134 protein-coding genes and 1 riboswitch (1 of these 135 cut by a window edge) are annotated in these 114,118 nt (G+C 44.8%); of the genes, 20 read left to right on the top strand and 114 right to left on the bottom strand.

Features of this window, described 5'->3' with window-relative positions; genetic code table 11:
* The 23 genes from AC1DOV_RS24895 to AC1DOV_RS24785 form a co-directional block, all read right to left on the bottom strand.
* Positions 1-203: the start of a hypothetical protein gene (locus AC1DOV_RS24895; protein ID WP_477551307.1), read on the bottom strand. Its footprint begins 550 nt before the window's first position; 203 of the gene's 753 nt are visible here — the first part of the coding sequence; it begins with the start codon at positions 201-203; the stop codon falls past the left edge of the window.
* Between the two features lie 90 nt (positions 204-293).
* Positions 294-641, bottom strand: a complete 348-nt coding sequence (locus AC1DOV_RS24890) for a 2Fe-2S iron-sulfur cluster-binding protein (RefSeq protein WP_441883384.1) — start codon at positions 639-641, stop codon at positions 294-296.
* Complete coding sequence (locus AC1DOV_RS24885) at positions 629-1,243, bottom strand: nucleotidyltransferase family protein (protein ID WP_477551306.1); 615 nt, start codon at positions 1,241-1,243, stop codon at positions 629-631. The genes AC1DOV_RS24890 and AC1DOV_RS24885 overlap by 13 nt, the downstream gene beginning before the upstream one ends.
* Before the next feature lie 32 nt (positions 1,244-1,275).
* Positions 1,276-1,572, bottom strand: a complete 297-nt coding sequence (locus tag AC1DOV_RS24880) for a 2Fe-2S iron-sulfur cluster-binding protein (protein WP_076271352.1) — start codon at positions 1,570-1,572, stop codon at positions 1,276-1,278.
* A gap of 55 nt (positions 1,573-1,627) precedes the next feature.
* Positions 1,628-1,807 carry a DUF2768 family protein gene (locus AC1DOV_RS24875; RefSeq protein WP_076271353.1) on the bottom strand — a complete coding sequence of 60 codons (180 nt, stop codon included), beginning with the start codon at positions 1,805-1,807 and terminating at the stop codon, positions 1,628-1,630.
* Between the two features lie 136 nt (positions 1,808-1,943).
* Positions 1,944-2,219, bottom strand: a complete 276-nt coding sequence (locus tag AC1DOV_RS24870) for a stage VI sporulation protein F (RefSeq protein WP_477510543.1) — start codon at positions 2,217-2,219, stop codon at positions 1,944-1,946.
* Positions 2,220-2,300: 81 nt separating this feature from the next.
* Complete coding sequence (locus tag AC1DOV_RS24865) at positions 2,301-3,311, bottom strand: NAD(P)H-dependent glycerol-3-phosphate dehydrogenase (RefSeq protein WP_430057889.1); 1,011 nt, start codon at positions 3,309-3,311, stop codon at positions 2,301-2,303.
* Positions 3,312-3,345: 34 nt separating this feature from the next.
* Positions 3,346-3,942 carry a glycerol-3-phosphate 1-O-acyltransferase PlsY gene (plsY, locus tag AC1DOV_RS24860; protein ID WP_477551305.1) on the bottom strand — a complete coding sequence of 199 codons (597 nt, stop codon included), beginning with the start codon at positions 3,940-3,942 and terminating at the stop codon, positions 3,346-3,348.
* A gap of 12 nt (positions 3,943-3,954) precedes the next feature.
* A complete protein-coding gene (der, locus tag AC1DOV_RS24855) occupies positions 3,955-5,277 on the bottom strand; it encodes a ribosome biogenesis GTPase Der (RefSeq protein ID WP_076271356.1) in 1,323 nt (440 codons plus the stop codon).
* Between the two features lie 77 nt (positions 5,278-5,354).
* Positions 5,355-5,534: a capping complex subunit for YIEGIA gene (locus AC1DOV_RS24850; protein WP_076271357.1), complete on the bottom strand. Its 180-nt coding sequence runs from the start codon at positions 5,532-5,534 to the stop codon at positions 5,355-5,357.
* A complete protein-coding gene (locus AC1DOV_RS24845) occupies positions 5,527-6,444 on the bottom strand; it encodes a YIEGIA family protein (RefSeq protein ID WP_477510542.1) in 918 nt (305 codons plus the stop codon). Before AC1DOV_RS24845 ends, AC1DOV_RS24850 begins: the two co-directional genes overlap by 8 nt.
* Positions 6,444-7,088 carry a YphA family membrane protein gene (locus AC1DOV_RS24840; protein ID WP_477551304.1) on the bottom strand — a complete coding sequence of 215 codons (645 nt, stop codon included), beginning with the start codon at positions 7,086-7,088 and terminating at the stop codon, positions 6,444-6,446. The genes AC1DOV_RS24845 and AC1DOV_RS24840 overlap by 1 nt, the downstream gene beginning before the upstream one ends.
* 195 nt (positions 7,089-7,283) lie before the next feature.
* Positions 7,284-8,519, bottom strand: coding sequence for a 30S ribosomal protein S1 (gene rpsA / locus AC1DOV_RS24835; protein ID WP_076271360.1), 1,236 nt, complete (start codon positions 8,517-8,519; stop codon positions 7,284-7,286).
* Between the two features lie 81 nt (positions 8,520-8,600).
* Positions 8,601-9,179 carry a lysophospholipid acyltransferase family protein gene (locus AC1DOV_RS24830; protein ID WP_339203291.1) on the bottom strand — a complete coding sequence of 193 codons (579 nt, stop codon included), beginning with the start codon at positions 9,177-9,179 and terminating at the stop codon, positions 8,601-8,603.
* A 3-nt stretch (positions 9,180-9,182) separates the two neighbouring features.
* The gene (cmk, locus tag AC1DOV_RS24825) at positions 9,183-9,851 is read right to left on the bottom strand and encodes a (d)CMP kinase (RefSeq protein WP_339209675.1); all 669 of its coding nucleotides are present in this window, start codon (positions 9,849-9,851) and stop codon (positions 9,183-9,185) included.
* Between the two features lie 171 nt (positions 9,852-10,022).
* Positions 10,023-10,220: a hypothetical protein gene (locus tag AC1DOV_RS24820; protein WP_477551303.1), complete on the bottom strand. Its 198-nt coding sequence runs from the start codon at positions 10,218-10,220 to the stop codon at positions 10,023-10,025.
* Between the two features lie 53 nt (positions 10,221-10,273).
* Positions 10,274-10,930 (bottom strand): flagellar brake protein, encoded by a 657-nt coding sequence (locus tag AC1DOV_RS24815; RefSeq protein WP_441912612.1) that lies wholly within the window; start codon positions 10,928-10,930, stop codon positions 10,274-10,276.
* Positions 10,931-10,988: 58 nt separating this feature from the next.
* Positions 10,989-12,341 carry a germination protein YpeB gene (gene ypeB / locus AC1DOV_RS24810; RefSeq protein ID WP_477551302.1) on the bottom strand — a complete coding sequence of 451 codons (1,353 nt, stop codon included), beginning with the start codon at positions 12,339-12,341 and terminating at the stop codon, positions 10,989-10,991.
* 103 nt (positions 12,342-12,444) lie between these two features.
* Complete coding sequence (locus tag AC1DOV_RS24805) at positions 12,445-12,606, bottom strand: hypothetical protein (protein WP_179089937.1); 162 nt, start codon at positions 12,604-12,606, stop codon at positions 12,445-12,447.
* Between the two features lie 74 nt (positions 12,607-12,680).
* Positions 12,681-13,376 (bottom strand): glutamic-type intramembrane protease PrsW, encoded by a 696-nt coding sequence (gene prsW, locus AC1DOV_RS24800; RefSeq protein WP_076271365.1) that lies wholly within the window; start codon positions 13,374-13,376, stop codon positions 12,681-12,683.
* 15 nt (positions 13,377-13,391) lie between these two features.
* On the bottom strand, positions 13,392-14,642 hold the full coding sequence (locus AC1DOV_RS24795) for a Glu/Leu/Phe/Val family dehydrogenase (RefSeq protein ID WP_076271366.1): 1,251 nt from the start codon (positions 14,640-14,642) through the stop codon (positions 13,392-13,394).
* A 136-nt stretch (positions 14,643-14,778) separates the two neighbouring features.
* Complete coding sequence (locus AC1DOV_RS24790; RefSeq protein ID WP_339203296.1) at positions 14,779-15,393, bottom strand: genetic competence negative regulator; 615 nt, start codon at positions 15,391-15,393, stop codon at positions 14,779-14,781.
* Between the two features lie 203 nt (positions 15,394-15,596).
* Positions 15,597-15,920, bottom strand: coding sequence for a hypothetical protein (locus AC1DOV_RS24785; RefSeq protein WP_339203298.1), 324 nt, complete (start codon positions 15,918-15,920; stop codon positions 15,597-15,599).
* Between the two features lie 177 nt (positions 15,921-16,097).
* On the opposite strand from AC1DOV_RS24785, the gene AC1DOV_RS24780 reads away from it, so the two are divergent.
* Positions 16,098-16,955: a polysaccharide deacetylase family protein gene (locus tag AC1DOV_RS24780; RefSeq protein WP_477551301.1), complete on the top strand. Its 858-nt coding sequence runs from the start codon at positions 16,098-16,100 to the stop codon at positions 16,953-16,955.
* Here AC1DOV_RS24780 and AC1DOV_RS24775 read toward each other — a convergent pair.
* Together AC1DOV_RS24775 and AC1DOV_RS24770 are read right to left on the bottom strand one after the other, a co-directional pair.
* Positions 16,945-17,178 carry a hypothetical protein gene (locus AC1DOV_RS24775; protein WP_076271370.1) on the bottom strand — a complete coding sequence of 78 codons (234 nt, stop codon included), beginning with the start codon at positions 17,176-17,178 and terminating at the stop codon, positions 16,945-16,947. The two genes, AC1DOV_RS24780 and AC1DOV_RS24775, sit on opposite strands and share 11 nt — an antisense overlap.
* Positions 17,175-17,768, bottom strand: a complete 594-nt coding sequence (locus AC1DOV_RS24770; RefSeq protein WP_477551300.1) for a lysostaphin resistance A-like protein — start codon at positions 17,766-17,768, stop codon at positions 17,175-17,177. Before AC1DOV_RS24770 ends, AC1DOV_RS24775 begins: the two co-directional genes overlap by 4 nt.
* A 111-nt stretch (positions 17,769-17,879) precedes the next feature.
* Here AC1DOV_RS24770 and AC1DOV_RS24765 point away from each other — a divergent pair, with 111 nt between their 5' ends.
* Positions 17,880-18,800, top strand: a complete 921-nt coding sequence (locus AC1DOV_RS24765; protein WP_441883365.1) for a hypothetical protein — start codon at positions 17,880-17,882, stop codon at positions 18,798-18,800.
* Between the two features lie 15 nt (positions 18,801-18,815).
* Here the strand turns inward: AC1DOV_RS24765 and AC1DOV_RS24760 are convergent, their stop codons facing one another.
* On the bottom strand, positions 18,816-19,142 hold the full coding sequence (locus AC1DOV_RS24760) for a rhodanese-like domain-containing protein (protein ID WP_339203303.1): 327 nt from the start codon (positions 19,140-19,142) through the stop codon (positions 18,816-18,818).
* Positions 19,143-19,382: 240 nt separating this feature from the next.
* Here AC1DOV_RS24760 and serA point away from each other — a divergent pair, with 240 nt between their 5' ends.
* Entirely contained in the window at positions 19,383-20,975 is a 1,593-nt protein-coding gene (gene serA, locus AC1DOV_RS24755; RefSeq protein ID WP_477528133.1) for a phosphoglycerate dehydrogenase, read from the top strand.
* Positions 20,976-21,105: 130 nt separating this feature from the next.
* Here serA and AC1DOV_RS24750 read toward each other — a convergent pair whose 3' ends face one another.
* The 33 genes from AC1DOV_RS24750 to ald all read right to left on the bottom strand — a co-directional run bounded on the left by AC1DOV_RS24750 (position 21,106) and on the right by ald (position 51,869).
* Positions 21,106-22,572 carry a HAMP domain-containing sensor histidine kinase gene (locus AC1DOV_RS24750; protein ID WP_339203305.1) on the bottom strand — a complete coding sequence of 489 codons (1,467 nt, stop codon included), beginning with the start codon at positions 22,570-22,572 and terminating at the stop codon, positions 21,106-21,108.
* Complete coding sequence (locus tag AC1DOV_RS24745; protein WP_053376699.1) at positions 22,573-23,289, bottom strand: response regulator transcription factor; 717 nt, start codon at positions 23,287-23,289, stop codon at positions 22,573-22,575.
* 38 nt (positions 23,290-23,327) lie between these two features.
* A complete protein-coding gene (gene ccsA / locus AC1DOV_RS24740; protein WP_076271376.1) occupies positions 23,328-24,587 on the bottom strand; it encodes a cytochrome c biogenesis protein CcsA in 1,260 nt (419 codons plus the stop codon).
* Positions 24,584-26,242, bottom strand: coding sequence for a cytochrome c biogenesis protein ResB (gene resB, locus AC1DOV_RS24735; RefSeq protein ID WP_477551322.1), 1,659 nt, complete (start codon positions 26,240-26,242; stop codon positions 24,584-24,586). The genes ccsA and resB overlap by 4 nt, the downstream gene beginning before the upstream one ends.
* Before the next feature lie 17 nt (positions 26,243-26,259).
* Entirely contained in the window at positions 26,260-26,790 is a 531-nt protein-coding gene (locus AC1DOV_RS24730) for a redoxin domain-containing protein (RefSeq protein WP_441883358.1), read from the bottom strand.
* Between the two features lie 88 nt (positions 26,791-26,878).
* Positions 26,879-27,625: a pseudouridine synthase gene (locus tag AC1DOV_RS24725; RefSeq protein ID WP_054026970.1), complete on the bottom strand. Its 747-nt coding sequence runs from the start codon at positions 27,623-27,625 to the stop codon at positions 26,879-26,881.
* Between the two features lie 54 nt (positions 27,626-27,679).
* Positions 27,680-28,183, bottom strand: coding sequence for a spore maturation protein (locus tag AC1DOV_RS24720; protein WP_179089938.1), 504 nt, complete (start codon positions 28,181-28,183; stop codon positions 27,680-27,682).
* 25 nt (positions 28,184-28,208) lie between these two features.
* A complete protein-coding gene (locus tag AC1DOV_RS24715) occupies positions 28,209-28,868 on the bottom strand; it encodes a nucleoside recognition domain-containing protein (RefSeq protein ID WP_477551299.1) in 660 nt (219 codons plus the stop codon).
* 71 nt (positions 28,869-28,939) lie between these two features.
* Positions 28,940-30,136: a D-alanyl-D-alanine carboxypeptidase family protein gene (locus tag AC1DOV_RS24710; protein WP_477551298.1), complete on the bottom strand. Its 1,197-nt coding sequence runs from the start codon at positions 30,134-30,136 to the stop codon at positions 28,940-28,942.
* A 129-nt stretch (positions 30,137-30,265) separates the two neighbouring features.
* Positions 30,266-30,748 carry a GerW family sporulation protein gene (gene ytfJ / locus AC1DOV_RS24705; RefSeq protein WP_441883351.1) on the bottom strand — a complete coding sequence of 161 codons (483 nt, stop codon included), beginning with the start codon at positions 30,746-30,748 and terminating at the stop codon, positions 30,266-30,268.
* Entirely contained in the window at positions 30,721-31,413 is a 693-nt protein-coding gene (locus tag AC1DOV_RS24700) for a DUF2953 domain-containing protein (protein ID WP_339203312.1), read from the bottom strand. The genes ytfJ and AC1DOV_RS24700 overlap by 28 nt, the downstream gene beginning before the upstream one ends.
* A 58-nt stretch (positions 31,414-31,471) precedes the next feature.
* Positions 31,472-32,074 (bottom strand): SMC-Scp complex subunit ScpB, encoded by a 603-nt coding sequence (gene scpB, locus AC1DOV_RS24695; RefSeq protein WP_076271382.1) that lies wholly within the window; start codon positions 32,072-32,074, stop codon positions 31,472-31,474.
* A complete protein-coding gene (locus AC1DOV_RS24690; RefSeq protein ID WP_339203315.1) occupies positions 32,043-32,822 on the bottom strand; it encodes a segregation and condensation protein A in 780 nt (259 codons plus the stop codon). Before AC1DOV_RS24690 ends, scpB begins: the two co-directional genes overlap by 32 nt.
* 35 nt (positions 32,823-32,857) lie before the next feature.
* Positions 32,858-33,328, bottom strand: a complete 471-nt coding sequence (ribH, locus tag AC1DOV_RS24685; RefSeq protein ID WP_053376708.1) for a 6,7-dimethyl-8-ribityllumazine synthase — start codon at positions 33,326-33,328, stop codon at positions 32,858-32,860.
* 22 nt (positions 33,329-33,350) lie between these two features.
* Positions 33,351-34,586 (bottom strand): bifunctional 3,4-dihydroxy-2-butanone-4-phosphate synthase/GTP cyclohydrolase II, encoded by a 1,236-nt coding sequence (locus AC1DOV_RS24680; protein ID WP_076271384.1) that lies wholly within the window; start codon positions 34,584-34,586, stop codon positions 33,351-33,353.
* A 412-nt stretch (positions 34,587-34,998) separates the two neighbouring features.
* Complete coding sequence (ribE, locus tag AC1DOV_RS24675) at positions 34,999-35,658, bottom strand: riboflavin synthase (RefSeq protein WP_477551297.1); 660 nt, start codon at positions 35,656-35,658, stop codon at positions 34,999-35,001.
* 95 nt (positions 35,659-35,753) lie between these two features.
* Positions 35,754-36,851, bottom strand: coding sequence for a bifunctional diaminohydroxyphosphoribosylaminopyrimidine deaminase/5-amino-6-(5-phosphoribosylamino)uracil reductase RibD (ribD, locus tag AC1DOV_RS24670; RefSeq protein WP_477551296.1), 1,098 nt, complete (start codon positions 36,849-36,851; stop codon positions 35,754-35,756).
* Positions 36,852-37,070: 219 nt separating this feature from the next.
* Positions 37,071-37,279, bottom strand: a riboswitch (FMN riboswitch).
* A 33-nt stretch (positions 37,280-37,312) separates the two neighbouring features.
* The gene (locus AC1DOV_RS24665; RefSeq protein ID WP_339203319.1) at positions 37,313-37,744 is read right to left on the bottom strand and encodes a peptidylprolyl isomerase; all 432 of its coding nucleotides are present in this window, start codon (positions 37,742-37,744) and stop codon (positions 37,313-37,315) included.
* A 53-nt stretch (positions 37,745-37,797) separates the two neighbouring features.
* Positions 37,798-39,129: a diaminopimelate decarboxylase gene (lysA, locus tag AC1DOV_RS24660; protein ID WP_076271388.1), complete on the bottom strand. Its 1,332-nt coding sequence runs from the start codon at positions 39,127-39,129 to the stop codon at positions 37,798-37,800.
* A gap of 131 nt (positions 39,130-39,260) precedes the next feature.
* The gene (locus tag AC1DOV_RS24655; protein WP_441883340.1) at positions 39,261-40,907 is read right to left on the bottom strand and encodes a spore germination protein; all 1,647 of its coding nucleotides are present in this window, start codon (positions 40,905-40,907) and stop codon (positions 39,261-39,263) included.
* A gap of 25 nt (positions 40,908-40,932) precedes the next feature.
* A complete protein-coding gene (locus AC1DOV_RS24650; protein ID WP_076271390.1) occupies positions 40,933-41,361 on the bottom strand; it encodes a stage V sporulation protein AB in 429 nt (142 codons plus the stop codon).
* Positions 41,354-42,004 carry a stage V sporulation protein AA gene (locus AC1DOV_RS24645; protein ID WP_441883338.1) on the bottom strand — a complete coding sequence of 217 codons (651 nt, stop codon included), beginning with the start codon at positions 42,002-42,004 and terminating at the stop codon, positions 41,354-41,356. The genes AC1DOV_RS24650 and AC1DOV_RS24645 overlap by 8 nt, the downstream gene beginning before the upstream one ends.
* Before the next feature lie 115 nt (positions 42,005-42,119).
* Complete coding sequence (gene sigF, locus AC1DOV_RS24640; RefSeq protein WP_054024324.1) at positions 42,120-42,875, bottom strand: RNA polymerase sporulation sigma factor SigF; 756 nt, start codon at positions 42,873-42,875, stop codon at positions 42,120-42,122.
* A 19-nt stretch (positions 42,876-42,894) separates the two neighbouring features.
* On the bottom strand, positions 42,895-43,341 hold the full coding sequence (spoIIAB, locus tag AC1DOV_RS24635; RefSeq protein WP_076271392.1) for an anti-sigma F factor: 447 nt from the start codon (positions 43,339-43,341) through the stop codon (positions 42,895-42,897).
* Positions 43,338-43,691 carry an anti-sigma F factor antagonist gene (spoIIAA, locus tag AC1DOV_RS24630; protein WP_076271393.1) on the bottom strand — a complete coding sequence of 118 codons (354 nt, stop codon included), beginning with the start codon at positions 43,689-43,691 and terminating at the stop codon, positions 43,338-43,340. The genes spoIIAB and spoIIAA overlap by 4 nt, the downstream gene beginning before the upstream one ends.
* A 345-nt stretch (positions 43,692-44,036) precedes the next feature.
* Complete coding sequence (locus AC1DOV_RS24625; protein ID WP_441883519.1) at positions 44,037-45,230, bottom strand: D-alanyl-D-alanine carboxypeptidase family protein; 1,194 nt, start codon at positions 45,228-45,230, stop codon at positions 44,037-44,039.
* Between the two features lie 398 nt (positions 45,231-45,628).
* Positions 45,629-46,960 carry a pyrimidine-nucleoside phosphorylase gene (locus tag AC1DOV_RS24620; protein WP_441883335.1) on the bottom strand — a complete coding sequence of 444 codons (1,332 nt, stop codon included), beginning with the start codon at positions 46,958-46,960 and terminating at the stop codon, positions 45,629-45,631.
* 36 nt (positions 46,961-46,996) lie between these two features.
* Positions 46,997-47,155: an aspartyl-phosphate phosphatase Spo0E family protein gene (locus AC1DOV_RS24615; protein WP_083682665.1), complete on the bottom strand. Its 159-nt coding sequence runs from the start codon at positions 47,153-47,155 to the stop codon at positions 46,997-46,999.
* 109 nt (positions 47,156-47,264) lie between these two features.
* Positions 47,265-48,104 carry a purine-nucleoside phosphorylase gene (locus AC1DOV_RS24610; RefSeq protein ID WP_076271395.1) on the bottom strand — a complete coding sequence of 280 codons (840 nt, stop codon included), beginning with the start codon at positions 48,102-48,104 and terminating at the stop codon, positions 47,265-47,267.
* Positions 48,105-48,161: 57 nt separating this feature from the next.
* Positions 48,162-49,355: a phosphopentomutase gene (deoB, locus tag AC1DOV_RS24605; RefSeq protein ID WP_477551295.1), complete on the bottom strand. Its 1,194-nt coding sequence runs from the start codon at positions 49,353-49,355 to the stop codon at positions 48,162-48,164.
* A gap of 49 nt (positions 49,356-49,404) precedes the next feature.
* Entirely contained in the window at positions 49,405-50,295 is an 891-nt protein-coding gene (gene xerD, locus AC1DOV_RS24600; RefSeq protein WP_477551321.1) for a site-specific tyrosine recombinase XerD, read from the bottom strand.
* Positions 50,296-50,409: 114 nt separating this feature from the next.
* Positions 50,410-50,643 carry a DUF4227 family protein gene (locus AC1DOV_RS24595; protein ID WP_054024318.1) on the bottom strand — a complete coding sequence of 78 codons (234 nt, stop codon included), beginning with the start codon at positions 50,641-50,643 and terminating at the stop codon, positions 50,410-50,412.
* A gap of 80 nt (positions 50,644-50,723) precedes the next feature.
* Entirely contained in the window at positions 50,724-51,869 is a 1,146-nt protein-coding gene (gene ald, locus AC1DOV_RS24590) for an alanine dehydrogenase (RefSeq protein ID WP_477551294.1), read from the bottom strand.
* A 556-nt stretch (positions 51,870-52,425) separates the two neighbouring features.
* On the opposite strand from ald, the gene AC1DOV_RS24585 reads away from it, so the two are divergent.
* Complete coding sequence (locus tag AC1DOV_RS24585; protein WP_477551293.1) at positions 52,426-53,277, top strand: S8 family peptidase; 852 nt, start codon at positions 52,426-52,428, stop codon at positions 53,275-53,277.
* 50 nt (positions 53,278-53,327) lie between these two features.
* Here AC1DOV_RS24585 and fur read toward each other — a convergent pair whose 3' ends face one another.
* The 3 genes from fur to AC1DOV_RS24570 form a co-directional block, all read right to left on the bottom strand.
* Positions 53,328-53,801: a ferric iron uptake transcriptional regulator gene (gene fur, locus AC1DOV_RS24580; RefSeq protein ID WP_339203330.1), complete on the bottom strand. Its 474-nt coding sequence runs from the start codon at positions 53,799-53,801 to the stop codon at positions 53,328-53,330.
* A gap of 92 nt (positions 53,802-53,893) precedes the next feature.
* Positions 53,894-54,514 (bottom strand): stage II sporulation protein M, encoded by a 621-nt coding sequence (gene spoIIM / locus AC1DOV_RS24575; RefSeq protein WP_477551292.1) that lies wholly within the window; start codon positions 54,512-54,514, stop codon positions 53,894-53,896.
* 1,730 nt (positions 54,515-56,244) lie between these two features.
* A complete protein-coding gene (locus tag AC1DOV_RS24570; RefSeq protein WP_430058061.1) occupies positions 56,245-56,814 on the bottom strand; it encodes an NUDIX hydrolase in 570 nt (189 codons plus the stop codon).
* A 90-nt stretch (positions 56,815-56,904) separates the two neighbouring features.
* Here AC1DOV_RS24570 and mciZ point away from each other — a divergent pair, with 90 nt between their 5' ends.
* Positions 56,905-57,069, top strand: a complete 165-nt coding sequence (gene mciZ / locus AC1DOV_RS24565) for a Z-ring formation inhibitor MciZ (RefSeq protein WP_339203333.1) — start codon at positions 56,905-56,907, stop codon at positions 57,067-57,069.
* Between the two features lie 137 nt (positions 57,070-57,206).
* On the opposite strand, the gene AC1DOV_RS24560 is transcribed toward mciZ, so the two are convergent.
* Positions 57,207-58,340, bottom strand: a complete 1,134-nt coding sequence (locus AC1DOV_RS24560; RefSeq protein WP_477551291.1) for a M20/M25/M40 family metallo-hydrolase — start codon at positions 58,338-58,340, stop codon at positions 57,207-57,209.
* Between the two features lie 96 nt (positions 58,341-58,436).
* On the opposite strand from AC1DOV_RS24560, the gene prli42 reads away from it, so the two are divergent.
* The gene (gene prli42 / locus AC1DOV_RS24555; RefSeq protein WP_161807522.1) at positions 58,437-58,538 is read left to right on the top strand and encodes a stressosome-associated protein Prli42; all 102 of its coding nucleotides are present in this window, start codon (positions 58,437-58,439) and stop codon (positions 58,536-58,538) included.
* On the opposite strand, the gene lipB is transcribed toward prli42, so the two are convergent.
* The 5 genes from lipB to lpdA form a co-directional block, all read right to left on the bottom strand.
* A complete protein-coding gene (gene lipB, locus AC1DOV_RS24550; protein ID WP_339203337.1) occupies positions 58,524-59,231 on the bottom strand; it encodes a lipoyl(octanoyl) transferase LipB in 708 nt (235 codons plus the stop codon). The genes prli42 and lipB overlap by 15 nt on opposite strands.
* Before the next feature lie 17 nt (positions 59,232-59,248).
* Positions 59,249-60,571 (bottom strand): dihydrolipoamide acetyltransferase family protein, encoded by a 1,323-nt coding sequence (locus tag AC1DOV_RS24545; protein WP_477510523.1) that lies wholly within the window; start codon positions 60,569-60,571, stop codon positions 59,249-59,251.
* 110 nt (positions 60,572-60,681) lie between these two features.
* Positions 60,682-61,665, bottom strand: a complete 984-nt coding sequence (locus tag AC1DOV_RS24540) for an alpha-ketoacid dehydrogenase subunit beta (protein WP_076267031.1) — start codon at positions 61,663-61,665, stop codon at positions 60,682-60,684.
* On the bottom strand, positions 61,665-62,699 hold the full coding sequence (locus AC1DOV_RS24535; protein ID WP_430057921.1) for a thiamine pyrophosphate-dependent dehydrogenase E1 component subunit alpha: 1,035 nt from the start codon (positions 62,697-62,699) through the stop codon (positions 61,665-61,667). Before AC1DOV_RS24535 ends, AC1DOV_RS24540 begins: the two co-directional genes overlap by 1 nt.
* Before the next feature lie 96 nt (positions 62,700-62,795).
* Positions 62,796-64,223 carry a dihydrolipoyl dehydrogenase gene (gene lpdA, locus AC1DOV_RS24530; protein ID WP_430057922.1) on the bottom strand — a complete coding sequence of 476 codons (1,428 nt, stop codon included), beginning with the start codon at positions 64,221-64,223 and terminating at the stop codon, positions 62,796-62,798.
* Positions 64,224-64,439: 216 nt separating this feature from the next.
* Here lpdA and AC1DOV_RS24525 point away from each other — a divergent pair, with 216 nt between their 5' ends.
* Positions 64,440-64,733, top strand: a complete 294-nt coding sequence (locus AC1DOV_RS24525) for a DUF2627 domain-containing protein (protein ID WP_054024305.1) — start codon at positions 64,440-64,442, stop codon at positions 64,731-64,733.
* Positions 64,734-64,824: 91 nt separating this feature from the next.
* Here AC1DOV_RS24525 and coaD read toward each other — a convergent pair whose 3' ends face one another.
* Positions 64,825-65,307, bottom strand: a complete 483-nt coding sequence (gene coaD, locus AC1DOV_RS24520; RefSeq protein ID WP_076267027.1) for a pantetheine-phosphate adenylyltransferase — start codon at positions 65,305-65,307, stop codon at positions 64,825-64,827.
* Positions 65,308-65,443: 136 nt separating this feature from the next.
* Here coaD and AC1DOV_RS24515 point away from each other — a divergent pair, with 136 nt between their 5' ends.
* On the top strand, positions 65,444-65,611 hold the full coding sequence (locus tag AC1DOV_RS24515; protein ID WP_144376707.1) for a mechanosensitive ion channel protein MscL: 168 nt from the start codon (positions 65,444-65,446) through the stop codon (positions 65,609-65,611).
* A gap of 289 nt (positions 65,612-65,900) precedes the next feature.
* On the top strand, positions 65,901-67,121 hold the full coding sequence (locus AC1DOV_RS24510) for a GNAT family N-acetyltransferase (RefSeq protein ID WP_076267026.1): 1,221 nt from the start codon (positions 65,901-65,903) through the stop codon (positions 67,119-67,121).
* Positions 67,122-67,865: 744 nt separating this feature from the next.
* Here the strand turns inward: AC1DOV_RS24510 and spo0A are convergent.
* The 26 genes from spo0A to AC1DOV_RS24380 form a co-directional block, all read right to left on the bottom strand.
* Positions 67,866-68,678 carry a sporulation transcription factor Spo0A gene (gene spo0A / locus AC1DOV_RS24505; RefSeq protein WP_076266965.1) on the bottom strand — a complete coding sequence of 271 codons (813 nt, stop codon included), beginning with the start codon at positions 68,676-68,678 and terminating at the stop codon, positions 67,866-67,868.
* 297 nt (positions 68,679-68,975) lie between these two features.
* Positions 68,976-70,304, bottom strand: coding sequence for a SpoIVB peptidase (gene spoIVB, locus AC1DOV_RS24500; RefSeq protein ID WP_477510521.1), 1,329 nt, complete (start codon positions 70,302-70,304; stop codon positions 68,976-68,978).
* A 123-nt stretch (positions 70,305-70,427) separates the two neighbouring features.
* Positions 70,428-72,140 (bottom strand): DNA repair protein RecN, encoded by a 1,713-nt coding sequence (recN, locus tag AC1DOV_RS24495; protein WP_441883314.1) that lies wholly within the window; start codon positions 72,138-72,140, stop codon positions 70,428-70,430.
* A gap of 16 nt (positions 72,141-72,156) precedes the next feature.
* Positions 72,157-72,609, bottom strand: coding sequence for a transcriptional regulator AhrC/ArgR (ahrC, locus tag AC1DOV_RS24490; protein WP_076266962.1), 453 nt, complete (start codon positions 72,607-72,609; stop codon positions 72,157-72,159).
* Positions 72,610-72,625: 16 nt separating this feature from the next.
* Positions 72,626-73,093: a hypothetical protein gene (locus AC1DOV_RS24485; protein ID WP_477551290.1), complete on the bottom strand. Its 468-nt coding sequence runs from the start codon at positions 73,091-73,093 to the stop codon at positions 72,626-72,628.
* Positions 73,094-73,272: 179 nt separating this feature from the next.
* Positions 73,273-74,106 carry a TlyA family RNA methyltransferase gene (locus AC1DOV_RS24480; protein ID WP_477551289.1) on the bottom strand — a complete coding sequence of 278 codons (834 nt, stop codon included), beginning with the start codon at positions 74,104-74,106 and terminating at the stop codon, positions 73,273-73,275.
* A 16-nt stretch (positions 74,107-74,122) separates the two neighbouring features.
* Entirely contained in the window at positions 74,123-76,021 is a 1,899-nt protein-coding gene (dxs, locus tag AC1DOV_RS24475; protein WP_477551288.1) for a 1-deoxy-D-xylulose-5-phosphate synthase, read from the bottom strand.
* Between the two features lie 117 nt (positions 76,022-76,138).
* Complete coding sequence (locus AC1DOV_RS24470) at positions 76,139-77,053, bottom strand: polyprenyl synthetase family protein (protein ID WP_076266959.1); 915 nt, start codon at positions 77,051-77,053, stop codon at positions 76,139-76,141.
* A gap of 2 nt (positions 77,054-77,055) precedes the next feature.
* Entirely contained in the window at positions 77,056-77,310 is a 255-nt protein-coding gene (gene xseB / locus AC1DOV_RS24465) for an exodeoxyribonuclease VII small subunit (RefSeq protein WP_076266958.1), read from the bottom strand.
* A complete protein-coding gene (gene xseA / locus AC1DOV_RS24460; RefSeq protein ID WP_477551287.1) occupies positions 77,288-78,664 on the bottom strand; it encodes an exodeoxyribonuclease VII large subunit in 1,377 nt (458 codons plus the stop codon). The genes xseB and xseA overlap by 23 nt, the downstream gene beginning before the upstream one ends.
* 8 nt (positions 78,665-78,672) lie before the next feature.
* Entirely contained in the window at positions 78,673-79,533 is an 861-nt protein-coding gene (folD, locus tag AC1DOV_RS24455) for a bifunctional methylenetetrahydrofolate dehydrogenase/methenyltetrahydrofolate cyclohydrolase FolD (RefSeq protein WP_076266956.1), read from the bottom strand.
* 50 nt (positions 79,534-79,583) lie between these two features.
* Positions 79,584-80,027 (bottom strand): transcription antitermination factor NusB, encoded by a 444-nt coding sequence (gene nusB / locus AC1DOV_RS24450; RefSeq protein ID WP_054024290.1) that lies wholly within the window; start codon positions 80,025-80,027, stop codon positions 79,584-79,586.
* Between the two features lie 150 nt (positions 80,028-80,177).
* Positions 80,178-80,408: a DUF2273 domain-containing protein gene (locus AC1DOV_RS24445; protein ID WP_441886173.1), complete on the bottom strand. Its 231-nt coding sequence runs from the start codon at positions 80,406-80,408 to the stop codon at positions 80,178-80,180.
* Positions 80,409-80,422: 14 nt separating this feature from the next.
* Entirely contained in the window at positions 80,423-80,980 is a 558-nt protein-coding gene (amaP, locus tag AC1DOV_RS24440) for an alkaline shock response membrane anchor protein AmaP (RefSeq protein WP_076266954.1), read from the bottom strand.
* A gap of 102 nt (positions 80,981-81,082) precedes the next feature.
* On the bottom strand, positions 81,083-81,490 hold the full coding sequence (locus tag AC1DOV_RS24435) for an Asp23/Gls24 family envelope stress response protein (protein WP_076266953.1): 408 nt from the start codon (positions 81,488-81,490) through the stop codon (positions 81,083-81,085).
* 136 nt (positions 81,491-81,626) lie between these two features.
* Positions 81,627-82,982, bottom strand: coding sequence for an acetyl-CoA carboxylase biotin carboxylase subunit (gene accC, locus AC1DOV_RS24430; protein ID WP_076266952.1), 1,356 nt, complete (start codon positions 82,980-82,982; stop codon positions 81,627-81,629).
* A 53-nt stretch (positions 82,983-83,035) separates the two neighbouring features.
* A complete protein-coding gene (gene accB, locus AC1DOV_RS24425; RefSeq protein WP_441886165.1) occupies positions 83,036-83,527 on the bottom strand; it encodes an acetyl-CoA carboxylase biotin carboxyl carrier protein in 492 nt (163 codons plus the stop codon).
* Between the two features lie 231 nt (positions 83,528-83,758).
* Complete coding sequence (locus AC1DOV_RS24420) at positions 83,759-84,391, bottom strand: SpoIIIAH-like family protein (RefSeq protein ID WP_441886162.1); 633 nt, start codon at positions 84,389-84,391, stop codon at positions 83,759-83,761.
* Positions 84,392-84,423: 32 nt separating this feature from the next.
* A complete protein-coding gene (gene spoIIIAG, locus AC1DOV_RS24415; RefSeq protein ID WP_076266949.1) occupies positions 84,424-85,056 on the bottom strand; it encodes a stage III sporulation protein AG in 633 nt (210 codons plus the stop codon).
* A gap of 32 nt (positions 85,057-85,088) precedes the next feature.
* The gene (gene spoIIIAF / locus AC1DOV_RS24410) at positions 85,089-85,844 is read right to left on the bottom strand and encodes a stage III sporulation protein AF (protein ID WP_441886158.1); all 756 of its coding nucleotides are present in this window, start codon (positions 85,842-85,844) and stop codon (positions 85,089-85,091) included.
* Between the two features lie 17 nt (positions 85,845-85,861).
* Positions 85,862-87,106, bottom strand: a complete 1,245-nt coding sequence (spoIIIAE, locus tag AC1DOV_RS24405; protein ID WP_441886191.1) for a stage III sporulation protein AE — start codon at positions 87,104-87,106, stop codon at positions 85,862-85,864.
* Between the two features lie 8 nt (positions 87,107-87,114).
* Complete coding sequence (gene spoIIIAD, locus AC1DOV_RS24400) at positions 87,115-87,510, bottom strand: stage III sporulation protein AD (protein WP_054024281.1); 396 nt, start codon at positions 87,508-87,510, stop codon at positions 87,115-87,117.
* A 39-nt stretch (positions 87,511-87,549) separates the two neighbouring features.
* The gene (gene spoIIIAC, locus AC1DOV_RS24395) at positions 87,550-87,753 is read right to left on the bottom strand and encodes a stage III sporulation protein AC (RefSeq protein WP_054024280.1); all 204 of its coding nucleotides are present in this window, start codon (positions 87,751-87,753) and stop codon (positions 87,550-87,552) included.
* Positions 87,754-87,768: 15 nt separating this feature from the next.
* Positions 87,769-88,287: a stage III sporulation protein SpoIIIAB gene (spoIIIAB, locus tag AC1DOV_RS24390; RefSeq protein WP_477551286.1), complete on the bottom strand. Its 519-nt coding sequence runs from the start codon at positions 88,285-88,287 to the stop codon at positions 87,769-87,771.
* Complete coding sequence (gene spoIIIAA, locus AC1DOV_RS24385) at positions 88,284-89,333, bottom strand: stage III sporulation protein AA (protein WP_441886153.1); 1,050 nt, start codon at positions 89,331-89,333, stop codon at positions 88,284-88,286. The genes spoIIIAB and spoIIIAA overlap by 4 nt, the downstream gene beginning before the upstream one ends.
* A gap of 103 nt (positions 89,334-89,436) precedes the next feature.
* Entirely contained in the window at positions 89,437-89,703 is a 267-nt protein-coding gene (locus AC1DOV_RS24380; RefSeq protein WP_076266945.1) for a YqhV family protein, read from the bottom strand.
* Between the two features lie 136 nt (positions 89,704-89,839).
* On the opposite strand from AC1DOV_RS24380, the gene AC1DOV_RS24375 reads away from it, so the two are divergent.
* Entirely contained in the window at positions 89,840-90,553 is a 714-nt protein-coding gene (locus AC1DOV_RS24375) for a 2-phosphosulfolactate phosphatase (protein WP_339203367.1), read from the top strand.
* A gap of 73 nt (positions 90,554-90,626) precedes the next feature.
* On the opposite strand, the gene AC1DOV_RS24370 is transcribed toward AC1DOV_RS24375, so the two are convergent.
* From AC1DOV_RS24370 to AC1DOV_RS24350, 5 genes are all read right to left on the bottom strand, one after another.
* Positions 90,627-91,880, bottom strand: coding sequence for an aspartate kinase (locus AC1DOV_RS24370; protein WP_339203369.1), 1,254 nt, complete (start codon positions 91,878-91,880; stop codon positions 90,627-90,629).
* A gap of 128 nt (positions 91,881-92,008) precedes the next feature.
* The gene (gene efp / locus AC1DOV_RS24365) at positions 92,009-92,566 is read right to left on the bottom strand and encodes an elongation factor P (protein WP_076266942.1); all 558 of its coding nucleotides are present in this window, start codon (positions 92,564-92,566) and stop codon (positions 92,009-92,011) included.
* A 28-nt stretch (positions 92,567-92,594) separates the two neighbouring features.
* Entirely contained in the window at positions 92,595-93,668 is a 1,074-nt protein-coding gene (locus AC1DOV_RS24360; protein WP_076266941.1) for a M24 family metallopeptidase, read from the bottom strand.
* 25 nt (positions 93,669-93,693) lie between these two features.
* Positions 93,694-94,134: a type II 3-dehydroquinate dehydratase gene (aroQ, locus tag AC1DOV_RS24355; protein WP_430057940.1), complete on the bottom strand. Its 441-nt coding sequence runs from the start codon at positions 94,132-94,134 to the stop codon at positions 93,694-93,696.
* 92 nt (positions 94,135-94,226) lie between these two features.
* Positions 94,227-94,733, bottom strand: a complete 507-nt coding sequence (locus AC1DOV_RS24350) for a YqhR family membrane protein (protein WP_441886137.1) — start codon at positions 94,731-94,733, stop codon at positions 94,227-94,229.
* A 219-nt stretch (positions 94,734-94,952) separates the two neighbouring features.
* Here AC1DOV_RS24350 and AC1DOV_RS24345 point away from each other — a divergent pair, with 219 nt between their 5' ends.
* Together AC1DOV_RS24345 and AC1DOV_RS24340 are read left to right on the top strand one after the other, a co-directional pair.
* On the top strand, positions 94,953-95,915 hold the full coding sequence (locus AC1DOV_RS24345; RefSeq protein ID WP_339203375.1) for a DUF1385 domain-containing protein: 963 nt from the start codon (positions 94,953-94,955) through the stop codon (positions 95,913-95,915).
* A gap of 31 nt (positions 95,916-95,946) precedes the next feature.
* Positions 95,947-96,264, top strand: a complete 318-nt coding sequence (locus AC1DOV_RS24340; protein ID WP_477510508.1) for a hypothetical protein — start codon at positions 95,947-95,949, stop codon at positions 96,262-96,264.
* A 67-nt stretch (positions 96,265-96,331) separates the two neighbouring features.
* Here the strand turns inward: AC1DOV_RS24340 and mntR are convergent, their stop codons facing one another.
* Complete coding sequence (gene mntR / locus AC1DOV_RS24335) at positions 96,332-96,754, bottom strand: transcriptional regulator MntR (RefSeq protein ID WP_053376766.1); 423 nt, start codon at positions 96,752-96,754, stop codon at positions 96,332-96,334.
* Between the two features lie 210 nt (positions 96,755-96,964).
* Between mntR and splB the strand changes: the two genes are divergently transcribed.
* Positions 96,965-98,032, top strand: coding sequence for a spore photoproduct lyase (gene splB / locus AC1DOV_RS24330; RefSeq protein WP_477551285.1), 1,068 nt, complete (start codon positions 96,965-96,967; stop codon positions 98,030-98,032).
* A 15-nt stretch (positions 98,033-98,047) separates the two neighbouring features.
* Here the strand turns inward: splB and AC1DOV_RS24325 are convergent, their stop codons facing one another.
* From AC1DOV_RS24325 to AC1DOV_RS24280, 10 genes are all read right to left on the bottom strand, one after another.
* Entirely contained in the window at positions 98,048-98,761 is a 714-nt protein-coding gene (locus AC1DOV_RS24325) for a cytochrome c biogenesis CcdA family protein (RefSeq protein ID WP_441886131.1), read from the bottom strand.
* 21 nt (positions 98,762-98,782) lie between these two features.
* Entirely contained in the window at positions 98,783-99,592 is an 810-nt protein-coding gene (locus AC1DOV_RS24320; protein ID WP_339203381.1) for a metal ABC transporter permease, read from the bottom strand.
* Positions 99,576-100,382 carry a metal ABC transporter ATP-binding protein gene (locus tag AC1DOV_RS24315; RefSeq protein WP_076267071.1) on the bottom strand — a complete coding sequence of 269 codons (807 nt, stop codon included), beginning with the start codon at positions 100,380-100,382 and terminating at the stop codon, positions 99,576-99,578. Before AC1DOV_RS24315 ends, AC1DOV_RS24320 begins: the two co-directional genes overlap by 17 nt.
* 77 nt (positions 100,383-100,459) lie before the next feature.
* Entirely contained in the window at positions 100,460-101,482 is a 1,023-nt protein-coding gene (locus tag AC1DOV_RS24310; protein ID WP_477551284.1) for a metal ABC transporter solute-binding protein, Zn/Mn family, read from the bottom strand.
* A gap of 285 nt (positions 101,483-101,767) precedes the next feature.
* Positions 101,768-103,759 carry a methionine--tRNA ligase gene (gene metG / locus AC1DOV_RS24305; RefSeq protein ID WP_477551283.1) on the bottom strand — a complete coding sequence of 664 codons (1,992 nt, stop codon included), beginning with the start codon at positions 103,757-103,759 and terminating at the stop codon, positions 101,768-101,770.
* Between the two features lie 113 nt (positions 103,760-103,872).
* A complete protein-coding gene (locus tag AC1DOV_RS24300) occupies positions 103,873-104,007 on the bottom strand; it encodes a hypothetical protein (RefSeq protein ID WP_430057948.1) in 135 nt (44 codons plus the stop codon).
* Between the two features lie 147 nt (positions 104,008-104,154).
* Positions 104,155-104,394: a membrane protein insertion efficiency factor YidD gene (gene yidD, locus AC1DOV_RS24295; RefSeq protein WP_076267070.1), complete on the bottom strand. Its 240-nt coding sequence runs from the start codon at positions 104,392-104,394 to the stop codon at positions 104,155-104,157.
* A 17-nt stretch (positions 104,395-104,411) separates the two neighbouring features.
* Entirely contained in the window at positions 104,412-104,849 is a 438-nt protein-coding gene (locus tag AC1DOV_RS24290) for a Fur family transcriptional regulator (protein WP_076266931.1), read from the bottom strand.
* A 180-nt stretch (positions 104,850-105,029) separates the two neighbouring features.
* Positions 105,030-105,254, bottom strand: coding sequence for a hypothetical protein (locus tag AC1DOV_RS24285; RefSeq protein ID WP_076266930.1), 225 nt, complete (start codon positions 105,252-105,254; stop codon positions 105,030-105,032).
* Positions 105,255-105,641: 387 nt separating this feature from the next.
* Positions 105,642-106,067, bottom strand: coding sequence for an Hsp20/alpha crystallin family protein (locus tag AC1DOV_RS24280; protein ID WP_076266928.1), 426 nt, complete (start codon positions 106,065-106,067; stop codon positions 105,642-105,644).
* A gap of 152 nt (positions 106,068-106,219) precedes the next feature.
* Here AC1DOV_RS24280 and AC1DOV_RS24275 point away from each other — a divergent pair, with 152 nt between their 5' ends.
* The 5 genes from AC1DOV_RS24275 to AC1DOV_RS24255 are packed head-to-tail and all read left to right on the top strand — an operon-like array spanning position 106,220 to position 108,015.
* Positions 106,220-106,447 carry a spore germination protein gene (locus AC1DOV_RS24275; protein ID WP_054024261.1) on the top strand — a complete coding sequence of 76 codons (228 nt, stop codon included), beginning with the start codon at positions 106,220-106,222 and terminating at the stop codon, positions 106,445-106,447.
* Complete coding sequence (locus tag AC1DOV_RS24270) at positions 106,444-106,647, top strand: spore germination protein GerPB (protein WP_441886115.1); 204 nt, start codon at positions 106,444-106,446, stop codon at positions 106,645-106,647. The genes AC1DOV_RS24275 and AC1DOV_RS24270 overlap by 4 nt, the downstream gene beginning before the upstream one ends.
* Before the next feature lie 41 nt (positions 106,648-106,688).
* Positions 106,689-107,357: a spore germination protein GerPC gene (gene gerPC / locus AC1DOV_RS24265; RefSeq protein ID WP_477510504.1), complete on the top strand. Its 669-nt coding sequence runs from the start codon at positions 106,689-106,691 to the stop codon at positions 107,355-107,357.
* Positions 107,357-107,569, top strand: a complete 213-nt coding sequence (locus AC1DOV_RS24260; protein WP_477551282.1) for a spore gernimation protein GerPD — start codon at positions 107,357-107,359, stop codon at positions 107,567-107,569. The genes gerPC and AC1DOV_RS24260 overlap by 1 nt, the downstream gene beginning before the upstream one ends.
* A gap of 8 nt (positions 107,570-107,577) precedes the next feature.
* Positions 107,578-108,015, top strand: coding sequence for a spore germination protein GerPE (locus AC1DOV_RS24255; RefSeq protein WP_477551281.1), 438 nt, complete (start codon positions 107,578-107,580; stop codon positions 108,013-108,015).
* Positions 108,016-108,068: 53 nt separating this feature from the next.
* On the opposite strand, the gene AC1DOV_RS24250 is transcribed toward AC1DOV_RS24255, so the two are convergent.
* On the bottom strand, positions 108,069-109,091 hold the full coding sequence (locus tag AC1DOV_RS24250; RefSeq protein WP_477551320.1) for a YeiH family protein: 1,023 nt from the start codon (positions 109,089-109,091) through the stop codon (positions 108,069-108,071).
* Positions 109,092-109,291: 200 nt separating this feature from the next.
* Between AC1DOV_RS24250 and AC1DOV_RS24245 the strand changes: the two genes are divergently transcribed.
* Together AC1DOV_RS24245 and AC1DOV_RS24240 are read left to right on the top strand one after the other, a co-directional pair.
* Positions 109,292-110,176, top strand: coding sequence for a LysR substrate-binding domain-containing protein (locus tag AC1DOV_RS24245; RefSeq protein WP_477510560.1), 885 nt, complete (start codon positions 109,292-109,294; stop codon positions 110,174-110,176).
* A gap of 105 nt (positions 110,177-110,281) precedes the next feature.
* Positions 110,282-112,150, top strand: coding sequence for a squalene cyclase (locus AC1DOV_RS24240; protein WP_477551280.1), 1,869 nt, complete (start codon positions 110,282-110,284; stop codon positions 112,148-112,150).
* 63 nt (positions 112,151-112,213) lie between these two features.
* Here AC1DOV_RS24240 and gntK read toward each other — a convergent pair whose 3' ends face one another.
* Entirely contained in the window at positions 112,214-113,752 is a 1,539-nt protein-coding gene (gene gntK, locus AC1DOV_RS24235; RefSeq protein ID WP_477551279.1) for a gluconokinase, read from the bottom strand.
* A 255-nt stretch (positions 113,753-114,007) separates the two neighbouring features.
* On the bottom strand, positions 114,008-114,103 hold the full coding sequence (locus tag AC1DOV_RS24230; protein WP_441878496.1) for an IS3 family transposase: 96 nt from the start codon (positions 114,101-114,103) through the stop codon (positions 114,008-114,010).
* Positions 114,104-114,118: the final 15 nt, after the last annotated feature.

Raw genomic sequence — 114,118 nt, 5'->3', positions numbered from 1 at the left:
GGCAGCATGCCCGTTTCGGACTGATATTGATCAATCGCCGCCTGAACATTACGAACAGCTTCTTTCGGAGCAACTTGGTTTTGCTTCATTTGACTTTTCGGATACATGCAGCCCGATAAAGCAAATAGCAAAACAATTAAAGCAGAAAATGCTGCGAACTGGCGTATGTAACGGGGCAGCCTTCCCATAAATAATCCGTTCATTTTTTTGTAACCTCCTAAAGGTTTGTGAAGCAAACCTGCTTCGTAAGGATATGCTTAGGTTTGCGAAGCAAACCTACTTCGTCATTCAGCCTACCATAAATCATCGTTTTCCTCTGCTTGCCTTGCGAGCTGCCTTGCAACTGCCGCTCGCAGCGGATCTAATGGAATTTCCACATCCACTTTCCCAGCTACTCTAGCTTGGCATGATAAGCGTTCATGATTTCCGTCTAATCCAGACAGCTTGTTTCTCTCCACATCACCAATCGGCTGCAGCTGGCTTCCCGGCCTCACAGTGACCTTGCACATGAAGCAAGCAGCTTTGCCCCCGCAACGTGTGCGAATCGGTATATTCGCACGTCTGGCAGCGTCTAACAGCGTTGTGCCCGGCTTCACCTTAATGCTCTTGCCCGATGGCCAAAAAGTTACTACTCCATCCATGACAAGCCACCAGCCTTTCGATATGACAACAGCTGATGAAGAGTACGCCTTGCCTCAGCGGTGAATGTATTGTTAGTTTCAATCGCAAGGAATGCACCCTCATGATGAGCAGGTGCTTTTGCAATCGCTTGAACGATTAAATCAACGCGATCCATCCGATCTCGCAAGAAATTAAACCACAGCTCATGCGCAAGCGGAACGATCGCTACTGAATAATTAGCATCGTTTAACAGCACTTGATCTGAGAAAGGCATCAGTAATTTATTAACCATCGTCTCATACTTACAGCCTTGAGCACTCACCTCGAACCCGCCGACGAGCTCTACCTGTATTCCTTGTATAATAAAATGGCTAAGCGTTGATCGATACATATCTGTCACGCTCAATGTTGGTTGATCTTGGGCAAAAGGCTCAAGAGCATCATAAATTTCTTCTACATTCTCTTCATCACAATAAATGTCCAAATCACGTGGATCGTTTGAAAGTACAAGTCCTCGAAGCATTAGACTGGCGCTTCCGCCAGTAATCCACTGCGCCTGACTTGATTCTGTCGCTTTTTTAACGGCAGCCAGCGCTTTATGAATGCGTTCATTTTCTGACATCGCTGGCACTTCCTTCATCAGTAGCTTATGCATTAAAAATAAGGCTTGTTGGCTGCTGCGATTTTCGCATCTGCACTTTTGACGATGGCCTGGCAGCCGAGCCGGTAGCCTTCTTCAAACTCCTCCGGCTCAAGACGGTCCCACTCCTCGTCCGTAATGCCTTCAAGATGCTCCATGCCTTCGGTTACCAAGCAGCGGCACCGGGCACAGGTTCCTCTCGCGCAAGAGAAGCTCCAATCAATCTCATGCTTAAGTGCATGATCAAGCAGCGACAAGCCTTCTTCTGCTTTTACAACAGCTGTTTTGGTTCTACCCTTTAATTCAATCATGATATGTCAAAATCTCCCTTTTGTTAGTGAACGACCGTCCCCTATGTAATAAGCACTAAATAATGGATATAAGTCCGCATACAAAGCCAATGATTAGAACAATAAATGCAATTAACGAAAGAATAAATTTCACTGCGCCTTTCGTTTTCAAACGAGCAAACGTAATTAAAAGGGCCGCAATCGCCATCATTCCAATGCCGAATAGCGAAACCCACATTTTTGTCATAGCATCCATAGAAATTCCATTCTCCTAATCTATATCATAATGAATTCTCACCCATTATAACATCGCACAAAAAAAAGGACAAAAGCTGACAGAACACTTTGCCGAATAAAATATTCGGGGCGCTCCACGCTTTTGCCGCAATTTTTTATTTTTTTATCATCATTTTCATGATTGCTTCCATATTGCTGGCGCTCATGCCGCTGGCTTTGACAGCTTTTACGATATCATTAATCGTAGATTCCGTAACCTTGACCTTAGCCACTTCCGACACTTGCTTAATCAGCTTGCGAAGCTCAGCTTCGTCAGTCATCGTCTGTGCTGTAACTCCGCTGGCAAGCTTTTTGACTGAGCTCTCGGAAATTCCTTTGCCCGTCTTTTTATTGATCGAATTAAGAATGTCCTTGGAGAAATCCCTCGCCATACTCTACACCTCCAGCATGCGCATGTGTATTGCTCCATGCATCATATGAGAAGGCAAGAAGATTGGTGTAGGCGCTGGTCCTTAGCCTAACTCTTCGATCTCATGCGTCCGCAGCCTGCCCATCAAATGCTCAACGGCAGTCCTAGGCGCTTTGTTCGCAAACAATACCTCATATAACTGAAACGTAATTGGCATCTCAACATCGTACTCTTTGGCTAAACTGTAAGCCGCACGCGTCGTACGAACACCTTCTACGACCATTCCCATCCGAGTGAGCACATCATCTAGAGGCGTGCCATCTGCAAGCATGTAGCCAGCACGCCAATTTCGACTGTGCTTGCTTGTGCAAGTAACGACAAGATCGCCTACGCCAGCTAATCCAGCAAAAGTGAGCGGATTCGCCCCCATTGCCGTTCCAAGCCTGCTGATCTCCGCTAGGCCCCGAGTTAATAAAGCAGCCTTGGCATTGTCGCCAAACTGAAGCCCGTCCGTCAAGCCTGCACCTAATGCGATAATGTTTTTGATGGCTCCAGCCACTTCCACACCAACGACATCCGGATTTGTATACACTCGGAAATGCGTATTCATGAGCGCATCCTGGGCCTGCTCAGCTGCTTTCAAATCAGTTGAAGCAACAACTACTGTAGTAGGCTGCTTCAAAATAACCTCTTCAGCATGGCTTGGTCCTGATAAAACAACAAGCTGTTCCATAGGTCGACCTAGTTCTTCCGAAAGTACTGTCGTCATCCGCTTCAACGTATCCGTTTCAAAGCCCTTTGTTGCATGAACAACAAGTGTCTTATCCGATAGAAACGGTGCCGCTTGCTTAGCTACCTCGCGCATTGCACCAGAAGGCGCAACGAACAAAGCGAGCTCAGCATCCTGCAGTGCATCCTTTAAATCCGTAGTTGCATGGATTAGCTCAGGAAGCTGTACACCAGGCAAAAACTTGCTATTCTCATGGCTGAGGTTAATGTTCTCCGCTTGTTCGGTACTGCGCGTCCATAGCTTTACATGATAGCCATTTCTCGCGAGTACAGAAGCAAGAGCAGTGCCCCAACTTCCAGCAACCAGCACTGCCGCATTTTTCATTGTTGATGAATCCTGCTTTGTCATGCGACGCTCACTACCCTTTCTTTGCACCTAACTTGTTTTCTGTTCCTTGAAACAGCTTTACAATATTCGACCGATGGCGTACGAATGCAAAAATACATATCAGAAGACTTGCACAAAGTAAAGGAACCGAATAATAGAACAAAGTAATAAATAATGGCGTTAAAGCAGCAAACAATAATGAGCCAAGCGATACGTATCTGGTCAAAGCAATTGTCGCAATGGCAATGGCTCCTGCACAAAGTGCAGGCACGAAAGCAAGGGTCGCAATGACACCTACAGTCGTTGCAATGCCTTTGCCTCCTTTAAAGCGGAACCAAATCGGCCAGTTATGTCCTATGATTGCGGCTAATCCGCACAAAACTGGAATCCAGTCGTTTTCACTAAGAGTGCGGCCAATAAATACAGCTGCTACCCCTTTGCCGATATCGAGTAAAAACACCAGTAAGCCCGGCCCTTTGCCGAGCACCCTGAGTGTATTCGTAGCACCAGCGTTTCCGCTGCCGTGCTGACGTATATCGATACCTTTCACCCATTTGGCAATAACGATGCTAAATGAAATTGAGCCTAACAAATAGCTTAAAGCAACCGCGATTACTCCGTATAACAAGCTACTTCTCCCCTAATCTTCTTCGGACTTACGACGCGAGAATATGCGTATAGGAGTCCCTTCAAAATTAAATGCAGCACGAATTTTATTTTCCAAATAGCGCTCATACGAGAAATGCATAATTTCCGGATCATTGACAAAAACAACAATCGTCGGAGGTTTGATCGCTACTTGCGTAACATAGTTGATGCGTAGACGCTTGCCTTTGTCGGATGGCGGCGGATTAATCGCTACTGCATCCGAAACGACATCATTAAGAAGATGAGTCTGAATGCGCATTGCATGCTGTTCAGAAACATGCTTAACAACAGGCAACAGCTTATGCAAACGCGTTTTAGTTAATGCTGATAAATAAACGATCGGTGCATAAGACATGAACAAGAAATGATCACGAATATTTTGCGAGAAGTTTTGCATGGTCTTCTCGTCTTTTTCGATGACATCCCACTTGTTCACAACAAATATCGATGCTTTTCCTGCTTCATGAGCATAACCAGCAATATGCTTGTCCTGCTCGATGATGCCTTCTTCACCGTTAATCAGGACTAGAACAACATCTGCGCGTTCAATCGCTTTCATCGCACGCATTACGCTGTACTTCTCTGTGGACTCATACACTTTGCCGCGTTTACGCATGCCGGCTGTATCAATGAGCACATAACGCTGCCCATCACGCTCGAAAGGTGTATCAATGGCGTCACGAGTCGTACCCGCTACATTGCTTACAATTACACGGTCTTCGCCAAGCAGTGCATTCACTAGAGATGATTTCCCAACGTTAGGACGGCCGATTAATGCAACACGGATGACATCCTCATCGTAGCCATCATCGGTTAGATCCGGAAGCAAAGCGACAGCAGCATCAAGCAAATCACCGATACCTAGTCCATGCGAGCCGGAAATTGCGATTGGTTCACCAAAGCCAAGTCCATAAAACTCATAAACTTCGTCCATGCGGCCATGATTATCAACTTTATTAACTGCAAGCACAACGGGCTTGCCCGAACGGAATAGCATTTGAGCAACTTCGTCATCCGCATGCGTCAAGCCTGTTTTCGCATCCGCCATAAAGATAATTACATCTGCTTCTTCAATTGCGAGTTCAGCCTGCATACGCACAGATTTCATAATTTCATCTTCGCCATCGATTTCAATACCGCCAGTATCAATAATGCTGAACGGTTTTCCATTCCATTCTCCGGTGCCATAAAGCCTGTCACGAGTGACGCCCGGTTTATCCTCAACAATTGCTAGACGGTCGCCGATGACCCGATTAAAAATCGTGGATTTCCCCACATTCGGACGACCGACAATAGCGATAACGGGTCTTGCCATGTTTGTTTTCCACTCCTTCAAAAATACTCACGCTATCCATCATAGCAAAAAAGTGCGTTCTTGGCTAACTTTTCATATTATCGGTGATTGACCAGTATGATTGTACCGTTCTTTAAATCATGCGCACTCGCATCCAAAATCTTCTCGAGCAGAAACGAGGTTTCTTCCAATTTATCTACATTTTCTGCAATAAAAATCGGCGCTCCGCCACTAACCGCATCTGCATGAATGGATACCACAGCTAAGATTTCAGCCATTTTCCTCTGCCCCTTTCTTGTTCACAGATGCTTCTGTCGGCATGCGAACAGCAGATTCCAAAATCGGCACTCGCATGATAACTGCTTTCCCTTTATCTGCATCCAACTCCTGTGGCAATATAAATACGGCCAATCGTCCATCCTTCATATCCAGCTTCGCCATAGGTATTAAAGCAGGCTCTCCATCATCGCGATATACCCCTAAGATCGTAGCCAAATCGTAAAGAATAGCTTGCCGTTGACCAAGATTGCTTAAAGTAACTTTTCCATTTGAGTTGAAGGGAGTCAAAATAAACCCCATGCCACGCGCTGCAATGATTTCTTGGTTGCTCTTCAAACCTACGTTCATAATATAAACGTTATCAACAAACAAATCCGGGCCATCCACTCGAACCTTAGCGGCTTGCACCTCAGCAATATGGGAGACAGCTTTGCCTGATTTCAGCTTCTCAACGACTATGAGCGAGATAACTCCAGCTATCATCCCTACCCATATATTTACTAATATCCCAAATAGACTTGTAAGCAATGCCGTCATAATAACTAAGTAATTTCGCCCTTCAAAGACCATGGCGATTCCTTCAATATATGTCGAACCGCGTCCTACCAGCTCCATGCTGTCGATTTTAGTCAACGTTTCGCGTTCCATTTTTCGCACATCTCTAAATTGCTGAGCAGCTAATGTAAGGAAAGTAATTGCCGTGTAATCTTTGTTAAACAGCGCCGGCACAGCAACAGCTCCTAATGCCGCTGCAATTACGCCTAATGATATGTGGATGATTCGACCATGTGGATAAGTTGGATACTGGCGATAATCCGTCCTAAGCATGAGCAAGCGAGAGATAAGCCCAAAAGCAATCCCAAGGAGGACACCGACCAAATATTTATTTTCAACGAGAAAATGCTGCATTAGGATGGACGTCCTCCCTTTATATGCCAAAGTATTACGCTAAGCTTGGAAAACACTAATCGAACCGATTTTAGCAGCAAACTGCAAGTCATAGCTGTAGCCAGCGCAATCCAAAAACTGTCCCACCAAGCTAAATTGCCAATATGAGCGGTGTGAGCTCCAAATTGAAGGGCTGTGTTTAACGTTTCGCCAAGTACCGCTCCCCAGACGATCATCCCAAATTGATGTTTTACATGCGAGGTAAACGCTCCGCAAAAAATTCCACAAAGCAAAGGAGCATCCCAGCTCGGATCAATCCAATGAAAAACGGGATCAAAGCTATACATTTTGCGGATGAAACCCCATATGACAGCAATCATTATTGTACACAATATTAAGTACCCTAGATAACTCCAATCCTCGGCTTTCTTAAATGCGAGTATGCCTAACAGCAATAGAAGACAAACACTCATATGGAGCTCGACCTGAATATGGCCTTGTAACGGCTTCCACCAAAACGAAACACCCATCAGTGCGATTAACGCAATGCTAAGAAGCGACAACATACGACGGCTAATATCGGGAGCTATAAACGGCTTCCAGCCTGTCGTAATAAGGATAAACATAATAATCATAATCCAAATCGACATATATCCGGGATTCAACGTTATCTCACCTCTTGTACCCCCTATTATGCACCAAAAAAAAGGAGCTATTCCTGCGAGTTTTCGCAGAAATAGCTCCTTTTTGTAAATATAAGAAAGTATATCATTTGCTTCTACTTATCTTATATTTCTCCGTCAAAGCTGCCTCAGCATCCAAAGGACGCTGAAGGCGTTTTTGATTGATATAAAAAGATATTATTTAAGGTTTTTAAGCTTGTCGCCGAAACGCTCTGCAAGTGAGTAGCTCATGCTCTCATTGCTCAAGCTTACATTCGGGTTATCGATTTTCTCGATTTTTGGTGAACGTGGTGCACGATCAGGTCTAGCGCTAGGAGCTGGTTGCTCAGGCGCTTCTTCTGTTTCTTTGATGCTTAGGCTAACGCGTTTTTCAGCAGGGTTAAAGTCAAGAACTTTCGCTTGAACTTCTTGGCCTTCTTGAAGAACTTCGTTAGGTGTAGCAATGTGACGGTGTGCGATTTGCGAGATGTGCACAAGACCTTCAACGCCTGGAGCGATTTCGACGAAAGCGCCGAATGGAACTAGGCGGCGAACAGTACCTGTTACGATATCGCCAATTGCAAATTGACCACCAGCAGAATCCCAAGGACCTGGTTGAGCGGCTTTCAAGCTAAGGCTGATTTTTCCAGCAGCTGGATCAACTTTAAGTACTTTAACGCGTACCGCTTGACCTTCAGAAACAACATCCTTCGGATGTGCAACATGCTGCCATGACAACTCGGATACGTGAACTAGGCCGTCAATGCCACCGATATCAACAAATGCGCCGAATGGTGTAAGACGTTGAACCGTACCATCAAGTTCTTGACCTACTTCAAGCGCAGCAATAACTTGCTTTTTGCTTGATTCGAATTCAGCGTCAAGTACTTCTTTTTGAGACAAGATCACTTTGTTGTTCTCACGATCGATTTCTTTGATCTTAACGCGAAGCGTACGACCTTTGTAACCTGCGAAATCTTCAACGAAATGACGCTCAACCATCGATGCTGGAATAAATCCGCGAACGCCTACGTCAGCAACAAGGCCGCCTTTTACAACGTCAGCAACAGCAACTTCAAATACTTCGCCGCTCTCAAAACGTTTTTCAAGAACATCCCATGCTTTTTCGCCGTCAACTTGACGTTTTGAAAGAACAAGCTTTTCTTTCTCGTCGTCGATGCTTACAACTTTAAGCTCAACCTCTTGACCGATTTGAACAGCATCCGCTGCGTTTTCAATCTGCACTGCAGAAAGCTCACGAACCGGAATAACACCGTCATATTTATATCCAAGGCTTACATAAGCTTGGTTATCTTCGATTTTGACGATCGTACCTTTAACGGAATCGCCTTTTTTCAAAGACACGAAATTATCCAAAGCGTCTTGGCTTACTTCTTCCGCCACGGATTCTTGCACATTAGTTTCTTCTGACATTGAAATAACCTCCTCAGTTCTAACCCCAACTTTATTTAAATCCGCAAGCGCCTAGAGCGAAAGCAGCATTTAAAACATAAATTAACGATTGTTTGCAGCTAACTCGCGAATGCGAGCCATAATGGCGTCTGTTACTTGCTCAAGCATATCAGGCGATGATTCTTCAATAATTGCAGTAAGATCAATAGGCTTGCCGTAACAAACGATTATTTTGCTGAATGGTCTATATTTACCGACAATGGCAACAGGAACGACTGCTGCGCCGCTGCGAACAGCAATCATGGCTGCACCCTTCTTGGCTGCTCCAGATTGATTGTTGCGAGAGCCTTCCGGGAAAATACCCATGACATTGCCTTCTTTCAGCAACGTGATCGCAGACTTGATAGCGTCCTTGCTCACACCGCCGCGTTTGACTGGAAACGCGCCAAACGAACGAATAAGAGGCCCAAATACGGGAACTTTAAATAATTCCTCTTTCGCCATAAAATAAACCTTGCGTTTCACCTTGACTCCAACCGTAGGCGGATCAAAGTTACTCAAATGATTCGAAGCGAGGACAACAGGTCCGTCGGCTGGAATATTTTCCGTGCCTCTAGCTTCTAATCGAAATAACACCGTGTAAATAACACGCAGGAGAAACCTAAAAATAAGATATGACATAGTTTACTTCGCCTCCGCCAATTTGGTTCGGCTTAATTTCACAATTGCATGAATGACTTCATCAATTGTCATGGCGGTGCTGTCGAGTACAATAGCATCCTCCGCACATATGAGCGGTGAGATGTCACGTTGCTCGTCCAAACGATCACGTTCTGCGATCTCCGCTTCCAATTGGGCAAGCGAAATGGTTTGAGTGTCCACTATTTCACGGTAACGGCGAAGTGCCCGTTCCTTAACGGATGCAGTCAGAAAAATTTTCAGTTCCGCATTTGGCAGCACATGTGAACCAATATCACGGCCATCCATTACGACGCCTTTACGCTCTGCAAGCTTACGCTGCAAGTCGCCAAGAACTTCACGTACCGTTTCATTCGCAGCAATATGAGACACTTGAAGCGTCACTTCGCGCGAGCGAATCAATGCGGTTACATTTTCACCATTCACAAATACCGACTGGCCATGTTCACCAGGCTCAAGCTCAATCTCTAATGCTTTTACTAGTTCAGCAAGTTTGGCTGTCTGGTCCACCTTTACTTCTGCTCGCTGGGCGCTTAGTGTTACTGCGCGATACATAGAGCCTGTATCGATATACACATAGCCAAGCTGCTCGGCGACTTTCCGTGCAACCGTGCTCTTGCCCGCGCCTGCCGGCCCGTCAATTGCAATGTTCATACGGTCGCTGTCACCTTCGTGATGCACCACCTAAGGTCAACCCCCTTTTAGTAGAGACGGCTGGCCGAATGCATGTAAGAATGCGACGCAAACCTCTCAAGAAAAAAGCAGGCTTTGCCTGCGAACGTGAAAATTATACCACACTATATACGCAGATGCAAAAGCTGAGCGTCAGTTCATATGGGTTCCTTCCCACTGATCCACACCCGTCAGCCAATATCTAACCGTATCATTTTGCAATGCTGCTTGTGAGCATACGAGTAAAATAACGAGCGTAATGATGATTTTCTTCAATACGCTGCTTACTTCATCCGTTAGTTTAATCATTTTTTTGCGGTTTGTTTTTTTATGTAACAGATTTCGTATCATATGGATAAACCCTCCCTCTTTCTGGGTAGTTTTCCATATTAAACGAATGTTATTCAGCGATTGCGATATTCTAGCTGCTTCTCAAAGCAGTACCTGATAACCTTTTGCCGCTCTGAATCATTGATGCTCACATATTTAATCATAGCCTGCTTCCTTCCGGATTCAAGCTGGACAACTCGTACGACTTCCCCACGGAAAAAAGCATGTTCAATGGTCCCGTTCTTAAACGGAACTAGCAACCAGCACTCTAGTACTTGTTCAGGCGCGATCTGCCATTTCCCATCACAAATAAAGGAGATTCCGCCACCGCCAACATCATCGGTTTCACATACAAACCGGATGTTGCTTGACATTTTAACAGCAATCTCAAGTTCAGCAGATACGCGCAAGAAGCTGCGTCTTTGAACTTTAGTAATGCGATCCAGTTCAGGCCTGCGAATTTTTATGAGTTTAACAACGCCATCCTCTTTGAATCCAAGGACATGTGAATCGAAATAATTTTTTATGCCATCCTCTGATACAAAATAAACAGAAAGCTCATCTCCTAAAAAAAGGCGCTTGTACCTTCCTGATTTCTCGCTGATTGGAATTTCTATTAGTAAGCCGTCCTCTTGCTCATCGGCAATACGGGACTTGTATTCAATCGCTGCTTCCTCTTCGTCTGACGATGCGATCTGATAGTAAAGCATTTGGTTCACTTTTGGCAACAAATTGACTCCCCCCATTTACATGTCATTATAACACGTCGATTTGAGGGGAGCCATATCGTTATTTGTCAGAAGCTGCCTTAGAATCTGCGTGAGACATTTCCTCAATCGATTCTTCCGTGCCGGTTTCTGCATTGATATATACGCGATAAATCGAACCGTTCATTTGCCCCGTATATTCATAGCAAAGAGCCTCTTTGCCTAAATCGTTGAAGATGATCGCCATTTGCTCTGTTTGCACCTTCATCTCTGGATTTAGCGCCTTGCTTGCCTCTGCTTTTGTAATCGTTGGACTAGGAATCTTGCGAGTATGATGTTGATACACATAATCATTAGCTTGCAAGCCTACCGTCTGCCCTTTATCAAGAGCAACCTTCAAGGTCAATTTATCAGGGTAAATAAGAACCCCGTTCTGCGTACCTACATAAGTAAATGCACCTGTGTTTTGATATTTGTCGTAGCTAATAGCTTTCATATCCTTAAATCCGTGTTTCTTTAAGAAGGAATCAGCCGATGCTTTTGCCTCTTCAAAAGTCACTTTCGCTTCTCCAATATCACGAGAATTCAAAAAGTAGAGAAGCTGGCCGCCTTTTTCCGTAAAATCCATTTGAAGCGTACTGTCCTTGCCTTCTTTCACCGTTGCTGAGAACGAAGCATATTCAGTTCCCTTCGCATTTTCAACAACACGGATGTCAGCATTAGGAACATCAGTAAACTTAGCCGCTTCTTTTTTAATTTCTTCAGCGGTCACCATGTTTCCGCCAAGCATTTTAATCGTACGCTTCTGATACATGCTGCTAACGGAAGGGCCCCAATTGATTTCTGGATATTCACTTACCTTCTTGTCTACCGATCTAAAGCCGTCAATGATAATGTTGGGGTCACTTGCGTTTTTGGCAGCTGCGATTTCAGCGTCCATCCAGCGCAGACGGTTGTTCAGCACATCCTTCTGCATCTTTGACAAATCCTTCGATATTTCCTGTGAATTCGTATACAGCGTCTTAAGCGTCTTGAATTCATCAGGCGAAAGCGGCTGCTTCGTCAAGTCGCGAACAGATGTCTTGTATGCAAAGTTTGCAATGCGCGACAGGAAGTCTTCTGCTTCATTGAAAGGAAGCATCGATACAGGAAGCTGGTTGATCTCATTTTGCGCTTGGCTAGTTAAACGCCATACATTGACAAGCCCTTTGCGATGAAAGGCTTGTGAGGTGGAGTTAACAGCTAACGTGTTTCCTAATTGCTGATGGAGCTGCTCAACATGGTTAGTCAAATCGTGGAACGCTCGTTGATATTGGTTTTCAGCCTTTATCAAAACTGCGTTTTTCTCTTGTTGCTCTTGATAACCCCAGTAGGCAGCGCCGATAAACAGCACTGTCATAATGGGAAATAGAATTGAACTGAGTCGACGGTACATAATACAAAAGCTCCTTTCTTGTGCAAAACCTGGTTTTAGTTTGGTTTGCCCAAGGGAGCTTTATGCATCCATCTATTTATTTGTCATTGCTGCATGTATTTCCCTAAAATACGCTATGCTCTTCAATTTCCAGATCATTTGCATTGTTGCAAATGCATTGCTTAAAGCCAGTATCAATCGAATCTTTTTCTCTTCGTCCGCGAAGCACAAATTTTTCTCCGCATAGATTGCATCTAATCGTTACCTTTATTCTTGCAGCCTCCATAAGCCCCTCCTCAGCCATTATTCGAACGCCATCATTTCAGGCATTACAATATAATGTAAGTATGGACGGATCGACTACAGTTTAATCTCATCTTCACGGACCATAAATCGAAAGGGCGACCGTGCATTCGCATGACTCATTTTGCGCAAGCCCCATATCCAAAGCACGATCATAAACGGAATAATAAAATACATCCAATTTGTGCGCAACGTAATCATGATCCAATCGTAAGTACCATGTAGAAGCACTGGCAGCAAAAGTGAAATTCCTAAGAAATAGACGGTTTTGTTTTTTGGAGCAAACTTCGCTTTCCCTAAATAATAGCCCATCATTATACCGAACAAGGCATGGCCAGAAACGGGAAGCAGCGCCCTCACGAGAAGCGTGCCGAACGTTGCAGGCGAGTAAATGGCATACAAGACATTTTCTAAGGTTGCGAAGCCAAGCGAAATGGCTGATGCATAAACGATTCCGTCATAAGGCTCGTCAAATTCGGTATGGTTGTAAATGACATGATACAGTACGAACCATTTTACGAACTCTTCTACGCCTGCGGATTCGCCAAAGGCAAATATGAGCGAGTGATCGCCAAGCCAAAGCTGAAGTCCCCGCTGAATAACCATGATCGGTACAACGACAAGAATGCCTAGCACAAACATTCTTGCTACCATGTGGATAGGCTCCGCTTCATAACGATCTCTCAAATATAAATAAGTAAGCAGCGAAACGCCTGGCGCAACAGCCGCAGTCAAAACGGAAAACAACAGCATTCTTCCCCTACTTTCTTACACCCAGCCACGATAGCGTACAGCTTCAGCCATTTTGCGTACACCGGCCATATAAGCTGCAAGACGCATATCGACCTTACGGGTGCGGTGTATTTCATACACTTGGTTGAAGCCCCTTATCATCATAAGCTTCAGCTTATCATCCACTTCTTGTTCATCCCAATAATAGCCTTGATTATTTTGCACCCATTCAAAATAGGACACGATGACGCCACCGCTGCTCGCGAGCACATCCGGAATAAGCAAAATGCCTTTGTCCGACAGGATTCGCGTAGCTTCCAGCGTCGTTGGGCCATTCGCTGCTTCAACTACGATGGTTGCTTTAATGAGATGGGCATTTTGTTCCGTTATTTGATTCTCGATTGCCGCAGGCACAAGCACATCACAATCGAGCTCGAGCAGCTCAGCATTCGTTATTGTGTTCGTAAACAAGTTCGTTACATTGCCAAAGGAATCTCGACGATCGAGCAAATATTCGATATCGAGCCCTTCTTTATTATACAACGCCGCGTTCACATCGGAAATACCTATCACGCGTGCACCGGCCTCATGCATGAATTTGGCAAGATAACTTCCAGCATTACCAAAGCCTTGAATGACGATTCGCGCATCCTTTATGTCTATATTTTTCATGTTCAAAGCCTCATGGATCATCATAACGACCCCTCTGGCTGTAGCTGTCTCTCTTCCTTTGGACCCGCCAAGCACAAGCGGCTTCCCTGTTATAAAGCCTGGAGAATCAAATTCACGAATGCGGCTATACTCGTCCATCATCCAAGCCATAATCTGTGAATTAGTCATCACATCAGGCGCAGGAATATCTTTGCTTGGTCCTACGATTTGGCTGATGGCCCGCACATACCCTCGGCTTAAATTCTCAATTTCTCGGAAAGACATCGTTCTTGGATCGCAAATAACGCCGCCTTTACCGCCGCCATAGGGCAGATCAGCAATTCCACATTTTAGACTCATCCAAATGGACAAAGCCTTAACCTCGTTTTCAGTGACGGCTGGATGAAAACGCACACCGCCTTTTGTAGGTCCTACCGCATCATTATGCTGTGCTCGATACCCCGTAAACACTTTTGTTTTGCCATCATCCATCCGAACTGGAATACGGACGGTCAGAAGCCTCATGGGCTCCTTCAATAAATCAATCATATCCTGATCATAGCCAAGCCTGCGCAGCGCTTCTTCAATAACAATCTGAGTAGAATGCAACACATCGTTTGCTTCTTTATCACTCATTCCATTCACCGCCTTTGTCTACATCTAATATGAGCGCCTTTTCCTTCGTATATTCCATTATTATGTCATGCTACATGCAAGAAGAGCATCGTACAGACAAAATCAGCCTGCAGATGCTCTATCCGTGTACATTTGATTAAAAACTAAAATGATTACATATTTCCCTTACCGCTGTTTCGGGTATAATCACTTTTCCGTACTCTTCCAGCATGGCGTAGGTTACCGATGTTGCTTCACCATACTCAGCGAGCAATGCAATAACAGCGTTATGCCTGGAAGCCTCGATAAGAGCAGGTTCCAGCGCTAATATATATTTGCCATGATAGGAGTACAAACGTCCGTCTTCCGTAAGCGTAGAGCTTAGCAATTGCTTGCAAACCGATATGACATCCTCAAAATCGCGGAAAGAGTACATCACAATATCGCTTTGCTCAAGCGTCACTTCCATCTCGTATATTTCGTCTTCCGTGTCGTCATCTTCAGTTGGCCTATCGCCTGCATGACTGTTCATTTTGCCACGGGTGACAATCACTACCATACCTTGAGCGGGGAGGGCAAACACTTCGACCGCTAATGGGCCGCTGGCATCGAATCCAAGTTCACTATATGCTTGATCCATCATTTCACTGAATAGTTCGTGTACTTTTGGAATTTCGCGCCACATGTCGTCCTTCTGGATCCCCCGTTCCAGCAGGTCGTCGAACGTCAGGAAAATCCGAATCTTATCCTGGCTCAGTCGTTCGATTTTCATGACAGGATCCTCCTCTGCAGCATCTGTTGTAATAGCGTATGAATTTCTAAGTAAGATGTGATCAAATTGACCAAATCATGCTATGTAACTACTTTATCATGTCTTTTCACTGATTGCACTAATAATGAACGAAAAAAAGAATCGTTTGATCGCATCGCATTTCTGCTTTGCGTCCCTACGATTCTGCATGCTTACTGCTTTACTTAGTGGGAAAAGGCTGACGATTCCGCTTTGATCTTGTCCGCTTCCTTCTTCAATGAGGGATCGCTGTTTACGATAGCCTCAATTTGTCCCCAAGCGGCTTCGGATTTTACGGCGGTATCGTCTGAATGCTTTGGGGAAAGCGCAGACGCATTTTCCTTCACAGATTTACTCATCATTTTCGCAACAGAATTGCGTGCAACATTGGAACAAACGTCAGAAAACGCATGTGCTGCCCATGATACTGCTCCAGGCTTTCTGCGCGAGAGATATACCGTTGCTGCTGCGCCAATTATTCCACCGACTAAAAAGCCACTTAACCTCATGATCTCGAACACCTCTTTCCTAATTCATCTTGCGTATTCAGTTGTTAGTTTGACCGACAAGCAGAAGCGCCATTCCATATAAAATAAGGAAATCATCCTTATCCTTCTATTAGGCAAATATGATACAATGATGTCGTTTCAGCAGCATTTACATCAAAATTATGGAGGGCAAGCATCATGAAGCGTAACCTGCCTATAATCATTCTGCTTCTCGGGTCGCTTCTAACGGCCTGCAGTGCGCAGCAGCAAAACGAGAGCCTGCAGTCTTCAACTGAAGCCACTGAGACAGCAGCCGTACCCGAGACTTCACAAAGCTCAAACAATGCAATAAACGATGATACAGTCGTAACGAGTGAGGAACCTACGCCAACCGCTTCGAGTGAGCAGGAAACCAGCATAACAGCACTATATCGAATGAGCGAAGCCTATCGCTTCGTACCGATTGAGGAGAGTACATCAAGCAAGGTTGTTTTGCTTACTTTCGATGATGGGCCAAAAGACGAAACCGTCTTAACCAGCATGCTCGATACCCTTGATAAACATAAGGCGAAAGCGATTTTTTTCGTAAATGGTTATCGGGTGAAAAAAAATCCCAATTTGTTGAAGCTCATTGATGAACGCGGACAAACAATCGGCAACCACTCTTGGGATCATAACGATTTGAAAAAAGAAGCTAAAGAAGTCGTTGAACAGCAAATCGGCGATGTTCAAACATATGTCGAGGCTTTAATAGATAAAAAACCATTGTTTTTCCGCCCTCCGTACGGCTCTGGCGGTGATACGGTCAAGGAAATTGCAAAAAACCACGGCATGCTTTACATGACGTGGTCAAATGGTTCCCTTGATTGGGATAAAACGGCCAAAAACAAGCCTGAAGTTGTCATTAAAAATGTGCTGGAGCAGCTGCATCCCGGCGCCAACATACTTATGCATGAGCTGCAATGGACTGCCGATGCTCTTGATGAGTTGCTCACCTCTCTTGAAAACAAAGGCTACGGATTCATTGATCCAGCCACCATTGAGGTCACTCGCTAAATTTTAAGCCATACCAAAAAAGTCCACCAACTAAACTTACAAACAATAGGAACAATAAATTGTAATAAAACTTTGTAACCTTATTCATTTGTGTAGGATGTTTCTTTCGCCGAGGCGGCAGAGCTTCTCCCTGATTGGAATCCGTTCCGATGATGGACGGCTCTGCCGTCTCTTCATGCTGTGCTGAAGCTCTCGAATTTCCAAACTTTTCTTTCCTGCTCATGACTCCCTCCTGAATCTTATAATTAAACCCATGATGAAATCGATCAAAAAGTGTGCAATAATCGGTGCCCAAATCGTACCTGATTCCATATAAATCCAGCCTAAGCCATAGCTAATCGAAAATACGAGTCCGGTGGGAATCCAATGTTTTAAATACCTTACATGAATAGTAGCAAAAATTATGCTTGTCCAATAGGGACCTATGGCATGCTGAATCGCCCCGCGAAAGAGCAATTCCTCACAAATAGCTACAACTAAGGAAATAACTGCAATATGCCAAACCTTCCGCGTCCGAAAAATATGATCATTTACACCGCCATCATCGCTTGCTTCTTCTGGAACAAAGCGCGAAATAAGCAGATCAACTATGATAACAGCTGCTGCTAAGCCTGCACCCCAATAAACAAAAGCAAGCTCCTTTGGAGGCGTAAATAAAGCAATCACATTTTGATGCTGAAATAAAACCCATATTAAACCGATAATAAAAGTAAATGCTTGCGTAGCATATAAATTGATTAACAGCATGCGGTCATCTAGCTCATCAACGGACACCTTTCGAATGCGAATATTGCGAATATCAAATTTCTTCATAGCTTCCCGCCTGTCTGGAACGTTCATATTTTCTTTTTCGACCTTTTCACCTATACTGGTAGAACAAATCGACAGAATTATTTTTTTACATAGAAGGAGATAGAGATAGAGATGGAAAAAAAATTAACGACAACCGCAATGTTATTCAGTGTTGGATTTGTATTTCTACTTATTTGTACAGTTGGAGCCTTTTTCTATGGCATTCAAATTGGCACTGAAAAGACTAAAGCCCGCTATGTGAATGAAGCAGATGACGCAAAAACAACAACCGCTTCAGCAACCCCTTACCAGCAACAAGACTTGGTATCGTTCTATCATACTGTATTTCTGCCTTATCGTGAATTTCAAAACGAATGGTTCGCAGCTATGAACAAATTATCGCAAGGAAAGTCATTTGAAGCAACTTCTATGTTTAAAGATTTGGCAAGACTTGCTAGTACCAAAGCAGATGAAGCAAGCTCGATTGATATGCAAAAATCTCCACTGCTCGGAGAAGCTCAGGTTAGTTACATACGAAGTCTTAAACTATTTAATGAAGCTGCTGTCAACGCAGCGGCTAGTGCAAAGAAATTATCCTTTAATGAATTGATGAAAAATGTCGAACAAGATAAAACCTATCTCTCTGCCGCTCAATTTGCACTAAACGCTCAGCAGCAATATTACTCCGCTATGCTGAAATGGTCAGCAACGGTAGATCTTGATATTCCTTCAGAATACAAGGCTCCAGCTCTGCTGGAACTGTCAGCATGGAAAAACTTTAACATTACGATAAAAAACAAAGTAATGGCTGATCAGCTAATGACTCGCAAAAAACTTACTGCCTATTATCCGCACGATTTAACAAGTCGAGTAGATGAGCTTGTCCAATCTGGACAAGCAACTAAGTTAAAATTGCATTCCGTATCTGCTGTTGTTGATTTGTTGATTAATACGGAAGCCGTTCGTTCAGGTGACTTCAATGAGAGCAAATCAAGGCTTTATCAACAGGCACTTCTGCCGCAGCTGCCTTTTTTCTACCCTGAAACAAATTAAATTCCAATTCTTTTGTTAATCATATTGAAACCCTTGTAAAGAGGCTATAGCCGCCATCCCACCGGTAACGTTGTGAAGGCTGCTGTAGCCTTTTTCTTCTAAGTAATTGCAAACCGCTACACTTCGTACGCCATGTGCGCAGATGATATAAATAGGCAGCGTGTCGTCAAGCTCATTCAGACGCACAGGAATCGTGTTCATTGGAATTAATTTTGATGTCTCCAAATGATAAAACTCCCATTCAAACTCTTCTCTTACATCTATGATTTGACTTGCTTCTACTTGTCCATTCCCTAGCAGTTCAAGCAAAAATTGCGGTGTCACATCCTGCCATTTCGTCATGAATAAAGACCTCCAATGTCGTAAATTGTTGCTAATGATGCTTGAATCATAACGAAATTTTCACAATTCAGCAAGTTTGAGGATTGCTTTTGTCCACCACATTGCTTTAAAATAGAAAAGTCTAAGTTCGATGATCAAACTCTCGACCCGCTGCTGCACAACGGTGCCGGGTAGAGGGTTTTTCTGTTCATATTAAGCGAAGCCTAATAGCTTCGCCCCATTTTAGGAGGCATACTTCACATGTTTAAAGTGTTAGTTTCCGATCCAATCAGCGATTTGGGCATTCAGCAGCTTGTTGATGCGTCAGATGTCGCAGTCGACAAAAAACCTGGACTCAGCGAAGACGAATTAGTTGCAATTATTGGTGAATACGATGCGTTGCTAGTACGTAGCCAAACCCGCGTAACAGCAAAAATTATGGAAGCTGGCAAACTGCTTAAAGTAGTTGGCCGTGCAGGTGTTGGCGTCGATAATATTGACCTAGACGCAGCAACTCAGCGCGGTATCATCGTAATCAATGCACCAGATGGCAACACCATTACAACTTGTGAGCATACATTTGCTATGATGATGGCGGTAGCCCGTCATATTCCACAAGCGTACATGAAAACAGTAAATGGAACATGGGATCGCAAATCCTTCCTAGGCGTTGAGCTTCGCGGCAAAACGCTAGGCGTACTCGGTATGGGACGTATCGGCAGCGAAGTTGCCAAACGCGCAAAAGCCTTCGGCATGGATATTTTGGGTTATGACCCGTTTATGACAGAAGAAAGAGCAACAAAAATCGGCGTGAAGCTTGCTAGCGTGGATGAAATTGTTAGAGGTGCAGATTTTATGACTGTACATACACCTTTAACGCCTGAAACTCGCCATATGATCGGCAAAGCTCAATTTGAAGTAATGAAGCCCGGCATGCGTATTGTAAACTGCGCGCGCGGCGGCATCATCGATGAGATTGCTTTGGTTGATGCAGTGGATGCAGGTATTGTCGCTGGCGCCGCATTCGACGTGTTCGAAGTGGAGCCTCCTGCTAATGACCATCCTTTCTTGACACATCCAAAAATTATCGTAACTCCGCATCTTGGCGCTTCGACTGTTGAAGCACAAGAAAACGTTGCGATTGACGTTTCGGAGCAAGTGCTTCACATTCTCCGCAGCGAGCCATTTATCAATGCAGTTAACATGCCTCCGATTCCGGCAAACCTGCAAAGCATTCTTCAGCCGTACTTTACACTTGGCGAGAAGCTTGGCAACTTTATTGCACAATCAACTGAAGGTGCTGTTACCGAAATCGTTGTAGGTTATGCTGGTGAGCTTGCAGAGGTTGATACGCAGCCACTTACTCGTTATATCGTTCGCGGCGTTCTAGCGCATCATCTTGGCGCAGAGCAGGTTAATGTGGTTAACTCCCTTCACCTGGCGAAAGTGCGCGATGTAAACATCGTCGTTCAAAAATCGCATGCTTCGAAAGACTTTACGAACCTGGTAACCGTGTCCCTTCGTACGAAAAAAGAAGAACGTGTTGTTTCCGGCACATTGCTCACTGGTTACGGACCTCGTATTGTCCAAATCGACAAGTTCCCAGTTGATGTGACGCCTGAAGGAAACCTAATTCTAATCTCGCATAACGATAAGCCTGGTATTATCGGACGAGTTGGAACGCTTCTGGGCAACAATGACGTTAACATTGCAACGATGCAAGTAGGTCGTCAGCTTGTTGGCGGCTCCGCTATCATGGTTCTGCGTGTGGATAAAGCGACACCTAAGGAAGTGCTTGAGCAGCTTACAAGCATGCCTGAGCTAAACACAGCCAAAGAAATTACACTTTTTTAAATAAATTTGTTTACTATATAGGAGAAGAGCCTGCCGATTCATTCGGCAGGCTCTTCTTTTGTTTCACGAACAACAAGAATTATCTTCTGCTTTCTACAAAAAAAGCGCCCCAACAGGAGCGCTTTGACAACTATTGATGAGCTTCGACAGGAAGTAAGATTGTAAACGATGTGCCTGTGCCCGCACTGCTTTCAACTACAATTCGACCCTGATGAAGATCGATCAAATTTTTTACGATGGCAAGTCCAAGTCCCGTTCCACTTGATGAGCCGCGTTTACGCGCTTTATCCGCCTTATAGAAGCGTTCGAATATAAAAGGCACATCCTCGGTTGGAATCCCCTGCCCCTCGTCTCTGACGCGAAGCTCCACATACTGTCTTCCGTTTACGTTTGCATGCTGACCTGAAATAGTAATCGACTTGCCCGATGGCGTATGCCGCAATGCGTTGTCGAGAAGATTAGTTAATACTTGCTCCAATCTATCCTCATCAGCTTCCTTTACAAGCAGCGACTCATTGGGCAGATCCGCGACCAGCCTCACTTCGCGCTCCTTCGCATACACCTGGAATTTCCGATGTACCCGCTTCAAGACATGTGCGAGATCTATCTCTTGGAAGTTCATATCGACGTGGCCGGCTTCCATTCTAGCGATATCCAGGAAATCATTTACGAGTCTGCCCATTCGCAGAGATTCATCATAAATAACTTGAACGAGCTCCTTGCGATCTTCCTCCGAAACGACAATATCATCAAGCAATGCTTCACTATAGCCTTGCAGCATCGATAGCGGCGTTCTGATCTCATGTGAGATATTAGCCACAAAATCTCGTCTCAGCTTCTCAAGCTTATGCTCCTCCGTTACGTTACGGATAACGGCAACAGCCCCGCGAATAACATCCTTCGACTGCAGCGGAGCCATTACAACTGACCACACGCTGCTTAGAACATGAACCTTATCGGTAACATCCCTGCCCTCTTCCATCACTCTTTGAAACAACTCGCGGAGCGGCATTGGAACCTCGGAATATGAAGTCGAGCTTTCGGACTCATCCTCTTGCCAAGCAAGCTCTACTCCTGACCACTGATTGATTAGCAAATGACCAACTGGATTCGTGAGTATGACTTTGCCTTCCGCGTCGAAGGTAATAACTGAATCTCCCATGCTTCGCAAAATGCTCGCAAGATGGTTTTTCTCATGATTGATGTCATGAATCAGCTTATTCAACTGCTCCGTCATATGGTTAAACGTATCCGCAAGCTCACCGATCTCATCGCTGGAGCGTATATGAACTCGGGTTGTATAATTGCCTTGAGAAATCGATACCGCTGCATCCTTTAGTTGAAGCAGCGGCTGTTGAATTTTTTTGGATAAGAAGAAAGCAAAAAATGTTGATAACAAAAATCCGATAATCGCTGTTACAACAAAAAGAACTTTCACCTGATGCGTATTGTTTTCTTTAAACCATATGTCAACGTATTGAAGTAAAAATACGCCAACGATAAGCAATACGACAGCAACAAGCAGCATGATTGTCGCCCAGAGCTTTCCAACTACACTGCGGTACAACTTGCCAATCGAACGATGCCACAAGCTCATTTACTTAGGTACCTCTAGCTTATAGCCGACTCCCCAAACGGTAGTAATCATGGATGCCGCATCAGGAGACACTTTATTCAATTTCTCGCGCAAACGTTTTACATGGGTGTCGACTGTCCGCAAGTCACCGAAAAACTCATAGTTCCATACATCCTTCAAAAGCTCTTCACGAGAGAACACTTTATCAGGCGAAACTGCCAAGTAATGCAGCAGCTCATATTCTTTAGGCGTTAAGCTTACCTCTTGTCCACCAGCTGTTACACGGTGAGCATCATGCTCAATAACCAAATGTGGGAATACGATGTTATTGCTTGAATTAATTTCTTTTGTTAAGAACGCAGTAGCCGAGGAACGTCTCAAGATAGCCTTCACTCGGTAGATAACCTCGCGTGGACTAAAAGGCTTGACGACATAATCGTCCGCGCCAACCTCAAAGCCCTGCACACGGTTCATTTCTTCACCTTTAGCCGTTAGCATAATGACAGGAGTAGCCTTCACTTGACGCAGACGAGAGCACACTTCTACGCCGTCGATTCCTGGCAGCATCACATCAAGCAGAATGAGCGCGTAATCCGTATTTGAAGCTAATCTTAGGGCAGTTTCTCCGTCTTCTGCCTCGTCGATTGTGTAGCCTTCCTTCTCTAAATACATTTTGAGCAAGCGACGGATCCGTTCTTCATCATCTACGACCAAAATACGGCTTGAATAATCAGACATAGGGCAATTCTCCTCTCAATCTAAGTTCAATCTAAGTTCTAAACACCAGAATAGGAATGCAAACCTGCAATGACGAGGTTAACCCCAACAAGCGTAAATAGTACAACCACGAAGCCGATTACAGCGAGCCATGCAGAAGGTTTTCCCTGCCAGCCGCGCGATAAACGGAAATGCAAATACGCACTGTAGTACAACCAAGTGATTAAAGCCCAAACCTCTTTCGGGTCCCAGCCCCAGAAACGGCCCCAAGCAATATTGGCCCATATCATCGCGAATATTAATGCACCGAGTGTAAAGATCGGAAATCCAATTGCGATGGATCTGTAGCTGATTTCATCCAAATCTTCTGGATCTACGCCATCCATAACAGGATGAATGACCGCTCCGAGCGGCTTTCTGAATACTAAGCGCAGCAAGCCATAAAGCAAGGAGCCTGAAATAATCGTCCATATAACGGTATTAAACTTGCGTCCTGAATTTGCGCCTTCCATCCAAGATGGTGCTTCGAATAATGGCTTGCTCATGCCGAGGAATGATTCATATTCGACCACCTGGCTGTTATAAGGTTTAACAATTGGCGGCAGTGTATAATTTACTGTCTCCGAAGTCGTCGACTCTATTCCTTTGGCATCAATAGTAGATGTTTCTTGAATAAATTTCGCTTCATAGCCCATTCCGCGGAACGCGAATACAGCGACGATAAAACCTACAATTAGAATAATCGTATATAAAGAGAACTCGACCCAGAACTGCGATCTTTTTGCTTCTTTTGTTTTGCTTTTGAAATCAACCACTCTTAGCAAATACATGAGGCCGGCAGCAAAACCAACGGCAAAAAATGCTTCGCCGAGAGCGGCTGTCGTTACATGTACTTTTAGCCAGTAGTTGTTTAGAGCCGGTATTAGCGGCTGTACCTCTTGCGGAAACACAGAGGCATAAGCAACAATAATTACAGTTAGCGGCAATGAGAACATGCCCAGCAGCGGTTTTCTGTAAATACTGAAGACGATCGTAAATGCAATCATGATTGCCATTCCAAGGAAAGTCATGAATTCATACATATTGCTCGTTGGAATTTGGCCGCTTCCAGCCCATCTTGTAAAGAAGAAGGTCAAATGCGATGCAAGACCAAGACTCGAAGTAATGAATGCAATTCGTCCCCAACGCTTCTCATGCTGCAAAGGATCACGATTGCTCCATTTCTTACCCGCAATGGCAATGACATAAAACATAAATGCGAAGCAATACAGGAAAAATGCGACAATAAATGCGTCGCTGCTAAAATCGACTAAGCTCACGCGTTGTTCCCTCCGTTATCTAGCGACTTCGGATCTACGGTTATCCCTATTTTTTTAAGGGCTCCCGCTACATCTGAGCGCATACCGTACCAGTTTTTATTCGTATGAGCGCCCAATGAAAGCTCTCCATTGTCCACTCGCAGCCAAATTCGGCGGTGCTGCCAATAGGACCCCATCAGCAAGCCGAGCATAGAGAACACTGCACCGACCCAAACATATGGCAGCGCCTTATCCATCCTTACGTTCAAGTAAGTGGATGCTTCAGAGAAATCTACATTTTCCATGCCGTCCACTCGAATTTCTATCTTATCCGCGATACCGTGATTAATGGCATCCTGCGAAAATTTAACTTTATCCTTTTGCATCGGGAAATACATATACGGCTCGCCTTTTGGATCAAGTCCTGGACCTTTAACCGTGTATACGAACGCCGGAGCAATCGGATCACGTGACAAAGTCGTTGGCTCGCCATTGTCGCCAATTGCAAATTCCATGTAATTCGCATATAGATCAAGGGTGTATGGCCCAAGCTTATGCTGCAGCGCTGAATCCTTCATTGGAAGATCGAACGGACCGTATTTCTCTCCCGTCGCTTTATCTATGAGAATAGGATGCACAGCGTTCAAGCGAGGCGTTGTATCATAATCAAATTGATACAGCTTTAATCCTTTGTACTTAAGCGGCTCGTTGACGATAATATTATGCCGCTCTACTTCTTTAAGCTCTGGTTTCTTTATTTGGTCACTGCAGTTGCTAACGCATTCATAAAGAACCGCTTTTGTCTCAAAAAGCTTCGCACGGCTTATGCCTTTAAGCTTGTCCGGCAATTCTTCGTCTTTATAATACTCTACAGTAAACTTTTCGTTTTTAACATAATAATTCGTATTCGCTATTTGGACCGTATCCCCATCAGGGACCATTATGTAGCTATCCATTTGCCAGCTTGGAATGCTTCTTGCCAATATGGCTAGAAGAAACAAGATAAGGCCGATGTGGTTGATATAGGGTCCCCAGCGGCTAAAACGATTTTTCTCCGCAAGCAGCGCAGAGCCATCTCGATGAATGCGATAACCTTTGCGCTTCAGCTGCATGCCGAAATTTTCAACCCATTTTTCCTCATCGCCTTCAATCTGATATTTAAATACCGTCTTTTGACGATGAATAAACTGCAGATGCTTACGAATTTGCTGCTTGCTGAGCGCCCGATAAAGCGGAAGCACACGATCCAAGCTGCAAATAACGAGTGAGGTGCCAATCATCACAAGCAAGCCAATGAACCACCAGGATTCGTACGTATGCGATAATCCTAGCAAATAATACATTTTGCCAAGAAATCCATAAGTTTCTTCATAATAAACGGATGGATCTAAATTATTTATGAATGTGTTTTCCTGTGGATAAATTGTTCCAAGCATCGCAGTCAAAAAGGTAATAACGATCAAATAAATCGCAATTTTGACTGACGAGAAAAAATTCCATATTTTATCGATATAATTGGGATTGCTTTTTTGCGATCGACGAGCAACACCATCGTAACGCATTTCTAACGGCAAATCGGAAAACGTATCGTTTACAAGCGGTTTGCCGCAGCTTTCACATAGTACGGTGCCTATCGAATTTTGATGACCGCACTCACATTTTGTGTTTTCAACCACTAACACAATAATACCTCCTACAGCTGAAGAAGCCGTTCAATCCGTTCATCAATTTCCTCTTCCGTCATGCCTCCTACTTTTATTTCCATAATCGTCCCATTTGGATTAATGAAAAAAGTAGTAGGGTATGACTTTAGACCATAGCTGCGTTCTGTTTTGCGATTTACATCGCGCAGAATCGGATAGTTCAAATCAAAACGACGGACAAAATTGTTCACGGTCAATGTGTCCTCGCTTAAATTTATAGCTAAAATCACAAGGCCTTGATCCTTCCATTTCGCGTACTGTCGTTCAAACTCCGGCATTTCCTTCACGCACGGTGGACAGAATGTGCCCCAGAAATTAATGACGACAGCTTTCCCCTCATAATCAGACAGTTGTTTAAGATTGCCCTCTAAATCAACAAGCTCAAATGCAGGCGGCTTCCCGCCTTCCTTTAAAGGACCTTTGTCATCCGCGTCAAATAAGGTAGATCCAATTGCGTACCCACCTATGATCAAGACGGCAATCAAAATGACAATTTGTACCGTCTTGCGCGATTTTCCCATAATTGTTTTTCACCACCAGCTTCTTTCTATGCAGCCACGAATATTACCATTATAACGAAAAGTCGACGGCAATTACTGCCGCCGTCGATTACTTTTTATGAACTTTATGTGTCTTGCTTTGCGCTATCGCAAGCAATTCTTTAATTTCCTGAGGCGTGAGATGACGATACTTTCCTCTGCCTAGGTTTTCAAGTCCAACTTCGCCAAAACGAATTCTTTTCAGCCTAATCACCTTATGTCCAATAGCTTCAAACATCCGGCGAACCTGACGGTTCCGGCCTTCAAAAATCGTAATTGTAATCGTTGCTTCATTTCCGTCCGTATCTACGTCGTGATATTCCACTTCTGCAGGCGCGGTCATGCCATCCTCTAGCTTAATCCCTTTTTGCAATTGCTCCAATGCCGTTCCATGAGGAACGCCCTTAACGGTCGCACGGTATGTTTTGGGAACATGATGACTTGGATGTGTTAACAAATTAGCGAATTCGCCATCATTCGTTAGGATAAGAAGTCCTTCCGTATCATAATCCAATCGACCGACCGGATATACTCGCTCTTTAATACCTGGCAAGAAATCAGAAACCACTTTGCGGCCTTGTGGATCTTTGGCGCTAGTTATGACTCCCTTGGATTTGTTAAGCATGAGATAGAGCTTCTTCTCGCTCCGAATCGGCTTGCCGTTAACCGTAATTGCATCAACCGCTGGATCAGCCTTAACGCCTAGCGTCGTAACCTTCTCACCATTAACTTCAACCATTCCTGCCAAAATCATTTCTTCACATTTGCGACGGGATGCAATTCCCGCTGCTGCTAATATTTTCTGTAAACGTTCCAATGCTTTCACCTCAATCTCCATCATAACGATATGAAGGCGAAAGTACAAGCTTCACTAGCCGAATATGTATAAGCAAATGAAAATTGCTGCGAAAAAACCTACTATATCGGAAAATAAACCAACTTTTAACGCATAACGTGACTTTCTTATTCCAATCGCTCCAAAATATACAGTAAGCACATACAGGGTTGTATCCGTGCTGCCTTGAATTGTGGAAGCAATTCTGCCGATCATAGAATCCGGGCCAAAGTTCTGAATAAGGTCAGTCGTGAAGGCTAACGAGCCTGCGCCAGTCAAAGGCCGCAAAATCCCGAGCGGCAGCACCTCGCTTGGAATACCAACCCAATCAAAGAGAGGTCGAACTGTAGAAAGCAGCAATTCCAAGGCTCCAGATGAGCGAAACATACTGATAGCAACCATCATGCCAACCAAATGAGGAATGATATTAATCGCTGTTCCGAAGCCATCCTTGGCTCCTTCAACAAACGTTTCATAGACAGGTACTTTGCGTCTTAAAGCTGCATAAAGCGGAATAAATACGATAATGGCAGGAATCATCCATGCGGATAAGCTTGTAAAAATATTATACAATTGCCTCACCTCCGGAAGCTGGTGAAGCCGACTTCTTATTCTCAGGTCTAGGTGGCAATGGAGCTATTGGCGGCGGTGGTGATTTCCTTCGATACCAGCGGTCGGCAAGTATTGCAGCCGTAGTAGCAACAAATGTCGCTGCCAGCGTTGTACCGATAATTTCAGCAGGGTTAGCTGAACCATAATTCATTCGAATGGCAATAAGCGTGGTGGGAATGATCGTAATGCTGGATGTATTTAGTGCAAGCAGCGTGCACATCGCTGGAGTTGCTGTAGCAGGATCAGGATTAAGCTTCTGAAGCTCCTGCATCGCTTTTATTCCCATTGGCGTGGCTGCATTTCCTAACCCAAAGAGATTAGCGCTTAAATTACTCATTATATATCCGAGAGCTGGGTGATTGGGAGGAACGTCAGGAAAAAGCTTGCGCACCACAGGCCCGAGCATTCGAGCAAGTGTACGCAGCAGCCCTGCATCCTCCGCTATTCGCATCATGCCAAGCCAAAACACCATGATACTAATTAATCCGAAGCTCACGGTGACACCCGACTTGGCTCCCTCGAAAGCTGCTTGCGTTACCGCATCCATCTTACCCGTTATCGCAGCTACTACAACGCTCGCTACGATGAAAAACAACCAAATCCAGTTAACCATTTAGGTCGCCTCCCCCTCTACGCACCTATACTGTTTTGCAAGCAATCAGCGTCTCCCGCGCAGATTGCATGCTAATGCTCAAATAATGCATCTAATACTTTGATAATAGAGCCAAATATCGGCCCGCGCTGATCAAGCTTGTTTGCTTTTTGAAAATCAGCCAGCGATTGTAATGATTTTTGTGATGTCATTGAAAGTTGAAGTCTGCTGCTGTTTGGATCATACACAGGAACAACACCAATTTGCTGCTCGTTTAAATACCATTCCAGAAATCCGCGCTCTCCTAACAAATATCGTGTTGTTCCTGCTTCAAGCAGCACAAGACGTGATTGAACATTTCCCGTTTCCTGCTCTTCCAGCGGGTATTTAAAAGATTGTCCAACAGCATAAGGGTAACCAGAAACTTGCTGCCCTTTAACTGCTATCTCTTGAAGCGGATAATGACCAAAACCCCAATCGAGCATTTTCCGGTGATCTGCCCAATCATCGCTGTCATTTATCGTCACAGCAGCAAGCTGTTGACCATTCCTAGTGGCGGAGCTAACTAAGCAGCGCAATGATTTTTTGGTATACCCCGTTTTCACACCGTCAGCACCCTCATACATCGTTAGCATTTTATTTTTGTTCGTGTAGCTGTACTCCCATTTCTCATGCGGATTAGGCACTTTTTTTACGCGCGTGCTTACGATTTCTGCAAATATGTCATTTTTCAAAGCATATGCAGTCAGCTTGGCCAAATCATTAGCTGAGGAATAATGCTCATCATCATCCAGCCCATGCGGATTTTTAAATTGCGTATGTTTCAAACCTAGAAAGGTCGCTTTCTCATTCATTAAATGAACAAAACCTTCCTCCGATCCACCAACATGCTCTGCGATTGCCGTTGCCGCATCGTTGCCGGACCTGAGCATCAGACCATACAACATATGATGCAAACTCATTTCTTCGCCAAGCTGAAGATAAATCGAAGAACCCTCTTTACCAACTGCTCGTTTGCTTGTCTTCACCATATCAGTCAGCTTCCCATGATCTATTGCAACAATAGCTGTCATGATTTTCGTTAAGCTTGCTATCCGCATCGGGGTATCGCCATCACTGCTATACAAAACTCTGCCTGACTCGACATCAATGAGAGCCGATGCCTTAGCATTCGTATACAACTTGCTTGGATTTGCGCTAACTGGGGGCAATACGCTTGTCCCAACCAATAAAGCAGATAACAATCCAACTGCAACAAATCGTTGCAGTTTTTTGAAATTCATATTCATACTTGCCCCTCCCGCAGCGATAGTAGATAAAGCTTGTGTGTGCGTATTTCAGTATATGCCTGTACATGTGGCTCTAGACGAAAAGTAGCTAACAAAAATGAAAAACTGCCCTCTCGGGCAGTTATGTCATCAGTTGTGTTCGTTTGCTTCGACACGTTCACTGATCACAGTTGGAGACGTATCCGTGTATACACCTGTACTCGAAGGCTGCTTCATCATCGATTGCAGCTTATCAAATACATGCGGAGCTGAGTCGATTACCCGCTCAAGCAGATGTGTTTGATTATCGAGCGGAACAATTTTTACGCCATGTGTTCCTACGACCAAGAAAGCAATTGGCGTAATCGACACGCCGCCACCGCTACCGCCGCCGAATGGAAGCGAAACGGAAGCATGCTGTGCATCAGATTGAGAGCCGTTCTTATGATCGGCATCATCTAATCGAATGTCACTGCCTCCTGCTACAAACCCAAAGCCTACTTTGGAGATCGGCATAATAATACTGCCATCCGGCGTTTGGACAGGGTCGCCTACAATAGTATTGACGTCAACCATCTCTTTAATATTTTCCATTGCGGTTTGCATTAAGCCTTGAATAGGATGTTCTGCCATACCTTGACGCCTCCTTTCAATTTCCTCATCCGAACTAAAAGCTGCAGTCCGGCAAGAATAGCATAACCGAAGCGGATTTGAGCTATGCATGACCATTCCGTTGTAAAAGCAGATCGTTGATAAATAGGCTGAACCATCATTTTCGGTTCCGTTTTGAGTTTAACCATTTGGGACAATACGCCAATGATTGATGTTTTTATGGACCAAACAAATCCAGTCGCCATAGCCGTCCACATCGCGTCACCGGTTCCTACTGATGTGGACCAGTTCCATTCTAAAAGACGGACCTTCGTCAGCGATTTTCTAACCCATCCCGTTAAGTTTTTCGTCATTTGTAACAGATGTTTTGTTCTTTCCATTAGATGCGCTATTTTTTCTGCGTCAATGTCCTCGTTATATTGTTTCCAAGTGTCAACGGCCACATTCTTTTTTGAAACCTGTTCCTTAAGTTGGATGGAGGTTCCTGTGAACTGAATAATCGGCACTTTAAAGCGGTATCTGAGGATTCCAAATAAGGCCTTTATATTCAACTCAAAATCATCGTTTTGATCAATTCTCCTCAGATGGCCTCTTAATTCGACCTGCGAAGTGAGGCAGACGACCAAAATGAGCAAAAAAAAGAGACCGACCGCCGTCATCCAACCGTAGGGGTAACCGAGCATCATGATGCTTCCTCCGTTTCCCTAATATGGGTTGAATATAGTATGACCCGGCGGCCAAATCTCATTCTTTTATTTCTTCAATTGTCATCTGCGTGCCATCTAATCTCTCGAATAGCAGCTGCGTTTGTTCCTCCAAGGCATCATCAATATCAACGCTGCCTGGTTCTGGCAATTCTTTTATGGACGGCAATCCAAAATAATCTAAAAATGATTTCGTTGTTCCGTACAAAATAGGTCTGCCAATCTGCTCGGCGCGGCCAACCTCTTCGATTAAATCCTTTGATACAAGCGATTGAATCGCTCTGTCGCTCTTTACGCCGCGAATTTCTTCAATCGATATTCTTGTTATCGGCTGGCGATAAGCGACGATGGACAGCGTTTCTAATGCAGCTTGTGACAGCTGCGATCTCGTAGGAGTGTATGCCATACGCTCAAAATAAGGCGCATGCTCCAAATGAGTCGTCAGCCGATAGGAGGCTGCCACCTCTGCGATTTGAATACCGCGCCCCTCGCGCTCCAAATCGCGCTGCAAATCATAAACCAAATCGGAAGCGAGCTCGGCATCCAGCTCCAAAATATCAGCTAGCTGCCGCTTCGTAAGGCCTTCATCACCTGCCATAAACAGCAGGCCCTCAATAATTGTCTTCAACTTCGGATAATCCAATTTGCGACGACTCTCCTCTCCAATGAATGACGATGTCGTCAAATAACTGATGCTGAAAACAACGAATATGTTTCATTTTCATTAATTCTAGAATGGCTAGAAAAGTAACCACGATTTCATGCCTGTCCATGTTCTCGCGAATAAGCCGTGAAAAACGAACCGTTTCGAATTGCTTGAGCACCTCGACAATGTCCCGTATTCGATCTTTAACGGAAATCTCGTCGCGATGAATGGTAGCAACGACATTACGCCTTGATGCGCGGCGCAGCGCCTTTTGAAAGGCAGTAATCAAATCCGACAAGTGAAGACCCTCTACCGGATTAACAATCTCTTCTTTCAAAAATGGCGTCATATCCTCAGGTTCCCTTGAATAGACAAGGCTGCGCTCGAATTCCTTCTCGCGCAGCTGCTCGGCTATTTGTTTGAATTTCCGGTATTCTACGAGCTTCTGGATGAGCTCATCGCGTGGATCCAATCCGTCATCCGGCCAATCCTCATAGTCTTCCTCAAATACAGGCGGCTTTGGAAGTAGCTGCTTGCTCTTTATCGCCAAAAGGGTTGCCGCCATAACTAAAAATTCACTCGTGACCTCAAGCTCGAGCTCTTTCATCGCATGAAGATAATCCATATATTGAATTGTAATCTCACTGATAGACACCTCATGGATATCGATCTCCGCCTTGTCGATCAAGTGAAGCAGCAGATCCAGCGGCCCCTCAAAAGAATCCAGCTTATAAAGCACTGACACTTACATTTCCTCCCGCCTAGCCTTATCTTCGCTGCTTAGCCTTGCAATTGTTTGGTTAGGTTCGCCATTTCAATTGCGCTTGTAGCAGCCTCATAACCTTTGTTGCCTGCTTTTGTACCTGCACGCTCAATGGCCTGTTCAATCGAATCAACAGTCAATACACCAAAAATAGTCGGAATGCCTGTTTTCAAAGCGATTGCCGCAACACCCTTTGCTGCTTCGTTGCAAACAAAATCGAAATGCGGTGTTGAACCACGAATAACAGCGCCAAGCGTAATGACAGCATCATACTTTCCGCTTTCTGCCATTTTTTGCGCGATTAAAGGAATTTCAAACGCTCCCGGCACCCATGCTACCTCAACATCTGAATCCTGTGCGCCATGACGTTTGAAAGCATCAAGTGCGCCTCCAAGCAGCTTGCTTGAAATAAACTCGTTAAAACGTCCTACTACTACTCCATATTTTAAACCTTCTGATACTAAATGTCCCTCATAAATTCGTGTCATTTGTCATCTTCCTTCCATTATTTTAAATGATGTAGTCAATATCTTCAAAGCTAAGTAAATGACCAAGCTTAGATTTCTTTGTGCGGAGATAACTTTTATTATCTTCCTTTAACTCCATTTGTATAGGAATACGTTCTACAACCTCTAGTCCGTAGCCTTCAAGACCTTTAATTTTCCGAGGATTGTTCGTCATCAACCGCATTTGGCGAACGCCAAGATCCTTCAAAATTTGTGCGCCTATACCATAATCGCGCAAATCTGCCGGAAAGCCAAGCTTTAAATTAGCATCAACCGTATCAAAACCTTCTTCTTGCAGTGCATAGGCCTTCAATTTGTTAATCAGACCAATGCCTCTGCCCTCTTGGCGCATATAAAGCAGAACGCCGCTGCCTGCTTCTTCGATCTGTTTAAGCGCCGCTTCAAGCTGCGGTCCGCAGTCGCAACGATGCGAATGAAATACATCACCGGTTAAGCATTCAGAGTGAACCCGCACAAGCAAGGGACGTTCAGGATCGATGTCGCCTTTAACGAGTGCGATATGCTCTTTGTTATCCACTAAATTTGTATAAGCAATAGCGCGGAAGGTGCCAAAATCAGTTGGCAGCTTCACATCTACCGCTCGCTCAACAAGCTTTTCTTTCTCGTTGCGATATTGAATCAGCTCTTGAATCGTGATGAGCTTCAGATTGTGCTTTTCTTTAAAGACAAGCAAATCTGGCAAACGAGACATCGTGCCGTCTTCATTAATGATTTCACAAATCGCTGCTGCAGGCGCCGAACCGCACATGACCGCCAAATCTATAGCCGCCTCCGTATGTCCAGCACGGCGAAGTACGCCACCAGGTCTTGCAATCAAGGGGAAAATATGACCTGGCCTGCGGAAATCTGCTGCTTTCGTCGTTGGATCAATGAGCGCTTTAACCGTTTCTGAGCGTTCAAATGCGGAAATCCCAGTAGTTGTTCCAATATAATCAACGGAAACGGTAAATGCCGTTCCGTGATAATCGGTATTATGCGTAACCATTGGCGGAAGGTCAAGCTGGTCTGCTCGCTCTTGCGTAATCGGAACACACACAAGACCTCTAGCCTCTGTAATCATAAAATTAATGACCTCAGGCGTCATTGTATCAGCAAGTGCAATAAGGTCGCCCTCATTTTCCCGATCCTCGTCGTCAACGACAATAATCGGCTTGCCAAGCTTAAGATCAGCTAAAGCAGCTTCAACTGAATCAAATGGTTTTTTATCTGTTTGTTCCATATGGGTTTCCCTCCTTTGTGACAACCAAACCTTAATAAGGCTTCTACCTTGCCTTCAAAGGTTATTTTAAAGTTTAATTAAAGTTTAAAACCAGTTTAATACCAAACCTTAAAGGCTTTTCGAACCCACCCAAACCCTCCCTTCCAAGGGAGGGCCCCAAGGACTGCGTCCTCTGGACACCTACAACTGGACTAACGTAGGCATGACTCAGGTGGCTGTGTGCTAACCTTGGTTAAAGATCGCTTTCGTCCCTGCGGGACACGCTTACTGTTTGTGCAGCCTAGTTGTAAGTTCAATTAAATAAAAATACTGATTAAAGATCGCTTTCGTCCCTGCGTGACACGCTTGCTGTTTGAGCACTCGAGTTTTCAAGACAACCAGACCAGACACTACTGATACTTGACTAACTTATTTACAAAAAACCATTTTCCATTAGAAAAGATGTAGTGAGCTTGGCTTTGGCTGGCAAGGCTTCTGGCTGCTTAAAATGAAGCAGGTGATCGACGTACTTGCCAATGACATCACATTCGATATTTACGGTATCGCCTGCACGCTTATGCTGTAAGGCCGTTTCGCCTAATGTGTGTGGAATAATCGATACGGATAACGTATGTGATGATGTATTCACTACAGTAAGGCTTATACCATCAATCGTGATCGAGCCTTTTGGAATCACATAACGCAGCATGTCTGCGTCGTCGATATGGATTTTATAAACAACAGCATTAGCATCCGTTTCTCGTGAAGTTATTTTCCCGGTTCCATCAACATGCCCCTGTACGATATGACCGCCAAAACGTCCGCCAGCTTGCATCGCTCTCTCTAAATTCACTTGTTCGCCAGCACGAAGCTGATGAAGATTAGACTTGCGATAAGTCTCAGGCATCACGTCAGCTGCAAATGATGCACCGTCAAACGACGTTACCGTTAAACAAATGCCATTAACCGAGATGCTATCACCTAGCTTAACACCGTCAGTTACAAGTGATGCTCCGATGACCAGCCTCATCGCTTCGCCTTGCTTCGTGATTCCTTTCATCTTTCCCACTTCTTCCACTAATCCGGTAAACATGGGTTTCCTCCTCAAAGGTTCGCTAATGCAGCAAACCTACTTCAAAACAACATAAATCCTGCGATTATGCCAGAGATTTGTTCAACGCCTTATCCTTAATAAACTGGATATCCCGAGACGCAAATGTCCTCGCCGGCCATTTCTACGCTTACTCGATCTAGGGAAATAGCATCGGCCATTTTTTCGAACCCAGCGAAAGTAAATGTACCTGGTGCATCCAAGCCGCCGATAATCTTGGTCGCGTAATACAGCATGATTTTATCAATAAGACCTGCCTCTAACATTGCACCATTTAATTGACCGCCGCCCTCAAGCAAGACTGAGCCGATTTCAAGCTCTCCCAGCTTCTTCATCCCTTCACTGAGATCTACTTTTGCTCCCGTGCCGCAAATGATGACCTCAATCCCTGCTGCTTCAAGCGCTTGGCGATTGTCCAAGCTTGCTTGGCTGGAAGTTAAAACAATCGTTCTAATTGAGCGATCCGTTACAACTCTGGCATTAAGCGGCAGCCTTAGTGCTGAATCCACGATAATACGTATCGGATCAATTGCAGGGACAGATGCTCTCGTATTGAGCAGCGGATCGTCCGCAAGTACTGTTCCTATGCCAACCATAATGGCTTCATGCTGATGACGCAGCGTATGAACCTGCTCGCGAGCAACTGCACCAGTCACCCATCGGCTATCGCCTGAATGGGAAGCAATTTTGCCATCAAGCGTACTCGCAGTTTTTAAAGTAACGAATGGGAGACGGGTCGTAATGTACTTATTAAATTTTTCATTCATTTGCTGCGATCTTTGCTCGAATACGCCAACCGTAACGTCGATCCCTTCTTCACGAAGCCTTGCAATGCCTCGGCCTGACACTGCTGGATTGGGATCGCCGCTTGCGACTACAACCCTTGCAGCTTTCGCATCAATGATACGTTCACAGCATGGAGGTGTCTTTCCAAAATGGCTGCATGGCTCTAACGTTACATAAACGGTTGCTCCTTCAGCCGCATCTCCCGCCATCTGAAGCGCATGCACTTCAGCATGACCGGTCCCTCGCTTTAGATGCGTGCCAATGCCGACAATGGCACCATCCTTTACGACGACGCAGCCGACAACAGGATTAATGCCGGTTTGACCCGAAGCTTTTGCAGCCATATCCAACGCTAATCCCATATAATATTCATCATTTAAAATGTCCATAAACAAAAAACACCCCCATCGGCATACGATCCGACAGGGGTGATGAAAGATAAAACGAGAACTACGACAAAACCGATCGATGTTGTCGGCTTTGAGAGCCGTCGCTATCTTACGTCGCAAAATTGCGAAATCGGTTTGTAAAGTACACTAAATAAACTAACCTAATATGTATGTGAAATAAAACACATACAAATAAGCAGTAAATTGTAGCTGTCGAAGCATCCCCTTCTCCCATCCAGACTGTACTGTCGGTCCCGGAGTTTCACCAGGTCCACCGTTCTAATCGTATTCTATCCAAATGATCTTGGATAAAATGCCGTTTAAACCGGGTCACGGACTGACGAGAGGCACAGAAATTCGGTTATCCGATATTCTGTGCCTTCCCGATCACCGCCGGTTAGGAATTTCACCTGACCCCGAAGGATTGCTGCACTTACAATATTATAGTTAGTATCTTAACATTAAATCGTTTCGACTTCAACCTTTTCCATTTTGTCTCCGCCTTTGAAAGCATCAACAAACTCCATACCTTTTGAAACCTTGCCAAAAACAGTATGTCCGCCATCCAAATGCGGTTGTGGTGCATAACCGATATAGAATTGGCTGCCGCCTGTATTGCGACCAGCATGCGCCATTGCTAGAGAACCGCGCTCATGCTTATTAGGGTTGATTTCACAATCGATTTGGTATCCAGGACCGCCTGTACCTGTTCCGTTTGGACATCCGCCTTGAGCGACGAAACCTGGGATAACACGGTGGAAAGTAAGACCGTTGTAAAAACCTTCGTTAGCAAGCTTTTCAAAGTTTGCTACTGTGTTCGGCGCGTCTTGATCGAATAGATCGATAAGAACCTCTCCGCCGTTTGCTAGTGTGATTTTTGCTTGTTTAGCCATTGCTGCATCTACCTTTCTTTTATCCGAATAAGACTACGTTACCAATTTCGCTCTTATTTCGCAAGCGATGATTTTTGAAGTCTTGCCGGAATGACGTCATTGCAAACGATATTTTCAAGCGATTCACGCTTAACAGCAAGGTCTGCCTGACCATCTTTAACGAAAACGACAGCCGGACGACGAATGCGGTTATAGTTGCTCGCCATTGCATAATTATAAGCACCCGTACAGAAAACAGCAAGTAAGTCGCCATTTTTTGCTTTAGGCAATTCCAAATCCCAAATGAGCATGTCGCCACTCTCGCAGCATTTGCCCGCGATGGAAACCGTTTCTTCAGCAGCTTCATTCGCACGATTAGCGAGTACTGCTTCATATTTGGATTGGTATAGCGCTGGGCGAGGGTTGTCCGTCATACCACCGTCTACTGCAATGTATTTACGTACACCTGGAATATTTTTGCTTGTACCAACTGTATACAAAGTTGTTCCTGCATCGCCAACCATACTGCGGCCCGGCTCTACCCAAATCTCAGGCAATGGGAACTCGGCATCTGTAAACTTCGAAATGATAGCGCCAGTAATTGCCGCAACATATTCGCTGATTGGCAATGGTGTGTCGCCATCAACATAACGAATACCAAAGCCGCCGCCAAGATTGATTACTTTAAACGTTAGGTTAAGCTCATTACGAATCTCAACCGCGAAATCAGCAACCTTGTCCACAGCCATACGGAAGCCTTCAACTTCGAAAATTTGCGATCCAATATGGGAATGAACGCCCAAAACAATCAGGTTAGGCAAAGCAATTGCTTCTTGAATCGCTTGTTTCGCCGCGCCATTGCCAAGGTCGAAACCAAATTTTGAATCCGTTTGTCCAGTAGAAATATAGTCATGCGTATGTGCTTCAACGCCAGGCGTGATACGAAGTAGAATGTTTACTTTCTTGCCTTTATCGCCAGCAAGAGCATTCAGAAGCTGAAGCTCCATGAAATTGTCAACTACAAAGCAGCCGATACCAGCATCAAGCGCCATGTTGATTTCCTCAGGCGTTTTGTTGTTGCCGTGGAAATGGATACGTTCAGCAGGGAAGCCTGCTTGCATTGCTGTGTAAAGCTCACCGTCGGATACAACATCCAGCGACAGCCCTTCTTGCTCAGCAATCGCACACATTGCCATTACACTAAACGCTTTGCTTGCGTATGCGACTTGAAATCTAAGACCTGATGCTTTGAAGGCTTCTACATACTCGCTTGCGCGCTTACGAACAAGAGCCTCATCCACAATATATAGTGGCGTACCAAACTGTGCAGCCAAATCAGCTACATCACAGCCGCCAATTTCCAAATGTCCTTTTTCGTTAATATTACTAGTTCCATGCAGGTACATAATTTCCCCTCAGCTTTCTTCTATCTGCATGCAGATAGAACGGATAGAATTTGCATTAATAGGTTTAGTATAACGCAATCTACCCGGACTACGAAATGGATAAATCCACATTTCATTTGCATTTTATGAATCTACTCTGTATTTGGCATCTTATCGCTCTGCTGAGGCCGCAAAATATTTGGGCGCTGCCGGTTGTACAGGACTGGCTGACGGATGATAATGCTCCAAAGGGCGTGCATATCAAACGGTATAATCGGCCACATATACGGACGGTTGAATGAGCGCTCTTTGATCAGCATCAACAAAATTGCCGTCGTCGCAATGACGAAACCCGGCACACTGAAGGCGGCCACCGATATGATTAACACGAGCCTTACGATTCGATTCGCAAGTCCAAGCTCATAACTTGGTGTTGCGAACATCCCAATCGCTGAAATCGCCATATACAAAATAACTTCATTTACAAAGACGCCGGTCTTAACTGCAATATCACCAATGAGAATCGCAGCAACTAACGACATAGCCGTTGCGAGAGATGTTGGCGTATGAACAGAAGCCATACGCAGCAAATCCACGCCTATCTCAGCTAACAGAAATTGTACGACTAATGGCAGTTTGCCGGTCTTACTCGGACCAATAAACTCAAGAGCAACAGGCTTCATTTCCGGATGCATGACGAACAGCAGCCATAACGGCAGCATGAACAACGATGCCAAAATACCTATAAATCTCACCCATCGCAGATAGGTGCCAATAAATGGTGTTTGTCGATTTTCCTCTGCATGCTGCATTAGATCGGTATAAGTAGTCGGCAGCGTCATAACACTTGGCGAAGTATCAACGAATACAGCTACAGCACCCTCCAGCAGATGTGCTGCTACCGTATCGGGTCTCTCTGAATATCGAACAAGTGGGAAGGGATTCCAGCCCCTTTTTACAGTGGACTCCTCCAGTTGCTTGTCCGCAAGCGGCAAGCCGTCTATTTTAACCATAGCGATTTTGTCTTTGACGGACTTAAGCAGCTCCTTGTCCACAATATCGTCGATATAAGCAATACAAACGTCCGTTTGTGTCCGATCGCCCACCCGCACAATTTCATATCGAAGCTGGGGATCACGCAGCCGTCTGCGAACAAGTGAAATGTTGACCATCAACGTTTCTACGAAGCCATCTCTGCTGCCGCGTACAACCTTCTCAAGCGAAGGCTCCTCTGGTCCTCTTGCGGGGAAAGCCTTCGCATCAATCATGAGAACACTGGATTCACCATCAATAAACAATGCGGTTACACCGGATAACACGCACGTCAGCATGTTATTCCAATCGTCTTCCTTTATGACCTGCGCCGCAGGAACATATAAATCAAGGAAAGAATGAAAGGCATCCGCAGATAAATCCTCGGGTTGGAGATACGTTAATCGCTTGAGCACATCTGACAGCAGCGTATCCTTAACCAAACCGTTCAACGACAACATTGCTGTGCGCTTTTCGCCAAACGTCATCTCTCTCACAACAACGTCGAAGCTTACTTTATAACCAATCTCATTTTCCAATCTCATCAGAACTTCATCCAAATCGCTCGGAATCGGAGTTATGTCCTTATTGCCGTTCTTATTGGAAACAGCTGTGCTGACATTGTTTTTTTTATTTCCACTACCGAATGATGTTTTGTTTCGAGCAACTCCCGATTCCTCTTTCTGTTGATCCTCATTGACTTCTAGAAACGGAGGTCTTCCATTTTGTTCATTATCGTTGTCATGAAAATTTTCATTGTCATTCATGTTAGCTCACCCCATCCTTACTGTATCACCATTGAAATACTAACCAATCGAATAATGAGCCCAACGTTTTGCCTAGAACCATTGCCATGACGAGACTGACCATATAAGCAGATAAATTCATTCTTTTGGCCAAAATCGGGAGCACATTCATTACCTCAGTCAAGGCTGCTGCGAGCATCCCCACAAACATGCCATCAATCAGTCCTGTCGCACTTAAAAATAGACCCGAAGGCAGCGAAAGTTTCCAGCTCATAAAATCAGCAAAGGTCCAGTACAGCGAACCGGATATGACGGCGGTCTCAAACCACACTGACATCCGGTAAGCATTAGCAACTTGAGCGAGCCGCGGAATGAGATCAAGGACAATTAGCAATGCTACCAACCCACTGCCTACAGCAAGACCCCCTGCCAAGCCTAGCAGAGCAATAAAAATATTAGCAGCAGCACTAATCATGCTTGTCCCCCTGCGTTTGATCGTAATCCGATTTTTTACGCATTTCGTCGGCGATGACATAGGCATTTACATTTTCTTGATACATATAGAGCTCAACCTCAAGCGGGTTAGGCTCCTCATTGAATCGTTTACGGAATAAATGGTTGAAAAACAATACCATCCCAAGTCCAATGCCCAGAGAATAAGGGATTTGAAACCATAGCGGATGCTCCGTGCGCTTCCCAGTTATCAGCTCGACAATTCGGATATGAACCTCCTTCATACTGACATCCGTATGAAAATTCATAATCGCAAGGCCCGCTCCAAAGAACAGCAGCAGCCACGAAAAAATAAGCACTGCAATACGCGGTTTTACTGGCTTCTCCGCCACCATAACGAGCACTTGAGGGTCACCGTAGGCTTCTACAGTTAAATCCGGCTCAAGCTCTCTTATCGCTTTGACGATTTGAAGCAAGTCTATAACGACGCGATTGCCATCCGCCTTCTTGTGCTCGTAAAGAACAAGCCCCTTCAAGCGGTTCTCAAGCAAGTCATCCTTTGCGAGCAGCCTCGCTGCTTGGCCTAAGGAAACGCGTTGATTCGGTTTCATGTATATCCGTTTTTTCAGACGCAGATAGAGGACCGAATGGTTTGGTTTTGCCATTTGTCAACTTCCCTTCTGCTGATACGTTGGTGTATGTTTCCCTTTTAGTATGATAAAAGGACGATTCGGATACTCATGCAAATTGAGGTAAAAAATAGAAAAAAACCAAACCGCCTTAAAGGGCGATTTGGTCTCGGATGGACTGCAATATTTTTTTCTCAAGCCGTGATACCTGTACTTGTGATATACCAAGCCTGCTCGCTACTTCGGATTGCGTTTTGTCACGGTAATACCGCAAATATACAATCAATCGTTCACGCTCGCTTAGACCTTCGATGGCTTCCACAAGCGCAAGCTTGTCAAACCACCGATCCTGAGATTCATCGGCTATTTGATCCATCAGCGTGATAGGGTCCCCGTCATTTTCAAACACAGTTTCGTGTATCGAAGTTGGCGGCTTATTCGCTTCTTGAGCGAATACAACATCCTCTGGGGTAATGCCCAGCCGCTCCGCAACCTCGCTAATGGTGGGCAATCGACCTAACGTTTTGGAAAGCTCATCCTTCATTTTGCGCACCTTATTGGCGGTTTCCTTAAGGGATCTGCTAACTTTCAACGTACCATCATCGCGTAAAAATCGCTGAATTTCCCCAATGATCATGGGAACTGCATAAGTTGAAAACTTAACATCATAAGACAAATCAAATTTGTCTACTGATTTAAGCAATCCTATGCAGCCGATTTGGAACAAATCATCGGGCTCATAACCACGATTGATGAACCGCTGCACGACTGACCAAACTAGCCGAATATTACACTGTACGAGTGTATCTCTTGCAAGCGTATCGCCGGACTGACTTAACGCAATAAGCCGCTTCACTTCCGCGTCATCCAAGTATGGCTGGGCCGTCTGCTTTAGATTGACATCCATGAGGTTCAACCCCTATACGCTAATTGTAGAGCGCTTTTTTCGATTCAATTCGTTTAAGCATTGCTACGCGTGTGCCGCCGTCTACCTGACTTGAAACCTCAAAACGATCCATAAAGTTTTCCATAATCGTGAAGCCCATTCCAGAGCGCTCAAGCTCAGGCTTCGACGTATAAAGCGGTTGACGAGCAAGCTCCAAATCTTCAATTCCGCGACCGTTATCCGAAACCGTTAAGGAAACCGAATCTCCTTCAATTCTTGCCTCTATTTTGACCTGACAAGTAGGATCGTTCTCGTAGCCATGTATAATCGCATTCGTTACAGCCTCGGACACAGCCGTTTTCAAATCATTCAGCTCCTCGAGCGTCGGATCCAGCTGTGACACAAATGCCGCTACCGCGATTCGTGCAAAGGCTTCGTTTTCCGATCGGGCGCTGAAGGAAAGCGTCATTTCATTGGAACCGTTCATGACACCACCTCCAAACTAGAAATTGCGGTACGTTCGTTTTCATGAATCGTCAGAATTTTGAACAGACCCGACATTTCGAATAGGCGATGAACATTCGGATTCACATCGCAGACGACCATTTTTCCACCCTTGCTCTTCACCTGCTTGTATCGGCCCAATATGACGCCTAGACCGGAGCTGTCCATGAACTGCAGCTCCTTCAAGCTAAGAATGACATGCTCGCTGTTACCGCGAAGTAGAGCCTCTTCCATCTTAAAGCGTACGACATCGGCAGTATGATGATCCAACTCGCCCCGAAGCCTTACGATCAGCACATTGCGGTATTGCTCCAATTCTGCTTGCAGACTCATTATGCTGTTCATCTCCTCTAGGTTTTTTCAAACACAAGCAAACGTCTTTGGCGTCTTTCGGACGCTAAGACAGCTTTGACGGTGAACCATAAGGCAAGTATAAGAAAACGATATACTTGCTTATCTATTAAGAAAGAATAGGTCATACCTATACCTCTCCTAACCTTTCACCGTGAAACGTGGACTGATCTGCGGTGAGTCAGGTTCAGCCGTTTACACTTGCCGAGATAGAACTAGCAATTCTCCAAAATGCTTCACGATTCCTGCATGCCGACAAAACTAGAAGCATACCGCTAACAGCTGACAAAAAACGAGTCGCTTTCAGACATAAAGTTTATGTGTTTGTTACGAAAATAGACCAGAGAAGGAACGCTTCAACAATTTCCACCAGCCTGCCCGTTCAATAGACAAGGGAGCATCCACATCAAATTCTTTGAGCACTTGATCGCCTTGATAGACAACAAGCTTTCCAATCGGTTGACCGATTTGAACTGGCGCCTTGAGCGGACCCGCAATTTTCAGCTCATAACGGATATCTTTAGTTGGACTGCCCTTTTTAAGCAGAACGCTGTACGCATGCTTAGCGACAAGCGGAAGTTCTGCGGCAGTGCCCTTCTCGATTTTCAGCGTCCCCATCGATTCGCCTTCTTTAATAATCGAGTGATTCATATACTGCGCGAACGTGTAATCGAACATTTGCGAAACTTCAGCATTTCTGGTTTTCGTATCCGGCTCTCCCATTACAACAGCAATGACCCGCATGTCATCACGCCTAGCTGTAGCCGAGAGGCAATATTTGGCTTCACTTGTGAAGCCAGTCTTCAAACCATCAGCGCCACTATAAAAACGTACTAGCTTATTCGTATTTACGAGCCAGAAAGGCTTCGCGGACGTCTTCCTTAAGTAATCCTGATAAAGCCCTGTATATTTGGTTACTTCCGAATGCTTTAACAACTCCCGCGACATCACCGCAATATCATGCGCCGATGAGAAATGATTGGCTACAGGCAGGCCGTTTGGGTTAGAAAACTGTGTATCGTTCATGCCAAGCTGCTGGGCCCGTTCATTCATCATCGTTACGAATTGCTGCTCTGTACCCGCAAGCTTCTCAGCCATAGCGACGGATGCATCATTGCCTGATGCGAGCGCTATGCCCTTAATCATATCGTCTACGGTCATTTCTTCTCCCGGCTCAAGAAAGATTTGAGAGCCGCCCATAGAAGCTGCGTATTCGCTCGTTTGTACCTTGTCTGTAAGTTTAATCTTGCCGTCATCAAGTGCCTCCATAATAAGCAGCAGCGTCATTATTTTGGTGATACTTGCAGGCGGTAGCTTATCATGGCTATTTTTTTCGTAAATAACCGTCCCGCTATCCGCATCCATAAGGATGGCAGAACGAGCTGAAGGTGCTAAATTAGCGTTAGAGGCCTGACTTTGCGGCGCAGGGGTCGGACCGGGAGCTGGTGTTGGCTCCACAGCAGCAAAAGCGGCTGTCGGCAGCACAAGCGCGAATGCAAGAATGATTATACAGAGCTTCATAGTACGATTTACCAACTAAATCTCCTCCTGTTCAAGTTTTGTGAAGCAAAACTCGCTTCGTAAGCATTTGCTTAGTTTTGAGAAGCAAAACTCGCTTCGTAAGCATTTGCTTAGTTTTGTGAAGCAAAACTCGCTTCGTAAGCATTCGCTTAGTTTTGAGAAGCAAAACTCACTTCGTAAGCATTCGCTTAGTTTTGAGAAGCAAAACTTGCTTCGTAAGCAATTGCTTAGTTTTGAGAAGCAAAACTTACTTCGTAAGTGTTCTAAGCTGCGCAATTCGCTTATATTTCTCTTTTTAGTGTTGACTCTTAAGTTGGAAATTATTCCATCAGCTAGAGTTAATTGAAACGCAAAAAAAACCGCCCCCAAATTGCGGAGCGGATTTCATAATAAAATATTTAATTATACCTAGTAATGCCTTCTGCTGTTATTACGGATAATAGCAATGGACGAGACAGCGGCTTCTCCGAAGATATCGTATATGCTTGCTTTACTCGCTCAGCAACTGCAAGTGTGGATTCATTTGATTCACGGACATGAAGCAGGGCAAGCGTATCACCAGCATTTACAGGATCTCCAAACTTCTTGCGAAGCGTGACTCCAACGGCGTAATCAATTGAAGCGTCGTATGTCGCCCTTCCTGCACCAAGCAGCATAGCGGCTATCCCCAGCTGTTCGGCTTCAATCGCGTTGACAAAACCAGAGTCCGAAGCTTTCACTTCTACAATGAAAGGAGCTTGCGGAAGCTTCGTTGGATCATCAACAATTGAAGCGTCCCCACCCTGTGCAGTAATAAATGCTTTGAACTTATCTAAAGCTGCTCCGCTTGCGATCTGATCACGTAGCAGCTGCTTCGCAGACTCCACAGAATCGGATTTCCCGCCTAAAATAACCATATGTGCCCCAAGCGTTAAACAAAGCTCTGTAAGATCCTCAGGGCCATTTCCTTTGAGCGTTTCAATTGATTCTTGTACTTCTAAAGCATTTCCGATCGCAAAGCCAAGCGGCTGATCCATATCACTTATAACAGCTGCCGTATTCCGTCCGACTTCTGTTCCGATATCTACCATCGCTTGCGCTAATTGCTCAGAATGCTCTAGCGTTTTCATAAATGCTCCACTGCCTGTTTTGACATCAAGCACGATGGCATTAGCGCCTGCAGCAATTTTTTTGCTCATTACTGAGCTTGCGATAAGTGGAATGGACTCTACTGTAGCGGTAACATCACGAAGGGCATATAGCTTCTTATCCGCTGGCGCAAGATTTCCGCTCTGCCCTATGACGGATAAACCAATATCGTTCACCTGTGTCATAAATTTCTCGCGTGAGAGCTCCGTACGAAAGCCTTCAATGGATTCCAGCTTATCAATCGTGCCGCCAGTGTGGCCTAAGCCTCGACCGGACATTTTGGCAACAGGAATGCCTACGGATGCGACTAATGGCGCAAGGATCAAAGTTGTTTTATCCCCCACGCCTCCTGTGCTATGTTTATCGACTTTAATTCCGCTAATAGGACCAAGATCGACCTGATCGCCTGAATTAGCCATTGCAAGCGTTAAAGCTGCTGTTTCTCTAGGCGTCATCCCTTGAAAAAAAACAGCCATCGCCCATGCTGACAGCTGATAATCCGGGATATCGCCACGAGAATAACCATCAATTAAAAAAGTTAACTCCGAAGCGGTCAGCTCGCCGCCATCTCTTTTCTTCTGTATAAGATCTACCGACCGCATTTGTCCCTCTCCATTCACCATTACGTTGTTGATCCGTTATAAAGCGCGTCGCTCCCTCTGCACCTGGACAATAATCTCATCTAAAGTCTGGCTTAGTACAAGCACGTCCAAGTGCTGAAGGCTTTCATTCAATAGAGCTGCTTCTATCATTTTTTTACGCAACTGCTCCATCTGCGTGAGAACTTGCTTGTCCATGTCATTGTCCACTCCATCTTTCTTTGATCATGGACATTATACGACGAAACGTAAAAAAAACACTGTCATATTGAGTCGACGAATATATTACAATTGTGTTACGAATTTGTTACATTTTCGCAATCAATGCATTAACTAGACCCAAAAATTGGGACTTGACACGTTCAGTCGTTTCCATAACTTCTCCATGCGACAGCGGTTGATCCAAAATACCCGCTGCCATATTGCTAATACACGATATTCCGATGACCTCAATCTCTGAATGACGCGCTGCAATGACTTCGGCAACAGTCGACATTCCGACAGCATCAGCTCCAAGAACCCGCAGCATTCGAATTTCTGCTGGTGTCTCATAAGTTGGTCCAAGCAAACCTGCATACACACCTTCACGAAGTGTAAAGCCTTGCTCTTTTGCAATATCTCTTGCAACAGCACGCAGACGCTTGCTGTATGCCTCCGACATATCTGGGAACCTTACGCCAAGCTCGTTGTCATTTGGTCCGATTAACGGATTTTTGCCAGTCATATTCAAATGGTCTGAAATCAACATTAGGTTGCCTGCTTCATAATCCATATTGACTCCACCAGCTGCATTGGTAACAAGCAATGTCTTCACACCTAGCGCCTTCATGACACGTACAGGAAATGCCGTTAGTTCCGGACCATAACCTTCATACATATGAAAACGACCGCGCATCAGCAATACCGTTCTGCCCGAAAGTGTACCAATGAGCAGCTCGCCCGCATGTCCTTCAACAGTGGAAATTGGGAAATGAGGAATATCATGATATTGAATCGTAATCGCATTTTCCAAATAGTCTCCAAGCACGCCAAGTCCCGAACCCATAATCAAACCAATTTCCGGTCTTTGCTCTGTTTGAGCCTCGATATATTGTGCTGCTTCCTTAATGTTTGCTGCTGTTAGTCCTGCCGAAGTAATTGTTGTCATTCTATTTCCTCCTAAAAGTATGTTCATAAAACGATTTGTACCCAATTGTAAAAAAAATTATTTTTGTTCCCGTGTAATAAGCTCAGACAGGAAGCTGGTTCCGTTAGGTGGTGCTGCAACACCAAAATTATCGGCTATTGTTGCTCCAAGATCAGAGAACGTAGAACGTACTTGGAGAGGCCCTGGCTCGTTAAAAGCAGGACTCACGAGCAATATTGGTACGTATTCACGAGTATGGTCTGTACCTGGATGTACGGGGTCATTGCCATGGTCCGCTGTCACGATAAGCAAGTCTCGCTCGCCAAGCTGTTTCTCAAGCAAAGGAATTGCTACGTCGAACTCTTCCAAAGCGGAGGCGTAGCCAATTGGATCGCGGCGATGGCCATAAAGCGAGTCGAAATCTACAAGGTTCGTGAACAGAAGGCCTTTAAAAGGCTGCTTCAGTTGTTCGATCGTTTTGTCGATGCCGTCCGCATTGCTTTTGGTCGGAGTAGAAGCTGTAATGCCTTCTCCGTCAAAAATATCATTGATTTTCCCAATTGCAATGGAATCGAAACCAGCGTCCTTCAACGCATTCAATACTGTTGGCTGTGGAGGCTTCACCGCGTAATCATGACGATTAGGCGTTCGTTTAAAAGCGCCTGGCTCGCCAATATAAGGTCTTGCGATGACGCGCCCTACTGTGAAGCGCTCGTCCATTGTCAGCTCTCTTGCTATTTCACAAGCGCGGTAGAGCTCCTCGAGCGGAATGATGTCTTCATGCGCAGCAATTTGAAATACACTATCAGCTGATGTATATACAATCCATGCGCCAGTTTCCATTTGCTCGGCACCCAGCTCATCGAGTATGTCTGTACCGCTTGCTGGTTTGTTTCCAATGACTTTACGGCCTGTTCGCTCCTCGAAAGGAGTAAGCAGCTCAGGAGGAAAACCGTCCGGAAACGTTTGAAATGGCACTGTCATTTCTAGCCCCATAAGCTCCCAGTGACCAGTCATCGTATCCTTGCCCACGGACACCTCAGCCATTTTACCATAATATGCTGCGGGAGCTTCTGCAGATGGACTCCAATCATGGATGCTCGCTATTCGATCAAGCCCCCATCTTCTAAGATTCGGAAGCTGCGTTGACGGTGCTTTTTCTATGATATGGCCTAGCGTATGTGAGCCAAGATCACCGAATGCCTCAGCATCTGGCAGTTCACCTATTCCAACGCTATCCAATACGATTACTGTTATTCGATCAAATCTCATATGTATGACTACCTCCTCTGTAATTGGGATTTATCGATGTCGACCTTTGTTAAGCACGCGGATGAGCTCGAGAATAAACTTCTTTCATTCGCTCATTGGACACTTTAGTATACTTGAGCGTAGATGATATATCCGCATGTCCAAGCAATTCCTGAACAGAACGAATATCCGCTCCGTTATCGAGTAAATGTGCTGCTACGGAATGTCTAAGCGTATGTGGCGTAATCTCTTCTTCAATCCCAGCTTCCTTCGCGTACTTCTTTATCGTCTTCCAAAATCCTTGTCTTGTCAAACGTGTTCCTAAATGATTTAGAAACAACGCCGATTCAGACGCTCTTTCTGTCAGCAATTCATCACGGCCATATTGCAAATAGTCTACAATTGCCTCCGAAGCTAATTTCCCGAAAGGAACAAGTCGTTCCTTTTGGCCTGTACCCATACATTGAATAAATTCTAGCTGCATATTAACATGCTCAATATTAAGCGAGACAAGCTCCGACACTCTTATTCCTGTTGCATAAATGAGCTCCAGCATGGCTTTGTCACGTTTGCCGGCTGCACTTGAGCAATTCGGCGTCTCAAGCAGCTTATTCGTCACAGAAACGCTTAATATGCTTGGCGGCTTCTTCTCCTGCTTTGGGGCCTCCATATAGATAGACGGATTGCTTTGAATAACGTCCTCTGCGAGAAGAAAATGAAAAAATGCTCGTACTGACACGATGTGCCTGGATAACGTAGCGGCTTTCCTACCCTGTTCCTTCAAGTGGAGCATATACCTCGACATGTGATGCCGCTTCACAGCAGTAAGCTCTGTCAAGCCTTGCTGGTCAATATAAGCTATAAATTGATTCAAATCCCGCTCATATGAAGAAAGCGTATTTGCTGACAAACCTCGTTCTACCTGCAAATGTTGAATGTAGCGATTTAAATGAGCCTTCATTGGACTTCCTTTCACATAAGACACCATTCTAACATGCTTTTCTACAAAAATATTCAACATTCGACTCTATTAATCCTGCTTGAGATCGTTTATCTGCACAACCTTAACAATCCTTTACTCTCCATACCAATAAAACCAGCGAAGCCGATCGGCAGCATCTTTACTGTCTGGTGAATTAGGGTCCGTCACAAAAACCTTCATGGCATGCCCTTTAGGCTCACGATAAGGATGGATGGGTGAAATCGCGTCGGCAAGCCAGCGATAGCCCCCTGTGACGACAAAAAGCAAAACTACAAAAACAAAAATAAAGAAAATACGGCTCGTCCATCTCCGTATCGAGAAAACCATGTAAACCAGCCTCCTTCATTAGCCGATACGTTGTCACTTGTCCATCCGTATCACCATATGAGGAGGCAGGTTCTATTATGTCAATCATCCTTCAATTGCTCGTAAGGAACGTTATTCAACAAATTCTCTATTGGCACATAAGGCTGATTGGTCGCTGTAGCAACCGGCTTATACGTTACTTTACCTGCATGAGTATTCACGCCTTTTTGCAGCGGCAAGCTTTTTTGAACAGCGTTCATGCCATTATTCGCCAAATCAAGCGCATAGGAGCTCGTTACGTTCGTTAAAGCGATAGTCGACGTCCGCGGCACTGCGCCTGGTATATTAGCAACGGCATAATGAACGACCCCATGCTTCATATAAATTGGATCTTTATGCGTTGTCGGCCGGTCTACCGTTGCAATCGATCCGCCTTGGTCGACTGCTACATCGACGATTACTGCACCTTTTTTCATACTTTGTACCATCGGTTCTGTTACCAAATGTGGTGCGCGTGCACCTGGAATAAGAACTGCCCCTATAAGCAAATCTGCTTTTGCAACAGCTTCTGCAATATGATACGGACTCGACATCAGCGTATGAATTCTTCCGCCAAAAATATCATCCAAATATCTCATACGATCGGCACTTTTCTCCAAAATAACTACATTTGCACCCATCCCCAGCGCAATTTTCGCCGCATTCGTCCCTACGATTCCGCCACCAATAATGACGACCTCTGCTGGTGGAACGCCTGGAACCCCGCCGAGCAGCACCCCTCTTCCACCGTTAAACGCTTCTAAAAACTGCGCACCTACCTGCACTGACATTCTGCCTGCCACTTCACTCATCGGTGTAAGCAGCGGCAGGCTGCCGTTTGCAAGTTGTATCGTCTCATAAGCGATACCAGTCACTCCACTGTCCACGAGCGCTTTCGTTAAGTCAGGGGCTGCGGCCAAATGCAAGTACGTAAACAGCAACAAGCCTTCGCGAAAATAACCGAACTCCTCAAAAAGAGGCTCTTTCACCTTCATAATCATTTCCGCACGCGTCCATACCTCTGCTGCGGTCCCAACGATCTCAGCACCTTCATGCTCGTAATCGCTGTCTTCAAAACCACTGCCGCTGCCCGCTCCTGTTTCTACAAGCACTTTATGCCCAGCTCCTGACAACATCGTAACGCCAGCCGGAGTTAAGGCAACACGGTACTCGCTTTGTTTAATTTCTTTTGGTACGCCTACAATCATGCCCATTTCCTCCTCTAAAGCTTTGTGATTGTTGATGCTTAAATAACCGCTTTCTATGTTGTATGAGAGTTCGGCATGGAATGATCGTCCTTTCCGTGAACTTCACAGCAAAATATATGTAGAACATAAGCTTCATTTCTATACTTTGTTATATTTCGAAAAATATGTGTCAAAGTGACAAGTACCCATACCGAAATACGTCCTATCCCATAGACTGAAAAAGGAATTGCTTGATTAGGGGGTTCTAGGTCCATTGTCAAAATTAAAAGGTATATTTAAAACCTGTATTTCTTGTAAATCGTCACAAAACACCAATCGGAAGCTAATAACACTCCAATCAGCTAAATCCTATAAACGCTGTCTTCGGCATCTCAAACAACTCGGAATTACCCCGTTCAAAACCGTCTCAAAAAGCCGAATCATTGGTTGTCATTTTCATAAAAACTCGTCTTTACAGTCACTCTTGAATCTTCCACAAGTTAAGCTTGTCGAAAAAGATTTCAAAATCCGCGCTCACGGCCTTCGCAATAATAATACTAGGAAACACAGATATGCAATGCCCCTGCTCACGCCAGCTACAATACCCGCAATTTTGCCATGGAATGTTATTCGAGTAAAAGCACCCGAAGCATGGGCTAGAACACGGGGAAAATCCATTAATGTCGCTATCCTCGACACAGGAATCGCCAATCATCCCGAATTGAATATCGCTGGCGGGATTAACACAATCAACGGCGGTTCTTACGCTGACGATAATGGTCATGGCACCCATGTGGCAGGCATCGTCGCAGCAACGGGTAGAGCAGGCAAATCATTGGGTACCGCTCCTGAGGTGAATTTATATGCAGTTAAAGCGCTGAATGAGGACGGAGAAGGATTTGTTTCGGATATTATTGAGGGTATCCATTGGTGTGTCAAAAACCGCATGAATGTCATAAATATGAGCTTTGGCGTGCTCGGCTCAGAAAGCAGCGATACGCTGCACAACGCAATAAAACGAGCAGCGAAGCAAGGCATCGTCATCGTTGCATCAGCCGGCAATGAAGGTCGTTCAAACGGAGCAATTGATGAACCGGCATCTTTTAAAGAGACGATAGCGGTAGCGGCTACGACAAAAGCAAATAAAATAGCTACTTTCAGCAGCAGAGGCAGCGGGATCTCCGTTTCAGCCCCCGGCGAAAATATATTATCCACATGGCTTGGCGGTAAATACGAAAAGCTCTCCGGCACTAGTATGGCTTCACCTCATGTTGCAGGCGGAGCAGCCTTGCTGCTTGCAGGAAAACCTGGACTTAGTCCCTACGCGGTAAAAACAAGGCTGCAAAAAAAAGCGCTGAAGCTGAACAATTATAGTTCGCTTGCACAAGGTGCTGGATTAATGCAGCTTGATCATATTTTTAAAGCTTAATAGAATGCCAAAACGGCTTGCCGTCCAGTTATGCTGGGCAGCCAAGCCGTTTATGATTGATTCTCATTTGGGTTTGCAAGGTCGTTTTTCTCTTTGCATCGATGACAAATGCCTTGAAAATCAAGGCGATGATCGAGCACAAAAAATCCGTATTCCTGCTCTAGCCTCTCTTCTAAAGGCAAAAGCCAGTCTTCCTTGATTTCATCCATAGTTCCACATTGTACACATATGAGGTGATGGTGGTGATGTTTATTGCTGTCCGTACGAAGATCGTACCGCGCTACCCCGTCGCCAAAATTCAATTTTTCGACAACATGCATTTCACTAAGCAATTCCAATGTCCGATAAACCGTTGCAAGTCCGATTTCTGGAGCTTTATCCTTAACTAGCATAAATACATCTTCAGCGCTAAGATGGTCATCTTCATTTTCAAGTAAAACTCGTACCGTTGCTTCGCGCTGCGGGGTTAATTTGTAGCCCTGCGACTGCAACTGTTGTTTAATCTTATCAATCCGGGCTTCCATGATTTCCCCCCTACCACATGACTGCGCCTTTTTCAGGAAAGGTTTCCTCTCATTATAGGGGCTAACATGCCGTAAAGTCAAACATTTTGGTGTCAGATTGTGGCGCTAACGGACGCGAGAATGGGCGAAACCCAACTGATTAATGTTGGTGAAATATAAGCCTCTAACAAAGCTGCTCCTGCAAAAAGAAATAGCATCAGCACAGCTGTTGATGTAAACGAGCCCAACTCAGGCGCAAGTTCCCCCTTTTGCCTGAGGAGCCTATTTTTGATAACGAACATGGAGAAGGATATTGCAGCAGCACTCATGATAACCATTGCCGGTATTGCAATAATATTCTGAGGGGCGATGGAGACCAGCGAAAACAGTACTCCCTTCCATGCATATTGATTGATCAGCGTCCCTACCGAAAACCCAACTAATGCCCCTTTCAAGAAATTAAGCGCGAGCACTCCCGGTATGCCAATCACCGTAATTCCGAGCAGCCATAGTACAAGCAGCCACTTGCTATGGAAAAAAAACCGATCCCAAAACGAATCCGCAGCTCCAGAACCGATGCCCTGATTGATCAACTGAACATATTGATCTACATCTTGAGCTAGATCCTGCTGCTGCTCCAGCGTCAGTGCATTGACCATCAATGCGCCGAAAATGACACCTACGATAAAAAGAACCGACACAAAAACGTATAACGACAATTGATTTTTGGCCATGGTCACCGGACCTTTCGGAGTTGTTTGACCCCGCCCTAAAAATAGGGCCTTACTTTTAGATAGACCGCTACTTACTCAAAAGCTTTTCGAACCCACCCAAACCCTCCCTTCCAAGGGAGGGCCCCAAGGGTTGCACCCTCTGGACACCCGCAACTCGACTAACGTTGGCGATACTCTGTGTGGATATGCTTGGCTTACTGTGGAGCGCTTTCGTCCCTGCGGGACACGCTGGAAGTTTGTGATTTCATTACATGCTGCCCAATACTCGTTTTGAGCTACTTCAAAACTTTTAAAGCCTTCTAACATCAATTAAATCCTTTAAAATCATTTTAAAGAATAGCAGTAATGACTTTTTTGCATCGACTTTTTAAGTTAAAAGCTTTTCGAACCCACCCATACCCTCCCTTCCAAGGGAGGGCCCCAAGGGTTGCACCCTCTGGACACCCGCAATTTGACTAACGTTGGAGATAATCTGTGCATATATGTTTGGCTTACTGTGGAGCGCTTTCGTCCCTGCGGGACACGCTGGAAGTTTGTGATTGCATTGCATGCTGCTCAATTCTCGTTTTGAGCTGCTTCGTAACCTTTAGAACCTTTAAAAAGTTTAGTAGCAATGATTTGTCGCATACTTTTTTTTTAGATTTTAGTTAGAACCCTTACAAACACACCCTTCCAGGGAAGAGCTTCAGGTTGCACCCGCAGGTCACCAGTAACTCGACAAACGTTGGCGATACTCTGTGATGGAACACTTGGTTTAAGGTGGAGCGCTTTCGTCCTTACTAGACACACTTGGAGATTGTCAGTTTCATTAGTTAGTTATTTAGTTTAGTTACAAACATATAGCCATATAGTAGAAAATTTAAAGGAATTTCAATATTATTGAAAACCAAGTTTCAATTTTGGGTGTTTTTTTATAATTTGCGCTGATTATAACAATATAAATTTATGCTTCTAGAAATTGAGATCGATCAATGAAGCTCTAGATGCTAACGGACATTAGATACCCTATTTAGCTATTTTCCACCTTTTTTCTGATCTTACGGACATAGGATCTCTTATTTAGGTTTGAAAGCTTCGATTATGCTCCTTTTCATCCAAATAACGGAACTCATGTCCGTTAGTAGTCGGTTTTGGTCGATTTCTTCACAAATAACGGCTTTCATGTCCGTTAAGAGCGCATTTAACGACGCAAAAGCAGCCTTGATATACACAATGAACCTTGCAGGGCTAAATACGAGAAGTGCGTCCCAAAAAGTAAAAGAACCACCGCAAACCAAAAAACTAACACTCAAAAAAAAATATAAGAGCAATTAAATACAAAAAAACAATAAGCCAAAATTAGAAATATACAGTTTACGGTTCTAGAGTTCTGCAGTTCTAGAGTTCTGCAGTTCTAGAGTTTACAGAGTTACAATTGTACAAATTTAAAGATTTAAAGATTTAAAGATCTACAATCCACAAATCTAACGTCCCGGAACTCCAGAGATTCACTGCTCTATAGCTCTACAGATCTACCGTTCCAGATTTCCAGAGTTCCATAGCTCTACTGTTCTAAAGATCTGCATCTCTGCTTCTCTACAGCTCCACGAATGTACATCTCTACAGTTACACAACTCTACATTCCTATAAATTTAAAAAATCACTAAATTACCCAAGGGGTTGTCTTACTTTTCATTATATGAGGGGTTTGAGAGAGGTATGACGGGTATGTTGTGGGAAGACAGGGTCGGTTAGAACCGACCTGTCAAAGTGTATAGTTTCCAAGCGTAGACGGCTAGGATCGTTTTGGCGTCGCTAATACGGCCTTCTTGGATATAGGCTTCAGCTTGCTCGAGAGTGATGGCTTCGACCTTCAAGTCTTCATCGTCGTCAGGATTGATTACGCCCTGCTCCACTTTATCAGTGAAATAAATATATAGCTTCTCATCTGCAAACCCTGGTGATGTATAGAAAGCGCTTAGGAGAGTCAAATCATCAGAGCGGTAACCCGTCTCTTCTTCAAGCTCACGAGCTGCTGCTGTCATCGGGTCTTCGCCTGGATCAAGCTTGCCAGCAGGAATCTCGATTTGGAATTTTTCCAGCGGCTTGCGAAATTGCTCCACTACAAGCAGCTTTCCATCCAAAAGCGCCATAACTGCTGCTGCTCCCGGGTGTTTGACGATTTCTCTAGTTGCTGTTCTGCCGTCTGCAAGCGTGACGGTATCAACCTGCAGCGTAATCATTTTACCTTCAAAAATTGGCTCTGTCTTAATCGTTTCCTCACGCCACAACTCAGCTCTTTGCTGCTCTTCCACTCGTATTCGCTCCTTTAAATTGAATTTGATACTTTCGCATAACTTGTCCTGCCTCTGCATAACTATCATTATATCAAATCGACAGGGGAGATTAATATGAAACAATATGTTGCACTCAATCACTTGCGCTTAGTAGGAAAAGGCTGGGAAATAAAACATCAGCTCCGCAAGCTTTCTGCTTCATCCTTATCAAGAACACCCATGTCCGAATATACAAATGTCATCAGCGTACGCCGTGTTCCTTTGGAAAAAACGAATTAATCATGTCACGGACGCATGCACTTAGACAAAAACCCTCCTTCCGCGATCAGCCAAAACTGAGCCGCAGGATCGAAGGGCTTTCTGTCATTTTACGGAAAGGCCAAGCAAGCTATTGCTTCTTAAGACCTCCGCTAAAACTATTGTGCTTCAGACGCTTGTTTAATAATTTCAACGACAAGCTCAGTCGTTTTCACCAAATCATCAACCTTGATCTGTTCTTTCGTCGTATGAATATGCTCATAGCCAACAGCTAGATTGACTGTAGGAATGCCTAATCCATTAAAAATATTTGCATCGCTTCCCCCGCCAGAATGGAATGTACGCGGCGTACGGCCGATTGCTGTGATTGCTTTTTTGGCGAGCTGTACTACTGGATCTGCATCATCGTATTGATAAGCAGGATAAATGATTTCACTTTCAAGCTCTCCCCGTGCACCAAACTCTTCTGCAGCACTCTCAACCGCTTTTCGCATCGCAACAATCTGATTGTCCAGCTTATGCTGTACAATGCTTCTCGCCTCAGCATACAGCGTCACAAAATCACACACAATATTTGTAGCGCCGCCGCCTTCGAATCGGCCGATATTCGCCGTTGTTTCTTTATCTATACGTCCAAGCGGCATTCTTGCAATTGCTTTTGCAGCAACTTGAATGGCACTGATCCCATCCTCAGGATTAACGCCAGCATGTGCTGAACGACCATACATTTTGATCGTAACTTTCGCTTGTGTCGGCGCTGCTACTGCTATATCACCAACGGCACCATTCGAATCAAGCGCGTATCCAAACTTAGCTTCCAGCTTCGATGCATCCAGTGAGCGTGCGCCAAGTAGACCTGATTCTTCTCCTACCGTAATGACGAATTGAATACGCCCATGCGGAATGGACTGCTCCTTAACGACACGGATTGCTTCAAAAATGGCAGAAATGCCTGCTTTATCGTCAGCGCCCAGAATCGTTGTTCCATCACTTCTTATATAACCATCAGCGTCAAGCTGCGGCTTGATGCCAACACCAGGTGTTACTGTGTCCATATGGCATGTAAAAAAAATCGTTGGTGCTGATGCTGATGCTCCCTCTGCTTCCCATATTGCAAATAGATTCCCTGCGCCATGCCCGGTCTTAGCTGCTGCATCATCTTCGCTAATTTGCAAGCCAAGCGCTTCGAACTTTTGCTTTAGCACACGGCTTATTTCCTGCTCGTGTTTTGTTTCGCTATCTATCTTCACCAATTCCATAAATTCCTTCACTAAACGATCTTTTGTAATCATTAACGTTTCCTCCGTCCATAACTTTCGTATACAATAGAGTAAATGACAAGCTCATAGCAAGCTATGACGTTCCAAATCAAGAAAGGGGTTTTTCATATGCGCAGACAGCGATTGATTCGAATTGTTGCCATCGTTCTCGTATCGGCATTAGTTTTATCATCCTTGCTAGCTGGTCTTGGATCACTATTTCTTTACTAGATCCAATTCACATCTGAATTCTTTCACAAAATGAGGGAGCAATTGGTTCGCCGCTTCCTCAACCGATAAATCAAGCCCTGTTAAATCATTAAAGGATGTTACGCCGAACTGCTGGATACCGCAAGGAATAATCCCGCTAAATCCTTCTTCGGCAATGCCAGATTTAATATTGAGAGCGAATCCATGACTCGTAATAAAGCCCCGCTGATGGCGGGCTTTATTAAATTTCACGCCTATGGCCGCTATTTTCAAATCACCGACCCATACTCCTGTATATTCCGGCTTTCTGCCCGCTTCTATACCATACTCGCTCAGCCAATTAATAATGACTTGCTCAAGGCTCCGCAAATAGGCATGCAAATTAAGACCTACTGCATCTAGATAAAGAAGTGGATAGCCGACCAGCTGGCCAGGGCCATGATAAGTAATATCCCCGCCACGGTCGATTTGATAAAAAGCGATACCACGTTCCTTAAGCTCTGCCTCATCAAGCAGAAGGTGCTCAGGATGTTTGTCAGAACCCATCGTATACGTAGGCGGATGCTGAAGAAGGAGCAGCGACTGATTGCGCTCCTCCTTATCAATTTGCTTTATATATGTTTTTTGCAGCTCCCACGCTTCCGCGTAATCGAGCATGCCAATATATTGGGCATCCAGCCGTCTCAAGCTTTTTGCGTTATCCGCTTCAGCCATGATCGTGCTCCCCTTTTCTAATACAATTTGCTTTCTAGATTAAAACTCTCTAGATTATCCTTCACACGCTGTAAGAAACGACCACAAATAACGCCGTCCAAAATCCGATGATCAAGTGACAAACATAAGTTAGCCATTGAACGAACAGCGATCATATCATTTATGACAACGGGACGCTTCACAATGGATTCAAACGTTAGAATGGCAGCCTGCGGATAGTTAATAATCGGATATGACAAAATGGAACCGAAGGAACCTGTATTGTTAACAGTAAACGTTCCGCCCTGCATATCAGACAGCGTCAGTTTACCTTCTCTCGTTTTACGAGCAAGCTCTTCAATTTCTTTCGCAAGACCGGCTACGTTTTTGTGATCAGCATTCTTGATAACAGGTGTAAGGACAGAATCCTCTGTACCAACCGCCAGTGCGATGTTGATATCCCGCTTCACAATGATTTTATCAACAGCCCACATGGAATTCATGATTGGCACATCTTTGATTGCATTAACGACAGCTTTGAGCAGGAATGCCAAATACGTTAAATTAATGCCTTCGCGCTTCATGAAATCATCCTTAAGCTTATTGCGCAGAAGAACAAGATTCGTTACATCTACTTCAATCATAGTCCATGCATGCGGTATTTCACTTACGCTTTGTCTCATGTTGCGAGCAATCGTATTCCGAATTGGCGTTACATCAATGAAGCTATCACCACGACCAGCTCCCGATGCTCCTTCCACTTCGATTTTTGGGAACCTTGGCGTTTCCGTCAAATGCAGACCAGAAGAACGAACCTGCGCAGCAGCATCTACAGTTCGGGCTGCAGGCACAGCAGCATTCCCGCTAGAGGCTTGATTGCCACCAGCTGCTACATAAGCAAGAACGTCTTTACGTGTGATACGTCCGCCTAAACCGGTTCCTGGAACATCAGTAAGACGAATAGAGTGTTCAGCTGCCAGCTGCTGTACAGCCGGTGAGAAACGATTGCGCATTGGAGCGTCTTGCAAATCTATTTCACTTACTTGTGTGGCAGTTGCCTCTTTTGGTGCAGCCGTCTGGGATTCCGCAGCCCCGATTCCGGCATCCTCAGCAGAACCTTCTGTTTCAATTATGCAGATTGGAGTGCCGACTGGAACGGTCTCCCCCTTGCCAACAAGGATACGAACAAGCTTGCCGGCTACAGTGGAAGGCAGTTCAGCATTCACTTTATCTGTAATAATCTCGCAGACAGGCTCGTAAACATCAACCCAATCGCCAGGCTGCTTCAGCCATTTATCGATGGTAGCTGATACAAGTGATTCTGCTAGTTGAGGCACGACGATTTCCGTCATAGTTTTCATAATTCACATCTCCCTACTGGCCGAGGCGTAAACGGCTACCGCCGTCCTTCGGCGGCGCAGCATACGTTTCGCGGTGACATATAAGCTTAGTACTTTAGACTTCTTATATTTTAATAAAGCGCTAGCTGTCGCATTGCTTCTTTAACTTTATCTTTGTTGAGCATAAAAAATTTCTCGCCCGGCGGGTTGATAGGCATCGCTGGCACGTCTGGTCCACATAGTCTCATAATCGGAGCATCAAGCTCATAAAGCAGCTCTTCTGCGATGATCGCTGAAACTTCTGCACCTACGCCGCCAGTCTTATTGTCCTCATGGATAATAAGCACCTTGCCTGTTTTTCTCACCGCTTCAAGAATGCCTTCTTTGTCCAGAGGCTGAAGCGTCCGTAGATCGAGAATATGAGCGCTAATGCCCTCAGTCGCTAGATCTGCTGCCGCCTGCTCCACAAAATGAAGAGGCAAACTATAACCGATAACTGTAATGTCATCGCCTTCGCGAAGAACATTCGCTTTGCCAATAGGAACAATATAGTCCTCTTCTGGAACTTCATCCATAATGAGCTTGTAGCATTTTTTATTCTCAAAAAACAATACAGGGTCCGGATCACGCACAGCTGCTTTTAGAAGCCCCTTCGCATCGTATGCACGGTATGGAGCAACAATTTTCAGACCAGGTGTACCGAAAAATACCGACTCCGTACATTGTGAATGGTACAATCCTCCAAAAACACCTCCGCCAATAGGAGCACGAATTACGAGTGGGCAAGTCCAATCATTGTTCGAGCGATAACGGATTTTGGCTGCTTCGCTAATAATTTGATTGGTAGCCGGAAACATAAAATCTGAATACTGCATTTCAGCAATGGGCTTCATGCCATACATCGCTGCACCGATTGCAACACCTGCAATGGCTGACTCTGCAAGCGGAGTATCAAGTACACGATCCTCGCCAAATTGCTCCAGCAATCCTTTGGTCGTTGTAAAGACGCCGCCTTTGAGACCAACATCCTCACCCAGAACGAAGACATCTTCGTCTCGTTCCATTTCTTCCTTCATCCCTTGGCGAATTGCATCAATATATTCAATAACTGCCATTATTCCGTACCTCCTTGATCAGCATCATCCGCATAAACGTGCAGCAATGTAGATTCCGGCGTCGGGAACGGCGCTTTATCGCCATATTCAGTAGCCTCGTCAAGCATCTTGCGAATTTTGGCTTGAAGCTCTGTTTCAAGCTCCTCGGACCATATCTCGCAATCAATCAGATATTGCTTATATTTTGGGATGCCATCTTTCGCACGGTTGGAATCAACTTCTTCCTTCGTACGATAAGCGAGATCGTTATCTGAAGTAGAGTGTGGTGAAATACGGTACATCATTGCTTCAATCAATGTTGGACCCTCGCCTGCAATTGCGCGCTCACGCGCCTCCTTCACAACACGGTACATCTCAAGTGCATCGTTACCGTCAACCTGATATCCAGGGAAGCCATAACCAAGTGCACGATCGGCAACCGTACCTGCTAATTGCTTGTGAATAGGAACTGAGATTGCATATTGGTTATTTTCGCACATGAAAATAACAGGCAGCTTATGTACTCCAGCAAAGTTGCAGCCCTCATGGAAATCGCCTTGATTGCTCGAACCTTCACCAAATGTAACAAAGCTAACAAGAGGCTTGTTTTTCATTTTTGCCGCGAGCGCTATGCCTACTGCATGAGGAACCTGCGTTGTTACTGGACTTGAGCCCGTGACGATTCGCAGTTTCTTCGAGCCAAAGTGGCCAGGCATCTGACGTCCGCCGCTATTTGGATCTTCCGCTTTGGCGAAAACCGACAGCAACAAATCACGCAGTGTCATACCAACAGAGAGCACGAAGCCATAGTCCCGATAATAAGGTAAAAAATAATCTGTTTCTCGATTAAGTGCATACGCCGCAGCAACTTGTGCTACCTCTTGTCCTACACCTGATACGTGAAAATTGATTTTCCCTGCACGCTGCAGCAGCAGCATACGCTCATCAAACTTGCGAGCAGTCACCATCGTTGCGTACATATCAATTGCTTGCTCATCGCTAAGCCCTAATTCCAAATGACGAACATTTTGCCCAGTAGAAGCAGATTGGGTCATAAGGTGTTCCTCCTTTTGCGCGCTATTATAACCTGGTACTAAGACTTGATCATATATATTATAACTCCAATTGAACCAAAAAGAAAACAGTCTTCATTAGAACGATATCGCTCTATCATCTACGGCAAGCATCGCTTCTCCCAGCGCCTCCGAAAGCGTCGGATGAGGATGGATCATTTGGCCAACTTCCCAAGGTGTTGCGTTCAGAATTCCAGCGAGTGCTGCTTCGGATATTAGATCCGTTGCATGAGCTCCAATCATATGAACACCAACAATATCGTTGGTCTTCCGATCAGCGATTACCTTGACGAATCCTTCTTTCTCTCCTAAAACAATAGCCTTGCCAATCGCTTGAAACGGAATTTTACCCGTCTTGATGTCATGCCCTTTCGCGCGTGCTCCATCCTCTGTCAAGCCGTAAGAAGCAATTTCCGGACGGGAATAGATGCACCTTGGTATCAAATGAGCCTCAATCGCAACGGGTTTCTCACCGCAAATATGCTCAGCTGCAATTATACCCTCATGCGCAGCAGCATGAGCGAGCTGAACACCGCCAATAACATCGCCAATGGCATAAATATGCGGCTCGCTCGTTTGACCGAACGCATTGACCTCGATCACACCGCCCGATGTGCGAACATCGGTATTTTCGAGACCCATGTTTTCCACATTCGCTTGGCGTCCTACGGATACCAATAGCTTTTCTGCAGTCAATATGACGTCACCGTCTTGCGTAGCTGCAACGATAGACACTTCACCGTTTTCGCCTTTGTATTGATCGGTCTGCAGTTGAACGCCAGTCAGCACACGTACACCGCGTCCACGCAGCACTCTTGTCAGCTCAGCTGAAACCTCTGTATCTTCACCAGGCAAAAGGCGGGAGCCCGCTTCTACCAAAATAACTTGAACGCCAAAATCATGCAGAAGTGAAGCCCATTCAACGCCGATAACCCCACCGCCGACAATAATAACGGATTTAGGCAGTTTGTCCATAACTAGCGCTTCATCACTGGTCATTATATATTCGCCGTCTGGTGTTAAACCTGGCAATGTACGAGGACGAGATCCTGTAGCAATAATGAGATTAGTGGATACAACCGATTCCATTTCCCCATCAGGCAGCTCTACGGCCAATGAGCCACTTTTTGGAGAGAAGATTGAAGGACCAATGACTCTGCCCTTGCCTTGAATAATTTGAATGCCATTCTTTTTCATTAGGCTTTGAAGTCCACGATAGAGCTGCTCTACGGTTTGATCCTTACGTTCTTGTACTTTGCCATAGTTGAGCGATATCGCCCCATCTGCCACTTGGATGCCAAATGAGCTTGCTTCAAGCAGCGTTGAATATACCTCAGCGCTCCGGAGCAGCGATTTACTCGGAATACATCCTTTATGTAGGCATGTGCCGCCAAGCTTGTCCATTTCGATAATGGCAACCGATTTTCCTAGTTGTGCAGCACGAATGGCTGCTGTATAACCGCCAGGCCCGCCTCCGAGCACTGCTACATCTACCTGTATAGCCATAAAATCATTCCCTTCTAATAACCATAACTATATACTTTTTTTGCCTATTCATATAAATCTCTAAGATGCCCATTCGCATTGTAACATGTCATCCATCCATATTGTACCTGTTTTTAATGACGAAAACATCGTCGTTTTACGAAATAGACACTCTACACGTAAAAAGGTATGATAGAGCTAACTGTATATTTTGACCGATAAGGAGACACTGTATTTATGAAATTAGTTGCTGCTCGCTTTATTGCTATCCTCATGCTCGTTATTCCAGGCTTACTTGCTTGCTTCGGTTTTCTGAAAATGAAAGATTCGGTATTCGTGTATTTCTCTGAATTCGGAAATGAAACCATTACGCCAGATTTTGAATGGCTCAAATTTTTACTTGGCTTTATCATGTTCGCTGCAGGTGCAGGTTTTATCGCGGGCTGGACTTTTTTTCGCGACCGCAAACGGAACTACGTTGCTCCTAGGTTCAAGCAGAAACGTCCTCGTCCGCCAAAGCCACAAAGCTAGTTTTATACAACAATCATAATTAAAACCGCTCATGTTCGGATCGTTTTGATCCTAGCTTGGCGGTTTTTTTTATGATGAATTTTAAAAAAAACTAGGTATAATCCACGTAATCAAGCATTTGCGCATACGCTTTTGGAACCATATACGAAGCTGCCAGCTCCGTCTTATCAGACATAAGAAACATTCTAACGAGTGAGCTGCTCGTTTGCATGTAATGCGTGTATGGAGATAAATAAATCGTATCCGCCAACGTAGTATTACGAATATATTGCTCAAGCTGCAGTTCATATTCTAGGTCAGTTGCATTTCTAATTCCCCGTATGACTACGTTAATATCATGCTCATTTATATAGTCAGCCACAATGCCTTCATAAGGAATAATATGGATTTTATCATCCTTTGGCACAGATAAAGCGACAAGCTCCGTACGCTGCTCTATCGTAAAATGATGTTTTTTTGATCGATTATTGGCGACTATAATATGAACCTCACTAAATAATTGAAAGGCTCTCTCTATAACGGACACATGCCCAAGTGTAATCGGGTCAAAACTTCCTGCGTAGACGGCTCTCATCCTGTCACCTCTCCTTGGATATTTTACATAGCGATGATGCTTTCCAAAAAAAATTACAATTGTCCGCATTTCAATTTATGATCTCATCATACAACAACACTATTATGAAATTAACCAAAAGAAAAGAGGTGCAATCATGAAAATAGTATTCGATGTTACCGTAGATGGAAAAGTAAAAGAGACAATCCAGCCACAAACGCAGCGCCTAAAAGAAATTCATAGCTTTATAAAAGCAGAATCGCATGGTTTAATCAAGAAATATGGCAGCAACGTTTATTTAAACCGCAGAGTTGTTTACAACTGAGGCATCCTTGATGGCCTTTTTTTTTGAAAAAAAATCCATTTTATATTCAATTTCCAACTCCTCCAACCTCGATACCTACTTAACACACATCCATGTCTGTTTTTGATTAATCAGATCAATTGTAGGACATCCTCAGCATATAGAAAACTTTTCACCATTCTCTAACAAACATTTTGAATCATCAAATTCGACCATGTGCTGCATTCCCTTCCGTTAGGGCTAATTTGTTTGCACTTCTAAGGGATGGTACACTACTTGGATATGTTTAAATAAATGGAGGTTGTCACCTATGAGTCGACGGAAATTGCATGACAGACTCAAGTTAAAAAAAATCGAAACCCAGCATGGCGAGCAGTTCAACAATTTATTGCGCTATGTTTTTCAAGTGACCAATCGCGATTTACAAACCTTCGGCTGGGAGAACAGAGAGATAGCAAAAGCAAAGCTTCCCGTACTTCAGTATGCCGATGTTCAAGGGTGGTTTGATGGCGATAAACTTATATCTCAGCTTGCTGTATATCCCTTTCAGGTAAACATCTACGGACATATTTATGAAATGGGTGGACTGACAGGTGTCGGAACCTATCCCGAATATGCCAATTTGGGCTTGATGAATAAGCTCATGCTGCTTGCCTTAAGCAAAATGCGTGAGCGGAAACAATCGATCTCTTACTTATACCCCTACTCAATTCCTTATTACAGACGTAAAGGCTGGGAGATCATTTCCGATAAAATTTCTTTTGAGGTTCCGGACACTCAGCTGCCTAAGCTGAAAAACGTGCCTGGTCATGTTGAACGTGTAACCATTGAACATCCGGACATCAAAACAATATATGAGCAATTTGCCCGCTTGCACCATGGTGCTATGCTGCGAAACGAGCTTGCTTGGGAAGAGTATTTGCGCTGGGATTTAGATGATATGACCGTAGCGATCTATTACGACAATAACGACTCACCTATGGGGTATTTGCTGTATTGGATTGCCGAAGAGATCTTTCACATGAAAGAAATGATCTATATTAACGAAGAGGCACGCACTGGATTATGGAACTTTGTCAGTGCCCATTTCTCAATGATTACGCTTGTAAAAGGGGATATCTATCAGGATGAGCCTCTTGCATTCATATTGGACGATGGGGATATTAAAGAAACCATTGCTCCTTATTACATGGCACGAATTGTAGATATCGTATTGTTCATCGAGCAGTATCCATTTGAAAAGCAAGAAAAGGAAAGCCGACTCGTTATCAATCTCCATGATCCTATGCTTGAATGGAATCAAGGAACCTTCACCCTAACGGTAGACACAAACGGAAAAGGCCATATGACCCATGGCGGCATCGCACCATCGGTAGTTATCGACATTCCCGCTTTAACGACGATGTTAATGGGTTACAAGCGGCCAACCTATCTTGCACGTATTGGCCGTATGCAAGCCGATGACGCATCCATTCGAAAACTGGAGCAATTGATTAATCAGGAGCGTCCGTATTTCTCTGATTATTTCTGAGAACAGGGTTAGTGATTTTAAATAAGCACCTATTTTCCTGAGGAGATGAGGTGCTTATTTTTCTTTTCCTTTTATCCGTTATGATAACTTTTTATGTGATACGACGTACGATGCAGCATCAATTACCAACCGTAACGAACCCCATAACTTTAATTGGCTTCATTTCTTAATAAATAAAATGTAACGAACTCTAGTTACCTTATTTCTTTTATTTGGTCTCTTTTATTGATCAAAAGTGACTAATAGCGTTGCTATGATTCGTTAAAATCTTTAAACATCTATTTCCGTAAACATAAGCTCTTTACGGTTCGTTAGAATCTTCATGAGGAGAAATCTGATAGATTGAGCCTTACTCACACAATAAATCCTTATTACTTCGTCATTCTACCAACATGCTCAAAAATAGTTAACTAAAACCTTTATAAATATTTACGTATAATCTCCTTAACTGCATAACTCACATCATGTTCTATTTAGCTTTTTAAAATAACCCCTTAATATAAGATCATTCTTTAATACTCCAAATTTTTAATATAATAACAATTTAATATTTATTATAAATTTTGTCATGTAGCCCCACAAAAAAATCCACTCCTCTTATGGGCTTTAAAGCCCAATAAAGCAGTGGATTCAAATCATATCGAATTTAAGATGACCTAGTTGAAACGTATGAAGTCACACAATAACTAGATTACGGATAGTTATTAAAAACGAGTTTTCCTTTAACGATTCTCCCTTCTACGTTCAGCTAACTTTATGCTCAATCCTCAGCTTATCAGCCACCATCGCGATGAACTCGCTATTAGTAGGCTTTGATTTGCTGATGTTGATCGTATAGCCAAACAGGTGAGAAATGCTGTCGATGTTGCCACGAGTCCAAGCCACTTCAATGGCATGGCGGATAGCGCGTTCAACGCGAGATGGCGTTGTTTTAAATTTTTCAGCAATGGCAGGATAAAGAGTTTTTGTGATGGCACCAAGAATTTCGATATTGTTATAAACCATCGTAATCGCTTCACGCAAGTACTGGTAACCTTTAATATGAGCAGGTACTCCGATTTCATGAATGATGCTCGTAATGTTGGCATCGAGGTTTTTCCCTTTAGGGATAGGAACGACGTTGGATTTCATTGAAGAGGAGCTAGTTGTGAAGCTGCCCGTTGAAGAGTAAGTTGGGTTCCCAACAAGCTGACGAATACGATTAGCTAAAATATCCATGTCAAACGGCTTCAAAATATAATAGGAAGCACCAAGCTGTACCGCTTTTTGAGTAATGTTCTCTTGGCCGAAAGCAGTCAGCATAATGATCTTGGGCATAGGAGATAGGTTAATTTCTTTCAACCGTTCAAGTACACCTAGTCCATCCAAATGAGGCATAATAATATCAAGGATAAGCACATCAGGAACTTTTCTTGCTTCCTCCAGATGTCTTAAAACCTCTTCTCCATTATACGCGACTCCACTCACACTCATATCACTTTGTTCGGATATGTATTCCGATAACAAGTTAGTAAATTCCCGGTTGTCATCTGCTAATAATACTTCGATCTTATGCAAGTTGTGGTCCTCCCTTAAATGATATTCATGATTTCGCTCACTAGTTGTCTAATCTAAAGTTTTCGACATGTGGAGTTCAATTCCTTCTGTCGAAAATTATTTTTCTTTATTTTTTTACGGGGATTCGATATAATAAAAAATTTATTACATGTACCGATGATGTTCGTTCTTCTTCGACAAATTTCATTGCTCATTTACCTATTGACGCGGTTTTTAGATAAATGGATTTAATTAAAAATAACGCCCGTCTAAGCTGCTATTCAGCTCAAGAGGGCGTTATTTTCTAATAGCAAGCCATTATGCAGCTTCGCCGATATGTCCGTTTGCCGACTTCAGCAGTACTCCTGCATCCTGCAGCATCCATTCGATAAAGCAGCCATATCCTGAAGAGGGATCATTAACGAATACATGAGTGACAGCTCCAACTAATTTGCCATCTTGAATGATCGGACTACCCGACATCCCTTGAACAATACCACCGGTTTTGCTTAACAATCTTTTGTCCGTTATCTTAATAACCAAACCTTTTGTCGCTGGACCAGATTGCTTTGATACATGCACAATTTCAATATCAAAGCGCTCAACCTTCTGTCCATTCACAACAGTCAAAATTTGCGCTGGCCCTTCCTTAACATCTTCAGCAAATGCGACAGGAACAGATTTATCACTGTAACTGTGAGTAGGAACTTCATTCATTTTGCCGAAAATGCCAAACGGAGTGTTTCGCTCAACATTGCCTAATATTTTGCTTTCTTTCACAAAATGCGCTCTTTTTTCTCCCGGCTCGCCATTTTGGCTTTTGTTAATGGACGTAACGCTGGACTGTAAAATCTGGCCTTCGCCAACATCAATCGGAGTTTGTGTGTCCATATCCGTGATAACATGGCCTAATGCACCATAAACACCCTGATCTGGTGCATAAAACGTTAATGTACCTACGCCGGCTGCTGAATCACGGATATATAAACCTAATCGCCATGCCTTATCTTCCGCATCATAAACTGGATTTAAAAGCGTCTTGCCTAATTGCCCATCTCGCTTATAGGTTACTTCAAGCGGCTTCTTCTCATTGCCAGCCTTCTCACTTAGCTCCGCAATCCTGTTTACTTGATTAATGCTTGTACCATCAATCTTCACAATTAAATCGCCTAAACGCAGTCCTGCGGCCTCACCAGGGGATTGTTTCATGCCGTTGCTGCCAGCTACCTGATGATGTCCTACAACTAAAATGCCCGATGATTTAACTTTGACTCCAATCGTTTGACCGCCTGGAATGACACGGAGATCAGGTACAACATTAACCTTTACAGTCTTGAATGGAATTTTACCAAATAATTTCACTTTCATTTTCGTTTGACCGCTTTGACTCGACTGCAGTGACAGTGGTTCATTCAAATTTACGGATAAAGAATGACTGGTTGATCCGTTAATCTGAAGCATTTGAGGGTCGACCGTTACTTCAGCATGAACGGGCACTCCATATTGTAAACGTTTCAGTTGCCCGGAGAATAAACGAAGTTCATTCGGGATTGCGGCAAAATGTTGAAACGGGGTGGAGCTTCCGATCATGCAAATGAAGAAAACGAGAACCAGGCCAAACCATCGCTTCCTTTGACTGGAGTTCAATGATTTCACGCTCCCTGTATTTCCATCGCATGACGAAGAAGGATAAGTCGCCAATGGCGTACCTTTAAGTTACCCTCACCCGTTCGTTTTATGTCCACAAAAACATTCCCTAATTGGCTTCCATTACGCTCCTTTCTGTCTATGTGCCAAATCAAGCATTTCTTGTGCATGATTCCGTGTTTTTTCCGTTACTTCCACTCCGCCAAGCATGCGTGCTAGTTCTTCGATACGTACCGCTTCAAGCAGTTCCGATACAGATGTAGATGTACGCGAACCAATGACTTGTTTTCTTATTTCATAATGATGATCTGCCATGCAAGCAACCTGAGGCAAATGCGTTATAGAGAATACTTGGCACTTCGATGCAAGCTGTGACATTTTCTCTGCGATAGCCTGAGCAGCACGTCCGCTGACGCCTGTATCGACCTCATCAAAAATAAGTACAGGAACTTGATCAATTTCTGCGAAAATGCTCTTAAGGGCGAGCATAATACGCGACATTTCTCCCCCAGAAGCAATCTTGCTTAACTGCTTCAACGGCTCTCCTGGGTTAGTAGAGAGCATAAAGATCGCTTCATCCATACCATTGCTATGCAAGCGAATCTGCTTTGTTTCACCCGCTCCTCCGACTGTCGTATCGATTTGCACACGAAACTTAGCCGCTGGCATTTGAAGCTGTCCTAGCTCATTCTCAATCGCTTCAGACAGCTTTGTCGCTGCATGCTCCCGAAGCTGTGACAATTCCTGTGCCAAAATCAGCGCTTGATCATAAAGCTTCATTTCCTCTGCTTTAAGCTCTTCAAGAAGTTGATCACGGTTCTCGATCTTGTCACGATCCACAATTGTCCTCTCTAAATAAGCAAGTATATCGGGTATTGTTTCCCCGTATTTGCGCTTCATACTATTTATTAAATCAAGCCTGTCTTCAACCTGCGAGAGCTGATCAGGATCAGACTCAATTCCATCTCGATAATCACGAAGCTGGAAAGCAGCATCTTCAGCTTGATAAAAGGCAGATTGAAGCTGTTCAAGTAGTGGATTTAATTTCGCTGCGTCATAAGTTTGAATATCTATCAGCTTAGCTACTGCCTTGCTAACCATATCAAGCCCTTTGCCTCCATACAAAAGCGAATAGGCCTCCGATACGGCGTCCATTCTCTTCCCTGCATACAATAGCTTGCGCCTCTGCTCTGTTAGAAGCTCATCTTCCAATGGCTTAAGCTGCGCATTCGATATTTCTTCAATTTGAAAACGATATAAATCAAGCATTTGCACATTGTGTCTAGTCGAATTTTCCAGCTCGCGTAATGATGCCCTTGCCTGCTGAAGCTGCGAAAATATGGTCCGATATATTTGCTTCCGTTCAATTAGCAAATCTCCAGCGAATAGATCTAGCCACTCTAAATGCTGTTCTGTTCGAAGGAGTGATTGATGCTCATGCTGACCATGAATATTGACAAGGCATTCGCCAATTTCCCTTAGCATGGTCATTGTAACGAGCTGGCCATTCACACGGCTGCTGCTCTTACCATTTGCAGACAGCTCTCTTCTTATTACTAACATCTCATCACAGGATGCATGTACACCAAGCTTGTTCAGAACGACCCATACAGGATGATTTCGTGGAAGGTCAAATAAAGCTTCCATTTCAGCTTTATCACAACCATACCGTACCATGTCTGCGGAGCCTCTACCGCCGACCAGCAAGCTTAGCGCATCAATAAGAATCGATTTACCTGCTCCTGTCTCTCCTGTCAATACATGAAATCCATGATGAAATGTAACGTTTACTTCTTCAATTACCGCTAAATTCCTTATCGACAACTCACGCAGCATGGCTCTGACATCCTCCTTAGTTCAATAGCTCAAGTAATCGTTCTACTACTTCATTGCTTTGCTTCTTGGTTCTGCAAATCATCAAGATCGTATCGTCTCCGCAGATAGTACCCATTACTTCAGTCCACTCCATATTATCAACCAATGCACAAATGGTATTTGCTGTCCCTGGCAAACATTTCATAACAACAAGATTATCTGTAAAGTCAATATGTACAAAATGGTCAAGCAAAGCCCGCTTAAGCTTATGAATAGGATTTTGTTTCTGATGCTCTTGCGGAATGGAATACTTATATTTGCCTTCACCTGCAGGCACTTTAATTAGCATTAATTCCTTCATATCGCGTGATACGGTCGCTTGCGTTACTTGCATACCTGTCGTACGAAGCGCTTCTACAAGCTCCTCTTGTGTTTCAATCACACTATTGCTAATAATTTCTTTGATTCGATATTGACGAAGCCCCTTCATAAAAAACCTCCATGAGTTATTGGTCTGCGATGTGAAACGTGACTTTGCGAATCAACTTCTCCCTTGCATCCACGAATAAAATTCCGTCGCATTCGGGCAAAAGCAGCGAATACACAAGCAAACGATCTCTTACACAGCTCGGCGACCAGTCAATTGGCATCCGGTCACGAGCAGTTTTCACTATATACGTGCAATTATTCATTTCCGCAATATAATCAATGTATAACCGACTTCCCTTTCCAAGCGGCACATCATCAAGCTTGATTGGAATCGGAACTAAATGTTTTCCTGAAGTTACTTCGTACCCAGCTTGCTCCAGCAACAATATATTTTCATCATCTACTGAAAGAGTACCACCCTTGCCGAGTGTGAGCCGACTAACACTTGCAGGCTCATGCAGCCAGCGGTGAAACACTCTGAACAGCCACAATACGAACAAACATCCAGCGACCAGCATGATCGCCCAATCACCATAGGTTCCCATCAGCATCCCCCATTCGCAAATGGATTGTATACTTATTCGTTCGCTATGCTGGGGGCATTTTCCTGTTTATGTCGATTGCCGAACGTTTGTTTGCTTTTCTATAGTTTAACAAATGGAGCACTATGCTGTAAAGTAAAAAAGATGCCGGCAGTTATGACTCTGCCAGGCACCTTTCTCATTTATTTATTCGTTGTAAAGGTTTCATTTGCTTGTTTCACTAGCTCCGCTAATACGTTGTCATCGGGTACAGCAGTATTTGGTTCAGCAGACCAATGCCAATAAGCTAAAAATTCAATATTGCCTTCTCCACCCGTAATTGGAGAGAACGTAATATCCTGCAATGAAAAACCAATCTCAGCTGCTCCAGTCAAAACGGTACGAAGTACATCTCTGTGCACGCCTGAGTCACGTACAACTCCTGATTTACCTACTTTCTCACGCCCAGCCTCGAATTGCGGCTTAATTAAAGCTACAATACCGGAACCAACCGTTAATAACGTAGATAAAGCAGGCAATATATGTCTTAACGAAATAAAGGATACATCAATTGTTGCAAATGTTGGCGGTGGCCCAACTAAATCAGCTGGCTGCGTATAACGAAAATTAGTTCGCTCCATAACGTGAACGCGTTCATCTTGTCTTAGCGACCAATCAAGTTGGTTATATCCAACATCAATAGCATATACATATGATGCCCCATTTTGTAATGCGCAGTCGGTAAAGCCACCGGTTGATGCACCGATATCGAGCATAACGCGTTCGCGCAAATCAATATTAAACACTCGAATCGCTTTTTCCAGCTTTAGCCCGCCTCGGCTAACATAAGGATGAAGCGCGCCCTTTACCTTAATGTCTGCCGAACGTGCCACCTTCATACCGCTTTTGTCAACAGGCTCGTCATTTACTAGCACAAGACCCGCCATCAAAGCCGCTTTTGCCTTTTCTCTGCTTTCATAAAAGCCGCGCTCAACAAGCAATACGTCTATTCGTTCTTTAGCTGTTGTTGTTGTCATCTTTCACCCTCAGACGTTACTGTTTGCCAGTAACTCGTTTCATGCGCCTTGGCTGCATCGTTTTTAATTCTGTTGCAACTCTCTCAGCCGTTAATCCAATTTCTTTGCGTTGTTCTTTAATGGATCCGTGTTCAACGAATACATCAGGTACTCCAATGATCCGAATAGTTAAGCCGTAAATGCCTTTAAGTGAGAAGAACTCAAGAACAGAGCTGCCAAAACCGCCAAGCTCTGCATTTTCCTCAAGCACAATCATATGCCTGCCTTCTGCAGCAAACGATAATAGCATCTTTTCATCAAGCGGCTTAATAAACCGAGCATTTACAATTTGAACATTGATACCTTCTCGTTTGAGAAGGTCTGCAGCTTCTTCAGCAACCTGCAGCATCGGTCCAATGGCCATAATAACGGTGGAGTCGCCTTCGCGTACGGTTTCCCACTTGCCTATAGGCAATACTTGCGGATCTGCTTCCATCTCTACGCCTAATCCTGCAATGCGCGGATAACGAACAGCTATTGGGCCATCATTATATTCTACGGCGGTCTTGAGCATTCGTCTTAGCTCATTCTCATCCTTAGGCATCATAATGACCAAATTTGGTATATGTCTTAAGAATGAAATATCATAAACACCATGATGTGTTTCACCATCCGGGCCAACGAATCCAGCACGGTCTATGGCAAAAATAACATTCAGGTTCTGACGGCAAATATCATGAACGACTTGATCATATGCTCGCTGCAAGAAAGTCGAATACACTGCAAACACAGGTTTCATGCCTTCAATCGCCAAAGCAGCAGACATGGTAGCTGCATGTTGTTCTGCAATGCCCACATCGATCATTCGATTCGGAAATTTTGCTGCGAATGGCAGCAAACCTGAACCGCCCGGCATTGCTGGAGTAACAGCAACGATGCGCTCATCCTTCTCAGCAAGCTCGATTAGCATTTGACCAAAAACGTCAGTATATACTGGCGGACCAACAGCTTTGACTACTTGGCCTGATTCAATTTTGTATGGCGTGATGCCATGCCATTTGAACGAATCTGCTTCGGCAGGAGAATAACCTTTGCCTTTCACAGTCAATACATGGACTAAAACTGGACCTGGCATTGCATCCGCTTGACGCATAATATCAATCACTTGCTCGATATCATGTCCGTCTACTGGACCCAGGTAAGTAAATCCAAATTGCTCGAACAAAATGCCGCTAACGAGCAAATATTTTAAGCTGTCTTTGAAACGTTCAGCCGTCTTAGCAAGCTTCCCTCCGATTGCAGGGATTTTGTTGAGCAGCTGCTGAAGCTCATCCTTAGCTTTATGATAATGACGATCTGTACGAATTTTCCCTAAATAGTGATGCAATGCACCCACATTTGGAGCAATGGACATCTCATTATCGTTCAAGACAACGATTAAGTTCTTGTTCTCGTGTCCGATATGATTAAGCGCTTCTAAGGCCATACCGCCAGTTAAAGCACCGTCGCCTATAACTGCAACTACACGATTGCTCTCACCCTTAAGATCACGAGCAAGCGCCATACCCATAGCGGCAGACAATGATGTACTGCTATGTCCAGCTTCCCAAACATCATGTTCGCTTTCTGAACGTTTGACGAAACCGCATAAACCTTTATATTGACGCAGCGTATCAAACCGATCCATACGACCGGTTAAAATTTTATGAACGTAGGATTGATGGCCTACATCAAAAATAAACTTATCTTCTGGACTATTAAATAAATAATGCATGGCTAGGGTCAGCTCAACGACTCCTAAGTTAGGAGCGAGATGACCACCCGTAACGGAAAGCTTCTCAATAAGGAACTGACGGATTTCAGCGGCCAGTTGCTCTAGCTGAGCGGTTGTCAAAGCTTTCAAATCTTGAGGTCCGTTAATCTGGTCAAGCAGCACGTTACTTTCCTCGCTTTCGCGGACAGCATTTATTGCTGTCCCATGTACATCTACATTTTTCCTATTATAGCATACCGAGCTTTTTTTCCCAACCAAAATGGAAAAAGCATCACATACTCAATGATCGCGCCCAACAAGATAATCTGCAATTTCAAGCAGTCGATCTGGAGCTATGAACTCCGCTTCCAGCACGGCAGACTTCGCTTCCTGGGTAAGCCGTTCAACTTGAGCTTTGCTTTCTTCTATTCCGATAAGGAACGGATAGGTTACTTTATTTTGCTGAACATCACTGTTCGTCTTCTTACCCAGCTTCTTCTCGTCCCCAATCAAATCCAAAATATCATCCTGAATTTGAAAAGCAAGACCGATGTTGCGTCCATAAATCGCGAGCAGTTCAAGCTGCTTTTCTGTTGCTCCGCCAATACGGCCGCCAGCCATAACCGAGAAGGCAATAAGATCACTTGTTTTATGAAGATGAATATACTCTAGTTCATGAATTGACGTAATGCCTTGCTCACCTAGCATATCGGCAACTTGACCGCCTACCATCCCGGGAGCTCCTGCTAATTTAGCCAAATCTTCGACAATGGCAAGCGCAACATCTGCTGCGACACCGCCTTGACGAGCTGCTTGTGGAATTAAATGAAAGGCGTGCGTCAGAAGCGCATCTCCGGCTAATATCGCCATTGCTTCACCAAAAACCTTGTGGTTGGTTGGCTTGCCTCTGCGGAAATCATCATCATCCATAGCTGGCAAATCATCATGCACTAACGAATAGGTGTGTATAAACTCTACGGCACAAGCAACAGGCATAGCAGCATTCAATGTTTCTGGCTTATTGAAAACAGCTTCTGCGGCTGCAATAACGAGTGCTGGTCTTAAGCGTTTCCCACCTGCTTCAAGGGAATATAGCATTGCTTCCCTTAGACGTAGGGGAACATCCCATGAGCTTGGTAACGATTGTTTTAGCGAAGCTTCAATAAGCTCCGTGGTTTGCGATAAATATGCTTTTATTGCTGCCCTCTCGCTCAAGCTTATTCCCCTTTATTCTCGATTGCATCTGCAAACGTTTTTTTCTGGAAGCCTTGCTCTGTTTCAATCAATAGTTCGATTTTTTGCTCAACTTGCTCAAGTTTCCCCCCGCAAAGCTGCGAAAGCTTCATTCCTTCCTGGAATAACTCAATCGCTGTCTCAAGAGGAACATCGCCATTCTCAAGCTTAGATACAATAGAATCTAGTCGTTCCATTGCTTGCTCAAAAGTGAGCTCACTTTGATTCGTTGCTGCCATCCATTTGATCTCCTCTCAATGAACCTACATGACAATCTAGCTGACCGTCCGCTACTTTCACCTTTACGATGTCGCCTACTTTCACATCGCGAATCGATTTGATTAATCGTTGCTCTTGCTCATCATACACAAGGCTGTAACCTCTAGACATAACTTTTAAAGGACTTAAGGCATCAAGCTGCTTCATAGAGGTATAAAGCTTGTTTTTCCTGTCTTTAACAGAATTATTCATAGCACTCTCTAGCTGCTTCGTCGCTGTCTGCCACCTTTTGGCTGCGAAAGCTACCCGCTCGCCAGGATGATGGGCAGAAAGTGTAGCCTGCTGCCTTGCCAATCTTATATGACTTCGTTCTGTAATACGTTTTGTTCGCTGAACAAGCTGCTCTGACAATCGATCGAGCCGTTCTGCCTGTTCAAGCAAATACCTGCGCGGATGCAAGAAAAAAGGTGAACGCCTTATGCGCTGCAGCTTCTCCTTCTCATCACTTACACGGTAACGAATTCCTTGTACTAGACGCTGCTGCTGGCGATTCAGCTGCTGCTTCAATTCGGAAATGCTCGGAACAGCGAGCTCTGCTGCAGCTGTAGGTGTGGCGGCTCGTAAATCAGCGACAAAATCAGCTATCGTGAAATCTGTTTCATGTCCTACCGCACTAATTATCGGAATCTGCGAGTTCGAAATGCTTCGAGCAACGGATTCTTCATTGAAAGCCCAGAGCTCTTCTAATGATCCGCCGCCGCGTCCTACAATTAATACGTCGGCTTCGCCAAAACGGTTCATTGCTTCTATCGCTTTTACAATAGCAGGTGCTGCCCCAGTCCCTTGTACGAGCACAGGATAAACATATATCGGTATTAATGGGTAACGGCGCTGCAAAGTAATGATAATATCACGTACAGCTGCACCCGTTGGCGATGTGATAACTCCAATAGCCTTTGGAAAAAGAGGAATCGCCCGTTTGCGCGACTCTGCGAAGAGTCCTTCATTGCTCAGCTTGCTTTTAAGCTGTTCAAACGCTAGATACAAGCTCCCAATACCGTCAGGCTGCATCGAATTAACATAAAATTGATAATTGCCGTCGCGCTCATAAACCGTTATATTCCCTCTAGCAATTACCTTTGTACCTTCCTTAGGTATAAACGGAAGCCGCTGGTTATGGGATGCGAACATAATGGATTTGATCCGGCTATCGCTATCTTTCAGCGTAAAATACATATGTCCGCTTGAATGATGTGTGAAATTGGAAATTTCACCGCGCAGCCAAATATCGCCAAGCAGTGTATCCGACTCCATTTTCATGCGAATATACCGATTAAGCTCTTTTATGGAATAAATTCGAGGCTGATCAGCCATGCCCGCCATCACTCCTTAATTCCGTTAGCCCTTTTTGCTGCTGTAATCGTATTTTTCATTAAGAGCGTAATCGTCATCGGACCAACTCCGCCTGGTACTGGTGTAATGAAGCCGGCTGTATCCAAACAATCGTCAAAATCAACATCACCCGCGAGCTTGCCGCTCTCCAAACGGTTAATGCCGACATCAATAACAATTGCCCCTGGCTTAACAAATTTACTGTCAATAGCTTTTGCCTTCCCGATGGCAACAACAAGAATATCTGCTTGTTTAGCGATTTCCTCCATGTTTGCAGTACGAGAATGACAGATCGTAACTGTAGCATTCTCACGAAGCAGCAGCATGGCAACTGGCTTGCCCACAATATTGCTTCTTCCGATAACAACGGCATGTTTCCCCGAAATATCAACACCGCTGCGCTTAATAAGCTCAATTACTCCAGCAGGCGTACAAGGCAGCAGGCTGTCGTCGCCAATAACCAAATTGCCAACACTTTCCGGATGGAAGCCGTCAACATCTTTTTCAACGGCAATCGCATCAATAACAGCCTTCTCGTTAATATGCTTCGGAAGAGGCAGTTGAACTAGAATCCCGTTGATCGTAGACTGATTGTTCAAACGTTCAATAACAGCAAGTAAATCCTCTTCACTTGTGTCTGCGTCTAAACGATGTACCTCTGAATAAAAACCAAGCTGCTGGCAAGCTTTTTCCTTAGAGCCAACGTAAACTTTTGAGGCAGGATCTTCGCCTACGAGTACGACTGCCAAACCTGGGATAATTCCCTTTTCTTTCAAGGCTGCAGTTTCCGTAATCATCTCCTCACGGATAAGGTCGGATATTTTCTTTCCTTCAATGATTTGTGCACACATAGCTCCAGTCTCCTTTTACATCGATGAATGTTTGATTAATTTCATATCCATTATGATTTTAATTCTTCGATTTCCAAAAGCAATTTTCCAAGTACGCCGTTTACAAACTTGCCGGATTCCTCTGTGCCAAAATGCTTGGCAAGCTCAATCGCTTCATTGATCGTTGCTTTCGGCGGAACATCATCGCGAAATACCATCTCGTACGTAGCAAGCCTTAGAACCTGGCGATCTACGCGGGATAAACGATCAATATGCCAGCCTGTCAAAAATTGCTGTAGCATACCGTCAATGGCTTGCTTATGTTCCATTACGCCAGCTACAATCTCACGTGCGAACGCATCTGTGCTGCCTATCTCAGCAGGATCGGCACCCATTTCATTATCTAAACTCATTTCTTCCACAAGCATGTCCACTGCATCTGAAGCCGTAACTTCATTCATTTCCATCTGGTATAAGCTTGAAATCGCTATTTCTCGTGCTAATCTACGTTTCATGTGACCTCCGCGGCAGTTTCATGCCGATAAAATGGTTTTATTCTTGTAAACTCAATTGTTCAAGCCAATATTTCAAAAAAAACCTATGATCTCCTCCCTGCCCCGAATAAGCGGCTTTCCGAAATCCGGAGTACGGAGGAGACCACAGGATCATTTAAACGGTCGAAATCTTTCCAACAACGAATACCAAAGCCGCTGCCATGGAAAAACAGGTCCGTCGCTTGTTTCCTTTTGTAAGCCGATCCAATAACCGATTGAGACGAGCAGCCCTACAAAAAGCATGTCCCAAAAACCGACAAACAAATATAGCAATCCGAAAAACAGCCCTATCGCTGCGCCAATCATACGCTTCTGATAGATGTTCCAGAATTCCCTCCACATGAGCAAACTCACCTCTATTCCACGCGACTCTTAAATGTCCCCGTTTGAATGATGTTCGCAACATATACCGCAACGTTCGTTACGGGTATACCGGCAATATCCTCTACATGCTCTTTCACCGTACGTTGAATCTCTTCCGTAAGCACCGGTATGGAACTTTCTCCATCTACTACAGCGCGTATTACGATATCAAGTCCAGCATCCGTTGCCCGAATGCGAGCACGCAAATCCTTAACGCCGCGCTGGCGCGATGCTGCTTTCAATGTCAAATTTTCAATGGTTTCAAGAGAGATGCGAATATCTCCGAAATCAGTTCTTTGATCAATTGACGGAGCTGTAGCTGATCCGCGATAAAGAGATACGACAAAAAACCTTAGGCTAAGAATGAATAGGATGACTCCGACAACTGCGAGCGTAATCTGTATGGAGTCGATACGATATAAATCGCCTATTAAATCGTTTAATAAATCTCGCGATATCCAGCCAAATCCTATGGATAGCAGAAAAACGGATAAACATCCAATCACGATGCTATACAAAAACAAAAGCAGCTTGTCCACGACCTTAATCATGCGTAGCGCCTCCTCCTGCCAAGCCGAATGAAAACCCCCTTGCGCCGAGCGGCATGCCCATTCACGAGGGGGTTGTACGGGATTTAATTAAAACATCTTTATTTATTTAACTCGGTGCAGCACTTCTTCTTCTTCCGGTTTATCAGGCGTCTTGAAATGTACATCGTGAATATGTACGTTCACTTCAACAACGTGGAGTCCCGTCATCATCTCGATAGAACGTTTCACATTACGTTGAATTTCCGAAGCGATCTCCGGAATACGGTTGCCGTACTCAACGATAATGGATACATCTACCGCAGCTTCGCGCTGACCCACTTCAACTTTAACACCTTTGGATAAATTTTTGCGTCCAAGAAGCTCTACGATGCCTCCTGCAAATCCGCCGCTCATTCCAGCGACTCCATCCACTTCAATCGTAGCTAATCCAGCGATAACTTCGATGACTTCAGGTGCAATTTGAATCGTGCCAATGTCCGTTTTCTCATACTCCGCAGCTATCGTACTCATGATGGCTGTACACCTCCTTAAAGTTGCGCGTACTCGGCGTCAAGGCCAAGCAATAAACCGCATCTTGTTAATATACTATAACATTCGGTAAGAAATATGACAAACGATACTACTTGTTCACATCTTTGTCGTATCTTCATTCAGGAGCGTTAATATCGTGCTCCTCAAGAAACTTAATGTCGAAGTTTCCGCTTACGAATTTCGGGTGATTAAGCAGCTTCAAATGGAAAGGAATGGTTGTCCGAATGCCATCAATAGCGAATTCAGACAATGCCCGTTTCATTCTTGCAATGGCTTCTTCGCGGGTTGAGCCCCAAACGATAAGCTTAGCAATCATCGAATCGTAATGCGGTGAAATCGTATAGCCAGGGTAAACTGCGCTATCCACACGTACACCCGCGCCGCCAGGCGGCAAGTAAAAGGGAATCAGGCCAGGAGAAGGCATAAAGTTCCTTTCGGAATCCTCTGCGTTAATCCGGCACTCGATGGACCAGCCAGTAATTTTCAAATCACTTTGTGAGAATGAAAGTGGATTGCCCTCTGCTACAGAAATCATTTCTTTAATTAAATCCACGTTAGTGATCATCTCCGTTACGGGATGCTCAACTTGGATACGCGTATTCATTTCCATAAAGTAGAACTTCTCATCAGGGCCAAGTAGAAACTCTAATGTTCCTGCGCCTGAGTAATTTACAGCTAAAGCAGCGCGAACTGCTGCTTGTCCCATCTTATCCCGTAGTTCAGGAGTAAGAACAGAACAAGGCGCCTCTTCGACGAGCTTCTGGCGTCTGCGCTGCACAGAGCAATCACGTTCGAACAAATGAACAGCATTGCCATGCTTGTCAGCCATAATTTGAATTTCAACGTGCTTCATGCCCGTCAAATATTTTTCCAGATAAACGCCCGCATTACCGAAAGCCTTTTGAGCTTCCTGTTGTGCAGTCGTAATTTGCGCTACTAGCGTTGTCTCGTCATCCGCAATTCGGATGCCTTTGCCTCCGCCGCCCGCTGTTGCTTTAATAATAACGGGGTAGCCGATTTCGCGAGCGACACGGATAGCTTCATCCATATTCTCAACAAGGCCGTCAGAACCCGGAATGATTGGCACATCAGCCGTTCTCATCGTCAGCTTAGCAACCGCTTTGTCGCCCATCTTATTAATGGCTTCCGGCGATGGCCCGATGAAGGTGATATTGCATGATTCGCATATTTCAGCAAAGTCAGCGTTTTCAGCTAGAAAACCGTAACCTGGATGGATAGCATCACACTCGGTTATTGTAGCTACGCTCATAATATTCGTTAAGTTTAAATAGCTGTCTTTAGATGCCGTGGGCCCGATACAATAGGCTTCATCGGCTAACCGTACATGAAGCGAATCACGATCCGCTTCGGAATAAACGGCAACAGTGCTAATACCTAATTCGCGGCAAGCGCGAATGATACGTACAGCAATCTCACCGCGGTTTGCAATTAATATTTTGTGAAATTTCACGTAGGAACCCCTTTCAAACGACAGTTTCCCTGTTCGGACGTCAACTCACTACATTATTCAGGCTTTACAAGGAATAGTGGCTGGCCGTACTCAACGAGCTGACCATTAGAAACCAAAATTTCCACGATTTCGCCTTTAACTTCTGCTTCAAGTTCATTCATCAGCTTCATAGCTTCCAATATACATACGACGCTCTTATCATTTACGCGATCGCCTACTTTTACGAAAGCTCCCGCTTCCGGAGTCGGAGAACTATAGAACGTTCCTACCATTGGAGATACGATTTGATGCAAATGATCCGTTGAAGGACGAGCTGGTGCCGTTTCTTGTACGGCTTGAGTCTGCGCTGCTGGAGCGGCTGGCTGAGCTTGTAATGGTGCAGGCGCGTATGTATGCGTAATTGGGGCCGCTTGCACATTCACCACTTCTGTTTTGCCAGGCTTGCGGATGAGCAGGCGAGTCCCTTCGTTTTCAATTTCCAGCTCATGAACGGAGGTTTGATCAACCAATTTGATCAACTCTTTGATCTCGCTCAATTTGAACATGAATATTTTCACTCCTTAAATTTGCGATAGCAAGATTGCTTCCATAGCTTGTACACCTAAATGGTGTCCATGCCATTATAACCAATTCTTTCACATAACGTTTAACATTATATCATAAACAAGCCTGAACACGAATCATTTTTTGTATATTCGAGCATGACAGCCAAAAAAAAGGTCTTGCCCCCTCCAGCTAATATGCCGAAGGGACAAGGCCTTTTCTTGATGGTAGAGCTATTGAGGCTGCTTAACCGCTACATATTGTACGGATACTTGATCAGCATCGACATCAAGCGTGCTCATGACCAGTTTAATAATGTCTGCAGCTTGCTTTTTCTCAAGCTTATCGCTTGAAACCACTACATTGTATTTATCGCTTTGCTCGTCGATAACTACATTTTCGTATTGTTTCAGCAGCTCTGCTTCAATGCCTGTGAGTTTCGTGTGCTTCTCCTCCAGCATGTCAAGCTCAGCTATTGCAGCTGATGCTTCCTCCGGCTTTTTAAGCGTATCATTAACTGCTGCCATCACCCGATTATCTACCTCATTGTATTTCATTTCCCGTTTAGCAAGCAGTTCACTAAATACGCCGCCTGCTGCTAATCCTTGCGCATCAATCTGTTTCAAAGTTTCTTTATCAGCTTCGCTCAAAACCGCTCCATCAACTGGCTTCTCTACCTCGTTTACAACGATGCCATTGCCGCTTGTTGCAGCTTCTGTCGCATTTTGCGCCGCTTGCTCTGTTTGCGAGCCATCCGTCAACACATCAGGCGTATCCACATCTTGCGTGAATAAATAATACGCTGATAATACCACCATTAAACTGAGCATTGATACAAGCCATACCGTTTGTCTTTTCGTGTTCATGAGAACACCCTCCCCATCATTTCAATTTGGTTTTATTGTTTGCTTGGTACAACAGAAATTCGATTAACCGGTACGTTGATGCCCTTCTCCACCGCATTGGTAATGAGACGTCTGACTGTTACGTTTTCAGCACCTTTGGCAACTATGAGAATACCGCGTATGCGCGGGTTAATCGTTTTTGTAATAATTGGCTTTTGGTCCCCGGACACTTCGTACAGTACGACCTGTCCGTCTTTTGTGATTGATGTAATGTGCCGCTTGCCGCCGTTCGGATCATTCTCATCCGTAATTTGCTGCGATTCTTGTGTATTTCGTTCTAGGATGCTTTCTTCGGTAGAATCGAGAGTTACAAGTACATCAACTGTTCCAACGCCTACAATTTTCTCTAATATTTCCTTCAGCCTTACTTCTAAGGAATTTTCGAGAGTGGCGAACACTGAACTTCCTGAGGTAACCGAATTGCCCCAAGCTGCCTCCGACTGAGGCGGCGGATTAGGTTCTTGCACAGAGGGCTCAACTCCTTTATAGGGTAAAAATGAATTTAGAATCATCAGTGCTGCACCAATCCCCCCTATGATTAATAAAATTCGCAGTGTCCGCACTCGCTTTGGACCGCCAGGACCGCCGCCAACCGCTGATTCTATGCCATCAAGCCATTTGGCCACCGCGCCTTACCCCCTCTCCATCCTTGAACCTCTCACTTCGCCTTTTGTTGATCCGCAGGTTGTCTTACGATGATTTGATCTTCAGCAAGCCCCCACCCCTTCGAAATCAAGCTGCTTATTGCAGCTGAAGTCGCTGGATCAGCTCTTGACCAATTCCCTTCCGTCTTTTCCGTTTCCGTAGATGCTTCCAGAGCAGCTTGATCATCTATACCGCTTGGAACTGTGCTTCCACCTTCAATAGGCGCTATTTCAACATCTACAACAACAGGCTGTACTGCTTCCACGGAAGCCTCTTCCTTAAACGAGCTTTTTTTGTTATCTGCTGCTTTGAGTGTCACGGTTACTTCACTAATATAGGGAGTTGCTTTGCCGGAAACAGTAGTCCATTTCAATATGGCATCAACCTCTGCTATAGGAGCTTTTGTCCGCTCGACCAGTTCATTTCGAATGGATGCTTCCAATGTTCGTTCCGTTAATTTTGCAGCTTCCAGGCTGCGCTTATCGCTCATCGCCTGAGCATCTCGCTTAATTTGGTTTAATCCGCTCATTTGCGATTCAACCTTCATGGCAGATTTGCTCCAATTGTCCATTCCTTCATCCAGCTTGGCTCCAATGTCGCTTTGTATAAGTTTCAATATGGGTGAGAGTATCGTCAGAAGGATGAACAAGCCGACTACTAGCCGAGCGTAGCGCTGCATTGCTTTGTTCGGGAGCAGAAGTTCGACGAACACTGCCAGAAGAATGACTGCAATAATATCTCTCAGCCAGTCGCTTAACCAAGCAACCACAGCTCTCGTCCCCTTCCTTACCTGACCATCATCGCCGCATTGCCTGCAGTCAAAATGATCGTAACCGCAAGAAAAAACATAAGACTGACAGCAGCCAAAGCCGCAAATACGTAAATCATCGTCTTGCCGATCGTCTCTAGGCAGGTGACGATCGGTGATTCTCCCAGCGGCTGCATGACAGCAGCAGCAATGTTATAAATGAGCGCTAGCGTCAAAATTTTGATTGCAGGAAATGCGCTGATGAAGAGCAGAATAATGACACCTGCTAAGCCAATTGCATTTTTCGCAAGCATGGAAGCAGAGATGACTGTATCCGCCGCATCGGAAAACATTCTCCCTACAACAGGGACGAAATTTCCTGTTACAAACTTAGCCGTTCGCAGTGTAACGCCATCTGTAACCGCTCCTGTCGCTCCTTGTACGGAGATGACTCCTAGAAAAACCGTCAGTAGCACTCCCATAACGCCTACTCCAATGTTTCGCAGCAGATTAGCTAGTTGGGTAACCTTGAATTTTTCTGATAAAGCACTTGCTATATGAAGCACGGCCGAAAAGAACAATAATGGAAACACTAGCGTGTAAATGAGTGTTCCTACGGCATGAATCATGAAAATGATCAATGGATGTAAAACCGATACGGTGACTACGTTGCCCATTGAAGCAAGCAGCGTTAGCAGTAGCGGGACCATCGCAAGCATAAATTGAATCATGCTTTCAATTGCTCCTTTTGCATAACCCATTGCAACATGGAAACTGTTTACCGCGATAATGATAAGCACCATGTACGTAATCGAGTAGGCTACCTTGCTGACCGCGTTTCGTTCAAAAGCATTTTGCAGCGTTTCGAGCACCATACTGAATACCGTCAGCATCACTATTGTCACAAGGAGCTTGCCATTATAGAGCACCTCATGCCACAAATACTTCAGCAGGCCGCTCAGCATATCCGTTAGCTTTAGGCCATCACCTCCTGGAAGAATCATCTCCATGAAACTTGGAATATGCTGCTCTGGGAAAAAACCGCCATACTCGCTTCGGAGATTGTTCCAGTAAGACTCAACAGCACCCGTTTCCAATCCGCCAATCTGCTGGGTTGTCAGCTCCTTTGCAAGCTCATCCGCGTTAGCTTGATTATCCAAAACCGGCGCTGCGCTCTCACCGCTAATGGCATAGGTAACTGTCGGAGCGATTGATAAAATGATCATGGATACAAAGATGAACAGCAACAGCTTGGCCCGTTCACGTACAGGAGTCAGCTTCATCATTCGCTTCAACCCCCATCCGGCAGCAGCCCGATTACTGTCTCGACAATGACGCTGATAATAGGGACAGCCATAACAAGAATAAACACTTTGCCGGCAAATTCGATTTTTGAGGCAATTCCTTCTTGCCCTGCATCTCTAACGATCTGTGCTCCAAACTCAGCAATATATGCGATTCCGATTATTTTCAAGATCGTCTTCAAGTAAATGGAAGGGATACCTGATCGATTAGCCAGATCCTCAAGCACGGAAATGACAATTTCGATTTTGCCGATCAAATACAGGAATATAAACAATCCCGTAAACGCGGCGAGCAAAAAGGAGAACATCGGTTTTTGCTCTCGAACGACAATAATGAGTACCGAAGCCATCAGACCAAGACCAACGATTTGAATCATTTCCATTTGGCTCACCTGCTTGCAATCACTTCTAAATGATGACGTCTACTGGAACAAAAAAATCGATTTAATTTCTTGGAATAATTCATTAAGCATTCGAACAACCATAAACAAAACGACAACAAATCCGATTAGCGTTACCCAGTGCGCCATATCTTCTTTTCCCATTTGCTTCAGCACCGAATGTATCATTGCGATAACAATTCCGATTCCAGCAATTTGGAAAATGGCGCTCACATCCATATTCATCAATGCGGCACCCCACTACACCATCAAAATGACGACCAGAACGGCGATCAAAATTCCGAGACTTTTCCACATTTTCTCGTAACGCCCCTGATCGTCTCTCGCAGCGTCCTCCTCAGCCTTCAGCTGCAATAACGCAAGATGTATATGCTTCATTTGATCTTCCTTATCGCTTATACCAAGCGTCGTTCCTAAACGTATAAGTACGGCTTGTTCGTTTTTTCGCATCGATGTTGCATCCCATTGTGACTTTATCGCTTGCTCCCAGCTATCGCTGAAGGTAAAGCTTTCGGTTTCCCAAACCCCGTTTGCTGCCTTGCGAAAAATGGTTCCAAGCGGCTCCGGAGTAGCAGAAGCTGTCCTCTCCAGTGCTTCTGGCAATGGAGTATGACCATAACCGATTTCTGTCTCCAGCCTTTGCAGTGCATGTGCCAGCTGTCTTAGCTGCCTTGGACGTTCGGCGAATTTCGCTGCTTGCTGGAAGCCTATCATCGTGCCTGCAAACAGGACCAAAACCGCACCTAACAGCTTTATCACGGGTCACCAGCTCGGAATCGACCAGAGAATGAAGGTGCAGTATCCGCAAGCTGCCGATTAGGCGGCTTTGGCTCGCGTGCAGGAGCTCGTTCGGCGACTGCCTCAGCAGGAACGACGCGGTGCATGATACCTTGATCTGTGCGCTTCAGCTCCACCACGTAGGTGAACGCTCCTTCTTCCAGCAGCTTCAGCAGCACCGGCCTGCCTCTAGCATCCTGCAAATCGTAGGCGTGCGCGGTTGCGACTACACTAATTCCCGCGTGGCTTGCTTCTCGGATGGCTTCCGCATCCTCAGGCCGTCCAATCTCATCAATAATCATGACCTCTGGTGACATAGAGCGCAGCAGCATCATCATGCCTTCTGCCTTCGGACAAGCGTCCATAACATCGGTTCTAGGTCCAACATCAAATGTTGGAATACCGCGAACACAGGCTGCAATCTCTGAACGCTCATCTACAATTCCTACCTTTCGGCCCTGCCATCCGCTTGCTTCTAGGCTTGGCCATAACCCATAGCTGACAGATCTCGCAATGTCACGCACGAGTGTTGTTTTACCTTGCTGCGGTGGAGCTAGAATGAGAGTGGAATGCAGCGTTTTTCTCGTCCGATCGATTAGTTTGGGCAGGAGAAGCGCACTCGCTCCGATTACTTCTCTAGCAACTCGAATATTGAATGCGCCAATATCGCGGATACCCCTCACAGCGCCGCTGTCGAGTATCGTCCTGCCCGCTAGTCCAATGCGATGTCCGCCTGAAACCGTTATAAAGCCCCTTCTCAGTTCCTCCTCCATCGCATACAAGGAATAGTTGGTAATGCGTTCGAGCAGCTTGCGACATGTGTCTGCCGAAGGCTTGTATGCTCCGTCGGCAGCCTGACGCAGCGTCCCGTCAATCATCATAAATCGAGACTGTCCGCGGAACCCTATTTCTAGCGGTCGTCCCTCTCGAATCCGAATTTCCTCCAGCTGCTCCTGCATTTGTTCAGGAAGGCGCTCCAGCAGCGTCTTCAGCTCCAAAGGCAATAAATGTGATACGCGTGCCAGCATATGATTATCACTCCCGGATGTTTGTCCTTCGTAGTTCCTATTTGTATGCTTGTATTGCAAAAATATGTCTGCCCCATTTCATAAATGCTAGAGTTGAAATCTATTATTTTTTCAAAATACCGATCATCAAGCAAATGACACCCGCTCCTACCCAAAGAAACTTGCCTGGCGACAGCTTATCGGACATCCCGACGAGCCCCACCGTTGTTGTAGCTATCAGAATAAGCGGGCCTACTAAAGCAAGTGATGAGTTTACTACTAGCGCCTTGTCAATTTGGTTTAAACGAAGCATAAGCAGTGCAGCGCAGATCTCAATTGTTCCAGACGTCAGCCGCAGTGAAGCCATCGTTAACACAATTTTATTTAGCATGAATGGATAACCTCCTTTCAATGAAACGACTATTCCTTAATCATATGCTGGCTTGTCTGTCTTTCATGCCGGGCACAGGCACGTTGTTAGGCGCATATCATAAAGAATTGAGTTTGAGAAAGGCGGAATAATAACGATGCAAGTGCAGGTTATATCCAGTGTGAACGAAGCGAGCTCGGCAAGATTTCATCATAAAACGGCAATTATTATCGATGTTTTGCGAGCTACAAGCACAATTGTTACCGCTATTGCTGCGGGAGCTTCATGCATCATTCCTGCTGAAACGGTAATGGAAGCGCGAGCACTTCAGCGACCGGGAGATTTGCTTGGAGGAGAACGCTTTTGCCGGAAAATCGCGGGTTTTGATGTTGGCAATTCGCCAGAGGAATACACCGAGCAGGCCGTCGCTGGCAAACGAATTATTTTGACGACTACGAACGGAACAAGGGCAATCCATAAATCAATGAGGGCAGATCATGTGTTGACCGCATCGCTTCTAAATGCGGAGGCTTGCGCTCGCGCAGCGATCGAGCTGCGGAGAGATGTCGTTATTTTGTGCGCGGGGAGTCACGATGAATTTGCTATTGAGGATGGCTTGTGTGCCGGCCTTGTACTTGATAGACTTCAAGGCTTAAGCCACTTCGCTATAGAGATGGATGACTTTGGCTGTGCGATGCTCGCTTTGTACCGAAATCGTTCCACTCAAGTGAAAGAAACGATCATGAACGGAATGACCGGAAAAAAACTGATAAAGCTAGGAATGAAAAAAGACATAGAGGCATGCTCCGCTATCGATATCTATCAAGAAGTACCTAGACTGAACGGTGATCAATTAACGCGGAATGGTTGAAATTCCAAGTTAATAAAATCAAGAAAAAGCGTGCTCCCTAACGAGGAAGCACGCTTTTATTATTTCTATTAGATTAACGGCGATCCTGAGGGCCGCCTACAAATGCCTGCTCTGCTGTATCAAGACCATACGCAGTATGAAGTGCACGTACAACTTCGCTGAGCGGCTCTGCATTAATAACGCAAGAACATTTAATTTCAGATGTGCTTACCATCTTAATGCTTACACCTAGTGAAGATATGGTTGCGAACATTTTCGCTGCTACGCCTGGATTGCTGACCATGCCAGCACCTACGATCGATATTTTAACAAGATCGGATTCCGATGTCGTTTCACGGAAAGGAACAGTGCCGCGAATTCCCTCGATAACGGAGATGGCTTTATCTTTATCATCGCCTGAAAGCGTGAAGGAGAAATCGGCTTTGCCGTCCTGAACACCGCTTTGTACGATAATGTCCACATCGATGCCGTTGTTTGCTAATGCGCCGAACACATTTGCAAGCACGCCAGGAACATCCTCAACTCCCATAATGCTAATTCTTGCTACATTTTTGTCAAACGCGATGCCGCGAACGACCACGCCTTGCTCCATGACCGCTTCCTCCTTCACACTTGTACCTTCGTTTTGAGTAAAGCTTGAACGTACAACTAGCTTTACATTGTTATGCTTAGCGTATTCCACCGCACGCGGATGCAATACAGCAGCGCCTAAATTAGCTAGCTCTAGCATCTCATCATAAGAGATTTCATTTAGCTTGCGCGCATTTTTGACTACGCGAGGATCCGTTGAGTAAATACCGTCAACATCGGTATAAATCTCGCAAACGTCTGCTTTCATCGCAGCTGCCATTGCAACTGCAGTCGTGTCAGAACCGCCGCGGCCGAGTGTTGTAATTTCTCCCTCTTCCGTCATCCCCTGAAAACCTGCAATAATAGCTACATTACCCTCTTCAAGCGCTTTGAACACACGCTCTGGATGGATATTAGTCATCTTCGCTTTACCATGCACCGCTTCTGTACGAATGCCTGCTTGCCAACCCGTGAAGGAAACGGCCTTTGCACCAAGCTGATGTACGGTCATCGATAACAAGGCTATCGAAATTTGCTCTCCAACTGTTAAAAGCATATCCATTTCCCGCGCCGGCGGATTTGGATTTAGCTGTTTCGACTGATCGATTAAATCGTCTGTCGTATCTCCCATGGCAGAAACAACAACAACGATATCGTTGCCTTCTTGCTGCCTCTCAATAATACGTTTTGCTACACGCTGCATCCGCTCCGGCGTTCCAACGGAGCTGCCGCCAAACTTCATCACGATTAACGACAAAGCCGATTCACTCCTAAACCTGACATATACATACAAGTCAATATTATATCACATTGCGCTTACCTATGGGTATATTCTCTTACAAAAAAACCGTCCGAAATCCTTCGGACGGTTAATCAGGCTGCTTACTAAGCGCGCGAGATGTATTTGCCTTCACGAGTATCGATCAGCAAAACGTCGCCTTCGTTAATGAACAGTGGAACTTGAACGTTAAGGCCAGTTTCAACCTTAGCTGTTTTTGTTGCACCTTGCGCTGTGTTGCCCTTCACGCCCGGCTCTGTTTCAATAACTTTCAGCTCTACGCTGTTTTGCATTTGAATACCAAGGATTTCACCTTGATAGCTCGAAATGTTAACGTTCATGTTTTCTTTCAGGAAGTTAAGCTCCCACTCAAGCTGTTTCTTGTCCAAGTTAAATTGGTCAAACGTCTCGTTATCCATGAAGGTATACTCCGAACCGGAGTTATACAAATATTGCACTTCACGGTTTTCGATGATCGCGCGGCCAATGCTCTCGCCTGCACGGAACGTTTTCTCAACAACGTTGCCGTTGCGAAGGTTTTTCAGCTTAGAGCGTACGAATGCAGCGCCTTTACCAGGTTTTACGTGCTGAAAGTCTAGAACTGTAAAAATATCGGAGTCTACTTGCACGGTCAAGCCTGTTTTAAAATCGTTTACTGAAATCATTGCTGATTCCCTCCTGAATGAATAGTCCTTAACCCAGAGTGATTAAATCCTTCGGGGATGAGGTTAATATTTTAATACCGGTTTCCGTAATAACGATGTCATCCTCAATGCGTACGCCGCCGAAGCCTGGTACGTATATGCCGGGTTCTACCGTAACCGTCATGCCGGGGGTTAAAATCGTTTCACTGAATTTGGACAACCTAGGGGCCTCATGAATTTCCATGCCCAGACCGTGTCCGGTACCATGTCCAAATAGATCGCCATAACCGTATTTCGTAATAATGTCGCGAGTTAGCGCATCCGCTTCACGACCGGTCATGCCTGGCTTAATATGCTCAAGTGCATGCAACTGTGCTTCAAGCACGATATTGTAAATCTCGAGATGCTTAGCTGTCGGAGTGCCGACCACGACTGTGCGTGTCAAATCGGAGCAATAACCGTTGTAATAAGCGCCGAAATCAAGCTTTACAAACTCATTATTCCCAATAATTCGATCGCTAGCTACTCCATGCGGCAACGCAGAGCGCTCGCCTGAGGCTACGATCGTATCGAAGGAAGAAGAAGTCGCGCCATGGCTGCGCATATAAACTTCCATTTCAAGTGCGATATCCGTTTCACGAACTCCTGGGCGAATGAGCTTCAAAATGTGATTGAAGGTGCTGTCCGCAAGATCGGCAGCTTCCTGCATAATTTGAAGTTCTGCCTCGTCCTTAATGTAGCGAAGCTGTTCCACTAATCCTGAGGCAGGCTCAAGCGTGATACCGTCTAATGTTTTCGACCAAGCTGTAAATTCACTGTATACGACATGGTCTTGTTCAAAAGCCAGCTTCGACAGCTTATGTTGCCTTAGCAGCTCAAGCACATCCGCAAGCGGATTCGAACCATGCTCAACAATTTGAAAATTGACCGCCTGTTGCGGCGCTTGTGTGCGGTAGCGGAAATCCGTCAGCAAATAGCTTTCGCTTAGCGTAATCAACACCATGCCTGATGAACCAGTGAATCCGCTTATGTAGCGACGGTTATACTCGCTTCCAATTAGTATCGCTTCAAAGCGATGTTCTTCCATCAGCTGCCGAAGTCGTTTTACTCTATCGTTTGCCATAACCGCTTCACCCTCTCTTAACTTATTACTGTTTGTTCAAGTGACGCACGAGCGCAGTTAGACCAAGCTCATAGCTGTCAGACCCGAAGCCGGCAATTTGACCGACTGCAATTGCAGCAACGACGGACGTATGACGGAACGCTTCTCTCTTGTGAATGTTCGACATATGCACCTCGATAATCGGCAAATCAACGGTGCTAAGCGCATCGCGAAGCGCGTAGCTGTAATGGGTCCAAGCACCAGGATTGATGACAATGCCGTCTGCCTTGCCGTACGCACTATGTATTCGATCAATCATATCGCCCTCATGATTCGTTTGGAAAAATTCAACGGAGACGCCAAGCGCCTCAGCTTTATCCTTCAAGAGCGATTCGATGTCTGCAAGTGTTTCTGTCCCGTATACGCCAGGCTCACGAATGCCGAGCATATTTAAGTTCGGTCCGTTTAAAACAACAATTTTGTGCATGAATGCACCTCCCAAGCAACCGAATCCATCATAGGTTCAAAGATCATTAGCCATTTTACCACAAATGTCTGCCGCTTGAGAAGTAGAACTCGCTACTGAGCTTTCGCAGGCTCTCTCGATGCTTCATCCGTGAACTCAAAAGCAATCGAATAACCAATGAATACACCCCATAGAAGAAAGACACACAACTCTGTGTAAAGTGTATTCCAGCCCGCTTTCGTGATGCCTGGCATAACGCCGAGCAGTGGTCCCACCGCAATAAACAAAATCGCCCACCAAACCAATCCGTACACGATACCCGGCCAAGGTCCTCGCAGCTTCCCAAGTATAACTTTATATAGAAAGGCAGCCACAATAGAAAAAATAATAAACGCTCCAATACTTACAACTTCTCCCCATCCCGTTTTTAGAAAAGACGCTTTAAAAAAAGGATCTGCTACAAATCCGGGAAGCACCTTCGTAAAATTCATTTCAAAGAACATCCAGCGTACAATGCCCCAAATTAAGCCAGCAAAAAAACCGATTTTGATTGCGTAAAGCCACGGGTTTGTTACATGATCCTGTTTATCATATTGGTTTCGTTGTTTATTGTTAGCCATTACGCTAAGCCTCCACTCTTATTTCCATAGTTGTCCGAATTAGTATGTGAAATAATAGCGATGGATAACCATACTTTACCGTCAACTTGCCGATCCCTTCCTTTATGTACGCTGACGTTGGCAATTGACTGATAGATCAAGTACAATAGACATACAAAGATAAGGTACATTCGTCGCAACAGCTAAGACGATATTCCAATCAAGGAAGGTGACAAGCACTTGCCGCAAGACTCCCGAAGCATATATGGCGGACAAGCGGTTATTGAAGGCGTTATGTTTGCTGGCAAACACGTTAACGTAACAGCTGTCCGACGCAAAAATGATGAAATCGTATTTTATGAAGTACCTCGCACAACGAAGAACTGGATTCAAGCTTTGAAAAAAATCCCTCTCGTGCGAGGCGTTGTCGGCATTCTTGAATCAAGCGCCAAAGGCTCCCAGCATTTGAACTTCTCTATGGAAGCCTACGCTGAGGATGAAGCCGGTGAGGGTAAAGAAACAGACAGCAATCAACAACCTGCTGCAGTAAAGGAAGAGAAAAAGCAAGGCTGGAGTCTCAGCATGATTGTTGGCGTCGCTGTCGCTGGCGTGCTTTCCTTTATTTTCGGCAAACTTATTTTCACTGCTGCACCCGCAGCGCTCGAGGAACTTCTTTTCTCAGGGGTATTTGAAAATAAAATTGGTCATAACCTATTAGAAGGACTTATCAAAATTATTTTGCTGCTTTCTTATTTGTATTTCATTTCCATGACACCGTTAATTAAGCGGTTGTTCCAATATCATGGAGCTGAGCATAAAGTAATTAGTACTTACGAAGCTGGTGAAGAGCTTACGGTTCAAAATGTACAGAAGTACAGCCGCCTTCACTACCGCTGCGGTTCAAGCTTTATCGTGTTCACTGTTATTGTAGGAGTTGTTGTCTACTCGTTGCCTTTCTTTACTTGGGACACCATTTGGGAACGCGTCTACATCCGTATCTTACTGCTTCCACTCGTTCTTGGCCTCTCCTACGAGGTGCTTCGCTGGACAAATGCTTTGCGTGAAATTCCAGTGCTGCGCTACCTCGGATATCCGGGACTATGGCTGCAGCTTCTAACGACCAAAGAACCGCGTGATGAGCAAGTTGCGGTATCCATTGCTTCCTTCAAGCGCATGCTTGAACTAGACAAACAAATGAAATAATTTCTATTGAAAAAGGAAAGGCGGAATTACAATGAGCAGAATACCAAGCAAATGGAATGTTTGGTCCATATCGTTTTTGGCGCTGCTGTTGATCGGTCTCGTTTACAGCGTTATCCAAAGCCCAATAACCTTTCTAATTCCCATTGTGGTGCTTGGCGGCATTTTCTTGCTATATAAATATCCGCCTTCTTTCTTAAAAGGTTACAATACGCGGCAAGGAGGAGTACATGTCACACAAAGACGTGCTCCTGCAAGCAAAACGAGAACGAACAAAAACCGCTCCAAGACCGTGCCGTTTCGTGTTATTGAAGGCGGCAAGGAAGATGACGAAACACCTAAATATCATTAAATCAAACAAAAGGACCGAGGCATAATTGTCTCGGTCCTTTTTGCTTTCTCGTTCGTATCGATATGTATTACTCGCTGTCCATTTCCGCACGCACGGCGCGAAGCTCGTCCATACGCTGAGAATCTCTTCGGAAATATTCAACTAAAGTTTCAATACAGGTTATAGAGTCCCAGCTAAGATGATGCTCGATTCCTTCAACATCCTGATAAATATTCTCGTCCTGTACGCCAATCGTCGTTAGGAATGACTCTAACAATTGATGCCGATCAACAAGCCTTTTGCCCATTTTTTTCCCTTTATTGGTCAGGACCAGCCCGCGATACTTCTCATAGATCAAATAATTATCTTTATCAAGCTTTTGAATCATCTTGGTGACCGATGAAGGATGCACCTCTAGTCCTTCTGCAATGTCCGAGACACGCGCATAACCTTTTTCATCAATCAACTTATAAATTCTTTCCAAGTAGTCTTCCATGCTCGGTGTCGGCACTGAAGAACCCCCTAACCATACTTCTTCACCTATTTCACAGGCGTTACTTATTGTATCATACACTGTTCATTGTGTTCACTGCAACCCAAGCTCATCTCCAAAATAGATAAAGAAGCGCAAATAACACTTGAACTTACCAGTTTCAGCTTCGCTCATCCTTCACACAATAAGATGATGTTGATTGTGATGAATCTACAGGAGGAATGAGCTATGAGCACTGCAATTATTGATCGTCCTAAACCAGATCGCTCCACCCTCTCCTTTGTTCCCGAGCTTGTTTATTTTGAACCATCTGCGCTCGATTATCCCAAAGGGCATCGTATTTTTGAATGGGTCAAAAAAGAAGGCATTCCTTACCGGATGACAACCTCACATAACCGGATTACGAATTTACCGGGCGATACCGAGCTTGAACAATACAAGATCGCCAAAAGAACGCTTGTCGTCGGCATACGCAAAACCTTGAAATTTGATACTTCGAAGCCTTCAGCGGAATACGCCATTCCGATTGCAACCGGTTGTATGGCTCATTGTCATTATTGTTATTTACAAACAACCTTAGGAGCAAAACCTTATATTCGTGTATATGTCAATATAGACGATATTCTAGAGGCAGCTGAGGCGTACATCAACGAGAGAAAACCGGAAATTACCCGCTTTGAAGCCGCCTGTACTTCTGATCCCGTCGGACTGGAGCCCATTACAGGCAGCCTTCGCGAGCTTATTGATTTTATGGGGGAACAAGAACATGGACGGCTTCGGTTTGTGACCAAGTTTCACCATGTGGATTCCCTTCTTGATGCAAAGCACAATGGACATACCCGTATCCGATTTAGCGTAAATGCCAAATATGTAATCAAACATTTCGAGCCTGCTACATCAAGTTTTGATCAACGCATTGAGGCCGCCGCAAAGGTCGCTAGGGCAGGTTATCCAATGGGCTTTATCATTGCCCCTATTATTTGGCATGAAGGCTGGGAGGAAGGCTATGGCGAGCTTATAGCCTCACTTGCAGACAAACTCCCGCAGGATGTGACCAAAGATCTTACATTTGAACTCATTCAGCATCGTTTTACAAAAACGGCAAAAGCAGTTATTGAAAAGCGTTATCCGCGGACTAAGCTTGAGATGGATATTGAAAAACGCAAATATAAATGGGGACGCTGGGGTCAAGGGAAATACGTTTATCCCGATGAACAAGCAAATGCGCTCCGCATGTATTTATCGGAGCGCATCTTTGAACATTTTCCCGAAGCAAAAATTGAATATTTTACGTAAGAGAGAAATATTAGCTTAAAATTTCAACCATTCCGGCGTAATCATATTAAGCCAGATCGTGATTTTGGTCATTTGATCGGTAAACAATAATACACCCATCAAAATCATAACAGCTCCGCCAACCTTCATTACGCTAGCTGAATATTTCAGTATCCATCTTGCCGTACCAAGGAAAAAGGCAAGTACAAAAAAAGGAATCGCAAAGCCTAATGAATAAGCAGTTGTTAGCTGAAACCATGTGCCAGGTTCCGATGCTGCAAGACCTAAAATCGCAGTAAGCGCGGGACCTGTGCATGGGGTCCAGCCTGCGGAGAATCCAATTCCAAAAATAAAGGAGCTGACATAGTTCGCTTTTTTCGGAATAAGATTCATTCTTCGTTCCTTCATCAGGAGCTGCGGCTGAAATAAACCGATTAGGAATAGTCCCATCAAAATAATCAATATCGCTGATAATTGCCTAATCAGATCTCGATATTCACTGAAAAATTCAGCAAATACATTCGTTCCGTAGCCTAATGCATAATACACGGTGCAGAAGCCCAAAATGAAAAACAGCGTGTGTGACATCGTTCGCATGCGTTTTTGTTTACCATGTGAATTGCCCTTCAAATCCGCTACCGATATTCCCGTTATGTATGATAAATACGAAGGATAAAGCGGTAAGCAGCAAGGTGATATGAACGATGCAAAGCCAGCCCCTAAGGCCAGCCAAATGTTAATGTCGGACAAACCCTCTCACTCCAATCCTCATTAACTGCCTGGTCGCATGCCACGGCGGAAAACGAGCAGCAACAGCAGCACAGCAATTAGCAATAATACAATGGTACCGCCTGGTGCCAAATTCCATACACCCGCGATTAGTAAGCCTAATACAACGGCAATCTCGCCAATAATGACGACCGTTATAACGCTTTGACGGAAACTGCGGGCAATGATCAAACTGCATGCGGCTGGTATAGTCAGCAAGGCCGATACAAGCAGCGCACCTACAATTTTGATAGAAACACTAATAACTAAAGCAGTAAGCACGCTAATCATAACATTATAAAATTTGACGGGCAAGCCGCTCACTGCTGCCGCGTCCTCATCGAACGTAAGCAGGAATAGCTCCTTTACTTGAAGCCTAATCGCAACAAGAACAATCAGTGTAACGACGCCTATAACGTAAAGATCAGTGGTACTCAAAGTATAAATGCTTCCAAATAAGTAACTATTCACATTGCTGTTGAATCCTTTGCCCATCGTGAATAATAATGATGCGAGCGCGACTCCGCCTGACATGATAATGGCAATGGACAGCTCTGCGTATGATTTATATGCTTTCCGTAGCTTCTCAATAGCAAAAGAGGCAATAATCGCAAACACAAATCCCATAGCAATTGGATACACGCCAATCAAGAAACCTAGCGCTACTCCAGCAATAGATACATGCGATAAAGTATCTCCAATCATTGAAAGCCTTCGCAGCACAAGAAATAAGCCGATTAGCGGAGCCGTTACCCCGATTAGAAGTCCGCCAATAAGAGCTCTTTGAAAAAATTCACTAGTTACGATCTCCAACCAAAACAACCTCTTTCCTGCTCTCCATTTGTTCCCTTAGCCCTTTCAGGCTGTGTGCAAGATCATTTTCCACACAATCCTGCGTTTCGTGCGAATGTTTAATATGAAACTTGAGCTTCCCGTTTCCACTGGCTGGCTCTTGTCCTAAATACGAGCGAATCATGTCAAGGTCATGAGAAACCATTAGAAATGTAATGTTATGATGTTGATGCATATGCTTGATCATATGAAAGAAGCTTTCCTGTGTCTCTGTATCTATCCCCACAGTCGGCTCATCTAGAATAAGCAGCGATGGGTTGTTAATGAGCGCTCTGGCAAGAAATACACGCTGCTGCTGGCCGCCCGACAACTGCCCGATACGTTTATCCTTTATATCCTCAATCCCCATTGCCTGCAGAGCATCGTCACATTTTTGATAATCCATTTTGCTTAGTTTCTTAAACAGCTTGCTTCGCCCATAAAGGCCTGACAAGACGACCTCCCGAACTGTAGCTGGGAACAACGGATTTAATGTGTTTTTCTGCGGGACATATCCAATGCGCTCCCACTGCTTAAATTTGTCTACTTTCTCACCAAACAAACGGATCGTTCCGCTCGTTGGCTTTATCAACCCAACGATCATTCGCAGCAGCGTTGTTTTTCCAGCGCCATTCGTGCCGATTAATCCGATAAAGTCCCGTTCTTTCACCGCGAAGCTTAGCTTTGATATAACCGTCTGCTGTTGATAAGAGAAGGAGACGTCCTCCAATGAAATAACCTCTTGGTGACAGCTTGCATCCGCATTTGTCATTCGATTTGATTGCGCCATAATTTATCTCCTCACAGCAATGCGGAGCATAAATCAGCTCCGCAGGTTTGCCTTTTGCTCTATTGTAATGCTTGCACAAGATTTTGCAAGTTTCGTTCCATTAGGGTTAAGTATGTGTCTCCCGCTTTTTCTTGATCCGGCGTTAGGCCTTCGAGCGGATTAAGCACCATTGTCTCAACGTCCGCTTCGCCTGCAAGCGTTTTGGCAAGTTGATCTGAAACTAATTCTTCGAAAAAGATATATTTTACATCGTTTGCTTTAACAAACTTCGCAATTTTGAGCAAATCCTGTGCACGCGGCTCAGCGTCAGGGCTAAGTCCCATGATAGAAATTTGCTTCAATCCGTAATCACGAGCTAAGTAACCAAACGCCTGATGCGAGGTAACGATGTTTTTGTTCGATGTTTGTGCAAGCTTTGCCGTGTAATCCGCATCGATTGCTTCGAGCTTTCCTTTTAGTGCCTCATAGTTTTTCTCATAATCTGCTTGGTTTGCGCTATCAGCTTCAATTAAGCTGTTTTTTACATTCTCAGCTAATGTAAGGGCTGATTTCGGACTAACCCAAGTGTGAGGGTCCAAGCCGCCATGTTCATGTGATTCTTCATCAGCATGTTCTTCTTCATGTTCATGATCATGCTCATCTTCATTACCCTCAATTAATGGAATGCCTTTGCTGATTTCTTTGGTCACGACTTTGCTGTCTTTGGACAGGCCTTTCAGAAATCCGTCAACCCAGCCTTCTAGTCCCGCTCCATGGTACATAAACAGCTGCGCCTTCGACGCTGTATCAAGATCGCGGCTCTTTGGTGTCCAATCATGCGGCTCTACTCCTGATGCTACTAGATTAACCGCTTTGACATGATCTCCGCCAATTTCCGATGCTAGAAAATATAATGGATAGAAGCTGGTAACGACACTAACTTGTTTCCCCTCTGCTTGACCAGTTCCCGTGCTGCCGTTCGCTGGTTGGTTTGATGAGCCTGAATTATTCGTATTATTGCCGCAAGCCGCTGCAAAAAGCAGCATGGCCGATAAAAGAAAACTAAGCGCCATAGGTCTTGTCAATGATTTCAGTCTATTCATTTTGATTTCTCTCCATTCATCTTTCTCTCTTGTTCGTAATCGTTATGATTACGTTTTGTATTATACGATGACCTGAAATAGACTGTCAACCTTATTTCTTAGCAAAAGCTAGTAGAAGTTTCCTACCGATCATGACTCACAGCTGCAATTTAATCATATAGATTATCTTTATTGACCAAAATGATATGAATTATGATTGATGCTATTTTTGAAGAGCAGCAAAACATAAAAGCACCCCAGAAGTTAAACAACCTCAGGGGTGCCTCCGTATATGAACAAATGAATTTACTTCACAACAGCGCCGTTTGGCATATTGTCAGGAACCGTTGCAAGTGTAAGCTGATCGCCATGTGATGCTGCAAGAATCATTCCTTGCGACATTTCGCCGCGCAGCTTAACCGGCTTCAAGTTTGTAACGCAAATAACTTTGCGTCCAACCATTTGCTCCGGAGTGTAAAACTTAGCAATGCCGGAAACAATCTGCCGCTGCTCATAACCTAGATCCAATTGAAGCTTCAGCAGTTTATCTGCTTTGAGGACTGGCTCTGCAGAAATAACCTGAGCAACGCGTAGCTCTACCTTTGCAAAGTCATCAATTGCAATTTCTTCCTTGCTCTCAGGTGCAGCCTGTGGTGCTTCATCCGCTGCCTTCGCAGCATTTGGCTGCTCAGCTGGCTGCTCTGTCTGTGTACCGCCGCTCATTTCTGCTGCGATAAAAGCAGACTCCTCTGCCGTATCGAGGCGTGGGAACAATGGTGTGCCCTTGTTTACTCTCGTTCCACCCGGCAGCGAACCGAATTGCTTCGTGCTCTCCCAGGAAGTTAGTTCACCCTGCTCAAGCCCAAGCTGCTTCCACATTTCCCTTGGAGAATGCGTTAAGAACGGCTGCAGCAGAATCGATACGATTCGCAGCGATTCCGCCAAATGATGCATAACGGATGCTAGCTGTCCATTTTTGGACTCATCTTTAGCAAGCGTCCATGGCTGTGTCTCGTCGATATATTTGTTCGTGCGGCTTACAAGCTGCCAAAGGGATGACAGCGCCACGGAAAACTCCATATTTTCAAGCGCTGACTCTACCTGAACGATCGTTTCACTCGCAAGCTTCTGCAACGATTCATCAAATTCGGTTACGCTGCCTGCAAATGGCGGGATGACACCGTCAAAGTATTTATCGATCATCGCTATCGTTCGGTTAAGCAGATTACCAAGATCGTTCGCCAAATCGAAGTTAATTCGTTCAACGAAATTTTCAGGCGTAAATGTTCCGTCTGCGCCAAACGGCACTTCGCGGAGCAAATAATAACGAAGCGCGTCCAGTCCGTAACGATCGATCAGCATAACTGGATCAACAACATTGCCTTTGGATTTTGACATTTTGCCATCCTTCATCAGAAGCCAGCCATGTGCAAACACCTTCTTAGGCAGCGGCAAATCGAGCGCCATCAGCATGATTGGCCAATAAATCGTATGGAATCGAACAATTTCTTTTCCGACCAAATGTACGTCAGCCGGCCAGAAATCACGATATTTCTGATCATCGCCTTCATTTCCGTAGCCTAATGCCGTGATATAGTTGGAAAGCGCATCAATCCACACGTAAATGACATGTTTAGCGTCTCCAGGCACTTTAATACCCCAATCAAACGTTGTACGCGATACAGCCAAATCCTCAAGGCCCGGCTTAATGAAGTTGTTGATCATCTCATTCTTGCGTGATTCCGGTTGAATGAAATCTGGATTGTCTTCATAATATTTGAGCAAACGATCAGCATAATTGCTCATGCGGAAGAAGTAGCTTTCTTCTTTTACAAGCTCAACCGCACGTCCGCAGTCTGGGCATTTGCCGTCAACCAGCTGACGCTCGAGGAAAAACGACTCACAAGGCGTACAGTACCAGCCTTCATACGTGCCTTTATAAATATCGTCCTGTTTGAGCAGCTGAGCAAAAATTTTCTCAACAACAACCTTATGACGATCCTCCGTCGTACGAATGAAATCATCATTGGAGATTTCCAGCTTCGCCCACAGATCTTTAATGCCTACAACGATATCATCAACAAATTGCTGCGGGGTTTGGTCCTTTTCCTTTGCTTTGCGTTCAATTTTCTGTCCATGCTCATCTGTACCCGTCAAATACCATACATCATAGCCGCGCAGACGTTTATAACGTGCCATTGCGTCACCAGCCACCGTCGTGTAGGCATGTCCAATGTGAAGCTTATCGCTCGGATAATAAATCGGCGTTGTAATATAAAACGTATTTTTTTTCGTCATTTTTACTCCTCCTATTGCATTAGTCTAAAAAAACGCAAAAAACTCCCGTCCATCATGGGACGAGAGTTTGAACTCACGCGGTACCACCCAAATTTCAATCCGGAAATGAGCGGTTAAACCGCCACTTCAAGAAAGCTTCGTGTGCCGCCTGCATGGCGGCTTGCGCCGTTAACGCCAGCTTCGCGTCGCTCCCTTACCCAGCGCTGCCGCTGAAGCTCGAAAGCGAATCCTCCCGGACCATTTTCCAATGGAGTCCCTTACCGGCTTGCACCATATTTCCCGGCTCTCTGAAAAGGTTCTGCTATTGTACTTATCCATTCCTCGGACATATAAATAAAAACAAAACTTATTTTACCACTTATAAATCAAAATATACCCAAATAGAGCCCTCTCTGTCAAGGAGCATCTATGTTGCTGTCTTTTGCAGGCGGAACGGGATCATAACCACCAGCATTAAAGGGATGGCACCTGGCAATTCGCTTCATAGCAAGCCACGAGCCCTTAGCCGCTCCATGCTTCTCGATCGCTTCGAGCGCATACATCGAACATGTCGGATAGAAACGGCAAGATGGCGGGGTCAAAGGTGAAATCACTTTGCGATAAAAGAGGATCGGAGCTTGAGTCACTCTTCGCATTACCCGTTTCTCTGACATTAGGCCTCGCTAACTGCTGACTCGTCTTGTATGCAGTCTTTGCAATATCCGAACACCTCGAATTTGTGTTTCACAACTCGGAAATCATCAGGAACATTCGTTTGCTCCATTGGGCAGAAGGTAATGGGATAAGTCATCCCGCACTGCAGGCAAATCATATGATGATGATGTTCATTCTCTCTGCAATGCAGCTTGAACTTACCGCCATCCTCAAAAATAACCTGCTCCAGCACACCGAGTTCTTCCATCACTCGCAAATTGCGATATACGGTATCAAAGCTTAATCCCGTATACGATTTCCCCATATATTCATAGACTTCCTTCGGAGCCAAATAACCCTGTGTCTCAGAAAAAAGCTTTGCGAGCGTTTTCCTTTGATCCGTTATTCTCAATCCTTGACTAGACATGCGTCGTATAATGTCTTCCATCGTATGCATATGTCGAACCTCCGGACTAAAAATTGTATATCTCCATAATGACGAACAAACTTAAAACGGCTAAAGCCGCCTATGGAGGCTTAGCATTCGTTTCGCGGAGAATGATATAAGTCCATTATAAGCAATAAAACTTATAAAGTCTTATATTTAAAAAAAGCTCTCGTCAATGAGAGCCTCCATTTAACCATTTAATCTCATGTTGATCATAAAGCTAGCTGACATCGCTACAAATAACAAGATACTAATAATGCCAACGAGCTTCCGCCTAGTATTGAGCTTATTAATTAACGCGGAATCATTGGAGAGCCGTTTCGATTCCGAGTACGAGCGATGCATAAACATATAACTGATAATGGAAACGACGAACAGCATGTTAATAAAAAACCATATAATTGTCCAGGTCAAGCCCTTACCTCCGGTCGTGATCAGCTATAAAAAATTATAGATACCACTTATTTAATATGTACATGAAGACTACAAAACTCACGACCGCTCCTGCAAAACTAAACCAGCCTGTACGAAATTTTTGCTGAAACATCCGCAGGATACCAAAGCTCAGCAAACCGAAAATAAGCATTAAAAAAACGATTCCAAGTATGAATAACGAAGCAGAAACACTGCTTACATCGACTAAGGACACTGAACACACTCCCTTTTTACTAATATGTACATGTTCATTAGACATTATAAGGGATAGCGAAGCCTTTAGCCAGCTGTAATACCTGTCGATTTCGTGACAAAAAGAGCACATCTCATCTAGATTTGTGCCCTTCCTGTTCCTCCATACGTTAACTACCAGCGAATAATCGCTTCATGATAGGTACGATTGGTTGGCCTCTTCTGAAGCTTCACGTGCATAAAATTGTCTTTCACTAATGTTTTGCACACCTTTGGCTTCACAAACTTAGGCAGCTTGATCGTCTCCGGCTTACCGCTCGGCAGTCCATCCAGGCGCAGCCGATCTTCCCTTACGAACAACCGCAGCTGCTCTTTATCAAAGCCTTCCGGCAATGTAATCTTCACATTCAAAAAATGACGTGTTTCAGAAAAGGCGGCTGAGCCTCCTCCAATCATAACACCAGCCGCTTCGGGCAGTGCTTTGGTCATCATTTTACGCACATATTGCTCTACCCAAGCCGGTTCGCGCAGCAGCTCAAAGCCTTTCGGCATCTGCTGCTTCTCCATCCACCGTTCCATATCATCCCATTTAGATGCCACAGCAAACACCCGCCTTCCAGCACTTCTACCAGCATATGCGCCTTGAGCGTTTCAGGATACTTTCTGGATAGTAACCTCTGGGCGAATGCCGCATAAGCTATACCATAAACAATCCATTTATCAAAAATCATCTATACAAAGGGAGGATGCTCATGCCAGCTGTCGTAGGTTTTGTCAAAATTGTTAGCGTTGGCTCCGGCTCCATTATTCAATTTGGAGACGCCCTGGAAGTGTCGCCAAATAGCACTTCCAAGACGTATGCGGGATCAGGATCATTCCTAACCGGAAGCTTAACGAACTCAAATAACGCTGTCAGCGCAACAAACACCCTTGATCCGGATGTGCAAGATAGCTCGAATAATGATGTGAGTGCAATATGAGCCTGACCATTCATCAGCAAATTACAATTCATCAGCTACGTGTCGACAGCATATCGAACAGCTCCGTCCTGCAGGTCGGCAGTGCCGGATCCATACGTTCATTGTCACAGCTCTATAATTCGGGCGGGTTCACTGAGCCTGCTCCAGAGTTATCCTCAGATAATCCGCTTTCCTTCGTCCCACTGCCTAACCCTAATTAAGCGGAAATTAGAACTCATTACGAGTAGGAGGTGCAAGTATCATGCAGCAAAACAATCCACTTTCCCCGTGGCAAATATGGTCACTTGAAGTACAAAATAAGCTTAACGAGCATTGTGAGCGGCTGGATGCACTTGAAGCAAAGGTCAACGCTTTATGTGAACAAGTAAAGCAGCTCGAAGCGCGCCCTACTTACCATATAGACGGCATTCAATATCATTTTGATCAATTGAAAGTTGAGAAGCTGGACGGCACACTGAATATCGGGATGACCGCGCCAGGCATCGGAGATGATTCTATCCCTGGAAGCATTGAACAGATGACCGTATCAAATACGCCTACTTTCCCAACTACAGCCTCACCTACACCGCCACAAAATGGGCTATACAATGATATTTATGCTGGGATGACTCGCTATTTGGATATGGAAGCTCAGCAAAAGCTGCTTTCCTACGAAAACGAGCTCCAAATTCCACTAGATCCTTATCATCGACAAATTATTATAAATGATGTCCGCAAACAAGTTCCTGCTCGCATTCAGTACTATATGCAAAAAACAGATCGAGGCAGCGATGCTCAACCAGCCGCGATTGACAACAATGCAGTCACAGCTACCGTTCTGTCCAAAACAAAAAGGGATGCCGACGCTGCATTGCTCGCATATATGCGAGAGCTGCAAAACAACTCCCCATCTACCGGAGGAATGTCATAATGCTGTATTTTAAAGTCGTTAATCATCTGCTTAGTGTTGGTCAAATTGAAGTACTCGGCGTATCCAGTGCCTCGATGCTGCAAGTTGGGGACACCGATAACGTAAACTTATATTCGATGTTCGATACACCGCCTGAATCTGTCATTGTTGGACCGATTGCTCCATTTCCGCTTCCGGAAGAAGGGTCTAGCGGCACTTTTGGGGGAAGCTAGGTGGCATCATGAATCGAATCAATGATCAATCTAGCAATACCTTTCATGTTCGAACCGCAACTGTTGGGTTCTTACGTATAATAACCGTTGGTCAGGCAGGTATTGTACAGCTTGGTGATCGCGCTGTGACGAGCGCCAAGCTTCGAGCACTAGCGGTGCAGCGGAAAGAAGATCATCTGACTTCAGGCAAAGTTTTTTTTGAATCCTATGAGCTTTTTTCACGCCCGCTGCCCGTTATCAGTGAACCGGAATTTGATAATGCTGGTGGTATTGAGCTGTTTCGAACCAATTGTGCGCCGAATATTACAGTCGGATACATACAAGTCATTGCATCCGGCTCAGCAGCGAGCATTCAGATCGGCAACGGAGTGACTCTGAACGGAGAATCACGAATCAAGCATATTCGGCAGTACCCCCGTCAAAATTCCGCTCTCTCTCAAGGTTGAGCAAATAAAGTCCGCTATGGCACTGTATGCCTGCGGACTTTTTCTTGTCTTTTCTATGCCAATTGAAAAATATGCACAAGCAGCAATCCGAGCCCGGCTAGCAGCACAGAGCCAATGAATCCCGCAATAAATGGTTTTTTCCCAAGCTTCTTAAATACGACAAAATCGACGCCGAGACCAAGTCCTGCCATTGCCATTGCAATAAGAAAATAAGCGGCGACAATCAGATTCGCAGTAGCTGCGGCAGGAATTATGCCTAACGTATTAACTCCGCTCATGGCAAGAAATCCAACGATAAACCATGGAATCGGCAATTGCTTTAAGCTCATTTTTTGTGCTTTATTGGCTTTGCGGCCATTCCAAATTCCAATAATAATCGCGACAGGGACAAGCAGCGCTACGCGAGTCATCTTTACAATAACAGCCAAATCAATCGCTTCTTGTCCTCCAGGTGCCGAAGCAGCAATAACATGCGCAATTTCATGCAATGTTGCACCCGAGAAGATACCATAACCTGCGTTGCTTAAATCAAGCACGGGGTACAATACGGTATAGGCTAGAGTAAATAGCGTTCCTAAAATAGCAACCGTTGTCGCACTCACTGCTGTTTCATTTGGACTTGCCTTCAATTGTGGAGCTATCGCTACAACAGCTGCTGCACCGCAAATTGCTGTACCGCAGGCTGTGAGAAGGCCTAAATTTTTATCTATTTTCATCCATTTGCTTATTCCATAAACAACAAATATCGTAAAAACAATGTTAATAACGGCAAGCACAAATACCTTTGGCCCTGCATGTAAAATATCATATAAGTTCAGGCGAAGCCCCAGCAGAATAATTCCGAATCGCAGCAGTTTTTTGCTTGAAAACGTTATGCCGCTCGTCGCTTGCGCCGGCAAGCCTATCCATGCACGACAGGCTATCCCTAATAAAATTGCGACAACCAGCTGACCCATAACGTTAAAAAAAGGAAGCATCGCGATTCCTTTCGCTGCTATTGCAATACCCATCGTATACGCTAATCCTTGTATAAAACCAAAACCATTATTCGAATGTCGAATAAAAACATTTTTTATAATCATCGATTTCACCTCTGCATCTTGTGTTTAGCAAGTGTACCCGTTGCATTCACTATAAGGCTCGGAGCAGACAAAGTGAAATACCTATTCCCTATCCTTATCATCAGGAATCCTAATGATTGAATTGCCATTCATTCGTTTTTTCCTTATAGTTACGTTATATTCAAGAAAATCGCAATCAATAATGAGGGATAATGATGATCATTGAGGCACTTCGAGTATTCGTTACCGTAACCGAGCAAAGTCATTTTTCAAGAGCTGCAGATCTATTGAATATTTCTCAGCCAGGGGTAAGCCTGTATATTCGAAATTTAGAAAATGAACTTGGAGCAAAGCTGCTGCATCGCTCTCCTAAGCAGGTTCGGCTTACCGAAGCTGGTGACATTATGTACCAACGGGCGAAGCAAATTTTATCTTTATATGAGGAAGCGAAGCAGGACATACAGCTTTTGCAGGATAAAGTGACGGGCAGCTTGCAGATTGGAGCCAGCTTTACGATTGGTGAATATGTTCTCCCAAGCCGGCTTGCTGAATTTGCTGTTCAATATCCGCTTGTTACTATCCAAACAACAATCGGGAATACGGAGGAAATTGTTCAAGCAGTGCGTTCCAACGAACTTGATATTGGTCTCATTGAAGGAGATGCAAGCGCGTCAGATTTAATCGTTACGCCTTACATGAAAGATGAAATGATTCTGATCGCTCCTTCTACACATCCGCTCGCAGCGGAGCGCTTCATTGATGCCGAAATGCTGCAAAACCAAGTATGGGTACTGAGAGAAGTCGGCTCTGGCACTCGCGCTTTTAGCGACCAGTTCATACGTGATGCGCAAATAACCCAAAAACGCTCTTACATTTTTAATAGCAGCCAAAGTGTCAAACAATCTGTTGTATCCGGTTTAGGAATTGCTATGCTGTCACGCTGGGTCGTAAAGAAGGAATTAGAATCGGGAGAATTGATCCAGCTTCGGTTGAGCAAACAGCGTTTCGAACGTGATTTTTCTATTATCCGACATAAAGAAGGAGCAGCTACAATGGCTGTATCCATGCTGCTGCAACGGCTTCTAACCCTTAATGAATAAACAGTGTGAACAAGCCGTCTATTCCTATTAGGCGATCCTCGACTGTGCATGCTGATTAGCGCATATATATTAAGCAACGACAGTTGCAAAGGATGATTGCGCCACATGGATATGAAACGAATCCGCGCAAGGATAGATGCAATGACGGAAGAGCTTATTCACCAGCAGTCGCAGGACGGCGCATGGCGGATGTGCTTCGATTCTGGGACGATGACGGATAGTTATTTAATCATTTTGCTGCGCCTGCTAGGCAGAGCTGATGAGCGTTTGATTCACATGCTTGCAGCTCGAATTGCCTCAAAACAAGAGGAAAACGGTGCTTGGAAGGTTTATCCTGACGAGTCTGAGGGCAATTTGGACGCAACGTCTGAGGCTTATTTTGCACTGCTTTATGCAGGTTACTACTATGAAGCTGATCCGCGTATGGTAAGGGCTAAGCAATTTATTCTGAAACGCGGCGGTTTATCCGAGGTTAGATCCTTGCTTACGCAGGTTATCTTTGCCACAACAGGTCAAGCGGAATGGCCGCGTATGCTGCGCATTCCGCTTGAAGCTTTTTTCTCCGATCTCGGAATCGGCCTTGATCTATTCTCACTCTCTGGTCATGCGCGTGTCCACCTTGTACCGACTATCATTATGGCAAACAAACAATTTGTCCGCAAAACGAGTACAATGCCCGAGCTTTATCAGCTATTTGTTAACGACTCGCGCAAATTTTCGAATGATACGACCTGGATATCTGCGTTGAATGAATTTATATCCAGCTTGCCTTTATCCAGTCTGCTTCCACCCAGCTCCTCAACGTCGTATGAGAAGGCTGAAGCCTTTATGTTCGAGAGACTTGAGCCAAATGGAACACTTCTAACCTTCTCTACTGCAACAATATTGATGATTTTATCTTTGCTTTCGCTGGGCTACTCCACGGATTCACCCGCCGTAAATCGATTATTGGCAGGTATACTTTCAGTCATGTGTGTCGACAGGCCTCATCTTCAAGTCGCATCTGCTGAAGTTTGGGACACCTCCATGCTGACTTACGCGCTGCGTGAAGCAGGAGCCTCTCCAAGCATGCCTGCCCTCGAGAAAGCTGGGGTTTATTTGTTAGCAAGGCAGCAGGTTCGTTTAGGAGATTGGACTAGACGTTTGCCGAATACACCTGCAGGAGGCTGGGGATTCTCCAACGTAAATACGCTTTATCCAGACGTCGATGACAGCGCTGCTGTTCTGCGGGCAATTCGGCCTTTCACTACCGAAGCAAATGGCTTACACGCCAACTGGCAACGAGGTTTAAACTGGGTGCTAGCGATGCGAAACGAAGATGGCGGCTGGCCTGCGTTCGAACGCGAAGGCAACCAGCTGCCAGCCAGCTTCTTTACTTTTGAAGGCTCCTCTGACATTTCTACCGATCCTTCTACTGTCGACTTAACCGGCCGTGTACTTGGTTTTTTAGGGGATGAGCTGGACATGACAATCGGCCATCGCTGGCTGGATGATAGTGTGCAATGGGTGCTCTCCCAGCAAATAAGGGATGGTAGCTGGTACGGTCGCTGGGGTATTGCCTATACGCATGGGACAGGTGCTGCAATAAAAGGAATGACAGCAGTTGGGGTGCCAGACGACCATCCCGCCATTCAGAAGGGAATCAAGTGGCTGCTATCTATTCAAAATGAAGACGGCGGCTGGGGTGAGTCCTGCTTGAGCGACAAAGTAAAGCATTATGTCCCGCTCCATGCCAGCACCCCCTCTCAAACCGCTTGGGCGCTCGACGCCTTAATCGCAGTTTATGCTAAACCCAATGCCGCAATGGAAAGAGGCGTAGAAGCATTGCTCCAATCGCTTGAGCGACGAGATTGGACCTACACCTATCCAACAGGAGCAGCTCTTCCAGGCAGCGTTTATGTTCATTATCCGAGCAACAACTATATATGGCCGCTGCTTACGCTGTCGTCGATTTTGAAGAAATACGGCACGTAATACGAATACGACTTTCAAATAAAAACAGCCGGCATAGCTGCTCGGCTGTTTTTGCGATATAAATTAAACATATTTTTGTTGAAAAGCTGCAATATTTGCGTATTCCTCGGTTAATAAACGAGAAACTCGGATGTAGATCCGCATGAGCTCGGCATAAATTTCGGCATTTTGTTTATTGGGCAAATGAAAATGCGAACCTCCTACCATATCCGCAACAACGTCCAGCGAATCCACCTCGCCCAAGCTGTATAACCCCAGAATAACCGCGCCAAGACAAGAGCTTTCAATACTCTCAGGCACATGCAATTCTTGATCAAATATGTCAGCCATCATCTGGCGCCAAAGATCTGACCTCGCAAACCCTCCTGTTGCTTGAATTTGAGTAGGTTTGCCTGTCAATTCTTCAAGTGCCATGAGTACGCTATATAAATTATAAATGACTCCTTCTAACGCTGCGCGAACTAAATGCTCTTTCTTATGATGCAGTCCCAGCCCAAAATAAGAACCACGCGCATTCGCATCCCAAAGCGGAGCACGTTCACCTGACAAATAAGGATGGAAAATAAGACCCTCAGAACCCGGTTTCGCCTTCGCAGCGAGCTCCGTTAGCAGCTCATAGGGATCGATTCCTCTTTCTTTAGCCGTAATAACTTCTTCCGTACCGATCTGATCGCGAACCCAGCGAAAAATCATTCCTCCGTTATTCACTGGTCCCCCGATAACCCAGTGCTTCTCAGTTAAAGCATAGCAAAAAATACGGCCCTTCGGATCAGTTACAGGCTTGTCCGTTACCGCTCGTATAGCACCGCTCGTACCGATTGTAACGGCAACTACGCCAGGCTTAATCGCATTGACACCCAAATTGGAGAGTACACCATCACTAGCGCCTACAATAAATGGAGTGTTTGGCTGCAAATTCATCAGCTTCGCAAACTGCTCTTCCAACCCCTCCAGCTTATACGTCGTCGGCACAAGCTCCGAAAGCCGATCTGCCGTAACGCCAGCAACACGAAGCGCTTCCTCATCCCATTGCAAATTGTTCAAATGGAACAGTCCTGTTGCTGATGCAATCGAATAATCGATGACATAACGTCCGAACAGCTTGAAGAAAACGTACTCTTTTATCGAAATAAATTTGTATGTACGATCGAATAACTCCTTATGATCATGACGCAGCCAGGTAAGCTTGGATAACGGAGACATCGGATGAATGGGAGTGCCTGTCCGCAAATAGATTTCATGGCCATTCCATTCATTTTTAATTTTATTCGTCCATTCGATACTCCGATTGTCTGCCCAAGTTATGCATCTTGATATTGGCGTCCCTTCTTGATCCACAGCAATCACGCTATGCATTGCCGAACTGAATGAAACACATAAAATATCTTCTTGCTGCACGTTGCTTTTCGCAACAGCTTGACCAATAGTGCCTAACACAGCATTAAAAATTTCATCCGGGTCCTGCTCCGCAATAGCTGGCGATGGAGAATGCAGCGGATATTCAATACCATGGCTTGCGACTATGACACCTTTGGCCGTAAAGAGTACTGCCTTCGTGCTTGTCGTTCCTATATCAACACCGATAACATATTTTGTACTCATCCTTGTACCTCCGCATACAATTGCCAAAACAACATCTGGCTTTATAATCGTTTACCCTGTAATTGCTACAATATCGTTATTACAGCAATTATTCAACCCGTTTCTATACGAATGAAATGCATGTGATCGATAGATTGAGAAGTAATACTTGTTTTATTCAGCGATTCTCTTTCGTAAAAATAGAACAAAAAAGAACCTGAATGCGAGATTACAGCACTGGTCAAGACCCCTATTTGTAGACATTGCAAAAAACACCTAGGCAGAAAGCTGACGTCTGTAAGCAACAGGCGTCAGTTTTTTTAGTTTTCTCTGCGGTCGCTCGTTATTATAGAAATGCAAATATTCTTCAATTCTCCTTTGTGCCTT

The sequence above is a fragment of the Paenibacillus sp. 01T47 genome, assembly GCF_056398245.1.
Note: the sequence above shows the minus strand (reverse complement) of the source record. Positions and strands in the feature narration are given on the sequence as shown.

Bases quoted from the DNA above. Each gene is read 5' to 3' on its own strand.
- AC1DOV_RS24360 (WP_076266941.1), bottom strand. From the start codon at position 93,668: ATGGCAAACGATAGAGTAAAACGACTTCGGCAGCTGATGGAAGAACAT.
- AC1DOV_RS24585 (WP_477551293.1), top strand. From the start codon at position 52,426: ATGCCCCTGCTCACGCCAGCTACAATACCCGCAATTTTGCCATGGAAT.
- AC1DOV_RS24545 (WP_477510523.1), bottom strand. From the start codon at position 60,571: ATGAAAACTATGACGGAAATCGTCGTGCCTCAACTAGCAGAATCACTT.
- AC1DOV_RS24525 (WP_054024305.1), top strand. From the start codon at position 64,440: ATGAAATTAGTTGCTGCTCGCTTTATTGCTATCCTCATGCTCGTTATT.
- AC1DOV_RS24710 (WP_477551298.1), bottom strand. From the start codon at position 30,136: ATGAATATGAATTTCAAAAAACTGCAACGATTTGTTGCAGTTGGATTG.
- AC1DOV_RS24875 (WP_076271353.1), bottom strand. From the start codon at position 1,807: ATGGATGCTATGACAAAAATGTGGGTTTCGCTATTCGGCATTGGAATG.
- mciZ (WP_339203333.1), top strand. From the start codon at position 56,905: ATGAAACAATATGTTGCACTCAATCACTTGCGCTTAGTAGGAAAAGGC.
- nusB (WP_054024290.1), bottom strand. From the start codon at position 80,027: ATGAAACGTAGATTAGCACGAGAAATAGCGATTTCAAGCTTATACCAG.
- spoIIAA (WP_076271393.1), bottom strand. From the start codon at position 43,691: ATGAGTCTGCAAGCAGAATTGGAGCAATACCGCAATGTGCTGATCGTA.
- AC1DOV_RS24275 (WP_054024261.1), top strand. From the start codon at position 106,220: ATGCCAGCTGTCGTAGGTTTTGTCAAAATTGTTAGCGTTGGCTCCGGC.
- AC1DOV_RS24730 (WP_441883358.1), bottom strand. From the start codon at position 26,790: ATGGGAAAATCGCGCAAGACGGTACAAATTGTCATTTTGATTGCCGTC.
- AC1DOV_RS24720 (WP_179089938.1), bottom strand. From the start codon at position 28,183: ATGATTCCTGCCATTATCGTATTTATTCCGCTTTATGCAGCTTTAAGA.
- AC1DOV_RS24315 (WP_076267071.1), bottom strand. From the start codon at position 100,382: ATGACAAATGCGGATGCAAGCTGTCACCAAGAGGTTATTTCATTGGAG.
- AC1DOV_RS24680 (WP_076271384.1), bottom strand. From the start codon at position 34,586: ATGGAACAAACAGATAAAAAACCATTTGATTCAGTTGAAGCTGCTTTA.
- AC1DOV_RS24820 (WP_477551303.1), bottom strand. From the start codon at position 10,220: ATGATACGAAATCTGTTACATAAAAAAACAAACCGCAAAAAAATGATT.
- AC1DOV_RS24380 (WP_076266945.1), bottom strand. From the start codon at position 89,703: ATGCTAAATAAAATTGTGTTAACGATGGCTTCACTGCGGCTGACGTCT.
- AC1DOV_RS24435 (WP_076266953.1), bottom strand. From the start codon at position 81,490: ATGAGTACGATAGCTGCGGAGTATGAGAAAACGGACATTGGCACGATT.
- AC1DOV_RS24260 (WP_477551282.1), top strand. From the start codon at position 107,357: ATGCTGTATTTTAAAGTCGTTAATCATCTGCTTAGTGTTGGTCAAATT.
- AC1DOV_RS24830 (WP_339203291.1), bottom strand. From the start codon at position 9,179: ATGTCATATCTTATTTTTAGGTTTCTCCTGCGTGTTATTTACACGGTG.
- AC1DOV_RS24350 (WP_441886137.1), bottom strand. From the start codon at position 94,733: ATGGCTAACAATAAACAACGAAACCAATATGATAAACAGGATCATGTA.
- AC1DOV_RS24890 (WP_441883384.1), bottom strand. From the start codon at position 641: ATGGATGGAGTAGTAACTTTTTGGCCATCGGGCAAGAGCATTAAGGTG.
- AC1DOV_RS24715 (WP_477551299.1), bottom strand. From the start codon at position 28,868: ATGGTTAACTGGATTTGGTTGTTTTTCATCGTAGCGAGCGTTGTAGTA.
- deoB (WP_477551295.1), bottom strand. From the start codon at position 49,355: ATGAGATTTGATCGAATAACAGTAATCGTATTGGATAGCGTTGGAATA.
- AC1DOV_RS24610 (WP_076271395.1), bottom strand. From the start codon at position 48,104: ATGACAACAATTACTTCGGCAGGACTAACAGCAGCAAACATTAAGGAA.
- AC1DOV_RS24775 (WP_076271370.1), bottom strand. From the start codon at position 17,178: ATGAGCAGGAAAGAAAAGTTTGGAAATTCGAGAGCTTCAGCACAGCAT.
- ypeB (WP_477551302.1), bottom strand. From the start codon at position 12,341: ATGTACCGTCGACTCAGTTCAATTCTATTTCCCATTATGACAGTGCTG.
- sigF (WP_054024324.1), bottom strand. From the start codon at position 42,875: ATGGATGTCAATCTAAAGCAGACGGCCCAGCCATACTTGGATGACGCG.
- gntK (WP_477551279.1), bottom strand. From the start codon at position 113,752: ATGAGTACAAAATATGTTATCGGTGTTGATATAGGAACGACAAGCACG.
- ald (WP_477551294.1), bottom strand. From the start codon at position 51,869: ATGATTGTAGGCGTACCAAAAGAAATTAAACAAAGCGAGTACCGTGTT.
- fur (WP_339203330.1), bottom strand. From the start codon at position 53,801: ATGGAAGCCCGGATTGATAAGATTAAACAACAGTTGCAGTCGCAGGGC.
- AC1DOV_RS24700 (WP_339203312.1), bottom strand. From the start codon at position 31,413: ATGATGCTCGGTTACCCCTACGGTTGGATGACGGCGGTCGGTCTCTTT.
- AC1DOV_RS24785 (WP_339203298.1), bottom strand. From the start codon at position 15,920: ATGAGGTTAAGTGGCTTTTTAGTCGGTGGAATAATTGGCGCAGCAGCA.
- AC1DOV_RS24770 (WP_477551300.1), bottom strand. From the start codon at position 17,768: ATGAAGAAATTTGATATTCGCAATATTCGCATTCGAAAGGTGTCCGTT.
- ribD (WP_477551296.1), bottom strand. From the start codon at position 36,851: ATGGACATTTTAAATGATGAATATTATATGGGATTAGCGTTGGATATG.
- rpsA (WP_076271360.1), bottom strand. From the start codon at position 8,519: ATGTCAGAAGAAACTAATGTGCAAGAATCCGTGGCGGAAGAAGTAAGC.
- AC1DOV_RS24340 (WP_477510508.1), top strand. From the start codon at position 95,947: ATGAGCAGAATACCAAGCAAATGGAATGTTTGGTCCATATCGTTTTTG.
- amaP (WP_076266954.1), bottom strand. From the start codon at position 80,980: ATGATTAAGGTCGTGGACAAGCTGCTTTTGTTTTTGTATAGCATCGTG.
- AC1DOV_RS24270 (WP_441886115.1), top strand. From the start codon at position 106,444: ATGAGCCTGACCATTCATCAGCAAATTACAATTCATCAGCTACGTGTC.
- lipB (WP_339203337.1), bottom strand. From the start codon at position 59,231: ATGGCTGAAGCGGATAACGCAAAAAGCTTGAGACGGCTGGATGCCCAA.
- AC1DOV_RS24845 (WP_477510542.1), bottom strand. From the start codon at position 6,444: ATGCAGCATTTTCTCGTTGAAAATAAATATTTGGTCGGTGTCCTCCTT.
- AC1DOV_RS24760 (WP_339203303.1), bottom strand. From the start codon at position 19,142: ATGACGAAATGGCAGGATGTGACACCGCAATTTTTGCTTGAACTGCTA.
- AC1DOV_RS24665 (WP_339203319.1), bottom strand. From the start codon at position 37,744: ATGGCTAAACAAGCAAAAATCACACTAGCAAACGGCGGAGAGGTTCTT.
- AC1DOV_RS24750 (WP_339203305.1), bottom strand. From the start codon at position 22,572: ATGAGCTTGTGGCATCGTTCGATTGGCAAGTTGTACCGCAGTGTAGTT.
- AC1DOV_RS24615 (WP_083682665.1), bottom strand. From the start codon at position 47,155: ATGGACAAGCAAGTTCTCACGCAGATGGAGCAGTTGCGTAAAAAAATG.
- AC1DOV_RS24870 (WP_477510543.1), bottom strand. From the start codon at position 2,219: ATGGCGAGGGATTTCTCCAAGGACATTCTTAATTCGATCAATAAAAAG.
- AC1DOV_RS24795 (WP_076271366.1), bottom strand. From the start codon at position 14,642: ATGAGTGATAAAGAAGCAAACGATGTGTTGCATTCTACTCAGATTGTT.
- AC1DOV_RS24245 (WP_477510560.1), top strand. From the start codon at position 109,292: ATGATCATTGAGGCACTTCGAGTATTCGTTACCGTAACCGAGCAAAGT.
- AC1DOV_RS24880 (WP_076271352.1), bottom strand. From the start codon at position 1,572: ATGATTGAATTAAAGGGTAGAACCAAAACAGCTGTTGTAAAAGCAGAA.
- AC1DOV_RS24290 (WP_076266931.1), bottom strand. From the start codon at position 104,849: ATGCATACGATGGAAGACATTATACGACGCATGTCTAGTCAAGGATTG.
- accB (WP_441886165.1), bottom strand. From the start codon at position 83,527: ATGTTCAAATTGAGCGAGATCAAAGAGTTGATCAAATTGGTTGATCAA.
- AC1DOV_RS24805 (WP_179089937.1), bottom strand. From the start codon at position 12,606: ATGGAGGCTGCAAGAATAAAGGTAACGATTAGATGCAATCTATGCGGA.
- spoIIM (WP_477551292.1), bottom strand. From the start codon at position 54,514: ATGGCCAAAAATCAATTGTCGTTATACGTTTTTGTGTCGGTTCTTTTT.
- AC1DOV_RS24535 (WP_430057921.1), bottom strand. From the start codon at position 62,699: ATGACCCAATCTGCTTCTACTGGGCAAAATGTTCGTCATTTGGAATTA.
- lpdA (WP_430057922.1), bottom strand. From the start codon at position 64,223: ATGGCTATACAGGTAGATGTAGCAGTGCTCGGAGGCGGGCCTGGCGGT.
- ribH (WP_053376708.1), bottom strand. From the start codon at position 33,328: ATGACACGAATTTATGAGGGACATTTAGTATCAGAAGGTTTAAAATAT.
- AC1DOV_RS24745 (WP_053376699.1), bottom strand. From the start codon at position 23,289: ATGTCTGATTATTCAAGCCGTATTTTGGTCGTAGATGATGAAGAACGG.
- AC1DOV_RS24885 (WP_477551306.1), bottom strand. From the start codon at position 1,243: ATGTCAGAAAATGAACGCATTCATAAAGCGCTGGCTGCCGTTAAAAAA.
- recN (WP_441883314.1), bottom strand. From the start codon at position 72,140: ATGCTGCGTGAGTTGTCGATAAGGAATTTAGCGGTAATTGAAGAAGTA.
- AC1DOV_RS24485 (WP_477551290.1), bottom strand. From the start codon at position 73,093: ATGGGAACCTATGGTGATTGGGCGATCATGCTGGTCGCTGGATGTTTG.
- AC1DOV_RS24655 (WP_441883340.1), bottom strand. From the start codon at position 40,907: ATGAATGACAATGAAAATTTTCATGACAACGATAATGAACAAAATGGA.
- AC1DOV_RS24650 (WP_076271390.1), bottom strand. From the start codon at position 41,361: ATGATTAGTGCTGCTGCTAATATTTTTATTGCTCTGCTAGGCTTGGCA.
- AC1DOV_RS24255 (WP_477551281.1), top strand. From the start codon at position 107,578: ATGAATCGAATCAATGATCAATCTAGCAATACCTTTCATGTTCGAACC.
- efp (WP_076266942.1), bottom strand. From the start codon at position 92,566: ATGATTTCAGTAAACGATTTTAAAACAGGCTTGACCGTGCAAGTAGAC.
- AC1DOV_RS24625 (WP_441883519.1), bottom strand. From the start codon at position 45,230: ATGAAGCTCTGTATAATCATTCTTGCATTCGCGCTTGTGCTGCCGACA.
- AC1DOV_RS24540 (WP_076267031.1), bottom strand. From the start codon at position 61,665: ATGGCAGTTATTGAATATATTGATGCAATTCGCCAAGGGATGAAGGAA.
- AC1DOV_RS24620 (WP_441883335.1), bottom strand. From the start codon at position 46,960: ATGCGGTCGGTAGATCTTATACAGAAGAAAAGAGATGGCGGCGAGCTG.
- splB (WP_477551285.1), top strand. From the start codon at position 96,965: ATGAGCACTGCAATTATTGATCGTCCTAAACCAGATCGCTCCACCCTC.
- AC1DOV_RS24515 (WP_144376707.1), top strand. From the start codon at position 65,444: ATGAAAATAGTATTCGATGTTACCGTAGATGGAAAAGTAAAAGAGACA.
- ribE (WP_477551297.1), bottom strand. From the start codon at position 35,658: ATGTTTACCGGATTAGTGGAAGAAGTGGGAAAGATGAAAGGAATCACG.
- spoIIIAA (WP_441886153.1), bottom strand. From the start codon at position 89,333: ATGCTGGCACGCGTATCACATTTATTGCCTTTGGAGCTGAAGACGCTG.
- yidD (WP_076267070.1), bottom strand. From the start codon at position 104,394: ATGCGAAGAGTGACTCAAGCTCCGATCCTCTTTTATCGCAAAGTGATT.
- AC1DOV_RS24445 (WP_441886173.1), bottom strand. From the start codon at position 80,408: ATGTGGAGGGAATTCTGGAACATCTATCAGAAGCGTATGATTGGCGCA.
- AC1DOV_RS24645 (WP_441883338.1), bottom strand. From the start codon at position 42,004: ATGGCAAAACCAAACCATTCGGTCCTCTATCTGCGTCTGAAAAAACGG.
- coaD (WP_076267027.1), bottom strand. From the start codon at position 65,307: ATGAGAGCCGTCTACGCAGGAAGTTTTGACCCGATTACACTTGGGCAT.
- AC1DOV_RS24780 (WP_477551301.1), top strand. From the start codon at position 16,098: ATGAAGCGTAACCTGCCTATAATCATTCTGCTTCTCGGGTCGCTTCTA.
- spoIIIAC (WP_054024280.1), bottom strand. From the start codon at position 87,753: ATGAATATGGATGTGAGCGCCATTTTCCAAATTGCTGGAATCGGAATT.
- der (WP_076271356.1), bottom strand. From the start codon at position 5,277: ATGGCAAGACCCGTTATCGCTATTGTCGGTCGTCCGAATGTGGGGAAA.
- gerPC (WP_477510504.1), top strand. From the start codon at position 106,689: ATGCAGCAAAACAATCCACTTTCCCCGTGGCAAATATGGTCACTTGAA.
- spoIIIAE (WP_441886191.1), bottom strand. From the start codon at position 87,106: ATGAAGCTGACTCCTGTACGTGAACGGGCCAAGCTGTTGCTGTTCATC.
- serA (WP_477528133.1), top strand. From the start codon at position 19,383: ATGTTTAAAGTGTTAGTTTCCGATCCAATCAGCGATTTGGGCATTCAG.
- AC1DOV_RS24310 (WP_477551284.1), bottom strand. From the start codon at position 101,482: ATGAATAGACTGAAATCATTGACAAGACCTATGGCGCTTAGTTTTCTT.
- AC1DOV_RS24595 (WP_054024318.1), bottom strand. From the start codon at position 50,643: ATGGTTTTCTCGATACGGAGATGGACGAGCCGTATTTTCTTTATTTTT.
- lysA (WP_076271388.1), bottom strand. From the start codon at position 39,129: ATGTACCTGCATGGAACTAGTAATATTAACGAAAAAGGACATTTGGAA.
- AC1DOV_RS24240 (WP_477551280.1), top strand. From the start codon at position 110,282: ATGGATATGAAACGAATCCGCGCAAGGATAGATGCAATGACGGAAGAG.
- prsW (WP_076271365.1), bottom strand. From the start codon at position 13,376: ATGCTGTTGTTTTCCGTTTTGACTGCGGCTGTTGCGCCAGGCGTTTCG.
- folD (WP_076266956.1), bottom strand. From the start codon at position 79,533: ATGTGTGCACAAATCATTGAAGGAAAGAAAATATCCGACCTTATCCGT.
- xseA (WP_477551287.1), bottom strand. From the start codon at position 78,664: ATGGCTGATCAGCCTCGAATTTATTCCATAAAAGAGCTTAATCGGTAT.
- ytfJ (WP_441883351.1), bottom strand. From the start codon at position 30,748: ATGGCAGAACATCCTATTCAAGGCTTAATGCAAACCGCAATGGAAAAT.
- AC1DOV_RS24865 (WP_430057889.1), bottom strand. From the start codon at position 3,311: ATGAAAAATGCGGCAGTGCTGGTTGCTGGAAGTTGGGGCACTGCTCTT.
- ahrC (WP_076266962.1), bottom strand. From the start codon at position 72,609: ATGAAGGGGCTTCGTCAATATCGAATCAAAGAAATTATTAGCAATAGT.
- xerD (WP_477551321.1), bottom strand. From the start codon at position 50,295: ATGAAGGCTCATTTAAATCGCTACATTCAACATTTGCAGGTAGAACGA.
- AC1DOV_RS24375 (WP_339203367.1), top strand. From the start codon at position 89,840: ATGCAAGTGCAGGTTATATCCAGTGTGAACGAAGCGAGCTCGGCAAGA.
- xseB (WP_076266958.1), bottom strand. From the start codon at position 77,310: ATGGCAGCAACGAATCAAAGTGAGCTCACTTTTGAGCAAGCAATGGAA.
- aroQ (WP_430057940.1), bottom strand. From the start codon at position 94,134: ATGCACAAAATTGTTGTTTTAAACGGACCGAACTTAAATATGCTCGGC.
- AC1DOV_RS24765 (WP_441883365.1), top strand. From the start codon at position 17,880: ATGGAAAAAAAATTAACGACAACCGCAATGTTATTCAGTGTTGGATTT.
- metG (WP_477551283.1), bottom strand. From the start codon at position 103,759: ATGACGAAAAAAAATACGTTTTATATTACAACGCCGATTTATTATCCG.
- AC1DOV_RS24560 (WP_477551291.1), bottom strand. From the start codon at position 58,340: ATGATTACAAAAGATCGTTTAGTGAAGGAATTTATGGAATTGGTGAAG.
- AC1DOV_RS24850 (WP_076271357.1), bottom strand. From the start codon at position 5,534: ATGGCTGAAATCTTAGCTGTGGTATCCATTCATGCAGATGCGGTTAGT.
- prli42 (WP_161807522.1), top strand. From the start codon at position 58,437: ATGCGCAGACAGCGATTGATTCGAATTGTTGCCATCGTTCTCGTATCG.
- cmk (WP_339209675.1), bottom strand. From the start codon at position 9,851: ATGAACATTGCAATTGACGGGCCGGCAGGCGCGGGCAAGAGCACGGTT.
- spoIIAB (WP_076271392.1), bottom strand. From the start codon at position 43,341: ATGAACGGTTCCAATGAAATGACGCTTTCCTTCAGCGCCCGATCGGAA.
- AC1DOV_RS24480 (WP_477551289.1), bottom strand. From the start codon at position 74,106: ATGACAACAACAACAGCTAAAGAACGAATAGACGTATTGCTTGTTGAG.
- AC1DOV_RS24420 (WP_441886162.1), bottom strand. From the start codon at position 84,391: ATGAACACGAAAAGACAAACGGTATGGCTTGTATCAATGCTCAGTTTA.
- AC1DOV_RS24510 (WP_076267026.1), top strand. From the start codon at position 65,901: ATGAGTCGACGGAAATTGCATGACAGACTCAAGTTAAAAAAAATCGAA.
- AC1DOV_RS24790 (WP_339203296.1), bottom strand. From the start codon at position 15,393: ATGAAAATCGAACGACTGAGCCAGGATAAGATTCGGATTTTCCTGACG.
- spoIIIAD (WP_054024281.1), bottom strand. From the start codon at position 87,510: ATGGAAATGATTCAAATCGTTGGTCTTGGTCTGATGGCTTCGGTACTC.